The 83,426-nt window shown below is 42.6% G+C and carries 66 protein-coding genes, 1 tRNA gene and 3 pseudogenes; 37 read left to right on the forward strand and 33 right to left on the reverse strand.

Going from position 1 to position 83,426, the window contains the following annotated elements:
* Positions 1 to 367: 367 nt before the first annotated feature.
* Positions 368 to 2,278 (reverse strand): acetate--CoA ligase family protein, encoded by a 1,911-nt coding sequence (locus H6G92_RS24395; RefSeq protein WP_190896625.1) that lies wholly within the window; start codon positions 2,276 to 2,278, stop codon positions 368 to 370.
* A gap of 306 nt (positions 2,279 to 2,584) precedes the next feature.
* Between H6G92_RS24395 and H6G92_RS24400 the strand changes: the two genes are divergently transcribed.
* The 4 genes from H6G92_RS24400 (at position 2,585) to H6G92_RS24415 (ending at position 6,371) form a co-directional block, all read left to right on the forward strand.
* Entirely contained in the window at positions 2,585 to 2,788 is a 204-nt protein-coding gene (locus tag H6G92_RS24400) for a hypothetical protein (protein ID WP_190896627.1), read from the forward strand.
* Between the two features lie 347 nt (positions 2,789 to 3,135).
* A complete protein-coding gene (locus H6G92_RS24405; protein WP_190896629.1) occupies positions 3,136 to 3,978 on the forward strand; it encodes a cyanophycinase in 843 nt (280 codons plus the stop codon).
* Positions 3,979 to 4,327: 349 nt separating this feature from the next.
* Positions 4,328 to 4,798, forward strand: coding sequence for an NADAR family protein (locus H6G92_RS24410; RefSeq protein ID WP_190896631.1), 471 nt, complete (start codon positions 4,328 to 4,330; stop codon positions 4,796 to 4,798).
* 472 nt (positions 4,799 to 5,270) lie between these two features.
* Positions 5,271 to 6,371, forward strand: coding sequence for a tetratricopeptide repeat protein (locus H6G92_RS24415; RefSeq protein ID WP_190896633.1), 1,101 nt, complete (start codon positions 5,271 to 5,273; stop codon positions 6,369 to 6,371).
* A gap of 27 nt (positions 6,372 to 6,398) precedes the next feature.
* Here H6G92_RS24415 and H6G92_RS24420 read toward each other — a convergent pair whose 3' ends face one another.
* Positions 6,399 to 7,097 (reverse strand): phosphoribosyltransferase, encoded by a 699-nt coding sequence (locus H6G92_RS24420; RefSeq protein WP_190896635.1) that lies wholly within the window; start codon positions 7,095 to 7,097, stop codon positions 6,399 to 6,401.
* 192 nt (positions 7,098 to 7,289) lie between these two features.
* On the opposite strand from H6G92_RS24420, the gene H6G92_RS24425 reads away from it, so the two are divergent.
* Complete coding sequence (locus H6G92_RS24425; protein WP_190896636.1) at positions 7,290 to 7,970, forward strand: uracil-DNA glycosylase; 681 nt, start codon at positions 7,290 to 7,292, stop codon at positions 7,968 to 7,970.
* 376 nt (positions 7,971 to 8,346) lie between these two features.
* On the opposite strand, the gene H6G92_RS24430 is transcribed toward H6G92_RS24425, so the two are convergent.
* The 4 genes from H6G92_RS24430 to hetZ all read right to left on the reverse strand — a co-directional run bounded on the left by H6G92_RS24430 (position 8,347) and on the right by hetZ (position 13,825).
* Entirely contained in the window at positions 8,347 to 10,662 is a 2,316-nt protein-coding gene (locus H6G92_RS24430; protein WP_190896744.1) for a transglutaminase TgpA family protein, read from the reverse strand.
* Positions 10,663 to 11,234: 572 nt separating this feature from the next.
* Positions 11,235 to 11,513, reverse strand: coding sequence for a hypothetical protein (locus H6G92_RS24435; RefSeq protein WP_190896639.1), 279 nt, complete (start codon positions 11,511 to 11,513; stop codon positions 11,235 to 11,237).
* 136 nt (positions 11,514 to 11,649) lie between these two features.
* On the reverse strand, positions 11,650 to 12,627 hold the full coding sequence (locus tag H6G92_RS24440) for a PatU (RefSeq protein WP_190896641.1): 978 nt from the start codon (positions 12,625 to 12,627) through the stop codon (positions 11,650 to 11,652).
* On the reverse strand, positions 12,620 to 13,825 hold the full coding sequence (gene hetZ, locus H6G92_RS24445; protein ID WP_190896643.1) for a heterocyst differentiation protein HetZ: 1,206 nt from the start codon (positions 13,823 to 13,825) through the stop codon (positions 12,620 to 12,622). Before hetZ ends, H6G92_RS24440 begins: the two co-directional genes overlap by 8 nt.
* A gap of 204 nt (positions 13,826 to 14,029) precedes the next feature.
* Between hetZ and H6G92_RS24450 the strand changes: the two genes are divergently transcribed.
* On the forward strand, positions 14,030 to 14,503 hold the full coding sequence (locus H6G92_RS24450; protein ID WP_190896645.1) for a hypothetical protein: 474 nt from the start codon (positions 14,030 to 14,032) through the stop codon (positions 14,501 to 14,503).
* A 303-nt stretch (positions 14,504 to 14,806) separates the two neighbouring features.
* Here the strand turns inward: H6G92_RS24450 and sds are convergent, their stop codons facing one another.
* Positions 14,807 to 15,778 (reverse strand): solanesyl diphosphate synthase, encoded by a 972-nt coding sequence (sds, locus tag H6G92_RS24455; RefSeq protein ID WP_190896647.1) that lies wholly within the window; start codon positions 15,776 to 15,778, stop codon positions 14,807 to 14,809.
* Between the two features lie 946 nt (positions 15,779 to 16,724).
* Here sds and H6G92_RS24460 point away from each other — a divergent pair.
* On the forward strand, positions 16,725 to 16,922 hold the full coding sequence (locus H6G92_RS24460) for a hypothetical protein (RefSeq protein ID WP_190896650.1): 198 nt from the start codon (positions 16,725 to 16,727) through the stop codon (positions 16,920 to 16,922).
* A gap of 167 nt (positions 16,923 to 17,089) precedes the next feature.
* Here the strand turns inward: H6G92_RS24460 and murI are convergent, their stop codons facing one another.
* The 4 genes from murI to H6G92_RS24480 all read right to left on the reverse strand — a co-directional run bounded on the left by murI (position 17,090) and on the right by H6G92_RS24480 (position 24,264).
* Positions 17,090 to 17,956, reverse strand: a complete 867-nt coding sequence (gene murI / locus H6G92_RS24465) for a glutamate racemase (RefSeq protein WP_190896652.1) — start codon at positions 17,954 to 17,956, stop codon at positions 17,090 to 17,092.
* 129 nt (positions 17,957 to 18,085) lie between these two features.
* Positions 18,086 to 20,008 carry an N-acetylmuramoyl-L-alanine amidase gene (locus H6G92_RS24470; RefSeq protein WP_190896654.1) on the reverse strand — a complete coding sequence of 641 codons (1,923 nt, stop codon included), beginning with the start codon at positions 20,006 to 20,008 and terminating at the stop codon, positions 18,086 to 18,088.
* 311 nt (positions 20,009 to 20,319) lie between these two features.
* Positions 20,320 to 22,203, reverse strand: a complete 1,884-nt coding sequence (locus tag H6G92_RS24475; RefSeq protein WP_190896656.1) for an N-acetylmuramoyl-L-alanine amidase — start codon at positions 22,201 to 22,203, stop codon at positions 20,320 to 20,322.
* Positions 22,204 to 22,785: 582 nt separating this feature from the next.
* Positions 22,786 to 24,264, reverse strand: a complete 1,479-nt coding sequence (locus H6G92_RS24480) for a cation:proton antiporter (protein WP_190896658.1) — start codon at positions 24,262 to 24,264, stop codon at positions 22,786 to 22,788.
* Positions 24,265 to 24,736: 472 nt separating this feature from the next.
* On the opposite strand from H6G92_RS24480, the gene H6G92_RS24485 reads away from it, so the two are divergent.
* Positions 24,737 to 25,480, forward strand: a complete 744-nt coding sequence (locus H6G92_RS24485) for an SIMPL domain-containing protein (RefSeq protein ID WP_190896660.1) — start codon at positions 24,737 to 24,739, stop codon at positions 25,478 to 25,480.
* Positions 25,481 to 25,531: 51 nt separating this feature from the next.
* On the opposite strand, the gene H6G92_RS24490 is transcribed toward H6G92_RS24485, so the two are convergent.
* Entirely contained in the window at positions 25,532 to 25,894 is a 363-nt protein-coding gene (locus tag H6G92_RS24490) for a single-stranded DNA-binding protein (protein WP_100900435.1), read from the reverse strand.
* 362 nt (positions 25,895 to 26,256) lie between these two features.
* Here H6G92_RS24490 and H6G92_RS24495 point away from each other — a divergent pair, with 362 nt between their 5' ends.
* The 3 genes from H6G92_RS24495 (at position 26,257) to mreD (ending at position 28,815) form a co-directional block, all read left to right on the forward strand.
* The gene (locus tag H6G92_RS24495; protein WP_190896662.1) at positions 26,257 to 27,264 is read left to right on the forward strand and encodes a rod shape-determining protein; all 1,008 of its coding nucleotides are present in this window, start codon (positions 26,257 to 26,259) and stop codon (positions 27,262 to 27,264) included.
* Between the two features lie 101 nt (positions 27,265 to 27,365).
* A complete protein-coding gene (gene mreC / locus H6G92_RS24500) occupies positions 27,366 to 28,175 on the forward strand; it encodes a rod shape-determining protein MreC (protein ID WP_190896664.1) in 810 nt (269 codons plus the stop codon).
* Between the two features lie 25 nt (positions 28,176 to 28,200).
* Positions 28,201 to 28,815: a rod shape-determining protein MreD gene (gene mreD / locus H6G92_RS24505; RefSeq protein ID WP_190896666.1), complete on the forward strand. Its 615-nt coding sequence runs from the start codon at positions 28,201 to 28,203 to the stop codon at positions 28,813 to 28,815.
* 539 nt (positions 28,816 to 29,354) lie between these two features.
* Here mreD and msrB read toward each other — a convergent pair.
* The 3 genes and pseudogenes from msrB to H6G92_RS41365 form a co-directional block, all read right to left on the reverse strand.
* Positions 29,355 to 29,849 carry a peptide-methionine (R)-S-oxide reductase MsrB gene (gene msrB, locus H6G92_RS24510; RefSeq protein WP_190896668.1) on the reverse strand — a complete coding sequence of 165 codons (495 nt, stop codon included), beginning with the start codon at positions 29,847 to 29,849 and terminating at the stop codon, positions 29,355 to 29,357.
* A 292-nt stretch (positions 29,850 to 30,141) separates the two neighbouring features.
* A complete protein-coding gene (locus H6G92_RS24515; RefSeq protein ID WP_190896671.1) occupies positions 30,142 to 30,672 on the reverse strand; it encodes an MgtC/SapB family protein in 531 nt (176 codons plus the stop codon).
* 428 nt (positions 30,673 to 31,100) lie between these two features.
* Positions 31,101 to 31,211 (reverse strand): annotated as a pseudogene (locus H6G92_RS41365) (IS982 family transposase); the annotation flags it as partial.
* Positions 31,212 to 31,419: 208 nt separating this feature from the next.
* On the opposite strand from H6G92_RS41365, the gene H6G92_RS24520 reads away from it, so the two are divergent.
* Both H6G92_RS24520 and H6G92_RS24525 read left to right on the forward strand, forming a co-directional pair.
* Positions 31,420 to 32,778: an FAD-binding oxidoreductase gene (locus tag H6G92_RS24520; protein WP_190896673.1), complete on the forward strand. Its 1,359-nt coding sequence runs from the start codon at positions 31,420 to 31,422 to the stop codon at positions 32,776 to 32,778.
* A gap of 80 nt (positions 32,779 to 32,858) precedes the next feature.
* Positions 32,859 to 34,214 carry a (Fe-S)-binding protein gene (locus H6G92_RS24525; protein WP_190896675.1) on the forward strand — a complete coding sequence of 452 codons (1,356 nt, stop codon included), beginning with the start codon at positions 32,859 to 32,861 and terminating at the stop codon, positions 34,212 to 34,214.
* A gap of 205 nt (positions 34,215 to 34,419) precedes the next feature.
* Here H6G92_RS24525 and H6G92_RS24530 read toward each other — a convergent pair whose 3' ends face one another.
* From H6G92_RS24530 to H6G92_RS24540, 3 genes are all read right to left on the reverse strand, one after another.
* Positions 34,420 to 34,947 (reverse strand): SH3 domain-containing protein, encoded by a 528-nt coding sequence (locus tag H6G92_RS24530; RefSeq protein ID WP_190896677.1) that lies wholly within the window; start codon positions 34,945 to 34,947, stop codon positions 34,420 to 34,422.
* Positions 34,948 to 35,053: 106 nt separating this feature from the next.
* On the reverse strand, positions 35,054 to 36,562 hold the full coding sequence (locus H6G92_RS24535) for a UbiD family decarboxylase (RefSeq protein WP_190896680.1): 1,509 nt from the start codon (positions 36,560 to 36,562) through the stop codon (positions 35,054 to 35,056).
* A 635-nt stretch (positions 36,563 to 37,197) separates the two neighbouring features.
* On the reverse strand, positions 37,198 to 37,920 hold the full coding sequence (locus H6G92_RS24540; RefSeq protein ID WP_190896682.1) for a carbonic anhydrase: 723 nt from the start codon (positions 37,918 to 37,920) through the stop codon (positions 37,198 to 37,200).
* 362 nt (positions 37,921 to 38,282) lie between these two features.
* Between H6G92_RS24540 and H6G92_RS24545 the strand changes: the two genes are divergently transcribed.
* Positions 38,283 to 39,575 (forward strand): hypothetical protein, encoded by a 1,293-nt coding sequence (locus H6G92_RS24545; protein WP_199344956.1) that lies wholly within the window; start codon positions 38,283 to 38,285, stop codon positions 39,573 to 39,575.
* A 718-nt stretch (positions 39,576 to 40,293) separates the two neighbouring features.
* On the opposite strand, the gene H6G92_RS24555 is transcribed toward H6G92_RS24545, so the two are convergent.
* The 7 genes from H6G92_RS24555 to H6G92_RS24585 all read right to left on the reverse strand — a co-directional run bounded on the left by H6G92_RS24555 (position 40,294) and on the right by H6G92_RS24585 (position 45,622).
* Positions 40,294 to 41,022 carry an ABC transporter ATP-binding protein gene (locus H6G92_RS24555; RefSeq protein ID WP_190896686.1) on the reverse strand — a complete coding sequence of 243 codons (729 nt, stop codon included), beginning with the start codon at positions 41,020 to 41,022 and terminating at the stop codon, positions 40,294 to 40,296.
* Between the two features lie 70 nt (positions 41,023 to 41,092).
* Positions 41,093 to 41,317 (reverse strand): indolepyruvate ferredoxin oxidoreductase subunit alpha, encoded by a 225-nt coding sequence (locus H6G92_RS24560; protein WP_012407913.1) that lies wholly within the window; start codon positions 41,315 to 41,317, stop codon positions 41,093 to 41,095.
* Between the two features lie 190 nt (positions 41,318 to 41,507).
* Positions 41,508 to 42,719: an ATP phosphoribosyltransferase regulatory subunit gene (locus H6G92_RS24565; protein ID WP_190896688.1), complete on the reverse strand. Its 1,212-nt coding sequence runs from the start codon at positions 42,717 to 42,719 to the stop codon at positions 41,508 to 41,510.
* Positions 42,719 to 43,672: a J domain-containing protein gene (locus H6G92_RS24570; protein ID WP_190896691.1), complete on the reverse strand. Its 954-nt coding sequence runs from the start codon at positions 43,670 to 43,672 to the stop codon at positions 42,719 to 42,721. The genes H6G92_RS24565 and H6G92_RS24570 overlap by 1 nt, the downstream gene beginning before the upstream one ends.
* 74 nt (positions 43,673 to 43,746) lie before the next feature.
* Positions 43,747 to 44,559 (reverse strand): inositol monophosphatase family protein, encoded by an 813-nt coding sequence (locus H6G92_RS24575; RefSeq protein WP_190896693.1) that lies wholly within the window; start codon positions 44,557 to 44,559, stop codon positions 43,747 to 43,749.
* A 99-nt stretch (positions 44,560 to 44,658) separates the two neighbouring features.
* Positions 44,659 to 45,204: a thermonuclease family protein gene (locus H6G92_RS24580; protein ID WP_190896748.1), complete on the reverse strand. Its 546-nt coding sequence runs from the start codon at positions 45,202 to 45,204 to the stop codon at positions 44,659 to 44,661.
* Positions 45,205 to 45,253: 49 nt separating this feature from the next.
* Positions 45,254 to 45,622 carry a 2Fe-2S iron-sulfur cluster-binding protein gene (locus tag H6G92_RS24585; RefSeq protein WP_190896695.1) on the reverse strand — a complete coding sequence of 123 codons (369 nt, stop codon included), beginning with the start codon at positions 45,620 to 45,622 and terminating at the stop codon, positions 45,254 to 45,256.
* Positions 45,623 to 45,727: 105 nt separating this feature from the next.
* On the opposite strand from H6G92_RS24585, the gene H6G92_RS24590 reads away from it, so the two are divergent.
* Positions 45,728 to 45,812: transfer RNA gene (locus H6G92_RS24590), tRNA-Ser, on the forward strand.
* Between the two features lie 207 nt (positions 45,813 to 46,019).
* On the opposite strand, the gene H6G92_RS24595 is transcribed toward H6G92_RS24590, so the two are convergent.
* Complete coding sequence (locus tag H6G92_RS24595) at positions 46,020 to 46,571, reverse strand: YciE/YciF ferroxidase family protein (RefSeq protein ID WP_190896696.1); 552 nt, start codon at positions 46,569 to 46,571, stop codon at positions 46,020 to 46,022.
* A gap of 271 nt (positions 46,572 to 46,842) precedes the next feature.
* Between H6G92_RS24595 and H6G92_RS24600 the strand changes: the two genes are divergently transcribed.
* Entirely contained in the window at positions 46,843 to 47,523 is a 681-nt protein-coding gene (locus tag H6G92_RS24600) for a HEAT repeat domain-containing protein (protein ID WP_190896698.1), read from the forward strand.
* Between the two features lie 75 nt (positions 47,524 to 47,598).
* Complete coding sequence (locus H6G92_RS24605) at positions 47,599 to 48,165, forward strand: phycobiliprotein lyase (RefSeq protein WP_190896700.1); 567 nt, start codon at positions 47,599 to 47,601, stop codon at positions 48,163 to 48,165.
* A 219-nt stretch (positions 48,166 to 48,384) separates the two neighbouring features.
* Here H6G92_RS24605 and H6G92_RS24610 read toward each other — a convergent pair whose 3' ends face one another.
* Complete coding sequence (locus H6G92_RS24610) at positions 48,385 to 49,905, reverse strand: site-2 protease family protein (RefSeq protein ID WP_190896750.1); 1,521 nt, start codon at positions 49,903 to 49,905, stop codon at positions 48,385 to 48,387.
* A gap of 193 nt (positions 49,906 to 50,098) precedes the next feature.
* Between H6G92_RS24610 and H6G92_RS24615 the strand changes: the two genes are divergently transcribed.
* Together H6G92_RS24615 and H6G92_RS24620 are read left to right on the forward strand one after the other, a co-directional pair.
* Positions 50,099 to 50,833: an MBL fold metallo-hydrolase gene (locus tag H6G92_RS24615; RefSeq protein ID WP_190896702.1), complete on the forward strand. Its 735-nt coding sequence runs from the start codon at positions 50,099 to 50,101 to the stop codon at positions 50,831 to 50,833.
* Positions 50,834 to 50,927: 94 nt separating this feature from the next.
* Positions 50,928 to 57,230, forward strand: coding sequence for an ATP-binding sensor histidine kinase (locus tag H6G92_RS24620; protein ID WP_190896704.1), 6,303 nt, complete (start codon positions 50,928 to 50,930; stop codon positions 57,228 to 57,230).
* Between the two features lie 11 nt (positions 57,231 to 57,241).
* Here the strand turns inward: H6G92_RS24620 and ctpA are convergent, their stop codons facing one another.
* On the reverse strand, positions 57,242 to 58,486 hold the full coding sequence (ctpA, locus tag H6G92_RS24625) for a carboxyl-terminal processing protease CtpA (protein ID WP_190896706.1): 1,245 nt from the start codon (positions 58,484 to 58,486) through the stop codon (positions 57,242 to 57,244).
* Between the two features lie 504 nt (positions 58,487 to 58,990).
* Between ctpA and petB the strand changes: the two genes are divergently transcribed.
* The 6 genes from petB (at position 58,991) to H6G92_RS24655 (ending at position 64,348) form a co-directional block, all read left to right on the forward strand.
* Positions 58,991 to 59,638 carry a cytochrome b6 gene (gene petB / locus H6G92_RS24630; RefSeq protein ID WP_179064867.1) on the forward strand — a complete coding sequence of 216 codons (648 nt, stop codon included), beginning with the start codon at positions 58,991 to 58,993 and terminating at the stop codon, positions 59,636 to 59,638.
* A gap of 253 nt (positions 59,639 to 59,891) precedes the next feature.
* On the forward strand, positions 59,892 to 60,374 hold the full coding sequence (gene petD / locus H6G92_RS24635; RefSeq protein ID WP_174710778.1) for a cytochrome b6-f complex subunit IV: 483 nt from the start codon (positions 59,892 to 59,894) through the stop codon (positions 60,372 to 60,374).
* A gap of 360 nt (positions 60,375 to 60,734) precedes the next feature.
* Positions 60,735 to 61,178, forward strand: coding sequence for an ATP-binding protein (locus H6G92_RS24640; protein WP_190896708.1), 444 nt, complete (start codon positions 60,735 to 60,737; stop codon positions 61,176 to 61,178).
* 551 nt (positions 61,179 to 61,729) lie between these two features.
* On the forward strand, positions 61,730 to 62,719 hold the full coding sequence (locus tag H6G92_RS24645) for a GDP-mannose 4,6-dehydratase (RefSeq protein ID WP_190896710.1): 990 nt from the start codon (positions 61,730 to 61,732) through the stop codon (positions 62,717 to 62,719).
* 10 nt (positions 62,720 to 62,729) lie between these two features.
* On the forward strand, positions 62,730 to 63,911 hold the full coding sequence (locus tag H6G92_RS24650) for a glycosyltransferase family 4 protein (protein ID WP_190896712.1): 1,182 nt from the start codon (positions 62,730 to 62,732) through the stop codon (positions 63,909 to 63,911).
* Positions 63,912 to 63,976: 65 nt separating this feature from the next.
* Positions 63,977 to 64,348 (forward strand): hypothetical protein, encoded by a 372-nt coding sequence (locus H6G92_RS24655; RefSeq protein ID WP_190896714.1) that lies wholly within the window; start codon positions 63,977 to 63,979, stop codon positions 64,346 to 64,348.
* A gap of 56 nt (positions 64,349 to 64,404) precedes the next feature.
* On the opposite strand, the gene H6G92_RS24660 is transcribed toward H6G92_RS24655, so the two are convergent.
* Positions 64,405 to 64,836 (reverse strand): hypothetical protein, encoded by a 432-nt coding sequence (locus tag H6G92_RS24660; RefSeq protein WP_190896716.1) that lies wholly within the window; start codon positions 64,834 to 64,836, stop codon positions 64,405 to 64,407.
* Between the two features lie 469 nt (positions 64,837 to 65,305).
* Between H6G92_RS24660 and H6G92_RS24665 the strand changes: the two genes are divergently transcribed.
* From H6G92_RS24665 to proB, 10 genes and pseudogenes are all read left to right on the forward strand, one after another.
* Positions 65,306 to 65,647, forward strand: a complete 342-nt coding sequence (locus H6G92_RS24665; RefSeq protein WP_190896718.1) for a hypothetical protein — start codon at positions 65,306 to 65,308, stop codon at positions 65,645 to 65,647.
* Between the two features lie 176 nt (positions 65,648 to 65,823).
* On the forward strand, positions 65,824 to 67,959 hold the full coding sequence (locus H6G92_RS24670; protein WP_190896720.1) for a pentapeptide repeat-containing protein: 2,136 nt from the start codon (positions 65,824 to 65,826) through the stop codon (positions 67,957 to 67,959).
* An 85-nt stretch (positions 67,960 to 68,044) separates the two neighbouring features.
* Positions 68,045 to 68,536, forward strand: a complete 492-nt coding sequence (locus H6G92_RS24675) for a hypothetical protein (protein WP_190896722.1) — start codon at positions 68,045 to 68,047, stop codon at positions 68,534 to 68,536.
* Positions 68,537 to 68,685: 149 nt separating this feature from the next.
* Positions 68,686 to 68,892, forward strand: coding sequence for a hypothetical protein (locus tag H6G92_RS24680; protein WP_190896752.1), 207 nt, complete (start codon positions 68,686 to 68,688; stop codon positions 68,890 to 68,892).
* A gap of 222 nt (positions 68,893 to 69,114) precedes the next feature.
* On the forward strand, positions 69,115 to 70,353 hold the full coding sequence (locus H6G92_RS24685) for a GNAT family N-acetyltransferase (protein ID WP_190896724.1): 1,239 nt from the start codon (positions 69,115 to 69,117) through the stop codon (positions 70,351 to 70,353).
* Between the two features lie 2 nt (positions 70,354 to 70,355).
* Positions 70,356 to 70,832 (forward strand): Holliday junction resolvase RuvX, encoded by a 477-nt coding sequence (ruvX, locus tag H6G92_RS24690; protein WP_190896727.1) that lies wholly within the window; start codon positions 70,356 to 70,358, stop codon positions 70,830 to 70,832.
* A 141-nt stretch (positions 70,833 to 70,973) separates the two neighbouring features.
* A complete protein-coding gene (locus H6G92_RS24695) occupies positions 70,974 to 71,546 on the forward strand; it encodes a DUF3727 domain-containing protein (protein WP_190896729.1) in 573 nt (190 codons plus the stop codon).
* Between the two features lie 230 nt (positions 71,547 to 71,776).
* Positions 71,777 to 72,314, forward strand: a pseudogene (locus H6G92_RS24700) (hypothetical protein).
* 85 nt (positions 72,315 to 72,399) lie between these two features.
* On the forward strand, positions 72,400 to 72,939 hold the full coding sequence (locus tag H6G92_RS24705) for a YqeG family HAD IIIA-type phosphatase (protein ID WP_190896731.1): 540 nt from the start codon (positions 72,400 to 72,402) through the stop codon (positions 72,937 to 72,939).
* A 257-nt stretch (positions 72,940 to 73,196) separates the two neighbouring features.
* Positions 73,197 to 74,306, forward strand: a complete 1,110-nt coding sequence (proB, locus tag H6G92_RS24710; RefSeq protein ID WP_190896733.1) for a glutamate 5-kinase — start codon at positions 73,197 to 73,199, stop codon at positions 74,304 to 74,306.
* A 375-nt stretch (positions 74,307 to 74,681) separates the two neighbouring features.
* On the opposite strand, the gene H6G92_RS24715 is transcribed toward proB, so the two are convergent.
* Together H6G92_RS24715 and aspS are read right to left on the reverse strand one after the other, a co-directional pair.
* Positions 74,682 to 75,125, reverse strand: coding sequence for a GNAT family N-acetyltransferase (locus tag H6G92_RS24715; protein WP_190896735.1), 444 nt, complete (start codon positions 75,123 to 75,125; stop codon positions 74,682 to 74,684).
* 242 nt (positions 75,126 to 75,367) lie between these two features.
* Positions 75,368 to 77,155, reverse strand: a complete 1,788-nt coding sequence (gene aspS, locus H6G92_RS24720) for an aspartate--tRNA ligase (protein WP_190896737.1) — start codon at positions 77,153 to 77,155, stop codon at positions 75,368 to 75,370.
* Positions 77,156 to 77,592: 437 nt separating this feature from the next.
* Between aspS and H6G92_RS40465 the strand changes: the two genes are divergently transcribed.
* Positions 77,593 to 77,715 (forward strand): hypothetical protein, encoded by a 123-nt coding sequence (locus H6G92_RS40465; RefSeq protein WP_277926781.1) that lies wholly within the window; start codon positions 77,593 to 77,595, stop codon positions 77,713 to 77,715.
* Between the two features lie 462 nt (positions 77,716 to 78,177).
* On the opposite strand, the gene uvrA is transcribed toward H6G92_RS40465, so the two are convergent.
* The gene (uvrA, locus tag H6G92_RS24725; RefSeq protein WP_190896740.1) at positions 78,178 to 81,069 is read right to left on the reverse strand and encodes an excinuclease ABC subunit UvrA; all 2,892 of its coding nucleotides are present in this window, start codon (positions 81,067 to 81,069) and stop codon (positions 78,178 to 78,180) included.
* Between the two features lie 120 nt (positions 81,070 to 81,189).
* On the opposite strand from uvrA, the gene H6G92_RS24730 reads away from it, so the two are divergent.
* Positions 81,190 to 81,939, forward strand: coding sequence for a Uma2 family endonuclease (locus H6G92_RS24730; RefSeq protein WP_190896742.1), 750 nt, complete (start codon positions 81,190 to 81,192; stop codon positions 81,937 to 81,939).
* A gap of 349 nt (positions 81,940 to 82,288) precedes the next feature.
* Here the strand turns inward: H6G92_RS24730 and H6G92_RS24735 are convergent.
* A pseudogene (locus tag H6G92_RS24735) lies at positions 82,289 to 83,224 on the reverse strand (DUF3084 domain-containing protein); the annotation flags it as partial.
* Positions 83,225 to 83,426: the final 202 nt, after the last annotated feature.

Genomic DNA, 83,426 nt, shown 5'->3' on the forward strand with positions numbered 1-83,426 from the left:
TACAAGCTTTACGCGAACGCATCCAAGAGATATTCGACCAACTTACATTTGAGCAAGTAATTTCTGTCTCTTCTTATAACTTTATCTTGGAAGCTCTTTTCTATGCAGCTTCACATTAAATTGGTATTAGTTACAAGACTGAGAAAAGATTTCGCTCCATTTGAATGGACTTGAGCTATTGGCCAGGAAAGAAATTTCCTGGCGGATGATGGTGCTAATCCAGAATGATGCAAGATATCAGTTAAAACCGACTTTTGTTATGTAGCCCAGGATTTGATTCGTAGGCTGACTATTACAAAAATGTGGTAATCACAAAACTTTATATCTCATTCAAACGAGAAGGCAATTAAGCACCTATTTACTTAGCTCACAAAATCGTTCCAGTTTCTTTCAAAAAAACTCGTGTAAATGGTTCATCTTCACCCAAAGTATAATCTTCAATCAACCCTTTGCGACGAATAGAAATATCGTTGCCTTTTCTAATCACCACAGTAGAACCATCGAAAACATCCCGGACTAACATCATCTCAGTTTCGGTGGGATTATCCAAAACTACCATATTGCTACTTCGGTAAAACATGCCCTCTTCATCTAGGATGTCTTCCGCATACTCGGCAATCAGCAAATCAAGTTTTGGATGACGCAGCAAAGTTTGGACATTGCTGTTGTAATCTTTACTTAATACTTTTTTCGCCCGGTTCACAAAAACTGCATCACGACAAACAGCACCTATTGTCCAGTTGGGATGTTGTAAAAGGATATGGTCAATCGTTACTTGCAGTTCTTCAACTGATATTTTATTAAAGGTAATAATCGGTATCCTAGCATCTGTACCCGACTCAAAAAAGGTTTCTAAAATATGAGAAGGCACATCAACGCTTTCACCAACAGAAGGTTTAAGATGCATTAAAACGCCTGGTGCAGCGTTGATTTCTAAGATAGCAAAGTTACTGGATTTCCAAGATTCCGAGAGACTTTTGGTGATGACATCAATACCAAGGCAAGTCAGCTGGAAGTGTTGGGCAATATCTTGCGCCAAGATAATATTGTCATCATGAACCGTGTGCGTTGCATCGATGCTCATACCGCCAGCGGAAAGATTGGCAACTTTACGCAGGTAAACAGTGCGACCCTTCTCAATAACGCTGTCTAATGATAAGCGCTGTTCATCTAAGTAGAGTTCCATCGCTTCATCAATCTGAATTTTACTCATCGGCGAGGTAGGTGTGTCTAGCCGTGCAGGTTTGCGGTTCTCTAGACGGATTAACTCTGCAAGCGTTAAGTAGCCATCACCAACAACCGATGCTGGACGGCGTTCTGTGGCGGCAACAAATCTGCCATTTACACACAACAAGCGAAAATCTGATCCAGAAATACTTTTCTCAACAATTATCCGAGTTAGCTGATCTTCGGGAATCGCTGCCAGCGCCCTATTATAAGCAGATTCCAGTTCTTTGGAGTCTTGCACATCAGCCGTGACACCAATTCCTTTGTGACCTACCACTGGCTTAACTGCCACTGGGTAGCCAATTTGTCTGGCTGTGATTAAGGCTTCCTTTTCAGAGAAGACGATATCACCTTCAGGGACTGGGAAACCCAACGTTTTTAAAAATGCCTTGCAGTCATCTTTACGGGTGGTAAACTCCGAATCTAGATGACTATCACAGTTAAATGTTGTTGCTACCCCGCGGACATGTTTTTTTCCCAACCCGTATTGCATTAATCCTTCTTCCCACAAATAAAACGCGGGAATACCTTTTTCGTAGGCTGTTCGCAATAGGGCATAAACCGTGGGGCCACCATAGACAGATGCGCGGAATTTATTTTGCAGCCTCACCAACTGTTCATCAAAGGTAAAGTCTTCGTCTTGGGTAATAGCTTCAAACCAATCCCAAACAAAATAAACTACCTCTCTAGTTGTGCGTTCATGTAGTGATTGGACGCTAATCCGCACGAAATCAGGATATGGCTTAACACTCCAACGTTTAAGGTGCAAATCCATGTCCAGCTTTCCGACTTCGGATACAACTTGGGCAAAAAGATGAGCATAAGATTCGTAGCTTTGGCTGCCCAGTTGTGGATAGCGATCGCCAATGCTTGCAATATAATCTTCAACAGGCAAAGGCTCTCTAGAGTCAACTAGAGCAAAGTCAAATACTAGCGCCCCTATATCTAAATAGGGGTTGGGCCCAACATAATGCTTGAAGTTGAAAATGTCGAATACATCCGTTCTTCTAGCATTAATGCGGACTAAATCACTGCTTTTTTGTAGAACCATTGATTACGAACCTTTGGCTAAACACCCTGAAATTTAGATACTGAGTTATGGTTACTCAGACTTATTGATTGTAAATTGATTCACATTATTTTTGGAGAGTGATGGCAACAGCCATTGATCTAATCAGAACCCAAGTTAACTTTATTAGTAACTATTTTCAACTATCTCAAGGCATAATTTAATCACCCCTTCCTCAGCAAAGCCAATTCATCCTCATGAATAGTCAAAGATATAACTTTTGAAGGGTACAACACTCACCCAATAGTTTGTATAAATAAATGTGCGGTATTGAAAAGACAGCAAAGCATGAATAGCACAAAAGCTGCTCTAAGAGATGAAATTCGGCAACTTGCTGAGGAAGCTTTTCACCAAAAGCTGATTTCTGGGCACGGTGACGGCCCGGACATGAATGAGTATCAAATTGTCTACCAAGGCAAACCCAGGCATCTGCCACTGGAACAAGCACGTTTTTTCTTAACTAACTTGCTTTACAGAAGTCGTATTCATTAGGAATTACCATCAAACATTTCATTTACTTGGCTAGAGTTAATATCAGTTATTTAACAATTGCACGATAAATTTTCAATCGGCAATTAGTAAGAAGATAATCAACAATGCCTCTAGAAAATATTTCTAGAGGTACTTGGTGTTATGGGTTTTATTACGTCAACGAAAATTAATGAGGATAGCTTTTTATGTAATTTTTCCGAAAAATCTGTTGATCCCAATTGCGATGCGATCGCCGCTCGCAAAGAAATTTTAATACTACCTTCTATCAGGTGATCTACCAAAGGGATGATTTGATAGTTTAATTGTCATGATTTAGTGAAATTTATTAACTCACATCAGGAGCCATCATGGTGGAAAGTAATTCCAAACGGCAGTTGGTAATTATTGGCGGAGCTGAAGACAAGGATGGAGATTCCCAAATTCTGCGGGACTTTGTGCGACGCGCTGGCGGTACGAAGGCGTACATTGTGATTATGACGGCAGCGACAGAATTACCAAGAGAAGTCGGAGAAAATTATATTAGAGTTTTTGAGCGATTGGGAGCCGAGAATGTTCGCATCCTTGATACAGAAACCCGCGAAGATGCATCTTCATCTACCGCATTAGAAGCAATTAGTAAAGCAACTGGGGTATTTTTTACTGGGGGAGACCAAGCTCGCATCACCAGCATCCTCAAGGGTACCGAAATAGATAAGGCGATTCATCAACGGTTCTCTGAAGGTATAGTTATTGCAGGCACAAGCGCTGGAGCAGCCGTGATGCCAGATAAAATGATAGTGGAAGGTGATTCACAGACACATCCTCGCATTGAAACCGTCGAAATGGGCCCCGGTCTAGGCTTTTTACCAGGAGTGGTAATTGACCAGCATTTTTCTCAGCGTGGACGCTTAGGACGCTTAATTTCAGCTTTAATACTAGAACCTGCTGTTTTGGGATTCGGTATTGACGAGAATACCGCTATGGTAGTTACAGATAACCAAATTGAAGTGATTGGTGAAGGTGCGGTTACGATTGTCGATGAATCAGAGGCTACATACAACAATATGGGCGAAATATTGAAGGATGAACCTTTGGCAATTTGCGGAGCAAAGCTTCATATTTTGCCACATGGTTTCAAGTTTGATCTGAAAACCCGCCAGCCTATCCTAAATAATGTCTCTGTGCCAAATGTTTCTGTACCTGTTGGTTGAATCAACACCTAACTTTTAACAGGTGCGTTTAAATTGAGTCAATAATTAATACTTAGAAGATTAGTGACATTTATCTCTTGAACATCCTCCCAAATCCTCTCAGAAATAGCGGACATAGCCCCGCATTTTCAGGAGGAAAGGGAGGATTAATTATTGATATTTTTTATCTTAAATTTAGCAAACTCCTACAACTAAGTAAGTAGGCAAGAATTAACTAAACTATGTTACGCAATTTAAAAAGCTGTTCCACCTTTAACTTGTATAATTAGGGCGGGTAAAATGTCCATCTCACAAGACTTTGATTAAATTTAGATATGCACACTATATATAGAACAGCTTATCAACTTCTATGACAATCTACTTTTATAGCACTCGTGAAGAATATGGCTGTTTCTCTAACTTTTCGCCGCACGGTTTTGAATTAGATGGATTGTATTGGCCAACTAGCGAACACTACTTTCAAGCGCAAAAGTTTGTAGGTACACCTCATGTAAAACAAATCTGCCTAGTCAAAACACCCAAAGATGCGGCAAGAATGGGGCGTGAAAGAACCCGTCCCCTACGTCAAGATTGGGAACAAGTTAAAGACGACATCATGCGGCAAGCTGTGCTATGTAAATTTCAAACTCATACAGATATCAGGGATATCTTACTTTCCACAGGCAATGCAGAAATTGTTGAAAACTCGCCCATCGATTTTTACTGGGGTTGCGGAGCCGATGGTAGTGGTAAAAATATGCTAGGAAAAATTTTAATGGAGGTGCGAGAGATATTGCACCATACATACAGCGCAGATGTTGATAATAGAAATGTTAAATAACATTCTTGCTATGAATGCTTGCTTCAATATCGACTTTTATAATCGATATTAAAGCCGAGACAGACAATTAAAGGCGTGAAACTAAGATTACTAGGCTCACACTTTTAGTAATACATTGCCTTGAAAAAATATTTTTATATTTTCTAGTTTTAAAAACACACTCGCCTAAACTTCTGAAATTTACATCCTTGTTGAGTAGGTTAAAAGCAGCAATTCTTCCCAGGATTGACACTCTGTGCTTTAAAGACGTTTTTATATTTGAAAGTTTACTATTGGCTAAGTAACAATTATAGTTATTACTCTTCATAGGTGGTAATCTGAAAGCCTCGATCAACGATTCAATAACGAAGCGATCGCTTATGATGAACTCTCACCCCTGCTAAACGTAGGCTGTGGTAAACCAACCTGATGAAAGATACCTTCTGGTTTTGGGAACACTAGATTTAACAACAGACTTAACAGGTAAGGGTTGATGTCTAAAGACGAATGGAATAACAGATCGAAAAATACAGTTCCCCTGCAATTACCCATAACATACTTAAAACCAGTGAAGCGTAATACAATTACTCATGAATTTGATTCTGGTTCACAAGCAGAAATATTACCTTTACAGGAAAGTGACGAAAATTTATCAGAAGCATCCAATCTACTACGCCAAGGAATTCAACAGCAGCAAACTGGTGAATTAATAGCAGCACTGAAGTCTTTACAACAATCCTTGGGGCTGTTTCAGGCAGTTGGGGATTTGCAAAAACAAGCACAGGCACTTTCTTTTTTAGGATTGGTAACTTACAGCGCTGGAGATTACAAAGGTGCTATCTCCTACTCACAACAGTGTCTGTCTTTGCTCAAGAACACCTCAGATTTAGCAGTGCAAATGCAAGCACTTTCCCATTTAGGCAATGCATATCGTCACCTGAATGACCATAACAAGGCTATTGAATTTCTGGAAAAGTGTTTGAAAATAACGCAACAGTTGCAAGACAAACGAAGTCAAGTGGCGGCACTGAATAATTTGGGATTGGTGTATAAAGCTTTAGGCAACTTTACAAAAGCAATTGAGTATCAGCAGCAAAGCCTAGAGATTGTGCGCGAACTCAAAGATAATTGGGGAGAGGAACAGGTACTCAAGAATTTGGGTAATGCTTGGTATGCTTTGGACAATTACCCAAAAGCGATCGCTTATTATGAGCAATGTGTAGTGATAGCACGCTCATTAAAAAATGTTCGCAGTGCTTCTCAAGTGCTAAAGAACTTGGGGAATGCTTGTTATGCCTTAGGCGATTATGCTAAAGCTATTAAGTATTATGAAGAACGTTTGCAATTAGCCAAAGAAATTCAAGACAAGCGTAGCGAGGAACAGTCTTTAGGTAGTTTAGGAGTTGCCTGTGAAGCTTTGGGTGATTATGCTAAAGCCATTAAGTATTATGAAGAACGTTTGCTATTAGCTAGGAAGATTAAAGATCGGCGCAGTGAAGAACAAGCTCTTGCGAGTCTGAAAGCTGCTTGCTACGCCTTGGGCGATTATGCCAAAGCTATGCAATACCAGCAAGGAACATCTCCAAATAGTTAAAAAGCAAGACAGGGAAACAATTTAAAATTACTCACACAGATCCATTTCCCCTATTGTCTTTTGTTGCTGGAGGTATACGAGAACTTCTAATGTATCTACTTGGGGAAATTGGGCGTAAAAATTACTCACACTCCTAAAAGGTTCTGGTGTTTCCAAGACAATTGTGCGATCGCCCCACTGTTCTAACCAGGGTAGCAATGTTTGTGGCGCTACTGGAGTACATAGCCAAACTGCTGCTGGAGAAAGCGTTTTGATAGCAACTGCCGCTACCGCTATTGTCATACCCGTAGCAATGCCATCATCAACTAAGATGAGCGTAGCATTCTCTGTATTCACCTGCGGACAAGCAGGAATTAATTGAGCCTCAAGAGATTTAGCTTGGTCGATCGCTTTATTTAAAGCTACTTCCCGCCACCGCGCATCATGTTTAAGGCGAAATAGCTTTTGATCAGTCCAAAGCACATTTCCAAAAGTAGTGATTGCACCAATTGCTAACTCTGGGTTTTCTGGATGGGTAATCTTTTTCGCCACAACAATTGTCAACGGACAATCCAAAAGACGTGCTATTGGTGCTGCTACTGGTACACCCCCTCTTGGCAAAGCATAAACAATTGGTATAGGCTTTACCCCAGAATCAATAGCTTGCTGAGTCAAAACATCATGAATCACTTGCGCCAATTCCTCACCCGCATGGGTGCGATCGGCGAAAAATGGGGTATGTGACATGGTTTCCCCCAGCATGTTAGGACGGCACTGCTTTTATCATGACTGAATTTTGTCTCAAATTAACTGATACAATAAGATTTGTATAAATAATTAAGTATTCAGCAAAAGTCTATTTATCTTGATAAATCTCCAACCAGAGCAGTATTTAACTCAGATAAGACAGATGGTGCTGATGCCAAAATCCTAATTTTCATGAGCAGCGAAACCCAACTCAGTCTCTTCGACGACTCAACCCTTAACCAACGAGAACTGATTCCTACAGACGCTAAAATTGCGATCGCTCCCGGAACTTATTCTGCCATGACGGAGTTGGCACAGCATTGCAATAGCTGCCACCGTTGTGCATTGGGAGACACTCGGACTCATGCTGTCGTCGGACGCGGTAATCTCAAAGCACCAATTATGGTTATAGGGGAAGCGCCTGGTCAAAATGAAGATGAAACCGGCTTACCATTTGTAGGCAGATCGGGACAGTTGCTGGAGAAAATTCTCGCATCTGTGAATCTGACTACTGAGCAAGATGTATACATTGCCAATATCAATAAATGTCGTCCACCAGATAATAGAGTTCCCACTCCTGTGGAAGTGGCGGCTTGTCTACCCTACTTACTAGAACAAATTCGCCTAGTTGACCCTAAAATAATCCTGTTAACAGGTGCAACTGCTGTCAAAGGTATCACTGGCGATAAGCGGGGGATTACAAAAATTCGCGGACAATGGCTGGAGTGGGAAGGGCGTTTATGTATGCCAATTTTTCATCCTTCCTACTTGCTGCGTAACCCTTCTAAAGAAAGAGGTGCGCCTAAATGGTTGATGTGGCAGGATATTCAGGCAGTGCGTGCCAAGTTAGACGAAATTCAAAATCACAGCTAATTTGATAAATTCGCTTAAATTATATTATTTCACTAATTGCGATCGCCTGCTTTGATTGAAGTGGAAGCGATGCCTACGGCGGGCTACGCCTACGCACCTGGCTTAAGTTACCATTACGTCCAGTCAGTCAAGGAAATATAACTCACCAAAATTATTCCTCATCAAATTCATCTATTATTAGTTTTTGAGCAGTGTGTCACACAAACAAAATCTGAACACTATCATCAACAATAGTGAAAACAATCCCATAGGTATTTCATCTGTTTCCATAAATTTAGTTTCAGTTGACACCAATGGGCAATGCCATGCCCCTACGATAAATCTAAATGTATTAGGATTTTCGTGAATTGGTATTAGAGGTCTTTTGGCTGTAAATTCAGTTTGCCTGATCGTGAGTTACCTTTTTCAGTTCTTGCCATCTTTCTCGCAGTCGCTTCAAGTTAGGAGTATGACCACCATAACGCCAGCCAACATAGGCTTGGCTAATCTCATCTATTACCTCAGCAGTTGCTGGAGCATGATGCTGGTATGATCCTCTGGCATACTCTAAGGGTGTTTGTGCTGGATGCTTACCTAAACCTTTTTGGCTTGTCCATTGCAGCATTTGTTGATAAAGGCTCTCCATCGCTGGCAATTTCTTTAACCATCGACGATTGCGCCACTCTCGCCACTGACCCCAAGCCAGCCAACTTAAGAAAGCCGTTGTAGTACCCACAATTAAGCCAGTCAATACGCCGAACCAACCTTGGGAGAATAAAGCTAAAAACCAAGTGATCGCTCTAATCACCCACTTCAATATTGTCCCAAATACATTATTCAACAAACCTGTCACTGGAGATGGTAGCCATCCAGCAACCCAGTGCCACAACTGGCGTAATACACTAAAAGTCTGAGTATCCTCGATTGAAGGTGGTATTAGAGGATGATTGGGAATCGGGTCAAAGGCAAACCAGCCATATTTGGGAAAATATACTTCTGTCATCGCATAAGCATCAGTATTACGGACAATATATAGCCCTGTAAATGGATTAAATTGTCCTGCACTAAACCCTGCTACCAATCGCGCTGGGATACCAATAGAACGTAGCATTACCGTGAGAACTGTTGAAAAGTGGTCTGGATAACCACCTTTATATTTGAATAAAAAAGCTTCTACTAAGTCATCTTTTTCTCCCAAATAAGGCAAATCTAAGGGATTTTGGGGAAAAGAGTAGTTTTGCTTGAGGTATTGAGCTAGGTAAAGAGTCTTTTCATAGGGTGAATCTAGGCTTTTAGAAGACTTTGCGACTCGTTCCCGATTGTAGTTAGCGAGAATTTCTTCGGTGCGTTGCCGAACTTTTTCAGCAATTTCAGGAGGAATTTGCAGATAATGCTTTTTAATCTGTTGCGGATAATTACTAGAAGCTTGACCTAATAAAGTGCGATCGCGGTATGGTACTTCAGAAACTACTGTGTAGGTGAGTCCTTCTGATAATTCCACAGGCGATCGCAATCCATTTTCTGTATCAACCGCGATCATTGGTGTCGGAAAGTAAATCTCTTTGGGATAAGCCATCGCCGGAATTAGGTTAGGCAAATCCGCCACCACTGTATAAGTTTGCACTATCTCTTGGGTTTTCCCAGTAATCAAAGGTGGGTTCAGGAAAATTTGGTAAGACCAAGGCGATCGCCTGATGGTTGTAACATTATCATTACGGGAAACTTCCCATCCCTTACCTGTATAACGGTCAAATCCTAGAACTCGCCAAAAACCCTCAGCTTGCGATCGTACCCGCATGACAATTTTAGGTTTCATCTCGCCCCGCAAGTTTTGGTTAATCTGGCTATTAAAACCGTAATAAAAGTTATTATCTACTTTACCTGGTTGACCAGTTCGGTTTTGTCCTGTACCACCGCTACCACTGCCTTGATTATTACCATTACCTTGGCGGACATAACCGGCATTGATGATACTACGTCCTGTGAAACTGCCTTTTACTTGAATAGCAGAACTTACAGGAAAATTCCGTAACTGATAGCCAGGGAATCTGGGTAAAACAGCAAAAATTGCCAGCCCCAGACTGACAATTAGCAAAAAAGTCAGAATTAAAAATTTAAAATTAAGAGTTGAGGAATTCTTCTGATTGAATTTTTCCTTTTGAGTTTTTAAGGGCTGCAAACCCAAGCGTGAGCGATAGTCTAATATTAAAGTTGGGAGAGCGATCGCTAAAAATAACAGCAACACAGGTGCAAATGCTAAAGTTTGACTTAGCGTTGCCGCCACACCCAATAAAATTAGTCCTATAACAATCGAATAACCCAAATTTTTGCGGCGGGGTGTATCAAAGCTGTGCAACACCTGGAGTTGAATTAATAACTCTGCTAAACTCAACCGCGTATCATTCAACTCCCCCACCAACCGTCCAAAGAAAGCACCCAGTGCTACTAACATTCCTATAGCGATACAAAACTTAACTGCAACATTGGCATCGCGGCGACGATAGTAACTCCAAATCGCACCTAATACACTTAAAGGTAACGCCCAAAAACTGAATGAAGTTTCAGCCGCGATATCTGTCGCCCCAATTCCCAAAATAACCAACGCTAGCACCAGCACCCGCAAGGAAATTGAATCTTCCACTTCTATCAAAGGCGACCCCTGCGGATTTTGCTGCCAGAAATTACCTACAGGGACACGCCAAAACCGATTCATCTTGGATAAGTTGAGCATTTCGAGTCTAAGTGTAGATGCCACGGAAACTATGCTGAGGACGAAACTGTTCGCCCTACTTTAAAGTATTCCCCTTAGAAGAAGCTTTCTTATCCTGCCTTTAAGCAACTATGAAGGTTTAGCGCGTATTTTACAAATTAAAACCCCTCGCTGGAGTTTGAAAACCCTGTTGTTATCCTTTCCTTATGCTTCCCTTCTTCTGGTGGACAAGAAAAGCAAAGGAACAGATGTAACTTACTTTCCCTTAGAAGTAACGCGATACGCTTGGGTTAAGCATTTCTTTTTTCTCTCTGCGTTCTCTGCGCCTCTGCGGTAGCTGCTTCTCTACGTTCCCTGCGGGACACTTACACGCAGCTTGCTTCCCCGGAGGGGTACGCGCAGCCTGTCGCAGATAGAAGCTCCGTGAATGCGTCTAAGTTAAATAAATTGACTTTGATAAAGAGTTTTAGCCTTAACCCAAGTGCGTTAGTATATAAAGTTACCAAAAACTGTGAACTGTAATACCAAGAGCAATACAGTTCAGATAAGACCAAAAAACTTGTAGAGACGGCGATTTATCGCGTCTCAAAAACCCAAAATTTTTGCCAGTAGCCCTTAACTGAACCGTATTGATACCAAGAGAGAACATATTTTTGTATAAAAAACAATGCCAGCGAATAAATTTCGTTTTGGAAAATTGGTGGCTTGGTAAAATAGAGGCGAGGCAAAATTAGCAGAACACAAGAAACTAACTCGTTTCTCAGGCTTTGGTAGTAACCGAGTGTACTGACGAGTACCCACAAAAAATCAGTTATGGGGTGGAGGGTAAGCCTACACCCACTGGTTAATTCCACGCCTTAAGTTCCGCAAACGATACAAGTAAGCACCCTGTTGCTAGTAATGTCGATAAGACAACAAAGCCCCAAGGCAACAGCTAGAAAAGGTTACCTTAAGATATTCTGTATTACGTACTAGCGGTGGCAATTAAGGTTACACAGTGGGATTAATGACAAATAAGAGTGGCTGTTGGTCTATTTCTGGAAACTCAACTTCCAGAGTATAAGTTGGGTTAAGTTGCTCGCAGCCTAACTCTACACTTAAGTACTCCGAAGTCGAAGATGTTGCCATTGCTAAAGTGCCACTTCCCCGAAGTGTCAAAGTTCCTTTAACGGGTAACTCAGCCTGGACAAGTAACTTAGTAAGTTTACCTACAGACTGATACTCTACTCTGATATTTAAAGTACCGACACTGGTTAGCCATTCTCTTTCTACCACTGGACTAGTTGCTGAAAGTGGTAGAGTCAGATTTTCCAGCAGTTGTTTAGCTGCTAGCAACGACAAAGCCATCTGTTGACGCGGTTGTAAATCTGAGTAATCGCTCTGAATATTGGGAATTGTCTCCAGAGTATTTACAGACCGATAGGTACTTCTTAGGACCAATCCCGCGATATCGTTTAGTGCTTGAGACTCGTTGGGAAAAAAGTTTTCCACCACTTGAACTAATTTTGCTCCCAGCGGTACCGAAGATGTCACCATCGCCTGACATTTTTCCAGCAATTGCTGGAAAACTCTCTCCGGTAGGGGACGCGGCAGGTTCAGCTTTGACTGTTGTACCATCCACCCCCAGGCAGGAACGAGCGTCATCGACGGCTCATCAACAAAATCGGGATAGTCGATTAATTGTGTTTCCCAGGGAAACAAAGGTGGGTGATCTTGGGCTTGGATTTGTAACCGACGCTTAAGGACGGCTTGAAAACGATCTTGCACAGTAGGAATTTCTCCCAATTGAAAGGCCTGGGGTGTTCCTCCCAATTTTGGCTCATTGCTTTTTGAAGCAGTGGCTTCATTGTGGAGGTGTTTTACCCCGTCATTTTGCTCACATTCTACAGATGGCTCGGTATTTTTGACATCATCTATCAATAACCAACCGAGACACTGAGATTGTAAGGATTCTGAGTCACTATTCATGAGTAGATGCACCTGATCCGGAAACTAATGAGTTACGAATTTCCCAAGCTTGCTCAAGAATCTTAAACCATCGTTTTTGAAGTTGTGCCATTGACAGCCCTAAAGTTTTTGCGATCTTTTCATCGGCTTGTCCTTGTTGCTTTAACTCTAATAAAGACCGTTGCTTATTGTCCAGCTGTGCTGTGTATACTTGCCATTGCTGCGGAGTTAAGCCCAAATTGGTGTGCAAAGAGGCTTCCAGCCACTCGTGAACTAATTCCCAACGGTGTAACAATGCAAACCGAATCAAATGATACTTGAAGCGCTGCTGTAAATAATCTCTCTGACGAGGGGTTAAACCTAAAATCGACTCAATTTCCTGCGCTGATAGATCCTGGAGGCGGAGGGAAAAGTAATCAGCACAGTCAGATTGTTGCCGTTGTTCGAGATAATTCATTAATTCTGTAACTACAACGGAACGCAAGGTATCTTCTTCAGGTTCAGGTTCGGCTTGCGTTGCCATTGTGGAGCGCAATTGATGCACTGCTGGTTCTTCCCAAGAACCATCGGCTTCACTATTGCTGCCTTCTGCGGCTTGTTCTATATCTACGCTGGTTTCTGGGGGCTGCTGTTGGGAAAAAGTTTGCGCCCGCAAGATAATTAGCTGCTGCTGACGGCCTGGTAAGGGAATGCGTCGCTTGCCGTAGCGCTCGGTAAATGCCATGTACTCGGACAATTCTAGAAGCGTCTGAGGGCGATAAGTAGCACCGAGTTGATTTTCTCGCCGGAAAGCGTTTAATGCTTCCAGATAAAAACTTTGTAAGAAATCTTCAATTATAGTCAGTCGCCCTTGATAACTCAATTGCTTCTGAGGCGGATTAATGTATCGATAAATAATTGCACTCAGAGTACTGTGTAATTCTACCCTGCCCCGATTTGAACCCAACTGATAGTACCTGAGACACTGCTGTAGCCGATGCCGAGCCAGGGTCATCGCCGAGCTTTCTACAGTTCCAGAAGCTTGGATACGTTTGCTTTCATGGCAAATCCGATATACTTCGGTGGTAATACGTGTTGCTACGTCGTGGCAATTCTGTTCCGAAGCTTTGGTTGATTGTTGAAACTCCCTGGACAGGAGTTGAAAGATCACCTCCACGCCTTTAGAATTTTCTCCCAGAATAGTTGCAGATGGAATAGTTGCGGTTGCGGCTGAATTCATAGTCTCGGTTTTCAAAAGACCCTAAGTATTTAAATACAACCTGTACGACTGTGGGTATTGGCTTTTTCAGTTTTACGTATAAGCTAAACGCAGACCAATCCTACATTGAGAATGTGGCTGATTTTATTATTCCCAACTTCGATGGGATTGTTCACACTTTGATAGATGTTATTGCCATTACCCAGGAGTCGTATACAAGTCATTATGGATTTAGAAGCACAAATTCAATTGCTGATTGACAATGCACCCCGCGATGGTATAACACCACATCTGATTGCAGCAATTGCTCCTGCCCTTAGAGCGATCGCTCAAAAATTACGTTACTCCCAGTACTATATTCTCCAAAATTCGGAGTCAAGCTGGGTTTTAACTACATTGAGCAATCGTGCTAATCCAGGATTGGAAAAGCGTGTGATTTACGCTTTCCCTACCATACAGGATGTCTCTCTAATTTCCCCTGCTGGGCTTGACCCTCAAATGCTAGCTAAAATTATTCCTGTCACCCATATTTTGTTCCAATTGGTGGCATTGGAACCCGTAGATAGCATCATTTTTTTGGAAACGCCGGGTCAGACCACTCATACCGTTGAAATTCGGCGAACTGATCTGGAAAAACTTATGCAGCAACAGTTGCGACAACAGCGATCGCCTAAACAGATACCCCCTGATATTGCATAGAAAAATTTTGGATGTGGGATTTTTTAGATACAATCCCACATCCAAAATTTTAAATCTCAAATTTGTTTGAAAAAGTTTTTGATAAAGAGAAATTAATGCCGATCACTAAGCTTTTAGTTCTTTAAAGAACTAAGCGATCGGCTTAATTTTCCGCCTAATCTAAAATTAGTTAACAAACAGTTATCTGTGAACATTTTTCAAATTTTAGCTTACCATTAAGCCAATTTTTTCCACCTAAGAACAGGTAGAAGGTTTCGCTTGGGGTCTAAAGCCCCATTTTGTACCTGTTAACTGGTAAGTGATTTAATATAGGCGACTCAGTGTGTACTCAGCTATGTTAATCAATGCCTGGTGGGATTCTGAGGGTGGGAGAACTGCAAGATGTTCAATTGCTAACTTAGCGTGGTGAGCAGCTAACTCTCGTGCCTGCTGTATACCTTGACTATCTTGAATTAGTTCCAGTGCTTGCTCTAAATCCCCTTCTTGAGCAAACTCTCGGTCAATCAGCACTTCCAAGGATGGTTTTTCTGCTAAAGCAAATAAAACGGGTGCAGTCAGATTACCACTTTTAAGATCCGACCCCACTGGTTTACCCAAGGTATCTGTTGTACTGGTGAAATCTAGAATATCGTCAACAATTTGAAATGCTATACCAAAATGACGACCGTAGCTATACATGTGCTCAACAGTTTCACGGGAGACTTCACTGAGCAACCCAGCAGCTTTAGAACTGTTGGCTATTAATGAAGCTGTTTTGTAATAACTCTTTTGGAGGTAAGTTTCAATAGAGATGCCAGCATCAAAACGATTCAGCCCCTGCTGGATCTCTCCAGTAGCCAGATCCATAATGACTTCTGAGAGCAGTTTCACCACCTCCAAGTTGTCCAAGTTTGCTAAATACCAGGACGATTGGGCAAAAAGAAAATCTCCTGCTAATATGGCAATGCGATTACCGAACAAACTATGAACGGTAGGAACGCCTCGCCGCACGTCTGATTCATCTACCACATCGTCATGTACCAAGCTTGCTGTATGAATCATTTCTGTAATCTCAGCTAGGCGGCGATGACGGGGTGTAATGTCTTGATCTAACATTGTTGCCCGCGATATTAGCAGGACAATTGCTGGTCTGATACGCTTTCCCCCAGCTCCGAATAAATGTTCGGCTGCTGCAAACAGAATGGGGTGGCGGTTTCCAACTAGCTGTTTTAGGTTATCTGCTAGTAGTCGCAGGTCTGCTTCCACAGGGGTAAACAGGGAGGTGGCTGGGGTCATGGATGGGCGGACTCTGACTTAGGTTACGAAAGTTTACATATCCTACACTCATTTTAAGATAACCCTGTGCCAGCGCAAAGTTTTCATCAGGTAATCCCATTTTCATGAGTTTATCGGTGATAGTTAAAGTTAATGGTGAGTTTGTCAATAAGCAATTATGCTTAATTTTTGATAATTTAGGTTTTAATCTAACTTAAAACATGAATCCTCAGTATATGAAAATAAATATCAGCTTAAATTATATTAAGTAGTTTCCTAGTACACATTTATCGCTACAGTTCAAAGTACAGTTTGAGTAATATTGCTTATTGACAAAATAGATTCTATTTAAATACTTACCAATTAGGTAAGACTAAATTTCTTCAGGGCTGAAGTGTAGCTATTCAAAAAAATTTAAATTTAGTAGTCGAATGGGCTTCAAATTCAGGGTTGTTGTGTTACGCTAAAATATAGGAATTATAAATTTTTCAGATATTCACACCCCAAAAGTAAGTCACTTGCTAAGTGGTTTTACTGTATCAGGGGTGTGAGTCTAAAATAATTAGTCGTAGCTTAGATTAAAGGAATTATTCCTTTGATTTTTTCTACGATATGCAAAACTCCTGGTTTGGAGCTATGCAATACCCATATGGGAGCCGCTACACGTCTTCAGTGCACGTTGAGCGCAAGCATTGCTCTTTTCACAGCAGTGTGAGCAAGAATAACGCAGATCCAGTAGACCGCTGAGAATCGTAGTTTTAGATTGCCATTTAGCAATCTAACTGCTGTGGGATCTATGGTCTGCAAGAAGTCGCATCAAACAATAAATTCTTTGTCCGTAGAGAATTTAATCTCTATAGGTAATTTTACCATAGGAAACTACAGCGATCAAGGATGCACTTGGTTGGCTGAGGTTCTACTAATTTTATGGAATTTTGTATTCGTTTGAAAAGCTGCTAGTAGAACAATGATTTACGGAAGTATACCTATGATGATTTTTATTTTAGCGTCTGGATATTTGTTCACGGTCTACCTGTTATTAGCCCTGGCAAAGCGAACGGGTACAAAGACTGTTGCTACAATTTTCCCTTCATCTGCCGAAGGAAAACACAAGCAAGAGATATCAGTAAGGGCAAAAGTGACTGAAGCAGTTAATAGTCAATAGTCATTTGTCCTTCATTCTTCGTCATTTATCATTTGTTTTGATTAAAGGACTAAAAACTAACACCGATTACTTGTGAGGTCACATAGAACAAGGGGCTTAAGCCCCTTGTCTCACTAAGCCTAATTTTGTACAGTTTCACAAAGAATTGGTATAAGGACAAATTAGTTTTATTGGAGTTGGGAAATAGCGGTATCGGTGAAGCAAACCTCTTCAACCATTGGAGTATAGCCTAGCCATTGCACTCCTGACTGAGAAAACTGTTGCGGACACCCGCTGACGGCGAAGCGAGTTGGCAGTGGTAGGTGGGTATTTTTTAAGCTTAATAAGTCTAGCTCTTGGGCACAAGCTGCCACAACATGAACAGCTGGATCAACTAGTTGGACTTGAGAGGGGAGGAGCGATCGCAATACTGGTGTAAGGTGAGGATAATGGGTACAGCCATGAACTAAAGTGTCAATTTCCTGTTCTAGTAAAGGCTGTAGATAGGCTCGTGCGACTTCAGCAGTATAGGGGTCGTGAATGCGGTTTTGTTCGATGAGTGGCACAAACTCTGGGCATCCAACTTGCCAGACTTGGACATCAGGAGCAATTTCGAGTATGGCGTGCTTATAAGCATTACTCTTAGCCGTAGCTGGAGTAGCAATTACACCAATCCGCTTTCCTTGCTGCACCGCAGCTTTTGCACCTGGTAGAATTACTCCCAAAATAGGTATGTTGAATTCCTGACGCACGGTTTCTAGGGCTAGGGCAGAACTGGTGTTGCAAGCCATAATTACCATTTTTACCCGCTGCTGTTGTAGCCAAGTAAGAATTTCACGCGTAAATTGTAAAATTTCTGCTTGTGAACGAATTCCGTAAGGAAGTCGAGCTGTATCCCCAAAGTAAATAATTGATTCATTGGGGAGTTGCCGATATAGTTGTCGCAGTACCGTCAGTCCACCCACACCACTGTCAAAAATACCTATTGGGGCACGTTGGGGTTCTTGAGCAGAAAAATCGTCAAGATTAGCTTCAAAGATCGAAGATGAATACACAGGCAGATATTAATTTAGGTTTTGGGATTTAAAATACAGAATTTAGCAGACAATTTGCTAATTGACCACTAAATTCTGGATGCCAAAGGAGTCTAAATACCACCTTTTTAATTAGTAATTTGTACTATATTAGCGCTGTAAGTATTTTAGAATGCCACGAGCGATCGCTTCTGCCATACGATTTTGATACTCTGGTGTTCCCAATCTGGGATTATCCTCGTAACCACTCATATAGCCTGTTTCCACTAAAATCGAGGGCATAGAGCTTTTTCTGAGAACATAGAATCTAGCTTTGCGGGTTCCCCGGTCTTTAATGGTGGGGATGTCTTGGAGAATGGAATTGCGAACTACTTCAGCCAAAGCATAACCACTTTCGTAATAATACACTTCTAACCCATTCACATCAGGACGACGATCAACCGAATTAGCGTGAATACTGACAAACAAAGTCGCATTAACTCGCTCGGCGATGTCTACCCGTCCCTGAAGTTCTACGAAAAAGTCAGCATCCCGTGTTAGCACTGCTTGTACACCATTTTGCTCTAAAATGGCTGCTACCCTTTTACCAATAGGTAGGATTACATCCTTTTCTAACAGTCCGCCCAGACCAGGAGCACCTGGGTCTTTTCCACCATGTCCTGGGTCAATCACAACTAGTAATTTCCCTCTGGGAACCGAGGGGCGCGGCTGTGGTTGGGATATAGGACGGGGATTATCTATGGAGTTTGGGAATTGACCTTGGTTTGATGATGGCAGAGGAGGTAAAGCAATAGGGGGTGTGACACTAGCAGAGCGTTGTAATTGTAAAGCCAAAAGCTGGTCACCAAGCTGGTTGAGTTCCCCAATTTGTACTCCAGCTGCTGGTTGAACCAAGACAGTGACAGTATTGGACTGTTGTGGTTGCAGGCGGACTCGCAGGATAGGGCTATTAGCATTAAAAGTCGGGCCTGTAACTTTGGCAGCTAACTGAGCATTGTTAATGGAAATGCGGTACAGACCAGAAGTTCTATCCCAGCCTCCCATAGCAGATAAAGCTTGGTCGGATCTAATCAACAGTTGTGTACCGTTATTAGCCAGTTCCACAGACTGAATAGTAGCAGGTGAGGTGTTAGTAGATGGTATAGGGCGTGGACTATTACCTCCAGGAAACTGGGCAATGCCACGACTGGGCAAAACTACAAAACCACCAACACTGCTAGTAGTTGCTCGCCAATTTTGACTATTTTCGTCCACCTGTAAAGTCATGCGAACAACAGATGGGCTTGTTTGCAGTTGGCTGAACTGAATGCGGCTGACACCATAGCGATTAATCGACAAATCGCGCTGTTCTAGACTTGGTGATAAAGTAGCGTCAGCAATATCGATGTTAATTGCCCTTTGATCGTTGCTACGATTTACCTGAATCTGAGGATTACCACCATTGGTGCGGATGAAAAAACCATCACCTGTGACTTGTAAGTTATCAATTTGAGTAATCCTGGCGGCAACCATTCCATTTTTAGGTGGATTAACAGGACTTGTTGTCACCACGTTGTAAATATTTCTTGGCGAGAAGACTGGTGGAGATGTTCTCGGTGAAGTTTCTGTTGCTATAGCTTGCTCTTGTTGCCCACCAGTATTTGTTGAGGGTACATTTTCAGCTTCTGGAGTAGGTAATTGCACCATCCAGCGTTCACGAAGTGTCCCCGCAGGGGATTCGCCAGTTCTGCCAACAAATTGTACTCTCTTAGGGTCAAAAGTATAACCAGGAGTTAGTTCAACGACTATGCGCGTTGTTTGTTCGTCAAACTGCCCAACACGGATAGCGCGAATTGCACCGCCCACCTGTTGGGTTAGCTGCGGACGCTCAAATGTGGTTCCTGGCAAATCTATTACCAAACGAGTGGGGTTAAAAATTAATTGTGCTTGGGGTTGAACATTCCCTAAAGTATTAATTTCCAGCCTGTTTTGATTGGCATCAAAACGCCAAGATTCGAGTTTCGCGGCCATTGCCGGCGACGATAACATGAAGATAGTCCCAATAGTACTGGATAGTAACCAGCGTAATTTCACAGTCTTTTCTCCTAATTCACATTCATGGGAGCCGTTAATATCTCAACATATTGGCAAATCCTCACACCGTCACCGCGCACACTTGAGTTTTGCGCTGTTATTAAGACACAGCTAATGGCGTAAAATATAGCACGCTCCTCTGATTTTGCCATGCCATTAGCTTAGATAAGTTTGACTTGCAAAGCATCAGATGACAATAACAAAGAAGCTACTCCTGTCCCGCAGCAAGAATACTTAAATTGTTTTACTACTAAATTGGATAAAAATGGTCAAGATTAGATGTATTTACTCAATAATTTAGACTAAATTACTTATCTTCTCTTTAGATACTGAAGGATGCCACGAGCGATCGCATCTGCCATTTGATTTTGGTAAGCGGAGCTTCTGAGTTTAGCGTTATCATCTCGACCGGTCAAATAACCTGTTTCTACGAGAATCGAAGGCATAGAACTTTTTCTGAGAACAAAAAATCTGGCTCGCCGCACTCCTCTATCTCTGACATTTACATTTTGGAGAATACTGTTATGGACAGTGCGAGCTAGACCCAAACCACTATCGTAATAATATGTTTCTAAGCCACTGACATCAGAACGACCTGGGCCAACTGCATTAGCGTGAATACTAACAAAGACATCAGCATTCGCCCGCTCTGCTAATTGCACGCGTCCCGGAAGAGTAACGAAATAGTCAGAATCCCGCGTCATAACTACTTGTACGCCATTTTGCTGCAAGACCTGAGCTATTCTTTTGCTAATAGGCAGTATTACATCTTTTTCTCGTAAGCCTCCCAGACCTACTGCTCCAGGGTCTTTACCGCCATGTCCGGGGTCAATGAGAACCACCACTCGCCCATTGGTAACTCGGCGCTGTGGTTGTGTTGGAGGTTGGGGATTGGGATTGTTTGGGTCTGGGAATGGGCCCCGGTTTGGTGGTGGTAGCGGAGGTAAAGCAAAGGGGGGTCTGCCGGGGGGGATTGCAACAATTCGACGAGAGCCTTGTATTGGTAAAGCCAAAAGCTGGTCGCCGATTTGCTGGGGTTGCCCAAGTTGCACTCCGGCTGCTGGTTGAACTAAAACAACGACTGTATTAGGTTCTTGGGGTTGCAGACGTACCCGGAGAATGGGGCTATTGGGAGCAAAAGTAGGGCCTGTAACTCTGGGAGCTAACTTTGCATTGGTAATTGTGACGCGGAACAGACCTGATGATCTATCCCAACTTCCTGTGGCAGATAAAGTTTGGTCTCCTCTAATTAGGAGTTGTGTGCCATTGTCAGCCAGTTGCACAGACTCAATTGTAGCTGGCGAGTTCGCAGATGCTCTGCTGGGAAGGGAAACAGGTTCTGACTGATTGTCAAAATTATTACTTCCAGGCAATCTAACAACGCGACTGGGCAAAACTACCAAACCACCACCGTTACTATTAGTTGCTCGCCAGTCTGGGCTATTTTTATCTACCCGTAAACTCAAGCGGACACCAGGAGGTTGGGTTTGTAATCGGGTGAATTCGACGCGGCTAATACCATGTTTGTTAACAGGTATATTATTCGCAAGACGTGGTGATAAAGATGCGCTAGAGATATCCATGAAGATGGTAGCGCGATCGCGACTGCGAATTACCTGAATCGGAGGATTGCTACCACTAGTGCGGATGAACAACCCATCGCCTGTTACTTGTAAGCTCTCAAGTTGAGTCGCCCCTCGTGTAGTATTGGCAACCCTTGAAATATTAGGTTGCGGCTCAGAGTCTGGGGTAACAACAGTGTAAGCACTTCTGGGAGATGAGGTGGGAGGTGAGGCTACTCTATCAACTTCTGGTCTAGGTAATTGCACTGTCCAGCGATCGCCAGTTGTACCAACAAATTGCACTCGTTTGGGGTCTAAAGTATAACCAGGAGTCAGTTCGACAACTATACGTGTTGTTTCTGTATCAAACTGCCCAACACGGATCGAGCGAATTCCACCGCCCACCTGTTGGGTTATTTGTGGACGCCCAAATGTGGTTCCTGGTAAATCAATTACCAGCCGAGTCGGGTTAAAAATTAGTTGTGCCTGGGGTTGAACATTCCCTAAAGTATTAATTTCCAGCCTGTTTTGATTGGCATCAAAGCGCCAAGATTCTAGTCTCGCGGCCATTACAGGCGACGATAGCATGAAGATAGTTCCAATAGTGCTGGGTAGTAACCAGTGTAATTTCACAGTCCTTTCTCCTAATTCACGTTCATGGGAGCCGTCAATATCTCAACTCATTGGTAAATCATCACACCGTCGCCACCTAAACTTAAACTTTGATGCCTTTTGTGATTTTTTAAGTTGGTATAAATCAGTTATCAGGTTTCATATTGGGATTAAATCTCCATGTGAAATCTTCCACCTTTAGAGGTAGGAACTCTTACTCATAAGGAAGCTAGAAAACTAATAACTGATAACCGTTCACTGATAACTGTTTTTTGTTTTTTGCCATCAATGCACTAAATAAATAATTCCCATTACTGTCAGATAATCTAGCAAGATTTATGGGTGTTACTCCCCAATTACCTAGAAAATATTCAGATAAAGGCTCACAAGCCAATGGAGACTGGAAATAAGTAGCATTCCGAATGCTGGTAGAAATTATAAACAAACGATTATTCTACAATCACACGGGACGGAAATTTGGGGAGAGAAGTTTCCACTGCACAATCGTCAAATCTTCAAAGCTTAGTGATAGTACTTAATTCAGAGTCCTGAGTTCTGAGCGAAAATTACTCAGAACTCAGTAATAGTTACCCAAGACTTTGATTAGCGATCGCTAGATTCTGGGGTTACTTCCAAATTGCCACTGTCATTTGATGCTGATACCCTCAACTGAGGTGGTTCAATTACCAACGAAGTTCCAGAGGAACCATCTAAAACCAGTTGCTCTGAGCCTGCATCCACAGTTTTTGGGTCTGGAAATACAAATCGTAACAAAGGAGGGGCTAAAAAGGTTGTCAAGATAACCATCATGATGATTGCTGCCCCTAGTGGTTTTGAGAGAGCGCCACTAGCAGCACCGACACCAGCAAATACTAATCCAACTTCCCCTCTGGGAATCATCCCCACACCAATCGCTAAACGATTGATTCCCGGTTGACCAAACACACTTAAACCTGTGATTACTTTACCGAGAATGGCTACTATGATCAGGAAAGTTGCCATAATTAGACCTTCTCGATTGTCGGGAATTGCTGGGTTTAAAACTCCCAAATCGGTTTTTGCCCCAACAGTGACAAAGAAAATTGGCACTAACATATCGGCAATGGGACAGACTTGCCTTTGCAGTTCTTTGCGTTTATCTGTCTCTTCCAAGACTAAACCCGCCGCAAAAGCTCCTAGAATTGCTTCTAAGTGGATGACGGCAGCAAGATATGCCATAGCAAAAGCGAAGATGAATGCTGGTATTACCAAGCCACCGCGTGTTTTGAGTCTATCAGCGATCGCTACAAAGGACTTATTGAAAACATTCCCTAGTAGGATTGCTCCCAAAATAAAACCAGTGGCGCTGATAATCAAATAAATGACTTTGCTGACATCCACCACGCCATCTTTAGCTAAACTAGCAACTACCGCTAAAACGATGATTCCCAAAACGTCATCAATTACGGCAGCACCCAAAATAATCTGCCCTTCTTTAGAATTGAGTCGCCCTAACTCTGACAGCACCTTGGAAGTAATCCCAATACTAGTGGCAGTCAAAGCCGCCCCTGCAAAAATTGCGGGTACAGCACCAATTCCAAATAAAGTCATTAGTCCCACAGTACCAGCTGCAAAGGGTACTACTACCCCCACTATTGCGACAACTGTCGCTTGGATACCAACTGCCATTAAATCTTTTAAGTTCGACTCCAAGCCGATTTCAAACAGTAGGATGATCACACCCAATTCTGCCAAAACGGAAACGACCTCAGACTGGGCTGCAAACACAGCTGGTGTAGCTTCAGGAGTTAAACCAGCAGTGATTTGAAGGAAGGACATGATCAAAGAGTTAGAACTGTCTGTGCTGCCTTCTGGAAACACTAAAAGGTGGAAAACAGAGATGCCTACTACTACACCACCGACTAGTTCGCCTAAGACAGGCGGCAAACCCACTTGGTTTGATAACTCTCCACCAACCTTGCTGGCGAGATAAACGACTACTAAGCTTAGTAGCACTGCTGCTACTACCATTGAACTGTCTACGGCTTCTGTTGCAGTAGCCAGCAGAGGAAAAGAGAAGTTGATTGGATTTAACAAATACATGGGTTCCGTGAAAATCCTTCTCTTTGATTTTGACGCGTTTCTGAAAAACGTCTATCTATGGAGACGCTATTGGCGGCTTAGTCAAAATAATTTGTACCATTTGTCAACTCAATCAAGCGCTGCCAGAAAACTTGCCAGAAAACTTCCCAAACCTTGACTACAGATAGTCTAGGAAGCATAGCAATTCAAAGTCTGTGAATTTATTGTCCTGTTTGATTTGAACTCGTGTGATGGGTTGGTGTATTCTTCGTAATCTCCAAAAAGGTTAGTGTAATTTTTTTAGTTTCAAAAAATGTAACCATTTCAGCTTTTGACTATGGCAGTGTCAAAGTAAGAACATACAAATCGTATCTAGCGATCGCACTTGAGTTGTGAAAAACTTGTGGTAGCTGTTGACTTTTAACAGCCACCAGAAAATTGCTACATACGTTTATTAAAAACATCTGTGGATACTTTGAGGAGTGCAAATCTTATGACTAGAGCCGCTTTACCCGGTTCTCAGTTTCCATCTGGAAACTTGTGGAAAATACTGCCTTTAGCTCTGCTGGTATGTGCAACTTTTGTACTACCTGCATTGGCGCAAGAGAAGGAGAAATTGTGGCGAACTCTCAGTGTCAGTGGTCGCGGAGTGGAAACAATTCCTACAACCCTGGCGCAAGTTAGTTTAGGAGTAGAGATTCAAGGGAAAACAGCACAGGAGGTGCAGGAAGAAGCTGCCCGGAAGTCATCTGCTGTAGTTGCGTTTCTCAAGAGCCAAAATGTCGAAAAATTACAAACTACTGGTATCCGGTTGAATCCAGTTTACAGCTACACCAATAATGTGCAGAGGATTACAGGCTATGCTGCCAGTAACACTGTGAGTTTTCGCATTCCTACCGAGAAAGCTGGTACGTTATTGGATGATGCAGTGAAAGCAGGTGCAACACAAATTAATGGTATTAGTTTTGTTGCGAATGATGAAGCGATCGCTGCTGCTCAAAAACAAGCATTAAAAGAAGCTACCCAAGATGCCCAGCAGCAAGCTGATGCTGTTTTTAGTGCCTTGGGTTTTAAAGCCAAAGAAGTGGTGAGCATTCAAGTTAATAATGCTACTCCGCCTCCACCACCACCCATGTTTTTACGGGCTGAGGCTGCAAAGGTAGCTGATGCTTCCACCCCTGTTGTTGGTGGTGAACAGGAAGTAGAAGCATCGGTGACGCTGCAAATTAGTTATTAGTCATTAGTCATTGGTCATTAGCATTATTAAGAACTAATGACCAATGACCAATTAAAAATGTTCTGAAGACATATCTCCAGTACCGCCTTCTCCATCGCGCTTAGAGCCTAATAAATCTAGTTGGTCTACTCTAATAATGGGTGTAGAACGGTTTGCTCCTGTTTGGCGATCGCTCCATGTGTCAAACTTCAAGGAACCTTTTATGCCAATTAGGCTTCCCTTACGCACATAATTACCTGCTACCTCAGCCGTCTTATCCCATAATTCCAGAGTGAACCAGTCAGGTTCATCGCTGTTGCGCGATCGTCTCTTCACTGCTAGTGTCAATCTACACTTAACGCTACCAGATTCAAAATATTTTATATCAGGGTCGCTGCCTACACGACCAACAAGGGTGACAATATTGATACTCATATGCGTTACCTCTTAGTACATGCGTACTTAGTAATTTAGACTTTCATCATAGCGAATTGTGAAACACTTGAAAATAATGTGTTAAACAGTTAACAATATAGTGGACTTGAAAATTTATACATACTACTTGGAGAAACACATAAAAGTATACGGATATACTAAGCTAACCAGAGAATATCAAAAAATAGAGGCCTGAGACATAGTAAATATTCCTGGGAATCATATAAAAATATAGTCTAGTTTACTCAACTCAGGATACAAACTTAATCGAATCAACTCTTACCGTTGTAGTCAAGAAGTATCGCACATAGGGGGCTTAGAGACGCGTGGGTATTTTTAGGAACTTTCGCACATCATGGGATATGGGTATCGACCTCGGTACTGCTAACACCCTGGTTTATGTATCTGGTAAAGGTATTGTACTGCAAGAGCCTTCTGTAGTTGCTATTGATGTCAACGAAAAGGTAGCACTAGCAGTAGGAGAAGAAGCCAAAAAAATGCTCGGTCGCACACCTGGAAACGTGATTGCCCTCCGCCCCTTGCGCGATGGTGTAATCGCTGATTTCGATATAGCCGAGCTGATGCTGAAAAGCTTTATTCAGCGTGTAAATGAAGGTAAATCCTTAATTTTGCCCCGGATTGTCATTGGTATTCCCAGTGGTGTCACAGGAGTAGAAAGGCGAGCTGTAATGGATGCAGCTCACCAAGCAGGAGCAAGAAAAGTTTATTTAATTGATGAACCTGTAGCTGCGGCCATTGGTGCAGGACTACCTGTTGCCGAAGCAACTGGCAACATGATCATCGATATTGGTGGTGGGACAACAGAAGTTGCAGTGCTGAGTCTTCAGGGTACGGTAATCAGCGAATCAGTACGCATTGCTGGAGATGAACTAACTGAATCGATCATTCAGTATATTAAAAAAGTTCATAACTTAGTTATTGGTGAACGAACTGCCGAGGATATCAAGATTCGGATGGGTTCTGCTTATCCTACCAATGATGATAATGATGCCATGATGGAAGTCCGAGGCTTACACCTGCTTTCTGGTCTACCGCGAACTGTAACGATCAAAGGGCCGGAAATCCGTGAAAGCATGTTGGAACCACTATCAGTAATTATAGAAGCTGTGAAGCGGACACTGGAACGTACACCTCCAGAATTGGCAGCAGACATCATTGACAGAGGTATTATGTTAGCTGGTGGTGGTGCTTTGCTCAAAGGCATAGATACCTTAATTAGCCATGAAACAGGGATTGTCACCCACATTGCCGCTGATCCTCTCTGCTGTGTTGTGCTGGGAACAGGTCGTGTGTTAGAAAACTTTAAACAGTTGGAACGAGTTGTCACGGAAAGCTCTCGTAATATGTAACAAAAAAAATATCAGACTTGAGTTCTATTTGAGTTCTATTTGGGTTTTATATAAATAGAATCCAAGTAGAACTTAATTTATATAAGTATGCAAAGGTATATATGGTAACAATACGGCGTTGGTGGGATCGTAAAGGGTTGCAAATCGGGTTGTTAGCTCTAGTAGTTGGTAGTGCTTGGATATTGCGACAGACTCAAGGTGAACTAGTGCTTGAGACATACCATGCAATTACCCGTCCTTTAGAGATGTTGCAGTCAGGGCCAACTCCAGAAGAACGTCTCAGAGATGCCCGGATATTGGAATTGCAAACCCGTATAGTAGATTTGGAAAGTCAAAAGACAAAGCTACAAGATTTATTAGGCTATGTGGAAAAAGAACCACTGGCATCACGGCCAATTCCAGCACGGGTGGTAGGACGTAGTGCTGACCAGTGGTGGCAACAAGTTACTCTGAATCGCGGTGCAAATGCAGGCATTCAAGAAGGCTTTATAGTCAAGGCAGATGGCGGATTGGTGGGTTTGGTGGAAAGTGTAACTCCCAATACTAGCCGCGTGTTGTTAATCAGTGACCTCAAGAGTCAAGTGGGTGTATCAGTTAGCCGCACAGCAGCTAAAGGTGTTTTGCGAGGAGATTCTTCTGCAGAAGCTGTGCTGGAGTTTTATGAAAAAGTCCCAAATGTCAAAGTAGGAGATTTAGTTTCCACATCTACCTATAGTCAGAAATTTCCATCTGGCTTGGCAGTAGGACGAATCAAGTCACTGGATTTAAAAAAACTTCCGGCATCAGTGGCAAAAATTGAGCTTTTTCCGCCAATCCGGTCTCTCGATTGGGTAGCTGTTTATCCAAAGCTAGAAAACCAAGAGTTGGAAACTCAAAAGTCGGCAAATCAAATGCCGCAAAAGTCTAAGTAAATTCTTTGAGAAAATCCATAGAAAAATGAAGATTCCTGCATTTGGTGGTAGCAGGCACAAAAAGCCAAAATCGTCAGATCGAAAATCGAAATTCCAAATCCAGCCGCTTTCTCGTTGGCATCCCGGTGTCCGTCAGTTGTTGGGTTGGATAGTGACGGCTAGTTCTGTACTGTTATGTTTACTATTATTGCCAACCCGATTGCCAGGTATGGAATTATTGGGAATTGGCCCTAACTGGCTGTTAATTTGGGTGGTAGCTTGGAGTGTGAAGCGCACGGTGTTTGCCGGAGCATTGGCAGGTATAGTTCTGGGACTACTTCAAGATTCAATGACATCACCTAATCCTACTCATGCTCTCAGTTTAGGTATAGTGGGAATTTTAACTGGTCTGCTCCAAAAGCAGCGTTTTATCGAAGAAGATTTTATTTCGATTGCTGTAATTGTCTTTGGTATGGCAGTTTTGGCAGAAACTATCTTTGGGTTGCAATTAACTTTGATAGGCGATCGCAAAGTCACAGATATTTGGACATATTACCAGCGTGTCGCCCTAGCTTCTGCCATTCTTAGTAGTTTGTGGGCACCTGTAGTGTATTATCCCCTAAATCGTTGGTGGCAGCGGATGAAATTGTTGGAGCAATAAAAAAAGGGAGTTAGGAGTTAAAAAGGGGATAAGTTACAGGTGACAGTAAAGAAAATTATCCTCTTTACCCTGTAATCTAAATTTTTATAGAATTTAGGTAGGCTCCAGCAATATAGATTCAAGCTACATTGAATCAAACAACACCGTATCATGGTAGTTGGTAGCATCTATGTTTGATGCTTTCTTTTTTTGCCTTAAAAAATATCAGGTAAGTCATCTTTTGATTTCCTGATGGCAGAATATAGAAGCTTTCACTGATTAACCTAGTTGGAGAACGCTGATGTCAAAGGAAAGAAAAAGTAATAAAGAAGTTAAAAAACCTAAAAAAGATCCCAAAGACAAAAAGGAGAAAAAAGACCCAAACAAATAGGACGATTTAGGTAAATACCTCTAGCGAAGACCAAGAGTTGCATTTCTTTAAATTGACAATACTTTGTCCAGTAGCCTTGAATAGGAGAAATTATTGTCAAAAATTTATTCACCCTTGGTCAAGCCTTAAAATTTGATAATTTAGGTTAGTACGTGCGATTGCAACTAAATTAGGCAGGAGTAAACTTTAACGAAACCCCATTCATGCAATAGCGCTTGCCAGTAGGTGCAGGGCCGTCATCAAAAACGTGACCCAGATGACCACCACAACGACTACAATGCACTTCAGTTCTGGTCATAAATAACGACCGATCGACAGTCATAGCGATCGCACCTTCAATCGGGTTAAAAAAGCTAGGCCAGCCAGTACCACTGTTAAATTTGGTATCAGATGTAAACAGTGGCTGTTCACACGCAGCGCAATAATAAGTACCATTGTTGTATTCCTTATCCAATGGGCTGGTGTGAGGGCGTTCAGTTCCGTGTTTACGCAATACACGAAACTGTTCTGGCGTTAAAATCGTGCGCCATTCTTCTTCAGGTTTAGTAATTTCAAATCCACTCTTAGAAGTTGTCATCGCTTCTGGCCCCCATTTGATATACCTTGATAACAATGCTGTGCCGACTATTACTGCACTAGCCTGTAAAAAATACCGTTTGTCCATATATCTATTATTTTCTATTTTCTGGTTTACTGGCCAATCAACTCCAGTACGGAATTCCCTACATCAATAGCTATAATCAGCGATGTCTGACGATAAGCCGCTTTGCGTCTACGCTCTGCATTAGCCCTGATAAACTCATTAAAATTAGCTAAGAAAAAACAAAATATTATCCAATGTTCAGATCAAATTGACCTAATGTTGGACGGTACATCTAGATATTCTGCATAAATTACAGAATGATCAGGTTCTGATCAGAAGTGTTGGCTAACTCATGGATCTAGTGTAGTGATGCTTAATCATCATCTTCATCAGTGGTTGTCAAATTCTGAGTAGTCCCCTGTTTACCCCGATTCGTCAAAAATACAAATGCGCGATTGAGACGCTTTACACCACTTAGGGTAATCAGGGTCAGTAGCCCTCCCAATAATCCCATTTGCCATAGACCACAACCGATCGCAGCCCCCAACCCGGCCGCTGTCCAAACACAGGCAGCAGTAGTTAAATTTTTTACTTTTGGCGCAGCAGATTTTCTAGGAGATTCTTGTAAAATCAATCCGGCTCCGAGAAATCCTATCCCGGTAGCTACACCTTGAATTGTACGACTCAGTGCATTGGTGGCATCATAAACACTCTCTCCCTCAGCCTGCAAAGGAATCATCACGAATAGTGCTGCTCCCATACTTACAAGCATGAATGTTCTCATCCCCGCTGGTCTACCCCCTTGCTGACGGTTAAATCCAATCAAGCAACCAACCAGGAGTGCCAAAGATAATCTCAATGCTATATGTGGCCAATCGTTGGCAGTAATAAACATCGGCCCCATTGCCTTATTTCTCCTAGAGACAGAACGGAATTTTGCACTTATTGCCAGTGGGCTGGATAGTTACCCACCTTCGTAGCCAAAAACCTAAATCTTAAGTACAGTAAATCAATAGGTTTGACGTATATTAAGGTTAATTTAACAAAAGATTATGGATAAGTAAATTAATATACACAAAGCTGCCATTGCTGTATTCCTCCTAGAGATAGAAGGAAGCAGCACTTCGGCTCCCTTCCCTACGGGACGCTACGCGTAGCGTCCCGTAGGGAAGATAATATTAACCCAAGTTGCGGGTTATCGAGTGATCTGTGCTTGTTACCACTCAATTGATGCGATGCCTGTGGCGGGCTACGCCTACGCGCCAACGTACTGATGCCGTTGTTGACAGCACTTAAATACTTCAATGATTTTGCTGTTATATAAATTACTTATTAAATAAAAGCTTGTTGAAGAGTAAAAGAAAAAATAAATGCTTGTAGCTTAAGTAAAAACCCTTCAGAAGTGACTGCATGTATTGATTTTGGGAAAACACAAGTGATACTAACCCAAGTTGCTAGTTAGTCTGATGGGCGATCGCTTTGGGACAATTAAGCAATAAAATGCTCCTCCAAGAAGAAAATTAGCTCGGCATTATATTGAAACCGTGTTTAGTAGTAGTGAGAGTTGTCACGTTGAAGCCAACGTGTATTAATCGCTTTTTTGGTCAGGTTAGCCAGTAAATTAGATGTAGGGCGTAAAAAAATAAACTTAATGAAAGCGATGTCTAACGACAGGCCGCAAGGCGTCTGCGCTTCTGAACTTGCATCTATCGTCGGTGAAGAAAATGCTATTTGCCTTTGGGAAAATATCGAACTTGGTCAGCAAAAACGTCTTCAAAGGGCTATAGCTTTTGGAAAGCTTCCCAGTTGTATCGTCTATCCTCGTACCCAAGAACAGCTAGCCGCAGTCATGGCCACAGCTCACACAAATAACTGGCGCGTCCTCCCCTGTGGTAGTGGCAGTAAAATCGGCTGGGGCGGTTTAGCTAAGAGCATTGATGTTGTAGTTAGTACAAAACGCATTAATCAACTGATTGAACACGCTGTTGGTGATTTGACTGTCACGGTAGAAGCTGGGATGAAATTCTCTGATCTGCAAGCACTTTTGGCAAAGTCGCGGCAATTTCTCGCCCTTGACCCCACAGCAACAGATTCGGCAACCATTGGCGGTATTGTTGCCACAGGTGATACAGGTTCTCTGCGACAACGTTATGGTAGCGTGCGCGACCAGTTACTAGGTATTACCTTTGTGCGTGCTGATGGACAAATCGCCAAAGCTGGCGGAAGAGTAGTCAAAAATGTAGCTGGATATGACTTGATGAAGTTGTTTACTGGGTCTTACGGCACATTAGGCTTTATTAGTCAACTAACTTTTAGGGTTTATCCGTTACCAGAGGCATCGGGGACGGTGGTACTAACTGGTAAAGCTGAGGCTGTATCTCAAGCGGCTGATATTCTTCGAGGTTCGGCGTTAACACCAGTCCAAGCTGATTTGCTATCAACTCAATTGGTGTCTAGTTTAGGTTTGGGTCAAGGATTTGGGTTAATTGCCCGTTTTCAAAGTATTGGTGAGAGTGTTAAGGAACAGTCAAACCGAGTTTTGGAAGTAGGGCAAAAGTTAGGTTTAAATGGGGCAATTTTTGCAGATGATGATGAAGCCAATCTATGGCAGAGATTGCAAGAACGAATACATACTACTGCTACAGAATCTGTAATTACCTGCAAAATAGGAGTGTTACCTACTGCTGCTATGGAGATTTTGACTCAGGTAGAGTTGGGTTTAATTCATATTGGTAGTGGTTTAGGTTTGTTACAATTAGAGGATAAAAATCAAGTATTGAAAGTACGAGATGAGTTATGCTCCGCTGGAGGCGATGCCTACGGCGGGCTTCGCCTACTCACTCAAACTAATAGAGGTTTTTTAACAATTCTGGAAGCACCAGTGGCGGTTAAAGAACAAATAGATGTTTGGGGCTACACGGGGAATGCTTTGCCGTTGATGCGCCGTATTAAGGAACAGTTTGATAGTAAGAAAATTTTAAGTCCTGGTAGGTTTTTGGGTGGGATTTAGTTTTAACGTAGCCTCGCAGAGGCTTGCCGCAGGCTACCGCAGAGACACTGAGGACGCTGATATAGAGAGGGGAAAAAATTATGCAAGTTTCAGAAAATTCTGTTAATAATACGGCTAGTTTAAAGAATTTGAAGGGTTTTGATGAGAATCATCCGCCTGACCCAAAGTTGATTGATAGTTGTGTACATTGTGGATTTTGTCTTTCGACTTGTCCCAGTTATCGGGTGCTAGGCAAAGAGATGGATTCACCTAGAGGACGCATCTATTTAATGGATGCAATTAATGAAGGTGAGATTGCTTTAAATACGGCAACTGTAGAACATTTTGATTCTTGTTTAGGCTGTCTGGCTTGTGTGAGTACTTGTCCTTCGGGTGTGCAGTATGACAAATTGATTTCTGCAACTCGTCATCAAGTTGAACGAAATTATCCCCGCAGTTTGCCAGATCAATTTTTTCGTCAACTGATATTTTCTTTGTTTCCCTATCCCAACCTTTTACGGGTTTTATTAGTTCCGTTGTTGGTTTATCAAAAGTTGGGATTTGCTAAATTCTTTCGGGCTACAGGTTTACTCAATAAAATATCCCCTCGTTTGGCAGCAATGGAATCAATTCTGCCAGAAATCACTCTCAAATCCTTTCAAGATAATTTGCCTACTGTGATTCGCGCCCAAGGTGAGAAGCGCTATCGAGTCGGAGTAATTTTGGGATGCGTGCAACGGCTATTTTTCTCCCCTGTGAATGAAGCAACAGTGCGGGTTTTAACAGCGAATGGTTGTGAAGTTGTAATTCCAAAATCTCAAGGTTGTTGTGCAGCGCTTCCCGAACACCAAGGACAAACAGAACAGGCGAAAGCTTTAGCAAGGCAGATGATTGATAGTTTTGCTAACACTAATGTAGATTTTGTGATTATCAATGCTGCTGGTTGTGGTCATACTTTGAAGGAATACGGTCATATTTTAGAAGATGACCCAGAGTATCGGGAAAAAGCGAATAATTTTGCGACTAAGGTTAAAGATGCTCAAGAGTTTTTGGCAACTGTTGGGATAACAGCAAAACTTTCGCCACTGACTGATAAACCCTTAAGTTTAGTTTATCAAGATGCTTGTCATTTATTGCATGGACAAAAGATTAGCGTGCAACCACGTCAGGTGTTGCGACAAATTCCAGGGGTGAAGTTGAGAGAACCAATAGACGCGGCTTTATGTTGTGGCAGCGCTGGGGTTTATAATATGCTGCAACCGGAAGTTTCTGAGGAATTGGGTCGGCAAAAAGTGCAGAATTTGTTGAATACTGGTGCTGAGTTAATTGCTTCTGCTAATCCGGGGTGTACTTTGCAAATTACGAAGCATTTGCAGTTGCAAGGTAAGAAGATTTCAGTTATTCACCCGATGGAGTTGTTGGATTATTCGATTCGCGGTGAAAAGTTGGAATTGTAGACATGATTCTAGACAATGAATCATGAATTTATTTTATAGCGATCTCATTTAAATGAGGTACACAGTTAGGGACACGGCATTGTCCATTGGTGTGAACTTAAGCTAAAACTCCTTTAAAACCTCGTTTCCAGCCTCAGGCTGGAAATGCACTTCATTGGGCTGCTACTTAATACCCCTTCCTTGATTCGTGTTTAGATATGAAATTTTAAGAACAACTAGTAAGGGCTGCACCACATTGATCTTCCCTTGCCAACCAACCCTTGACACCTTGATATTCCACCTGCGCCCAATCTCCCTGACAGCCTAACAATTTGACAGCCGTATTAGCAGGAATTCTTCCCACTTTTTGGCTTTGTTCACTGGTATTAGCATATAAATCCACGCCATTAGTACCGTAGCCTTGCGTTGTTAAGCCTATCTTTGGCACGAATACCCACCCAGTTCCTTCAAAACCATCACTAGCATTAGTAATCTGCACCCAATTTCTAGCAGCAGCAACAACCTGAACTGTTTCGTTGATGGGTATTTGCCCCAAAATTGTGCTTTTGGTACTTGCATTACTCCGCACATTTAAACCTTGCGGATCTGTATCAATGACGTAGGCAAGAATATCGCACTTTTCTGGATTAGTTGATTTGGCTAAAGCTATTTGATCAACTATACCAGTATTGAAAATCGCACTAATACAACTGAATGCCAATCCTATGACTAACTTTGATGCTGGAATTTTCACTTTTTTTGTTATGATTTCTTCAATTTTATGGCATCAGATGTAGGGGCGTACAGCTAGCTGTACGCCCCTACCTATGTATCTTTATCAAGTATTTCGTGAAATGGTATTACCTCATATCATAGCCAAACAAATTTGGGTCTACTTCTCCTAACTGCAACTCTGCTAAACCATACTCCGCCCATCGTCTTTCTACCATCGCCGCCACATCTGGGTCAGACTCCAAAGGCGAACCCCATTCATGGTCTGTTTCCGGCGGAATTTTAGTAGTCGCATCAATTCCCATGCGTCCACCTAAGCCAATTTTCTCACTGGCAAAATCCAACGTATCAAAAGGTGTATTCGGCAGAATAAAGACATCCCGCACTGGATCTACTTTGGAACTAATCGCCCAGACCACTTGACGCGGATCGCGAATATTTATGTCTTTATCCACAACAATTACAAATTTAGTGTACGTAAATTGTGGTAAAGCACTCCAAAACGCTAAAGCCGCCCGTCGCGCTTGTCCGGGATATGCTTTATCAATGGAAATAATCGCCGCTTTGTAACTCAAAGCTTCCATTGGTAAGAAGAAATCGACAATTTCTGATACTTGTTGCCGCAGAATAGGCGTATAAATGCGATTTAGTGCGATCGCCATCATCGCTTCTTCTTTAGGTGGACGACCGCTAAATGTTGTTAAGTAAATCGGATTTTTCCGGTGCGTCATACACTCGAAGCGTACCAACGGCGAATCTTCCACACCGCCGTAATAACCCATATGGTCGCCAAAAGGCCCATCTGGTAAAACTTCTCCTGGTGTAATCGTTCCTTCCAAGACAAATTCTGAATCTGCGGGAACTTCCAAATCTACAGTTTTACACTTTGCCAACTGCACACCAGAACCGCCGTACAGTCCAGCAAACAGCCATTCTGATAAATCTACAGGTATAGGTGTGGCAGCTGCCATGATAATTAGAGGATCTACACCAAGTGCGATCGCAACTTCTAATTTCTTCCCACGTTCGGCCGCTTTTCGCAAATGTCTCGCACCACCTCGTACCGATAACCAGTGAACCGTCATCGTATTCTTAGATTGCAGTTGCAAACGATACACACCTACATTTGGTGTACCCGTCTCACAATCTTTGGTAATTACCAGTCCCAGCGTGATAATCTTGCCAGCATCACCACTATAAGGACGTATCAAGGGCAACTTATTTAAATCTAAATCATTGCCTTGCAGCACAACTTGCTGACAAGCAGGGAAAAAATCCCGTCCTGGTTTCGCCTTCACCACATCAAACAGCACTTTCCCAAAATCTATCGCCTGGGAAATCTTCTTCGGCGGTTTTGGCTGTTGCAGCATACTCAATTTTTTCCCCAGAGTTTCCAACTCCTCTGGATGCTGCATATTCATCGCCCAGCAAATCCTTTCCACAGTGCCCATCAAATTCACCGCTACCGGGAAGGAAGCGCCTTTGACATTTTCAAACAACAACCCTGGGCCACCTTTTTGCAGCATCCGGTTGGAAATCTCAGCAATTTCTAATTCTGGGTCAACTAAAGCTGAAATCCGCTGTAATTGTCCCTTTTCTTCCAAAATTTTAATGAATCCCCGCAAGTCTCTCGCCATTGTTCTAATAAAGCTGATTATTTAAGAAGTGTGAAGCGCTTTCTTATATTATGGGGCATTGGGTATTGGCCAAACAGAGCACTGGGCATTGCAAAGAGACAAGGAAGACAAAGAAAAAACTTGTTCAATAATTCTCTATTGTCCCTGCTGCCCTACTTATTCCTTATCTCTCCATTCGGAAAATTGTTAGTTTTAATTGGAAATTAACCTGTTTAGTAACTTTTCTTAACTGTGTTTTCCAAAGCATTTAGTTATTGTATCTAGGGATACGCAATTATTTTTTATAAATAAGCGCTAACCTAATCAAACATGGCCAAAATATACTATACCTTCCTGGCAGGAGGCCTTGTTATATGGCCCCTGCTGGGTTTATTTTTTAGAAGCTTGGACTGTTCGTTGCTTTCAAGTTTTTCAAAATTTTTGTAAGTTTGCGTTAGCGTAGACCAAGCCAGACATCGCCACCCCTAACAATGTATATTTAACAGATATTTTGTTAAATAGTAGAAGGAAGATTTTTTGAATTTGAGAAATGAATTTGATTAATTTTCAAGATTATCAATAAAAAATATTTTATAACTAATATTTTTTGCAACATCATTAAAACAATAATCCTACGCCTAAATGGTGTGAGATTATTAAGTAATAATGTTGACTTTACCAGTATCAATATCGTAACAAGCACCAACAATTTTTAGTTTACCTTCACGGAGCAATTTAGCTAAAATTGTTGAGCTTTCCTGCAATTTTTCAGCTTGATATTGAATATTGGCAATAACTGCATTTTGCATATTATCACCCATTCTTAATTTTACCTTTTCTACAGATGGTTTGATGCCCTCAATAATCAAACCAATTCTGCCAGGAAGTGGTTCATTTTTGATTGCTTCTGAGACTGCACCGCATCTTCTATGACCCAAAACCATAATCAACTGCGAACCCAACACTGCTGTAGAATATTCGAGGCTACCTATAACCGTGTCACTGACGACATTACCAGCAACTCGCACGACAAATAAATCTCCAAGTCCTTGATCGAAGACGATTTCCGCAGGTACTCTAGAATCTGCACAGCCCAATATGGCGGCAAAAGGATACTGAGCTTTAGCAACTAATCGTAGACGTTCTAATGATTGATCGGGATATTTGCGTTTTTGATGAATAAATCTTTGATTACCATCCAGCAAGCGTCTGACGGCTTCATTTGGACTGATTGGATTAGGGTTAACTGGGTGAATATCAGCAACAGCAGTTTGCTCTGGATTCCAAAAGCTATCACCAAAAGCAGTAGCCGCAATACCTACCACACTGGCAAATTTTAAGAAATCACGTCGCCCTACAAATCCATTAATTCGACTCATCAATCTACCTAACAACAAAGCTGTTCTTAGGAAGATATCAGATTTAAGCAAGATACAAGAGTATTTTATTACACGGTTTAAGAGTCATTTAATCTTCACTTTTCATCGTAATTTATAACTTATATCTGTAAATTTCCTCTATTCTGTGTATCAAGTAAATTCGATATCATTTGTAAAATTTAAAGCCAGGGTTAGCCATAACCAGGACAGTTTTTTTAAGACATAATATTCTGGTTACGAAAGAGTATAATTCGTGTCAAAAGCTAAAAAAATCTATTGTTTGTATTTACTGTGTTTTTTGGGAATACTTAACTCAGTACTGGCTATAGATATGACTTTTTTAAAAAAAAATAAACTGGAATTTGTTACGTAAAAATACTCCAAATAGCTCTGGCATAGATCCGTCTGTTCCAAGCCTTCAACCTGTGGTGCAGAAGAAATATGCAACACCATCAACCCCCAAAAACCTGGCTGAATTAGAGCATGAAATCGAGTTACAAAGGCAAGTTCTCAAAACATCCCCTCAGCAACTGCATAGCAAAGCCAAGTGGGGTATAGGTAGTAGACTTATTTGGATAGTAATACTTATGGGCATTCCCGGTGGTGTAATTTGGGTTGCGAACCAGCCTTATCCGGTGATTCGCCGTCCGGTAATGCTCCATGCACCTTTTTTGTTGCTACCCAGCTACATCAGCATGGATAATCACTATCGGCAGGCGTTGGTATCAGTCGAGCAAGCTGAACAGTTGATTGAAAAAGCTACTAGTCCCGCTGATTTGGCTTTGGGAGAACAGAAGCTACAAGAAACACAACAACATCTAGATCAGTTACCAACTTCCTTTGTTAACGATTGGTCACAATACAGATATTGGTGGTATGACTCGCGCTTTAGCATCTACGGTTTTAATGCATTTCGGAGTAAAGTTGGGCAGTTAGAAGCTCAGGTTTTTCAGGAAAAGAATGCTCAGTCTTTGCTTACCGATAATATGCAGACCTTTTTAAATGCAAAACAGCAATATGAACGAGCTACAACAGTAACTGATAAACAGACTGCAACAGCAGCTTGGCAAACGGCGCTTAATCAATTCGAGCAGATTCCTGGTCAAACCCTGGCAGGAAAAACTGTACAAAATCAACTAGATAATTATAAACGTGAGTTTCAGGAAGTTGTTGGATTGGCTGCTGGGAACGATCGCATCAGTGCCTTAATCACCGCAGCGCGGCAATTTTCCTGGCAAGCTGCCAAAGCTGGTCAAAATCCGCCGCACACCGTAACTGAATGGCGACAGATAGAAAATTTGTGGATAGAGGCAATTGAGCGGCTTAAAGATATTCCTTCAAAAGACGTGGTTGGTTATACCGAAGCACAAAAGTTATTAGCAATTTATGAGGCTAATTTAGGTCAAATTAAGGTAAGACGGCAAGCTGAGGCAGATGCTGTGGAGGCTTTGCAGACGGCGCAACGAAAAATCGAAAGTTTGTTGGCTTCAATTCCTGCTGATCCTCATGATATGAAAAGCAATCGGGTGTTGAGCCAATTGCAAAGTATTATTAATCAATTAGAAAAAGTGCAAAATGGCACAACAGCCTATCTGAAAGCTCAAGAGTTACTACTTTTGGCAAATAATAAACTAAGCCAGCTACAGACTAAGTAAATGGTGGCGATCGCTTTGGCTAACTATGTGTTTTCTGTTTGATTTCTAGCCAGTTGTGGTGAAGCGGTGACGCTCGCTCTGCTTGTTGACTGCATCTACCCTTTTAGGGTAGTCCACAGAGCGGGCATCAACAACTGGCCATTGGGTGGGATTTTTGAGACGGGAGTCGATCCCTTGTAGAATTTTCTCAATGTCCCAGTAACCCTGCTGATATCTCAATTAAAACTGGAACAGAAAAATTTTGGATGCCAAATTGCCAAAAGCACTCAATCAATTTTGATTAGGACAAACATAGGCGTTTTTATACCATGCAAAGTCGCTCCAGGTTTCCTCTGGAGCGACTTTGCAGGAGTTGTTGTTACTTAGCAGTGCATAAAAAAGTGATGCAGAGCTTTATATATAGGAAGTTTAGTATGCATTCCTATTCATTCAGGGTTCTGGCAAATCCGGTTAATTTGCGTTTTAGTTACTTTTTCCTGAATGAATGTCCTGTTTTACCTTTCTACTCACTGTAGATGTGATTAGAAACGCAAGGATTATTGGGGAGAATTCTTTGAGCATCGAAAACGACGGTCGCGGCAGTGGCAGGTAGTATTATGGCTTTTGTATTAGTTATAGATAGCGTAGGCGCAGCCCACCGTAGGCATCGCTATCGCCTGGTGAAGCCCCTATATTAAGCTGGTGTTATGTTGAATGGGGCAAGAGTGATTAAAAAGGGTTAATGTCTTTTACCTGCTCCAAGATATAGCTCACCCACTTTCGGGTCATTCAACAATTCTTCACCAGGGCCAGAGATCGCATCGCGTCCCGACTCCAGAACATAGCCGCGATTAGCCATTTCTAAAGCCTTACGGGCATTTTGTTCCACTAATACGATCGCAGTACCCGCCTGATTAATTTGTTTAATCTGCTCAAACACTTGTGTCACTAAGATCGGGGATAAAGCAGCAGATGGTTCATCCAAAATCAGCAAACTAGGTTCCAACATCAAAGCTTTACCCATCGCTAACATCTGGCGTTCTCCTCCAGAGAGAGTACCAGCGCGTTGACGACGGCGATCGCTAAGTCTTGGGAACATGGTAAATATTTTATCTTTAATTGGTTTCAACGGAACGTTAAGCACAAAAGCACCCATCTCCAAGTTCTCTTCAACACTGAGAGAGGGGAAAACATTGGCGATTTGCGGTACGTAGCACATTCCTCGTTGGACAATTTCATTGGACTTTAGCCCCACAATATTTTCACCATTGAAGGTAATTGTGCCTGTGTGGGGGATCAAAAGCCCAAAAATTGCTTTTGCTAAAGTAGATTTACCAGCACCGTTGGGGCCAATCACAGTTACCAATTCCCCTGGTGCAACCCTGAAATTCACACCTTGCAGGATATCTACATCTTTGATATATCCAGCGTGGACATTTTGGACATCTAGTAAATAGTCATTTGTCATGTGTCATTTGTCATTTGTCATTGGTCAACAGTCAAGTCAAAAATAACTATTGACTGTTGACTATGGACTATTACGGAGTTTTTTGCAACTCCGGTCGTTCTTCTGCAAGAATTGCCCCTTCTACTGGGCAAACTTGGAGACATATACCACAGTCGATGCAAGTGGCAAAGTCAATCCAGTACCAATCGGTTCCCTTGGCATTTTTGCCTGGGCCATCATGAATACAAGCTACGGGACAGGCATCTACGCAGTCAGCGACGCCTTCACAGACTTCTGTAACAATTGTGTGCGGCATGTTCTCGATTCCCTTTGTTCTGTATCGGCTATTTCTAGCCTAGCAGGGGGAGTGGGGAGTGGGGAATGTGGGACAAGGGGGGCAAGGGGATAAGAGGGACAAGGGGGAATTATTGAACAAGTTTATTCCTTGTCTCCCCCCTCTCCCTTGCCTTCCTTGCCTCTTTCCAATGCCCCATGCCCAATACCCATTAACGCAATGGTTCAATTTTTGGGGAGCCATCAGCTTTGATCCAAGCAATTTGGGCAATGCCGCGATCGCGTGCATATTGGCGAATAGCGTCTGCATCCCTTCCCCCCAAATCAATTTCTACCCTTACCAAATGAGTGGAATCTCTGAGTTTTTGCGCGTAGGCAAAGGCGGCGGCGTTAGCATTAGCTATCTCTGGTACTACCAACCAATTACTAGCTGGGGTTACCTGCGGTAATTGCTGGGTACACAGCAAAACTTGGTATAAATCTTCGATATTGAGTCCAAAACCAATTCCGGGGATGTTTTCTCCTTGGGGATGATATAGCCCCAAAAGCTGGTCGTAGCGACCACCACGCCCTAAAACTCTGGCTTGGGATTCGGTATCGTTTACAACTTCAAAGACGATACCCGTGTAATAGTCTATGGTCTGGATGAGGCTGAGGTCGAGGATTAACGGAAATTTTTTCTCTGATTCCAGTAATTCTACTAGGGATTTGAGGTTATTTACTGCCTCTCGCTGTTCTTCATCTAAATCCAAACTACTGACTTTTTGTAACACGTCTGCACCAGGGCCGCGCAAATCCATAATGATTCGGGCGCGATCGCGTAGTTTGTCACTCAGGGGTAAACTATCTATAGTAATGCGGTCAAGATGAGCGATCGCACTACGAACTTGATCCTGTAAATTAGCAGGAAAGGCGCTCAAGAGCGATCGGGTAATTCCCGCTTCACCTAAAATTAAATGCCATCCCCGCAACCCCAGTGCTGCCAAACAATCAGCTACTAACAGCAATACTTCCGCATTCGCCAGCAATCCGCCAGCACCTAACAACTCCACCCCAGCTTGATAAAACTCTTGCTGGCGATTGTGTCTACTTTCCCAAGTGCGGCGAAACACATTAGCGTTGTAGTACAACCGTTGCGGATAAGTTGCATTTGCCATTCGCGTGACAACAGTACGAGCAATAGATGCTGTTAATTCTGGACGTAGCCCTAATTCATCATCTTCGCCATTTTGTAGTTGAATCACCATCTGGCGCTGGATTGCTTCCCCCGCCATCAGAGTATCCATGCGTTCTAAAGTCGAGGTGATAATCCTGTGATATCCCCAACGATCAAACACCTGCTGTAACCGATCTTCAATCCAGCGTTTTTTCTCCACATCCAAGGGCAATAAATCCCTGGCTCCTGCTGCTGGTTGATACACCATTATTTTTTCTTCCCACCAAACAAACCACCGAACAAACCACCACTACCAGATTTATCTGGTTGCTTATCTCCATTATTGGCGGATGAAGTCACCTTATGATCACTAGGTTGTTGTCCTAGAGCTTTATCTATTTTTGGTTTCCATTGCAGAGCCGTTTCGTCATTGGGGTCTAATTTGAGAGCATTATCGAAGTGGATTTTTGCCATTTTTAGCTGATTTTGCTTCAAATACACCATTGCAATTAAGCTATGGCAGTGACTATTTTTAGGTTCTAGCTTCAGGGCATCCTGCAACTCTACTTTGGCTTGGGCAAATTGGTTTTTGTCAATCAAAGATTGAGCACGACGAACATACTGTTCTACAACCGAGTCTTCTTTTGGTGGCGCTGGTGGTGGTGGTGTACTTTTTGGTATATTTTGCTGAGGTGTGCTTGAGTTAACTTTGGGTTGAGCAGATGGCAGCGGTGCGGATGATTTGCCCGCACTCCGCATTAAATATACTAAATTCAATTCACTAACTTGGGCAATGACTTGCAGCGCTTGCTCTAAAGGATCATATTGAGTTTCGCCGATTTTAGCGATCGCACTTTTATAGAAATGATCAAGATTAGGTGCCTCAACTAACTGTCTAGCCAAGTCGGTGCTGAGAGTCACCGAAGTAGATTCTTGTACCAAGCGCTTGCCAATTTGCGACAAAATTAAAATATATTCCGTGCGAGTGCGATCGCCACATAGTTTTTCGTAAGCTGGGTTAACCAGCTTTGATAACAATTCGTTCCCTAGCTGTTTTTGTTCAGCACTTTCAGTAAAACTACTATCCGGGTGTAGACGGCGGGCGATTTTGAGATAACGTTTGCGAATTTCTTTGACATCGGCATCCACTGGAACGCACAAAATTGCGTGATGATCTATGAAATCATATTTAAATAGTCCACGATCTATTTTGAAAGACATATAGAGGATTTGCACCAAAGGAGCAGTTAGATTTTTTTTAGTTTACCCAAAGTCGAGGGTAAAGCCCCCATCTGCTACACCCATGCTGATAACGGTGGAACTTGTAACAATTCGCTACTGAGAGAGTCGTGAATATAACCATTTGTTGCGAGAATTCTACCTGACTCAATTTTGACGGGAGTGCCATCGTAGGCGGTGACTTTGCCCCCAGCTTCTTGTAACAGAATTATCCCGGCAGCAATATCCCAAGGAGAAAGCCCTCGTTCCCAATAACCATCGACACGTCCACAGGCAACATATGCTAAATCTAGCGATGCAGAACCGCTACGTCTAACTCCTTGGGTAAGATGGGTGAGGTGACTAAATTCAGCGTAGTTGTTATCAGAGGTTTCGCGGCGATCATAGGCGAATCCTGTCACTAATAGACTTTTACTTAGTTCAGATGTTACCGAAACCTTGATAGGGTGGCGGTTACGCGTTGCTCCCAAGCCAGCAGCAGCACAGAATAGCTCATTGTGAAATGGATCATAAATTACACCAAGTTGCGGAACACCATTCATTAACAGCCCGATAGAAACGGCAAAAAATGGGTATTGATGAGCGTAGTTGGTTGTACCATCTAGAGGATCTATTGCCCATAGGTATTCATTCTCTTGATTACCTAATTTTCCTGATTCTTCAGCGAGGATAGAATGCTGGGGAAAGTGGCGGCGCAAAATTTCTAAAATCAACTCTTCTGAGGCTTTATCAGCAGCGGTGACTAAATCACCAGGGCGACCTTTTTCAATAATTGCGTCTTCTAATTTACCTAAGTAACCTTGCAAAATGGCACCAGCAGCTAAGGCTGCTTCTGTAGCAATATCTAGAAAAATTTGTAGATTAGTCATTAGTCATTAGTCATTAATCATTAGTCATTAGTCATTGGAAAGAGACAAGGAAGAAACTTGTTCAATAATTCTCCCTTGTCCCCTTTGTCTCCCGACTCCTCAAAGATTTTGGCGGCGAAACTCGGCGGGAGTCAGGCGCATGGATTTTTCTGGGTTCCAGATTCCTTGGCCCATGAGTCTAGCCCATTGTTGGGCACGTTCTAAACGCTGGTCATACTTATGGTTAGGCGATCGCCCAACAAACATTGCATTCCCTTGTTTTACTAATTCTTCATTCAACAACACCTTATTTTTCCACACATAAGCTAGAGTTCGGCCAATTTTGTCTTTTGCTTCTAAATCAAACTCCAGCGTTACCGATTGTTCTGCACCACCAATTAGATTCTCTAACTGTTCTTTTGCTGCTTCCCCCCAAGGCCGCTGTCGCAAATCTGGTGCATCAATCCCAACTAACCGCACTTGAGAAATCAAATTTGGTTGTTCAGCCATGCCTAACACTTCCAAACTTTGCCCACTAACTACCCGCGCTACTTTCACTTGAGCCTCATTGTTTGGCAGCTGGTTTTTACCTTGGCAACTCACCAAGAGCAATAAGCAAGCTAAAATGGCTATTTTTCGTACCCAGTCACCAAGACGCACAAGCATCAGAACTTCTCCTATGGTCGCCGCTGCGCCATCGGTGATTTTGAATTGTTTATTCCTCATCTAACGGTAAACCAGCTTTGACTCTTCCCCTAGCAAAATAGCGGCCAAACTGGAGTTCGTAGACTTCATCTTCGTCTTGCGTCTCCACCTCCAAATCAGAACGGGGGTAACTCACACACAACAAGGCATAACCTTGCCGACGTAAATCTGGCGACAATCCGATCGCCTCCGGTTGGTAAATTTCTCCCGATAAAACTCTCACTGCACAAGTGGTGCAAGCCCCGTTGCGGCAGGAAAACGGTAGGTCTACCCCTTGTTTTTCGCCAGCGTGAAGGATGTAGCGGTCTTCTGGGACTTGGAGGGTGTGTGTTTTGCCAGTGGCGCGATCGCGAACTCTAATTGTGTATGTACGGGACATCTGGATTTGCGTTTTGGGTTTGGGACTTTCAGATTCAATCTAAATATCTTTCTTTATCTTTGCATTTTCTGGGATTCTATAGTATGATCGTAACTTGTGGCGCCTGGAGAGGTGGCCGAGTGGTTTAAGGCGCAGACCTGGAAAGTCTGTTTAGGGAAACTTAACGGGGGTTCGAATCCCCCCCTCTCCGTTTTAAAACCTAGTCTAAATATATAGTTTGAACCATACTTCTACAAATAGTCGGGTTCAGTAAAAAGCAGGATATTGCCAAATAAATTCTTAAAATTTCTTTGAAAGTACGTTAGCGTTCCGCAGGAAAGGGATCGTACAAACCAAAAAACAAGCGAGGCACTTGTGACCTCGCTTCTGTTTTAGTACAACAGTGGTTTATACAGGATTAACGAGACCTATTACCGCTTGCACCTTTAGCTGACTTTGCCTCTTGAAGTAACTGTGGCAGATGCTGCTCAATTTTTTGAGCTGTCTGTTCTTCCTGCTGCAAGTTTTGCTGTAGCAATTGCACTACTTCGTTTTGCCCCATCTGCTCGGCACCTTTAATCAAACCACGATAGGCGGCAATTTCCAGTTGTTCGACCTTGGCCTGTCCTCCTGCTAGCCCTAAATCCACAATTTGAGGATTATCAGCAGACAGTAGTGTTAATTTTTGAGTATCACTAATCAAACCAGCCGCCGCATCACAAGTGACGCGCTGTGGTTGTTGTCCCAAGGCGCTGAATACTTGCTCTAGATTCCTAATTTGCTGCTCGGTTTCCCGAATATGGGTTTCGAGCAAGGACTTCAATTGGCTATGTTGGCTACACTGCCACATTAATTGCTGTGCTTCCAAGAAGCGATGTTCAGCATCGTACATACCACCAAGTTCATAGATGAACTTATCCTGCAAGTTTGTGATTTTTTTGGTACCGGGACGTTCGCTAAGTTGAACCATTGTGATTCTCCTTCATATTTGACGCTGTATTTAACTGCCACACCCCTAACCTATGTCTGCTACCAAGTCTTCTCTTCATACCTCAGGCACAGCTAAGTGTTAAATCTGACTGCTAAATTCAATACACAATCTAGCAAGAAGTAACATTTGTTTATTTTTCACTCATAATTGAGTCATTTTGTAAAGTCGCCAAACTCCTACTTCACTATGGCAACAGCCTGATGAACGGATCGGGTAAATTAAGATAAGTAAAGAAAACGCTTTGAACTAAATGGCAGCTCTAAGCTTACAAGAAATTTCTACTCAGTTAGAAAGTCCAAATTTACGCGATCGCATGGTAGCCCTTGCCAATCTGCGTCATGTAGCCCCTGAGGATGCAGTCCCTTTGATTAAAAAGGTACTGGATGACGAATCTTTGCAACTGCGATCAATGGCAATATTTGCTCTTGGAATCAAGCCGACGGCTGAATGTTATTCAATTTTGGTCAGAATCCTCGAAAATGACCCAGATTATGGGATACGCGCTGATGCGGCTGGTGCCTTAGGATATTTGGGTGATGCCAGAGCCTTTGAAGTGCTTTCACGGGCATTTTATGAAGATACTGATTGGCTAGTACGCTTTAGTGCAGCCGTTTCTCTAGGTAACATTAAAGACCCCCGTGCCCGTCAAATTCTACTTCAGGCATTGGATAGCAAAGAAGTAGTGTTGCAACAAGCTGCAATCTCTGCACTGGGAGAAATTCAAGACATTGAGTCTGTAGATCAGATTCTGCGCTTCGCCCAATCAGATGATTGGTTAGTAAGGCAGCGTTTAGCAGAAGCTTTGGGTAATCTTCCTACTCCCAAGAGTGTCTCAGCTTTAAAATATCTGGAAAAAGACAATCATTTCAACGTTGCTGAGGCAGCCAGGATTGGTCTTAAGAAGCTTGAGGAAATAGGCAATCAAGCTTAAGATTAAAGTTTCCTGCTACCTTTTAATAATAATTAAGTGGGAATTTTAGCATTTTGATGCAGGGTAATTTTATTCATGAATATTGAAGAGTTTTTTGAGTTAAGTGCTGGTAAATGGTTTTCTCATCGTACTAGTCAACATTTGGCTTTTAACCAATCTGAACATAGCAAGTCAGACATCATAATTGAGACTCTGGCAATAGATGATCCAGAAGTGATCAAACTGTGTCAACAGTACAAAGTTAATCCTAGTTCCGCCTCTTGTGCTGCCAAAATTAGCTGGAACGGCACAATGGAAAAGGATCAAGTAAAACACAGTGGTTCAACTGTGTTGGTTTCGGTAACTGATGCAGATAATCCAGCTGAAGGTAAGTTACTGCGGGAAATAGTTGATGCCGATAAAACCCCAGTTGCCGGACACTATAAATTTGACAGTGATGGTGCCTTAATTCTAACTATAGAGGATGAAACCATGTGGTTAGAGGAGCGCCTGTGGTTTGCTAGCCCCAATTTGCGAATGCGGGTAAATGTCCTCAAGAATTTTGGTGGATTTAGTATCACTTCCTTCACTTCTGAGATTCGCATGGGTGGCTTTCCCCCAGCTGTGAAGGCTTCTGAGGCAGCTAATTCAGTATCGAGTTAGTTTTATGTAAAGGAGCCACTGCCTTGCGCGGCTTTCCCGCAGGGTACCTAAGTGGCGTTGTATCATGCCGCTCTCTTGTACACCATACTAGATTTTAAGTGCGTTAGGACTAATGTCCATAACGCACCCTTGTATAAGTTCAAATAACAAAATACCAAGCTATGGTTAATTACATAGTTGAGAAAAATTGAGAGATATTTCTCTTTGCGTTGATACTTTTTAAATTTGCAAAAAGTTAGCGATCGCCTGCGGTAATGGCAAAATAATTACAATCAACAAAGCCATTGCCAGTAATCCCCAAATGTCACGTTTGTTATCCAATTCAGTGACATCATTCAGTGCAGGTTCATCAATCAACGGCATAAATAATAAGATAATTGCCCACACCAAAAATTCTTCTCGAACTAAAGAAAGTAATAGCAAGAGGACGCGAGCAATTTGACCAATTACAATCGCAGTTCGTTGTCCAAACATCGCATGGACAATGTGACCGCCATCTAGTTGTCCCACAGGCATTAAATTTAAGGCTGTAACAATTAGTCCTAAAAAACCAGCTACTGCAACTGGATGCAAATCAAGGGCTGATTGTGCTGTCAACTGACTACCCAAGGCTAACTTCGAGAGTAGCGCTAGTAAAATGGAATACTTGGGATTAAGGGCATCAGGATTTAAAAGCCGGGTTTTTTCAGTGATGGAAACCACGTCAGAATGAGCTAAACCCCATATTAGTAATGGTAAAGTCACGACAAAGCCAGCAATTGGACCAGCAATACTAATGTCAAATAAAGCTTTGCGGTTGGGAATAGGACTACGCATTTGAATAAATGCACCAAAAGTTCCCAAGAAGAAAGGGATAGGAATAAAGTAAGGCAACGTTGAGCGAATCTTGTAAAATTTAGCTGTCAAATAATGCCCAAGTTCGTGAATGCCTAAAATAGTCATCAATCCTAAGGCATAGGGTAATCCCTTGAATAGGACATCTGGGTTAGATATAACTTTCAGCAAAGAGCCAATTTCCCATAGAGGCGGAAGAGCAACACCAGCAATTTCTATCCCCACTAAGGTAGTAGTTAGCAAAGTAGCTACTAGTAGTAGAAGTGCTAATCCTGGTCGAGTTAACCGTTCTTGGTCGCGTCGTGGTGTATTTCTCTCTTTAGCAGCTTGAACGTTGGGAACCAGCACAAAGAAAGGTTTCTCATTTAAACCTTCTTGAAAGATCAGCAGGAAGCGATCGCCAAATTGTGCTTCAATATTAGTCTTAATCTGCTGATAAGCGTTGCTGGCTTGAGTTCGCAACTGACCACGGCAAATCACAGCTTGTGGTCGATACTCAATATTTTGAACGTAGTATACAGACCAAGGAAAACAATTTCGCAGTTGAGTTTCTTCCGTAGGCTCAATGGGACGCACTATTGGTTCTGCGGGAGGCTGGATAGTCGGCTGTGATTCTGAGCCTTGGGCTTGGGTTTCGGTCTGTGTATCTCTTGGCACTCGCCGTCCCCATTGAAATAACATCCAGTACAACAGTGTGGAGGCAAATAATGACCAAATAATCAGCGCTGGCGGCGGAGGTTGTTTTGCTCCATACATCAGCGTCCATCCACTCAACAGAAATGCTGGTGTCATTAAAACCAGCCACAACAACCATACTGGCGTCCGGGTGATCTGAGCGACGCTATGCTGCACCATTAAATAAGTAGCTAGCCCCAGTAGGATGATAAACAGAAACCAAAATGCCATGTTATCTTCAGTAATTTTGACAAAACGCCCCACCAGTAGCCTCAGCACCATAGCATTAACTACAAGGCAGACCTCAAATCCTAATTTTTTTCACAACGGTTAACAGTCCTGGTTAACGCTCAAGTTTCAATTCTTTAGAATTTCCACACTGCAACCAGATTGTCCACAACTCCTCAGTTTCGGTTCTTTGATCATGTGCCCTTTACCTCAACAGCCAAGTCATACAACTAAGCCACCACGGGCTGTCTTCCCTAACGAAGTTCCTAGCGGAGGTTCTATGCAATCGGACTTCGCACAAGAGAGCATTTTTGCTTTTCCACCCAATCGGGACACATTAGGAGGAACCTCTTATCTTATTGTAAGAAATGAAGGCAATATCCTCATAGACTGCCCGGCTCTAGACCAAACAAATCAAGATTTTTTAGGAACGCATGGAGGCGTGCGTTGGTTGTTTCTCACCCATCGAGGTGCTATTGGCAAAACTGCTGAAATTCAGCAAGTGTTTGGCTGCGAAATCTTGATTCAAGAGCAAGAAGCTTATTTATTACCAGGCTTAACCCCAACTACCTTTAGTCAAGAATTTACACTTGATGCATCAACACAAGTGATTTGGACACCAGGTCATTCTCCTGGCTCATCTTGCCTATACTACAGTGAACTTGGAGGTATATTGTTTTCTGGTCGCCACTTAGTTCCTAATCAGCAGGGTAAAGCAGTACCATTACGGACAGCCAAAACCTTTCACTGGCCCCGACAAATTAACAGTCTTCGGTTATTATTAGAACGTTTTACACCAGAAACTCTCAGATACATTTGTCCGGGAGCTAATACAGGTTTTCTTAGAGGCAAGCGTGTCATAGATCAGGGTTATCAACACATTGCATCTCTGGATTTACTAACTTTGCTGCGGATACAGCCCCTAATTTAACATTGGTGGTTTTTGATACTGGTGCAAAATATAAGTTAAGGAAGATATTGTCTGGGGAATTCTAGCGTTAGACAAGGAATTCTAGTAAAAAGTTATGAGCGCAAAAATTGATGGAACTGTAAGAATCGCTGGCTACGAAATTATAGAGCAACTTTATTCTGGTTCTCGCACCCAAGTGTATCGGGCAGTACGAGAATGCGATCGCCTACCAGTTGTCATCAAGCTCTTAAAACGAGAATACCCCAGTTTTAGCGAATTAGTACAGTTTCGCAACCAATATGCGATCGCCAAAAACCTAGATATTCCCGGCATTATCAAACCCTACAGTCTGGAAGCTTATCAAAATGGCTATGCCCTAGTCATGGAAGACTTTGGTGGCATTTCCTTGCGGCAATTTACTCAAGGAAGACCACTGGACTTAGAGCAATTTCTTCCCATTGCCTTGCAACTGATAGACGCGCTACACCATTTACATCAACAGCGCGTCATTCACAAAGATATCAAGCCAGCGAATATCCTTATCCATACAGATACTAAACAAATCAAGTTGATTGACTTCAGTATTTCCTCGCTCTTACCACGAGAAACCCAGGAAATCCAAAGTCCCAACGGACTGGAGGGAACGCTGGCATATTTGTCGCCAGAGCAAACCGGACGGATGAACAGGGGCATTGACTACCGCAGCGACTTCTATTCATTAGGTGTAACTTTCTTTGAACTACTTAGTGGACAACTGCCCTTTGAGTCTCATAACCCGATGGAGTTGGTGCATTGCCACATTGCTAAACTTCCACCCTTCCTGTGCGATTTCAACCCCCATTTGCCCTTGATGCTGGGCGAGATAGTCCGCAAATTGATGGCGAAGAACGCCGAAGATCGTTATCAAAGTGCGCTAGGACTTAAACATGACCTAGTGACCTGCCTAGAACAGTGGCAAGAAACAGGCAAGCATACCTGGTTTGATTTGGGACAGTGCGATATTAGCGATCGCTTTCTCATACCCGAAAAACTCTACGGACGGGAATCAGAAGTGCAAACGTTACTGGAGGCATTTGGTTATGTTGCCAATGGTGGCTCCCAACTGATGCTGGTGGCAGGTTTTTCTGGCATTGGCAAAACCGCAGTCGTCAATGAAGTACATAAGCCGATCGTGCGGTGGAACGGCTACTTCATCAAAGGCAAGTATGAGCAGTTCAACCGCAACATTCCTCTGTCTGCCTTTGTGCAAGCCTTTCGTGATCTAATGAGACAGTTGCTTAGTGAAAGCGATACTCAATTAGAGCAATGGCAGAGCAAGATTTTAGCGGCAGTTGGAGAGAACGGGCAAGTTCTGATCGAGGTAATTCCTGAACTAGAGCAGATGATCGGCAAACAGCCTGCTATCGCTGAATTATCGGGCGGTGCGGCACAGAACCGTTTCAATCTACTGTTCCAAAAATTTATTCAGGTATTCGCAACAAGAGAGCATCCGTTGGTAATCTTTCTTGATGACTTGCAGTGGGCAGATTCGGCATCACTCAATTTGCTGAAGCTGTTGATGACCCAGAGTGATTGTGGCTATCTATTCATTATTGGTGCATACCGCGATAACGAGGTGTTTGCAGGTCATCCACTGATGTTAACGCTAGATGAAATTGAAAAGGTATCTTCCCCTGTAAATACTCTGGCCCTAGTTCCCTTGAGTCAAGCAGATGTGAACCATTTAATCGCCGACTCTCTCAGTTGTGCAACTGAACAAGCATTGCCGTTAACGGAGTTGGTTTATCAAAAAGCTAAAGGCAATCCCTTTTTCACGACTCAGTTTCTGAAAGCGCTACATGAGGATGGGCTGATTACCTTTGATTGGGAAGCAGGTTTTTGGCAGTGTGATGTGGTGCAAGTGAGAGCGATCGCTCTCACTGATGATGTGGTGGAATTTATGACACAACAGCTTCAGAAATTACCACCCAACACTCAAGATATTTTGAAACTGGCAGCCTGTATTGGCAATCAGTTTGATTTAGGAACATTGGCGATCATTTCTGAACAATCCCAAATCGAAGCGGCTGCAAGTTTATGGAAAGCCTTGCAGGAAGGTTTGATTCTACCCCAAAATGAAGTTTATAAGTTTTTTGTTAGGCAAGAACATCAACCAGTTACTCAAAATAATTCGGAGGTTGTTGCATATAAGTTTTTACATGACCGGGTGCAACAAGCGGCATACTCCCTAATTCCCGCCGATGAAAAACAACCCGTTCACCTGAAAATTGGACAGTTACTCTTGAGTAACACCCCCAAAAGCAACTGGGAAGAACGAATTTTTGAAATCGTCAGTCAACTCAATGTTGCGGCTGAATTGATTGCCCAATCCGCAGAACGTCAAGAATTGGCACAATTTAACCTGATGGCAAGCCGCAAGGCAAAAGCGGCAACTGCCTATAATGCTGCCTGCAAATATGCCCAGATAGGCATCGGGTTACTCGTCCAAAATAGTTGGCAACATCAGTATGAGTTGACCTTAGCACTCCATCAAGTCGCCACAGAAGCCGCCTATCTAAGCGGTGATTTAGAGCAGATGGAAGCTAATGCCTGTCTTATTCTCAACCACGCCAAAACCCCATTAGATCAAATCAGCGTTTATGAGGTGAAAATTGAGGCATTCACTGCCCAAGGTCAGTTTGCCCAAGCGATCGCAGCGGCACTTGCCATCTTAAAGCAATTGGGAGTGGAACTGCCCATAGCGCCTACCCAAGACGACGTGGCCGCTGGCTTTAATACCGTCTCAGATGTGATTGGAGAGCGGTTAACTGCCGAGTTACTCAACCTCAGCGAACCAAAGGATGCAAACATCCTGGCGGCGGCTCGAATTTTGACATCGGTAGCACCCTGCGCTTATCTGTTTCAGCCACTGCTGTATTTACTGGTGATTTTAAAAAAGGTTTATCTGTCCGTCGTGTATGGCAATGAGTCAACCTCAACCTTTAGCTATGTCTCTTATGGGATATTAATGTGTGGTGTGTTCGGAAACGTTGAATTAGGTTATGAATTTGGTCAGTTAGCCCTCGACCTGCTATCACGTTATCAAAATTCCGAATTTAAGGGGAAAACTTTATTACTAGTCTATTTATACACAAGGCATTGGAGAATGCACTTGCGTGAGACATTACATCCCTTGCAGATGGCCTATTGTAGTTGTTTAGATGTGGGCGATTTGGCTTTCGCGGGCTACTCAGCGTATAACTACGGTTTTTACTCCTATTTTGCCGGACAAAATTTAACACGACTAGAGCCGGAAGTTGCTGGATATTGTGAAGCGCTCAAGCACCTCAAGCAAAATCTAACTCTGACTTATTCCCAGTTAATTCGACAAATTCTGCTCAATTTAATCGGCGATGCAGATAACGTCGTGGTGTTGAGCGGTAGAGCCTACAATGAACAGGATCAACTTCCATTACATGAAGCAGCGGGCGATCGCACCGGATTAGCATTGCTGTGGATTAACAAACTAGTTGTGTCCTATTTGTTTTCAGAGTTTCAACAAGCCACAGAAGAGGCTAGGCAGGCAAGACAGTATTTGGATGCTGTCCTTGCTTTTTTATATGTACCCATTTTTCATTTCTATGAGTCTTTAGCTCAATTAGCATGGATTGAGCAACTTTCAACACCAGAACAGCAGCAAATGAAGGAATGTATTGCTGCCAACCAAGAAAAACTCAAATACTGGGCAACTCATGCGCCGATGAATTTCCGACACAAATTTGATTTGGTGGAAGCCGAGCGGCAGAGGGCTTTGGGTAACAAAGCCGAGGCAATAGATTTGTACGATCGCGCCATCATTGGAGCCAAAGAAAACGATTACATCCAGGAAGAAGCGTTGGCCAATGAACTGGCAGCTAAATTTTACCTCGATTGGGGTAAACAGCGCATTGCCCAGGAATACATGACCGAAGCCTACTATGGCTATGCTCGTTGGGGCGCTAAAGCCAAAGTTGCGGACTTGGAACAACGCTATCCCAAACTCCTTGCCCCCATCTTAGAGCAAACCCGTTCTCCCCTGTCCACGAACGAAACTATCTTCACATTGGGGAGTGTCACCTCCACCAGTTCTGCCACTTTCAGCAGTGTTAGCGCCTCTTTTGCTTTAGATTTAGCTGCCATTCTCAAAGCTTCTCAAAGTATTTCTGGGGAAATCGAACTCGAAAAGCTGCTCTCAGCACTGCTGCATATCGTCATCGAAAATGCGGGAGCTGATAAGTGTGTTTTCATGCTTTTGGAGTCAGATCGTTTGCTAATTCAGGCGTTAGCACAGCTTTCCCTGAGTAGTGTACGGAACCAGACTGTCAACATCGATTTTTATCCAATGTTGCTCAACCCAGAGCCTGTTGAAGACTCTCAGGATGTGCCAGTTGGCTTAATTAATACCGTCAAACGCAGCTTACAACCAACAGTGATTATTGATGCCACGGTGCATCCTCAATTAATTAATGACCCGTATATTCAGCAACAGCAGCCAAAAAGCATCTTGTGCAGCCCGATTTTGCATCAGGGTAAGTTGCTAGGCATATTGTATCTGGAAAACAATTTGGCAACCGCAGCATTTACCAGCGATCGCGTCGAACTGCTGAACTTACTTTGCGCCCAAGCTGCAATTTCTCTGGAAAATGCCCGACTTTATCAAAATTCCCAGAAATATACTCAAGAGTTAACACAATCTCTAGCAAAATTGCAGGCTAGTGAAATTCGCTTCCAAAATTTGGCGAATAATATTCCCGGTATGGTGTACCAATTCCGTCTGGCAGTCGACGGTTCAGCTTCAACACCCTACGTTAGCTCTGGCTGTTTGGATTTGTATGGATTAGAGCCAGAGTTGGTGATGGCAGGAACGCATAACCTTTACGCCATGAATCATCCTGAGGATCAACCAGCTATTGCCCAAGCGATCGCTTACTCTGCCCAAAATCTGACACCCTTTGAGCAAGAATGGCGCATTATCCTGCCTTCAGGAACCGTGAAATGGATTCAATCTGCGGCTCGGCCAGAGCGACAAGCCGATGGCTCAATTTTATGGGATGGGGTGGTGATTGATATTAGCGATGTCTACGAGGAGCTTCGCTTACGCAAACAGGCCGAAGCATCTCTAGCTAAAGAACGAGAGTTTTTGAATGCGATCATTCACAATATTACAGATGGGATTGTTGTTTGTGATGCTAATGGCAAATTGACTCTATTTAACAAAGCAACTCGTGAATTTCATGGCTTACCAATAGAATCATTACCACCAGAACAATGGACAGGACATTTCGATCTCTATCAACCTGATGGTCAAACACCCCTATCAAAAACGGAAATTCCTCTGTTTCGCGCCTTACAAGGGGAAATCGTCGAAAATGCCGAAATGGTAATTGCACCAAAGCATGGTTCTAAAAGAATTTTATTAGCCAGCGGACAAGCGATCTTCGATTCATCGGGCCACAAAATCGGTGCAGTAGTTGTAATGCGAGATATTAGCGAGCGCAAAAAAGCTGAACTTGCCTTGCAACAAAAATCACAAGACTTAGAACAAGCACTAACCGATCTGCAAAATGCCCAATTACAAATTGTTCAAAGTGAAAAAATGTCAGCATTAGGCAATTTAGTTGCTGGGGTAGCTCACGAAATGAATAATCCCCTCGGTTTTATTGCTGCCAGTCTCAAACAAGCTAAACCTACTATTGCTGATATTGTTGAGCATTTAAAACTCTATCAAGAAAACCTGCCCAATACGAGTGATAAAATTCTTAACCACGCCGAAGAAATCGACTTGGATTATAGCTTAGAAGACTTGCCCAAGATGATTGATTCTATGAGTATGGCGTGCGATCGCCTAAAAAGTATCAGCACCAGTTTACGGACTTTCTCGCGTGCCGATAAAGATTATAAAGTACCGTTTAATATTCAGCAAGGCATCGACAGCACGATTTTAATTTTGAAACATCGTCTCAAAGCTAATGAGCAACGTCCAGCAATTGAAGTGATAACTGAGTACACCAATTTACCTCAAGTTGAGTGCTTTCCTGGACAATTAAATCAAGTATTTATGAATATTTTAGCAAATGCCATTGATGCTTTAGAGGAATCAAATATTGGACGAAGCTTTGACGAAATTAAAGCAAATCCGAACTGCATTACAATTACAACTACTGTAGAAAATAATCTAGTTAAAATTACAATTGCCGATAATGCTAAGGGGATGTCTGAAGAGGTAAAACAAAAAATATTTGACCATTTATTTACTACGAAAGCTATCGGCAAAGGAACAGGATTAGGATTAGCGATCGCCCGCCAAATTATTGTAGAAAAACATAGCGGAGCGATCGAGGTGAATTCTCAACTTGGCGACGGAACTGAATTTGTAATTCAGCTACCATCTAACACCTAACCCCAGACTTTTTATGTCTTTCCCGCCACCACGGAGTTTTTAACTAAAATTCCCATTGCTGCTTGATATTGCAGATCCGCTTCGGTACCAATCTGTTCACGGGTGATGGCTGCTTGGGAAATCACTTTATCTGGCTTAATACCTAATTTGTTAATATCCCGGTGTTGAGGAGTTTCATACTTAGCAATTGTGACTGCCAAACCCGAACCATCTGATAATTCAAATAAAGATTGAATTAGACCCTTTCCAAAAGTGGTTTCACCTACTAACTGGGCACGACCGTTATCTTGGAGTGCGCCGGCGAGAATTTCACTAGCACTAGCAGTCCCTTGATTCACTAAAATAACCAGAGGATCGTTTGTTAGGGCTGGCCCAAAGGCTTCAAAACTACCTTGAATGCCTTGTCGATTAACAGTGTAGACAATCGTGCCGGAATCTAACCATAGACGAGCAATTTCAATTCCTGATTGCAATAGTCCCCCAGGATTATTTCGTAAATCCAGAATGTAGGCAGCAGCGCCTTTTTTTTCTAGACTAGAAATAGCATGTGCCAATTCCGTTGAGGCGTTGGCATTGAATTGAGTGAGACGAAGGTAGCCTATGGGCGTACCCTCAGTGGAAACACGCAATTCGGAGACCACAGGATTTAGGGCAATGCGATCGCGTGTCAGTCTAATTTCCGTTTCTGCCTCTCCATCCCGTTCGATGAGGAGAGTGACAACGCTACCACTCGGCCCGCGCATTTTAGTCGCAGCTTCATCTAGGGTAAGATTTTCTGTGGAAACGCCTTCAATTTTGAGAATGCGATCGCGTGGTCTAATCCCTGCTTTATCTGCTGGCGAACCTGCTATGGGAGCCACTACTTCCAACTTCCCAGTCTCAGGATTCAGGGCAATTTGCAATCCTACACCAGTCAGTTCCCCAGAAGTATTGACCTGTAAGCTGCGGTACTGTTCCGGGTCTAAAAAACGGGTAAAAGGGTCATCGAGGCTCTTGAGCATCTTCACAATTGCCGCATAACTGGCATTTGAGTCCGACAACGGCTTCTCCAAAACCTTTTGCCGCACAGCCGCCCAGTTTTGATGATTAAATGTCTCATCTAAATAAGTACGATTAACAATTCGCCAAACTTCGGAAACCAGCTTTTGTTCGCCCGTCAAAGCGATTGCTGGCTGGGTGAGCGTACCAAACCCCAACCAAAACGCCATTAACAACGAAAATCCAACCTGAAAGACTTGTTTGTTCATGAACCCCATTATCAATTCCACCTCAACACAAATTGCCTAGAAATGCCCACTTCCCCTGTTGTTGATGAAATCTATCTCTCGATTATGTTACTTTTTTTATAGAAGTGGTGCATTTCTCTCATCAAGTTGTTCAGTCAACTGATGCGTTGTATCCACTCACCAAAGGATAAAATCTACTTTGTGTCCACCATTTTCTGTGCAGGGGCGTAAAGAGATCGCAATATATTCCTTCTTTACAGAGTGTAAAGTTTCTGAAGACTCTTAGCACGCTGAAAGCTGACAAGCTTTCCAAAAAACTCGCCTTTACTAAAATCCCAAAATTGCTAATTGGGAGAGAAGTCTGAGAGGCGGCTTCTGAGAAGTCCGTAGACAATTCTGCTGTTACTCTAGCCTGCGGTAACCCCTTGGGCGAACCCGCAGGATGTCGAGGCTTGGAACCATCAGAATTTTAGTCGCCAATTTAGTACTTCGGGATTTATCAACCGCAACCGACTTTTAGGAACTTGAGATTGTATGGCCAACGTTTACGACTGGTTTGAGGAACGCCTGGAGATTCAGGCACTCGCCGAAGACGTCACTAGCAAGTACGTCCCTCCCCACGTCAACATCTTCTACTGCCTGGGTGGAATTACCCTGGTTTGCTTTCTCATCCAGTTTGCTACTGGATTTGCCATGACGTTCTACTACAGGCCAACAGTAACTGAAGCTTTCTCCTCAGTGCAGTACATCATGACTGAAGTAAACTTCGGTTGGCTAATTCGCTCCATCCATCGCTGGTCTGCCAGCATGATGGTATTGATGATGATTTTGCACGTCTTCCGGGTTTATCTTACAGGTGGTTTCAAAAAGCCCCGCGAACTGACCTGGGTAAGTGGTGTCATCCTAGCTGTGATTACAGTTTCCTTTGGAGTCACCGGCTATTCCTTACCTTGGGATCAAGTTGGCTACTGGGCTGTGAAAATCGTTAGCGGTGTACCAGAAGCAATTCCCGTAGTTGGCGTTCTGATCTCCGACCTGCTGCGCGGCGGTTCGAGTGTTGGTCAAGCAACATTAACTCGTTACTATAGCGCACACACGTTTGTGCTGCCTTGGTTGATTGCAGTCTTCATGCTGTTTCACTTCTTAATGATCCGCAAGCAAGGCATTTCCGGTCCTTTGTAATCTCAGCTATTAGCGAAAGGCAATATTTGTCAGTTTTCAGATCAAGTCGTTTGTTCTAAACTTATGAAACAAAAGAAATTAATTGCACATAAGTTCCAAAAAACAAACACTTGTATCTGAAGCCTAAAGTTGTAGAGAACCTCCAGGCGGCAACCGGAGATAAAAAATACTGTTTGCCCCCTGTTGGTTGCCTAGTAGCTGATAGCTTTCACAAATGCTTTAATTTAACTTAAGCAGGAGAGCACATTTCAAAATGGCAACACAAAAAAAACCTGACCTGAGCGATCCTCAGTTAAGAGCCAAACTCGCTAAAGGCATGGGTCACAACTACTATGGTGAACCCGCTTGGCCTAATGACCTACTTTATGTCTTTCCAATCGTGATCATGGGTTCGTTCGCTGCCATTGTGGCTCTAGCTGTGCTAGATCCCGCAATGACAGGTGAACCAGCAAATCCTTTCGCGACACCATTGGAAATTCTACCAGAGTGGTACTTGTATCCAGTTTTCCAGATTTTGCGATCGCTTCCTAACAAACTTTTAGGAGTGTTAGCAATGGGTTCTGTACCAGTGGGTCTAATCCTCGTTCCCTTTATTGAGAACGTAAACAAGTTCCAAAACCCCTTCCGCCGTCCAGTCGCAACCACAGTATTCCTCTTCGGTACCCTTGTCACCGTGTGGCTGGGTATTGGTGCTGCCTTGCCATTGGATAAATCTTTGACCTTGGGACTATTCTAAATTAGTCGCCACAAAGTGCTTTGACGCCTGTGAGTTTCAGGAGCATAAGTAAGATTTGCTTTTGAAAAAAATTAACAGGCGTCAATTTTAATAGTTCAGATTGCATCTGGGATCTGAAATTTTGGATGGAAAAGCTATTCCAAAAATCTAAAATCACCAAAAGTCATCAAATACAAACATTTTTCACTTACTTAACGTAAGTTGCTAGTTACAACCCTCGAAATGCCAAAATCGCTCATGTTTTGTATTTTGGTACACAGAATATCCCAATTTAGATTTTGTTCTATCAGAGAAATTTTGCAGTATTCGCAAAATTTAATAACTAGCAACTTGGGTTTACTTATATTTAAGTCACAGTTAATGCTTAGCATAGTGCAGCAAGACCATCTGACGGTTAAGAGCGAACTCAGTCTCCTAAACCAGGTGCAAGAATGGTTCGAGCAATTTTGTCTGCAACATTTGTCTCAACTTGGCTGGTCAAAAACCCAACTTGATCGCCTGAATTTAGCATTAGCAGAAGGTTTTACCAACGCTGTTCGTCACGCTCATCATGCTTTACCGCCAGAAACAACCATTGAGATTAACGTTTTTCTGTGGATTGACCGACTAGAGATTAGAATTTGGGATTATGGAAAACCTTTCAATCCTGATGCGATCGCAGAGCCAGCACCAGGTACTTTGCAAGTAGGCGGGTATGGATGGTTCCTCCTGCGGCGGTTGGCTGATCGGGTTGTATACGAACGTGGTGCAGATGGTAGAAATTGCCTTCTCATTGTCAAATACTCTGTAGAAGCACAAAAGTAAAAGTGAAGCAGTCAAGGGTGAAGAAAGTTGAGAATACTTCCGATGCCAATTTTGGGTTTTAAGCAAAAGCAGAACCTATGGAAACAGTACCAGCAGTGTGCGAGGCTTTTCTTCTCTAGTAAATGCAACATTGAGGAGTAAGACAAACAGAACTTCTCCTATCAAAGATGCTTCTCTACGAGAGACTCCGCCAATGCATAGCTTCTTCCACCCTAGTTTTTAGCCACTCATCTTAAAACAGAAGCATGAGCACAAGAAGTCTCTAGTTAGATATATAGTTATTTGATTGATAAAAGTATACTCGTTTTTCAATAAAATATGGATTGAGGTAATATGTTTTTTAAGTGAAATTGCTTAGTTTTTATGAGTTTTTTGTAAAACACCAAAGAATATTGTTGTATAAAAAGAGTTAGTGAATCCAGTAAAGATAGCATTCGAGTTACACTAACTCCCTTGTTAAGATTTGTCAGCAGTGTTGAGAGCCTTATTTTTTGTTCTCCAACAAGTGCAATTTTGTGCTTAAAGAGATAGAGGGAATAGGGGGAAAAAATATGACTAAGACAGCCCTAATTACAGGAATAACTGGTCAAGATGGCTACTATCTCAGCCATCTGCTGCTCAACCGGGGTTACCGAGTTGTAGGATTAGTACCCCCGCATCGACAACCTAATTTGACAAAACTGGGAACACTGGCAAATCAAGTAGAAATTTTTACGGTTGACTTGAGGGATAATGCAGCACTGTTTACCGCAGTTGAACAGCTGCGTCCCCAAGAGATTTACAATTTGGCGGCTCCTAGTTTTGTACCCGACTCTTGGAACGACCCATTGGGAACCCTGGATCTAATAACTGGTACGGCTACCAGGCTTTTGGAAGCAGTACGAAAAGTTGGTTTGTCTACCAGATTCTATCAAGCCAGTAGTTCAGAAATGTTTGGCGATGTATTTATTTCGCCTCAAGATGAAGAAACCCCTTTTCGTCCTAAAAATCCCTATGCTGCGGCCAAGATGCACGCCCACTGGACTATGGTGCATCACAGACAGCGCTATGGACTATTTGCCTGTAGTGGAATTTTATATAATCACGAGTCTCCTCTACGCGCTCCTCAGTTTGTTACACGCAAAGTTTCTTTAGCTGCTGCATCGATTAAATTGGGTTTGACTGACACCTTAGAAATGGGTAATCTGGATGCAAAACGCGATTGGGGTTTTGCGGGTGATTATGTAGAAGCAATGTGGCTAATGTTGCAAGTTGACGAACCAGAAGAATATGTGATTGGCACAGGTAAACTGCACAGTGTAAGAGATTTAGTTGCCACAGCCTTTGAGTCTGTCGGCTTGAATTGGACGCAGTATGTAGTTATAGATACTAGCTTATTGCGACAAGATGAGCATTTTCAACTAGTAGCTAACCCCAGTAAAGCTAAAAGAAACCTCGACTGGGAACCCCAAGTGAGCTTTGAGGAACTTTTGGAAAAAATGGTAAAAACAGATTTAGAGCGGTTACAAAGTGGTGCGATCGCGCCCTTACCGCGAGTGTAAATAACCTAACATGCACATCACTACAGTGACAAAAAACCTCAAGTTAGGTGATAAAGTTAACAAAGAAACTAACCATGTCTTCGTGTTTTTAGAAATTTTTGCCCACGAAGGTGGTATTCAATCATATATAAAAGATATTTTTCGCGCCTATCTGGGATTAAGCCAAACCTACAAGGCAGAAGTCTTTTTGCTGCGAGACAGTCCTGATAGTTTAAATCCGTTTGAAGACGAGAACTTAAAATTTCATTACTTTAAAAATCAGTCTCCCCAAATAGGGAGACTGCAAATGGCAGCAGCTTTACTTAAATGTCTGTTGCAAAGCCGTCCACAGCAAGTTTTCTGTGGCCATATTAACTTAGCAGTATTAGTACAAACTCTTTGCCAGCCCTTGGGGATTCCTTACACCGTACTAACTTACGGTAAAGAAGTCTGGGAGCCGCTGAAAAATCAAGAACGCCGCGCCCTGACATCAGCAGCTGGAATTTGGACAATTAGTCGCTACAGCCGCGATCGCGCTTGTGCTGCTAATGGTCTAAACTCGAAAATGGTACAGATGATGCCTTGTGCAATTGATGGGGATAAATTTACTCCTGGTTCCAAGCAGCCAGAATTAGTTCAGAAGTATGGCTTAACTAGCGCTAAGGTGTTAATGACAGTAGCGCGGTTATGGTCAGGAGATATTTACAAAGGTGTAGATGTAACGATTCGGGCATTACCACAAATAGCTCAGGTTTTCCCAGAAGTGAAATATTTGGTAATTGGTCGTGGTGATGACCAACCGCGATTGGTGCAGCTAACAAAAGATTTAGGTGTAAGCGATCGTGTTGTGTTTGCTGGTTTCGTTGCTACAGAAGAATTAATGGAACATTACCGCCTTGCTGATGCCTATATTATGCCTTCGCAAGAAGGCTTTGGCATTGTTTATCTAGAGGCAATGGCTTGTGGAGTACCTGTATTATCCGGTGACGACGATGGCTCCGCTGACCCCTTGCAAGATGGTAAACTGGGATGGCGAGTACCGCACCGCAGTCCTGATGCTGTAGCAGCTGCTTGTATAGAAATGCTTCAAGGAGATGACCAGCGCTGTGATGGAGAGTGGCTACGAGAACAAGCGATCGCTCTGTTTGGCATAGATGCCTTCCAACAGCACTTGCAAAAAATGCTTGTATCCTCAGTGATGAAGTCCAAATGACAAATGACAAATGACCAATGACTAAAATAGCTATCCTAGAAGGAGAGCAGGACGACATTTAAAAAATGAGCTTTAAGTCATTTCAATTGAATCTTTTAAATCTCCGCCCTTGGCTCACCCTGCTGGCAGTTATTTGGTTGCTGGCATCACTGGGCTTGGGTTGGTTGGTTAATTCATTGCTAATTATTTTCGGGTTGCTGTTGTTAGCACCTATTGTGGCTTTTTTTGGCTTTCGTTGGTGGCTGCAACGCAACTTGATTGCTGACCAGTGCCCCGTCTGTGAACATGAATTTACAGGTTTAAACAACAGTCAGTTGCAGTGTCCTAACTGTGGCGAGTCACTGTTAGTACAAAATAGTCATTTTCAGCGCTTCACACCAGAAGGCACAATTGATGTCACTGCTGTCGAAGTTACAGCCCAATCACTGGAAGATTAGTTATTGGTCATTGGTCATTAGTCATTAGTCATTAGCAAAGGATAAATGATTAATGACTATTTATTTTTTTGCGAGATCGAGAGGATGTAGCGATACTCTTGTTTGGATAGTTCGCCCACATACAGCGAGTATTTTCCTTCTTGCCAATAACCAGAAAGTTCTGGTTTGCCTCCAGAGTAGCTATCTGCCATTACACAAAAGCGCCCTCCAGGCCCGTCGATCAACAGCGTTGGCTTCCCTTGACTCTCTACTGTTAATCGCAAATAAGGTAGTGACTCTGTAACCTGGATAACTTGATTGGGTTCCGTAGTAATATTGCCACAGTTACTTTTGACAGTTCCGCCAGAATTTCCGTTTAAAATCAGTGGATCTGGTTGGAAATTCCGATTAATTTGGATTGTTGGTCTCTGTGCCCAATTGGCCTGGGTGAAAACCAAACTCATCGCCAAAGCTGTGGGAACAATTGCAAGTAGCCTAAGCGTTTTCATTTTAATTAGTGCTCCAGATTTTTTTAGAGCAATATTGTTATACAGTCTGATTTAATTGACGACATCAATCTATCTTGGTTCCAAAAGCTAGCGTATAACCTAATACCATTGAGTTAAGGATTTTTTGTAAATATTTTGATGTGTGTAGAGACGTTGCAAAGTAATGTTTTTAGCTCGGTCATGCAAATTACCTCATCTATGATGTTTGGTGGCGATCGCTTTTCTAGAAAAATATGTCACCAGTATAATTAGCTTCCATTAATAAAGTTTTATTTTTTACATATTAAATAGGTAATAATATTGAATAAAAAATATGTGTTAGCAGATAACAAGAAAAAAACATAATTTTTACCTGCCAGAAAGGTATTGCACACACAGACATTAGCTAAAATCACTAAGACAACCACCAAAAATAGAATTTGGTTGGTCTGTTGTGGAATAAGTGACATAGCTGAGGTAGAAAAGATTGATGAATCCTCAAAGAGAAGAAGACTTGCAGCGTCGCCTCAATAACCTAGAGGCAGAGATTAATTCTTCGCCTAAAGTGGTTCCCCAACCACAAGAGCAAAAACAGATGCCTCAGTCTGTTTTTGCCAAGTTTAACTTGCAACTGGAGCGATTTCAGATTTGGTTTAACAGTTTATCTGGGGTGAAAAAACTAGTAGTTTCGGGTGTGACGGTGCTAGTAGGCTTGGCATTGCTGCAAGCAGTGTTTAAACTGGTTGCATCTGTAATCAGTCTGGCACTTTTGGCAGTGTTAGTGTATGTTGGATACAAATTTTTTGTGTCTAGTAGCTTTCAACGTAAGTAATAAGCTGATATGCATTTACTTTGCACTCTGCCTAGAGTCAGGAGCCAGAATGCAAAAGGCTCCTGACTTATGAATTCTAAATTCTATTTCAACATGCTTTTCTTTTTACCGATTAGCTTAGTCTATTTTAATTGTGCCGATCGCGGCGTAGAAATAATGTCAAAGGGAATTAGACGATGACGACACCAATTGTCAGAAGAAGTAATCAATCTGGTCAGTCAAAACGACCAGAAAGAGCCAGTTCGCTGCTGCTAGCAAGCAGGCGTTTTGCTGCTTGGGCGGCTGAAATCACACTAGTGGTTACCAGTGGTTTGATTCCCTTCGGCATTGGTGTCTATGCCAATTCTAGAAGCGATCTTAATCGAGTACCGCTTAATCCCGTGCTGGTAGTCACAGAAAGAGCGATCGCTCGACCCTTAGCTTTACCTGTGAGTTATGGCATCCGTAACGTAGCATGGCCGACTAATATTTTGTGGACAATCGCCCTATTAGCGCCTGTAACTCTCTCGTGGTGGCAATTATATTTACTAGCTAAGACTGGTAGCACAATTCCTAAACGTTGGTTAAAAGTGCGTGTTGTCAACGAGCACGGGAGACCTCCTGGTTTGGGAGCAGTTGTGATTAGAGAAGGAGTTGGGCGTTGGACTGTACCCATTTCCATTGCCTATCTGCTGTGGCGTTACAGCTTTGCTTTTCCTAATTTAGGATTATTCACATTTTTGTCTTTGTTAATGATTGTGGGTGAAGGGATAGGCTTACCGTCGCGCCGGGGCCGTCGCGCACTGCACGATCAACTTGCAGGTACTTATACAATAGATGCGCTCTTACCTAGCAATAGACAAGCTCAGTCTGCTGACGGTAATGATCAAGCAGAAGAATGGCAAGAAGGAGAAGAATTAGCGGCAGCCCAAACCAACCAGTCGCCTAATCTGTGGCGGCGGATACAGCAAAACCCTAATCTGACTTTGTTTGGGGTAGGGCTGACGAGTATGACTGCTGTGTTGGCAACTTTAATAGGAACTCAAGTTTATATCCAAATTCAACAATCCCAGCGAGCAACCAAGCAAATCAACAGCCAACAGTTCCTCGAACTTGTTAAACAATTAACTCCCAACTCTGGGGCGACTAATGAGCAACGCCAAAGTGCAATTCTGGCTATGGGTGGTCTTAATGACCCACAGTCCATTAAATTTCTGGCGGGTCTCTTGGTTACTGAAACAAACCCCAGCCTCCTGGATACGATTCAACAAGCTTTGACAACTGTCGGGCCCCAAGCCATCCCGGAATTAAAAAATAAGAATCAGTTTCTGGTTAGCGAACTGGAGTCTGTAGGCAGCACTGCAACTCAAGAACGAGAATTGCGGCAAGGGCGGCTACAAAGAAACCAGCGGACGATCAACAAGATTCTCTCTGTTTACAGCGGTAAAATCCAGGGCGTTGACCTTAGCAGCACCCAATTAGGTCAAAGCGGTACTCCAGGAAGTTCCTTCTTCAACTTGGTACTAGACAACCTTGATTTATCAGGGCTTAAGTTCAAATCTGCAAATCTTAACCAAGCCAGCTTTAAGGGTAGCCGCTTTCGGGGTGCGGGTGAAGATGGACGCTGGGATACCTACGACGATGTGATGGCTGATTTAAGTCAAGCTCAGTTGCAGCAAGCCAATCTTACTGATGCTAACCTCAGTCGTGTCTTGATGAACCGGATCGATTTGAGCCGCGCCACTCTCAACAGAGCTAATTTATCCAATGCGCGTCTATTTGACGCTAAACTCAACAGCACTCAACTAGTAGGAGCCGATCTGCGAAACGCAGTTTTGGAAAAAGCGAGCTTAACTGGGGCTGATTTAGGTGACGCCAAATTGAACGAAGCCAATCTATACGCTGCCCGTTTAGGTCGCGTTACTGCTATAGGAACACAATTATCCTTTGCCAACTTAACTAACACTGATTGGCAAGGGGCAGATTTATCAGGAGCCTATTTGGATCGTGCTAATCTCAGCAATGCTAACCTCAGTGCCACTCGTCTAGCTGGCGCTGTTTTGCGTTCTGCCCAGATGGAAAACGTTAACTTGCAAAATGCCGACCTGAGCCTTGCAGATTTACGGGGGGCAAATGTCGCCGGAGCAGATTTTAAAGGGGCAATTCTCGCTCCTAGCAAACAAGACCCAGCAGATCAATTTGTCCAGACTCCAGATTTAGGCTCAGTATCTGCTGTAGTCCAAGGCGTTGATTTTTCCCAAGCCAAAAATTTAGATGCCAAGCAATTAGCTTACATTTGTACTCAAGGAGGCATTCATCCCCGTTGCCCGTAGAATGGGATGGGGAGCAGGGGGGCAAGAAATAACCAATGCCCCATAACCCCATGACTAATGACTAATTGGTATGAGGAGTTGGGTTATGAAGCATATTCCATATTTGGTTTCAGTTTTGGCGGCTGGCTTGGTCTTGAGTCTGGCGAGTACGAAACCAGCACAAGCTCAAGTAGCCTATGGTAGTTATATCGGTATAGGCCCCACTATTGGCTTTACTGATGGTATCCAATTGGGGGGGGTTATAGCGGGTCGCTACAAGCTTCTAGAAGCACCAATTTCACTGCGTGCCCAAGTGTTAATTGGTAATAATACGGCAGTTGTGCCAACAGTTTCCTACGATTTTCCCCTTAACTGGCAAGCTGATGCCTACCTGGGTGCTGGGTTAGTATTGGCTGGTGGTGGTGGATCTTCTCCTGTAGGCGACAAAATCAGTTTTGCGTTACAACCGGGGATTGATTATATGATCCCAAATAGCAATACTGTCCTTTTTGGCAACGCCATCATTGCTTTTGATGCCTACCGTGATAGCAGTGGTACAGCTATCTCTGTGCAGGGTGGTGTTGGTTTGAGATTTTAATGGGCAGATGAAAACACTACTGCGATCGCTATCCTATTCCTAAGAAGCGTTAAACTTCATTGCAAATCAAGAAGTTAGTCCAAACAACATGATAATTTTTGGTCATGAAGAGAGACAGCACAGGATTAACACAGGAGAACACAGTGGCAATGGAATCAAATTTATTAACGGATGCGGGCGCAGATGAAATGAATCAAGATTTCAGTGAATATGTCGCCAATCTGCAACTTCACATGACTCTGCAAGCTCGCAATCTTGTTCCAACCCTGAAACAAACGCTGGTAGATAGTCGCCAGCAATTACTCCATCAAACCCAAGCCCACTTTGAAAAGCTAGTTTCTCGACAAGGGCTATAAATATATACAAATTTTAATCAAAATTCAAATAAAATAAAGGCAGATGTTGTTGGGTTAATGCCAATGGTGTTCTCACAAGGTCTGCTTTTTCTGCTTTTTTAAGTATTAAGTTACTAAAATCACCCTTTTGGCGCAATAGTAAGGGGCAGAAAGTAGTTAATATTATTGCAGCAGTTCCTTTGAAGAGCAGTTAGTTAAGGCTAAATAGCGGCTCGAATAAAAATGACTTCATTACTTCCCAGAAACCTCAGCGTTGTTATCCGACCAGTCCAATACCGGGATTTGGACGGCATTGAGCGCATAACTCAAGAGTCATTCGCAGCCCTCACTCCCAAGCGAGCAGGTTTTACCATCAGCCAGATGCAAAGGCTGCGTCGCTGGTATGGATTACTCAAATTTTTGAGTTGGTTTCCTAACCCGCTTCAGTATCGCCTTTGTGCCTATGTAGCAGAGCAAGGGCGGATGCTGTTAGGGATGATTCAAGTGTCACCCTTTAACCGGACACGCAGCACTTGGCGAATTGATCAAGTGTTGTTAGAGCGTGGTGTCGATAAACAAGGAGTTGGTTCGCAACTTTTGCGTCATTGCTTTGAATCGATTTTGGAAGCTCGCACTTGGCTACTGGAAGTTAACATCAATGACATTGAGGCGCTGGCACTATATCGACAAAATGGATTCCAGCGTCTGGCAGAAATGACATACTGGGAAATTGAACCAGAATTACTGGCTGAATTAGCACAAGCAGAGCCAGACTTGCCCAATCTATTGCCAGTGAGTAATGCTGATGCCCAGTTGCTATATCAATTAGATACAGCATCAATGCCACCTTTAGTGCGTCAGGTTTTTGACCGTAATACCCGTGACTTTAAAACCAGCTTGTTCGGTGCTTTAACTGATGCAGTGAAGCAATGGCTGACCAAAACAGAAGTAGTCAGCGGTTACGTATTTGAACCCCAACGCAAAGCTGCGATCGGTTATTTTCAAGTGCAACTTGACCGTAAGGGTGAAGTTCCCCACGTTGCAACGCTGACGGTTCATCCTGCTTACACCTGGCTGTATCCAGAATTACTATCTCAACTGGCTCGTATTGCCCAAGATTTTCCCCAGCAAGGGTTGCAATTAGCTTCCTCTGACTATCAGGCAGAGCGAGAAGAGTATTTGGAACGAATCGGGGCAAAACGCATAGAACATACATTAGTTATGTCTCGCTCTGTGTGGCACAAGCTACGGGAGTCTAAATTCGTCTCTTTAGAAGGAATTCAGTGGACTGATATGCTGCAAGGTTTACAACCGGCACGTAAACCGATACCAGGTGGGATGTCATGGATACAACCAGGAAAGTTGCCATCGTCAGATAAACCACTGCCAAGCAAGTCAGAACCGATTAACTTTTCGGGAAAAAACCCTAGCATGGAAGCATCATCGATTTCTGAATCAGCAGATGCACAGCAGGAGAATTAATTGTGATATCCCAAGAGCAACCAAAACCGTTTATTTCAGCGTTGGGACTAGATTTTGGTCGCAAGCGGATTGGTGTGGCTGGGTGCGATCGCACTGGTTTAATAGCCACGGGGATCACCACAATTGAGCGCACATCTTTTGAGCAGGATGTCGAGCAAATCCGGCAAATAGTTAATGAACGCGAGGTGCAAATCCTAGTTATGGGCTTACCTTATTCAATGGATGGCTCACTGGGATTTCAGGCGCGTCAAGTTCAGAAATTTACTACAAGACTTGCTAAAGCACTGAAACTGCCCGTGGAATATATGGATGAGCGATTAACTTCATTTCAAGCAGAGCAACTGCTGATAGCTGAGAACCGCTCCCCGTCACGCCATAAAGGTTTGATAGACCGGAAGGCAGCCGCTTTGATTTTGCAACAATGGTTGGATGTTAAGCGTGCTAGTTCTCGCAGTTCAGTGGCGGCTATTGAGTATTGATACCTTTTAACATGATATTCTGAAAACGATTAGCCAGCAGTTGTATCTACGTGTAAAGCTATTTAGTTGACATTATATGTCATTAAATAGTTAAGCGATTTTCAAAGTTGCTGGTATTTATTAAATTTCTAAATTTCGGCTATGTTTTCCTCTCCATTTCCTGAAGAAAATGATAACGCTCATGCGGGTTCCATCACTTTAACCGATGACAAAGGGCGATCGCTCGAATGTTACATAGAGCATTCCCTCGAAGTAGATGGACAAGAATACGTTTTACTTCTTCCTGTAGACTCACCTGTAGAAATTTTTTCTTGGGAAGGTGACGGTGAAGAGGAAGAAGCAGTTCTGGTAGAAGATGACACCATTATTGAGCAAATTTTTGCTACTGCCCAAGCTGTCCTATCTGAGCAGAATCTGATCTTGAAGAATACAGCCTATGCTCTGACTGTTGCAGGTGATTTACCGCCAGTTGAAGAATCAGAACTCTTCACCTTAGAAATCGAAGACGAAGAGGCAGATTTAGAGCCAGAGCAATTACAGCTACTTGCTAGCTTTTATGATGAAGATCAGGAGTATGCAATTTATACACCCCTCGATCCCCTGTTGTTTTTTGCACGGATAGCTAAAACAGGTGAGCCGGAATTACTCTCTCCAGAGGAGTTTCGCAAAGTGCAACCTCTGTTAGAGGAACATCTTTTTAATGAAGTGGAATAAGATTAAAAATTCAAAATGTAACATTTTCATTTTGAATTTTTTAATTGAGAAATTTTCATTGTAATCACAATCTACTTAAACCTTTTACCATGTCCCATTAAATGTGGAATCAATGAAACATTAACACTAAATTGGGACAATTAATATTGTTTAAGATCCTGGAAAAAGCATTTTGGTAGAGATTTTTAGTTCCATTATCTAAAATAAAAAATTGGTATGAGATGCTGAAAATGGCTTATAGCGACTTTACATTAAGTAAATTTAAAAAGTCATTCAGCATCCACATTGATGAAGAAATTGATTTATGTGCCAACATAAAACCTTTACAGCCAAGCGCTCAACTCACAAATTCCTTAGAAGAAATGACAAAACTGGCTTTAGCAATTAATACTGAAAAAGCTCGTTCCGAAGTTTTCAGGAACAGATTTTAATGTAGATGTAGAAAAACGTCTGAATGGGTATTGGGACTTTATCATCAGTAGTTTTAAAGAGCAACTAACAATTAATCTGCCTGTGTTGATTATTATTGAAGCCAAAAATGAAAATATTAAAGCTGAATTAGGTCAATGTGCGGCCACAATTTTAGCCGCGCAATTTTTTAATCAATCATAAGAAAATGAAATTAGAAAAGTTTAAGGCGCAGTAACAACGGGGGATATTTGGAAATTTTTGAAGTTAGAATAAAACGATAGATTTATTGATTTGAGTAATTATTACATCAAAGAGATAGATAAGATTTTAGGAATTTTATCTCAAAATGTTCAGTGAGATATCCCAGGGTGGTGTTCGACTAACTAAACTATATTGGGTTATGCTCATTTGTCTAGAGCTACTTATAATTTGACGGTTGACTATGACCTGGAACAATCTTTTACAGCCTGACTTGATTTTAGAAGGTTCAGTGTTGAACCTAACACCAGATATTATCCAAAAATACAAGCTCAAGGGGCTTGTATTGGATGTAGATGAAACCTTAGTACCTTTTAGAGTAGGGTTGGCTTCCCTAGAACTACAAGAATGGGTAGAGCAAATTCGCGCCTGTACTGCATTGTGCTTGGTTAGTAATAACTTGAGTGAAGCGCGAATTGGTGGAATTGCGCGATCGCTTAATCTACCTTACTATTTGGGTGCAGCCAAGCCTTCCCGACGCAAAATTAGGGCAGCACTTAGGGGAATGGATCTACCAGTGCATCAAGTAGGGATGGTAGGCGATCGCTTGTTTACCGATGTTTTAGCAGGTAATCGCCTGGGAATGTTTACCATTTTAGTCGAACCGATTGTTCATGCCGACGCGGCCCTCCGCTCTCATCCCATCCGCAACTTTGAAGTTTGGATATCTGAAATTCTGGGAGCCTCTATTACCCCTAAGAAAACTAAGATTCACAAAAGTTGAGAAACCGTCAGGAAAGTAAATCTAAAGAAATGGTTAAGAAATCTTACTGGAATCCAAAAATCGGGGATCATAAGTATTAATAACATGGGGTCAGCCAAAAAAGACCCTACAGCATACAAAATAAATATAAACCCGTAAAGCGTCAGCCTTCACTATAGAGGGATTGGCGCTTTACAAATTTAGTTAGGAGTTAGAAGTTATGAGTTATGAATTAAATTCACCTCCTAACTCCTCACTCTTAACTCCTCACTTTTTAGATGTCATTAACAATTGTTGTCAAAATCGGCACTTCTAGCCTAACTCAACCAGAAACGGGACAATTAGCACTTTCTACAATCGCTACCTTGGCGGAAACACTCTGCCATTTAAGACACCAGGGACATCGGGTAATTTTGGTTTCTTCTGGTGCTGTGGGGGTGGGCTGTGCACGGTTGGGCTTAACTGAACGGCCCAAGGCGATCGCACTAAAACAGGCTGTAGCAGCAGTTGGACAAGGCAGGCTAATACGTGTGTATGATGATTTATTTACTACGTTACAACAGCCGATTGCTCAAGTATTACTGACTCGCAGTGACTTGGTACAGCGCAGCCGCTATCTCAACGCCTACAACACTTTTCAGGAACTGTTGGGACTGGGAGTGATCCCCATAGTCAATGAAAATGATACCGTAGCAATAGACGAACTAAAATTTGGTGATAATGATACCCTTTCGGCATTGGTTGCCAGTCTCGTAGAAGCAGATTGGCTATTTTTGCTCACCGATGTCGATAGGCTGTACTCAGCCGATCCGCGTTCCGTGCCAGATGCTCGGCCGATCGCTTTAGTGAGTAGCATTAAGGAATTAGCTCGATTACAAATACAAACAGGTTCCCAAGGTTCTCGGTGGGGAACTGGCGGTATGGTGACAAAAATTTCGGCTGCGAGAATTGCCATTGCGGCTGGAGTGCGTACCGTAATTACCCAAGGGCGATTTCCCAGAAATATAGAAAAAATTATTCAAGGTGAACTTATTGGGACGCATTTTGAACCGCAACCTGAACCAACTTCAGCGCGTAAACGTTGGATAGCTTACGGACTTGTACCTGTGGGTAAACTGTATCTAGATGAAGGTGCGATCGCAGCAATTTCTCTAGCGGGAAAATCGTTATTAGCTGCTGGAGTTAAGGCAGTAGAAGGAGAGTTTGACACACAGGACGCTGTGCAATTGTGTGACACCAACGGTAACGAAATTGCCAGAGGACTTGTTAATTACAACAGCGATCATCTGCAAAAAATTTGTGGGTGCCATTCACGGGAAATTCCTACGATTTTAGGCTATGTCGGTGCGGAAACAGTTATTCATCGGGATAATTTGGTTTTGATTTAAGAGGGAAATGAGATAACTTCCGTGGCTACTAATCGGGAGATCAAGAAATCTACTCCCTACTCCCCATCCCACACCCTCACACTTCCGGTTCAACACCCAAGGCTCGTAAGGAATGTGGATTAAATAAAATGCAAAACTTTTTAAGGGGGATTTAGGGGGATATAGGACGATTTTGGTTTTCTAGAAAGATGTGTGTACACCGTAGCCTTTATAAGGAGAGGGATTGAGGGTGAGGTAGGTGAGAGGCATAAATTGTATGTTATTTAATTCTTATTCCTAACTGTGCCGCCAAGTTTCAGCCCTTTCAGAGCAGCTTATTTAATTTCTCGCTCTTATTTAGCTCTTTCTACTCACGCCCAATTTAATGTCATGCCACTACTGGAAGTGCAAAGCGTAATGGTAAAACTCTTCATTCTTAATGTAATCTCGTGCTTCATAGAGTTGTTGCGCGGTTATGTTAGAAATTTGAGTAGATAAAATTACTCGAATTGCTCCACTTTGTTTTGCGTATTCTTCTGCAACACTCATCAATAACTTTGCAATTCCCTTCCGCCGATACGACTCTTCCACATACAAATCGTTCAATATCCAGACTCGTTTCATCGACACTGAAGAAAAGCTGGGATAAAGCTGAGTAAATCCAACTAATTCTCCATTGTCACTGGCTGCAAACACCACCGAGTCATTATTCTTGAAACGTTCTTTGAGAAACTCCTTGGCAGCTTCAAGGTTTGATGCCTGATTATAAAAAACACGATACCGATCAAATAGTACTGCAAGACTTTCAAGATGATTAATACTAGCCAAGAAAACTTCCATTGAGTGTCCTCATAACTTCAATGCTGTTTACACGCAATACTAGTTGGTTAAGTGAAATAGGAAGTGAAATTAATACAAATATGTTTGCGTTTTTTTTAATGAGAGAAGTAAACGTTGATAATTGAACTTATTTTTTTTGAGACTGTCGTACAAGTAAACCTAGTTTTGTTGAAGAGAATCAATGCATGATTACAAGTAATTGGTGGGCATTGCCCACCCTACCTAGACAATTTACTAGTTCATTAAGACTTTGGTTTATAAGTTGAAGCAACGTGCAATTCTTTCAACTGTTTAGCATCTACACTCGAAGGTGCATCTGTTAACAAACAACGCGCTTGTTGTGTTTTCGGAAAAGCAATGACATCTCGAATAGATTCTTCTCCAGCTAGCAACATTACCAAACGATCTAAACCGTAGGCGATGCCACCATGCGGTGGTGTACCATATTCAAATGCTTCTAACAGAAAGCCAAATTTATTTTGTGCTTCTTCTGGAGATAAACCAATCGCTTCAAACACTTGCTGTTGAATTTCTCGCTGATAAATCCGCAGACTTCCGCCGCCAACTTCCACGCCGTTAAGTACCAAGTCGTAAGCTTGGGCGCGTGCAGTTTTTAAGTCGCTCAAATCATCAGGATGCGGTGCTGTAAATGGGTGGTGTAGTGCTTCTAGACGTTTTTCGTCAGCATTCCACTCGAACATTGGGAAATCTGTAATCCACAGCAAGTTGGTTTTTTCTGGATCAATTAAACCAAACTCTTTAGCGATCGCTTGCCGTAATCTATCTAAAGTTTTATTAACTGTAGCAGCATCACTAGCCCCAAACAACAGCAGATGTCCAGCTTTAGCACCTGTACGGCGTAAAATTTCTTGTTTTTGTTCTTCGCTGAGGTTGTCTTTAATCGCGCCAATAGTGTCAATTTCGCCATCATCCCTAACACGGATATAAGCTAAACCTTTAGCACCGGCTTCGCTAGCTTCTTTAAATAAGTCACCGCCTGGTTTAATGCGGACATTAGAAATTACATCGTTACCGTTGGGAATGGGTAAGATTTTGACGATACCACCATTGGTAACAGTGTCCCGAAAGACTTTGAAACCAGAGTCTTTGACAATATCTGAGACATCAACTAATTCCAAACCATAGCGTGTATCTGGTTTATCACTACCGTAGCGTTCCATCCCCTCAGCGTAAGTAAGACGGGGGAAAGGACGCTGTAACTCAATGCCTTTAACGGTTTTAAAGATATGGCAAACTAAATTTTCATTCAGTTCGATAATTTCTTCTTGGGACATGAAGCTCATTTCCATGTCCAATTGAGTAAATTCCGGTTGTCTGTCGGCGCGTAAGTCTTCGTCACGAAAACAACGGGCAATCTGATAATATCTGTCCAAACCAGATACCATCAGCAATTGTTTAAATAGCTGGGGCGATTGCGGCAAAGCATACCACTCACCAGGATTGACGCGACTGGGTAGAACATAATCCCGCGCCCCTTCTGGGGTAGAACGGGTAAGTATTGGGGTTTCGACTTCGATAAAACCTTCCAAATCTTCCAGATAACGACGCATAGCTTTGACAATTTGATGACGCAGTTGCAAATTTTGCGCCATGCGTTCGCGTCGCAAATCCAAATAACGATATTTCAGCCGCAAGTCTTCCCGCACTGTCTCAGTGTCAGCTATGGAAACTTGGAAAGGTAACTGTTTACGGACAGCATTGAGGAGTTTAATTTTGTCGGCGTAGATTTCTACCTCGCCTGTTGGGATGCGGGTATTCAACGATTCTTCGGGACGTTGTGTTACCCTACCAGTGATTTCGACAACATATTCATTTCGCAGGGCGTTTGCATGTTCGTAAGAATCTGGGGTGCGTTGCGGATCGCTGACGATTTGGACAATTCCAGAGCGATCGCGTAAATCTAAAAATATCACACCACCATGATCGCGGCGACGGTCTATCCATCCGTAAAAGGTAACAGTTTCTCCAATATGTTCTTTTCGGAGTTCGCCGCAATAGTGAGTTCGCATAAGTCTTAGTTAGTGTTTCCGGGCTAGATTGGCAAGCAAATGTCAAAGCTTTCCCATTATCTAGCATCAATAGTAATTGTAGTAATAAACATACAATAATCTCACACCAATTTGGCAAAGGTCGATTGGGGGAGTGGGTGAGGCACAAAACCTGAAAGAAGACACGATGAAGCAAAGAAATTATCAGATACTCTCACCATGTCCCAGCACCACCATCTTTTACGTAATATAATGTTTCCGTTTTTACACTACTTATTTTGTGTAACTGAATTCTGGAGCACAACTGATAACTGTTAATCACTGTCTCAATAAAAATTTTTATTTAATAACTGTTCTATCAGAAAAGAACAATCCAAAGGGTATTATGCGTTCGTTGGTTTTCTAACTCCTAATGTAGCTTTTTTGCTTTCTTTTATTGCCAGTTTTGAGCATCAGTAATGCCAACAGAATTGTCCCAAAGCGAATTGCCAGATGATGGAGGATTTTTAGCGCACCCTCCACATCACCTCCTGCTCCATGCAATATCAATACCAGTGGAGCGGGTTGATCTGCTCAACTGAAGTAATAGCTATGTTTAAATGTCCTCTAAATGTTGAGTTACACTTGAATAGAGTGAGTCGAAGTCCTGACGGTTTCTGTCGTTTGAGTTAGCGATGTCTTCTCCTGTCAGAGACGCTATGTGTTAATGAGTCAGATTAATAGATGTATCTGTGCATTGCTTATCTACAAGCTACATTAGCGATCGCTAAAGCCTACATATTTTTAGTTAAGAATATATCTAATATGAAAACATCAATCAAAATAGTTAATTTTAATTGTAATTAAAGACGAAGTAAGTTAATTAAAAATGTAATTAACAATACAAATAACTTGATTTTAGAAGCCCTTTTCTATGCAGCTCCATATTAAATTGGTATAAGTCTCAAAGGTAAGTATAAAGCCTGTTTTACTTCTGACTTTTGAATTCTGAATTATGCTGTAATATATGCAAAAATTATTAGATTCAATTAACGCATTCTTACTTACGACTTCTTCATCGCTGGATACTGTTTCAAAACTTGCTGCAAATATTGTCCAGTATAAGACCTGGAATTTTTTGCAACTTCCTCTGGTGTCCCTACAGCAATCAATTCTCCGCCTTTGTCGCCACCTTCTGGTCCCAAATCTATCACCCAATCAGAACAACGAATTACATCTAAGTTGTGTTCAATGACTAATATTGAATTCCCTTTATCTACCAATCGTTGCAACACATCTAATAATTTGTGGACATCGTAAAAAGATAACCCTGTTGTCGGTTCATCTATTAAATAAAGTGTCTTTCCTGTGGCGCGTCGAGATAATTCTGTTGCCAATTTCACCCGTTGCGCTTCCCCACCAGATAAGGTAGTTGCAGGTTGTCCTAGTTGGACGTAACCCAAGCCGACATCAAATAAAGTTTGCAAACGCGCGATCGCTTTGGGTATATTCTGGAAAAAGTCTAAACTTTCCTCAACTGTCATTCTCAGTACATCAGAAATCGACTTATCTTTGTACTTCACTTGCAAAGTTTCGCGGTTGTATCTTGCACCTTTACAAATTTCGCATTGCACGTAAACATCAGGGAGAAAGTTCATTTCAATAACATTCACACCCTGTCCGCTACAAGCTTCGCAACGTCCACCTTTAACGTTGAAAGAAAATTGTCCGGGTTTATAACCCCTGGCTTTGGCTTCTACTGTTTGGGAAAATACATCCCGAATCGCATCGAAAATTCCTGTGTAAGTTGCAGGGTTAGAACGTGGTGTGCGTCCAATTGGGGATTGATCGATAACGATCGCTTTATCAATCGCATTCAATCCCTGAATTTTATCCAAATGTCTGGGTAAGGGAACTTTCTTTGTTAAATGGTGTTGCAGAGATGGGTACAGTAATTCGTTAATCAGCGTAGATTTGCCAGAACCAGACACACCAGTGATCGAGACGAGTTTACCTAATGGAATGTCTACATCTATATTTTGTAGATTGTTGCGATGGGCATTTTTAATTCCCAAACTACGCCCATTTCCTTCTCGGCGTTCTGCTGGTGTGGTAATTACTCGCCTTCCTGATAAATATGCACCCGTCAAAGAATCTTCTGCTGCTAATAATGCCTGAAAATCACCTTGGGCGATAATATTTCCACCGTGAATTCCTGCACCAGGGCCAATATCAACAATGTGGTTAGCTGCACGAATTGTTTCTTCATCGTGTTCAACGACAATTAATGTATTACCCAAATCGCGCAACTTAGTTAAAGTTTTTAGTAACCTGCCATTATCTCGTTGATGCAAACCAATACTCGGTTCATCTAAAACGTAGAGAACTCCTGTTAAACCAGAACCAATTTGCGTTGCTAGACGAATCCGTTGGGCTTCGCCACCAGAAAGCGTCATGGCGGGACGATCGAGGGTGAGATAATCTAAACCTACATCCAACAAAAATTGCAATCTGGCTTTGATTTCTCGCAGGACTAAATCAGCAATTTGTAACTGGCGATCGCTCAACTTAAATTGCTCAATTCTCTCCCGACAATCTCGAATTGATACGGTAGTCAATTCTAAAATTCCATATTGTCCCAACTTCACCGCCAAGGCTTCCGGTTTTAACCGTTTTCCCTTACAAACCTCGCACGGTTGATCAATTAAATACTGCTCTAATTTTTGCTTAATTAATTCAGAACCACCTTCATATTGCCGTTGCAAAATTGGAATAGCACCTTTAAAACTCTGCTTTCTTTGTGCTTCTGCGGCTCGTTCATCTTTCTCGCCATACAGAAGAATTTGCTGCTGTTCTTCTGTCAGCTTGCCCCAATTTGTTTGTAATTCAAATCCATAAATCTGCCCCACACTATAGAGTAATTCCAAGTAATAAGAATTATCTTTTTCTGACCAAGGCGCGATCGCAGCATAAACTGGCGCTTCCCAGTCAGGTACGATCAAGTCTGGCGCAAATCTCCTTAAAGTTCCGATGCCATGACAGTGCGGACAAGCACCATAAGGCGAGTTAAAGGAGAACAATCGCGGCGATAGTTCCTCCATTACCGCGCCATGTTCTGGACAAGCAAAATTTTCCGAAAATACTAATTCTTCTTCTTTTTCTTGTCCGTCGTCACCAAGTAGACTCACCAGAATGGCTGCAATCCCACCCGATTGCTTGAGACACGTAGACAAAGAATCAACCAAACGCTCTTGAATATCAGCTTTTTTCACCAAGCGGTCAATTACCACTTCGATGGTGTGGGTAAAATTTTTATCCAATTCAATGGAATCTGACAGTTCGCGGATCTCGCCATTGATCCGCACGCGGACAAAACCTTGAGAAGCAAGACTTGACAAAAGCTTACGGTGTGTGCCCTTCTTACCCCGGACAACGGGTGCAAGAATTTGGAAGCGGGTGCGATCTGGTAATTCCATGATGCGATCGCACATCTCATCAATTGTCTGGGGGGCAATACAGCGATCGCATATCGGACAATGAGGTTCGCCAGCCCGACCAAACAACAGCCGCAAATAGTCGTAAATTTCTGTCACTGTACCCACAGTCGAACGGGGGTTATGAGACGTTGACTTTTGGTCAATAGAAATGGCTGGACTTAAGCCTTCAATCGCTTCAACATCCGGCTTATCCAGTTGTCCTAAAAATTGCCGTGCGTAGGCGCTGAGGGATTCTACATAGCGACGTTGCCCTTCAGCGAAAATGGTATCAAAGGCTAAAGAAGACTTACCAGAACCAGAAACGCCAGTGAATACGATTAGGCGATCGCGTGGCAATTCCAAGTCAATATTTTTCAGATTATGCTGCCTAGCACCCCGAATCCGAATGGTATTCTGGCTGTTGTGGCTGGGGTACGGAAGATGTCCATTCAAGGATGCTGCTAGCTGTTTGTCTGACATATTGGGCGGCAAAGAAGGAGTTTCTTATGAAACAGTCCTTAATAATACTATCTTTAATCAGTTTATAGTAGAACAATCGTACTGTTTTAAATTGAAGTTGTACTTGAGATATTCTGAATCATGCTAGCCAATGCAGCCACTCATAATGTCACCTGGGAAAAGTTACCTGATGATTTTGTTTTAGACAACGAACCAGTGGATAACATTAATCAGCCACTCTTGGCTGCTGCTTTAACAGAAAGCTTGGAACTTGCTGGCAGATTACCCACCGATGCTTTAACCATCACTAACTACGGTATCTGCGCCACCTTGAATAATCGATTTGTGGTAAAAGCGCCAGATTGGGGATATGTATCATCTATTCGAGTCTCACGAGAAGAAGTGAAGCGCAGTTATACGCCACGACTCCAAGGTGATATTCCGGTAATTGTGATGGAATTTCTCTCAGATACCGAAGGTGGAGAGTATTCGAGTAAACCGACCTATCCCCCAGGTAAATGGTTTTATTATGAGCAGATTTTACAAGTGCCAAACTATGCCATTTTTGAACCAGAGCAAGGAGTGTTAGAAGTTTATCGGCGAGATGATTTAGGAAATTATGAACTGCAAACACCGGATGCAAATAATCGTCACTGGATTGCCGAAATGAATTTGTTTTTAGGCGTATGGCAAGGAAGCCGAGAGAACCGCACAGGTTATTGGTTACGTTGGTGGGATGACAACGGCGAACTATTACTGTGGGGTTTGGAGTTAGCAGCAAAAGAACGGCAAGAGAAAAATGTCGCTCAACAGCTTGCAGAACAAGAAAGTCAGCGTGCAGAAAGATTAGCAGCCCAGTTAAAAGCGCTGGGAGTAGAACCGGAGGTTTAACTCGGAACTTCGACCTTTTGACTCGGCCATTCGTGTTCAGAACTCGGAACTTCAGCCTTTTTGCTCGGTCATTGGTGTTCGGAACTCGGAAGTTCGACCTTTTTACTCGGTCATTGGTGTTCGGAACTCAGAAGTTCGACCTTTTTGCTCGGTCATTGGTGTTCGGAACTCGGAAGTTCGATCTTTTTGCTCGGTTATTGGTGTTCAGAACTTGAAACACCGAGTTCAGAACTGCGATCGCATTTTTAATTTACCGAGCGATCGCCTTTGGCTCTACATTTAAGATTAAAATCACTGCAAAAATTAGGTTCTCAACTGCGATCGCATTTCTTTTTTACTGAGCGAGTTTTTAAGTACTAAATATAATTTTTCCGTTGACTATTGCCACTAATTTTACTTTCAATGGCCCGGCTGTATAAGTATCCTCTGCTGCGATCGCTTTGATCTCTAAGGGTTGATTATACTGTCTTAGTTGGTCGACAAAGCTGAGAAAAGTCTCCTCTACTTGCACATTTTCGACAATTCCGGCATTACGGGCACGAAATTGGGAAGCAGAAATTAGTATGTCCAGGCGTTGCCGTAACTGATAAGATGTCATGTTTTTGGAATCGGCAGTAGTTGTGGCTAGCACTACCCCTCTCGAAAAAACCAGTTGATTCTGGGCTGTATCCGCGAAAAATTCTATCTGCTTTTCTCCCCTGACGTAATTACCAGCAGAGAAAATTCGCACGACGTATTCTTGACCATCGCTAATCTGCTTGTTCAACTGGTCAATCCTATCCTGGGTCACGCGCAGTAGCTCTACATTTGCCGGAATTGCACCAGGGTCGCTTAATTGTAAGTTGGCGTTGCGATTGGCTTCTTGTAAAAGTTGTATCACTGCCTGACGAGCAGCAGCAGGTTGGGTAACACGAACTACACCAGCAGACAGAACCTGACCGCGAACTAAGGCCAGCTTACCTAGACGCAGGTCGCGGTAGGACTGATAATATTTTTCCAGCCTTGCAACTTCCATTTCTAGTTGCTCCTGTTGTGCTTCCAATTCTTTGAGGCGCGATTCCCGTTTGGCAATCACTTGCTCTCGTGCTGCAACTTCTACATTACGTTTTTGAATTAGTTGATCCAGTTGGGCAATTTTTTGATCGCGCACTTCTATGGCTTCTTGACGATTAGCAAGTTCGCGCTCGCGTTTTTCAAGCGCTGTTTTGTGTTCGTTAACGGCTTTTTTCGCTTCAGCGTATAGTCGTTGACGTTCTGTCTTCAGTAGTTCAACTGCTACCTGTAGTTCATTAAAAATTATGAAATAACGCGATGTGGAACTTATTCTTAAAACCCCTCTCCAAACCTCTCCCCGAAACGGCTACGGTGTACACACAAGTAGACCTAGAGCGAGTTTCCAGCCAAGAAAGGTGGATTCAAACTGATAAAGTCCACGAACTAAAGTAATAATTCCCGCAGGTTTTTGAGACCTATAACCAGACCAGCCA

The organism is Nostoc foliaceum FACHB-393, assembly GCF_014698505.1.
Lineage (GTDB): Bacteria > Cyanobacteriota > Cyanobacteriia > Cyanobacteriales > Nostocaceae > Nostoc > Nostoc foliaceum_A.

What these genes read in the sequence shown, in the direction of transcription:
- H6G92_RS24395 (WP_190896625.1), bottom strand. Translation starts at nt 2,278, where the DNA reads ATGGTTCTACAAAAAAGCAGTGATTTAGTCCGCATTAATGCTAGAAGA.
- H6G92_RS24400 (WP_190896627.1), top strand. Translation starts at nt 2,585, where the DNA reads ATGAATAGCACAAAAGCTGCTCTAAGAGATGAAATTCGGCAACTTGCT.
- H6G92_RS24405 (WP_190896629.1), top strand. Translation starts at nt 3,136, where the DNA reads ATGGTGGAAAGTAATTCCAAACGGCAGTTGGTAATTATTGGCGGAGCT.
- H6G92_RS24410 (WP_190896631.1), top strand. Translation starts at nt 4,328, where the DNA reads ATGACAATCTACTTTTATAGCACTCGTGAAGAATATGGCTGTTTCTCT.
- H6G92_RS24415 (WP_190896633.1), top strand. Translation starts at nt 5,271, where the DNA reads ATGTCTAAAGACGAATGGAATAACAGATCGAAAAATACAGTTCCCCTG.
- H6G92_RS24420 (WP_190896635.1), bottom strand. Translation starts at nt 7,097, where the DNA reads ATGTCACATACCCCATTTTTCGCCGATCGCACCCATGCGGGTGAGGAA.
- H6G92_RS24425 (WP_190896636.1), top strand. Translation starts at nt 7,290, where the DNA reads ATGAGCAGCGAAACCCAACTCAGTCTCTTCGACGACTCAACCCTTAAC.
- H6G92_RS24430 (WP_190896744.1), bottom strand. Translation starts at nt 10,662, where the DNA reads ATGAATCGGTTTTGGCGTGTCCCTGTAGGTAATTTCTGGCAGCAAAAT.
- H6G92_RS24440 (WP_190896641.1), bottom strand. Translation starts at nt 12,627, where the DNA reads ATGAATAGTGACTCAGAATCCTTACAATCTCAGTGTCTCGGTTGGTTA.
- hetZ (WP_190896643.1), bottom strand. Translation starts at nt 13,825, where the DNA reads ATGAATTCAGCCGCAACCGCAACTATTCCATCTGCAACTATTCTGGGA.
- H6G92_RS24450 (WP_190896645.1), top strand. Translation starts at nt 14,030, where the DNA reads ATGGATTTAGAAGCACAAATTCAATTGCTGATTGACAATGCACCCCGC.
- sds (WP_190896647.1), bottom strand. Translation starts at nt 15,778, where the DNA reads ATGACCCCAGCCACCTCCCTGTTTACCCCTGTGGAAGCAGACCTGCGA.
- H6G92_RS24460 (WP_190896650.1), top strand. Translation starts at nt 16,725, where the DNA reads ATGATTTACGGAAGTATACCTATGATGATTTTTATTTTAGCGTCTGGA.
- H6G92_RS24480 (WP_190896658.1), bottom strand. Translation starts at nt 24,264, where the DNA reads ATGTATTTGTTAAATCCAATCAACTTCTCTTTTCCTCTGCTGGCTACT.
- H6G92_RS24485 (WP_190896660.1), top strand. Translation starts at nt 24,737, where the DNA reads ATGACTAGAGCCGCTTTACCCGGTTCTCAGTTTCCATCTGGAAACTTG.
- H6G92_RS24490 (WP_100900435.1), bottom strand. Translation starts at nt 25,894, where the DNA reads ATGAGTATCAATATTGTCACCCTTGTTGGTCGTGTAGGCAGCGACCCT.
- H6G92_RS24495 (WP_190896662.1), top strand. Translation starts at nt 26,257, where the DNA reads ATGGGTATCGACCTCGGTACTGCTAACACCCTGGTTTATGTATCTGGT.
- mreC (WP_190896664.1), top strand. Translation starts at nt 27,366, where the DNA reads ATGGTAACAATACGGCGTTGGTGGGATCGTAAAGGGTTGCAAATCGGG.
- mreD (WP_190896666.1), top strand. Translation starts at nt 28,201, where the DNA reads ATGAAGATTCCTGCATTTGGTGGTAGCAGGCACAAAAAGCCAAAATCG.
- msrB (WP_190896668.1), bottom strand. Translation starts at nt 29,849, where the DNA reads ATGGACAAACGGTATTTTTTACAGGCTAGTGCAGTAATAGTCGGCACA.
- H6G92_RS24515 (WP_190896671.1), bottom strand. Translation starts at nt 30,672, where the DNA reads ATGGGGCCGATGTTTATTACTGCCAACGATTGGCCACATATAGCATTG.
- H6G92_RS24520 (WP_190896673.1), top strand. Translation starts at nt 31,420, where the DNA reads ATGAAAGCGATGTCTAACGACAGGCCGCAAGGCGTCTGCGCTTCTGAA.
- H6G92_RS24525 (WP_190896675.1), top strand. Translation starts at nt 32,859, where the DNA reads ATGCAAGTTTCAGAAAATTCTGTTAATAATACGGCTAGTTTAAAGAAT.
- H6G92_RS24535 (WP_190896680.1), bottom strand. Translation starts at nt 36,562, where the DNA reads ATGGCGAGAGACTTGCGGGGATTCATTAAAATTTTGGAAGAAAAGGGA.
- H6G92_RS24540 (WP_190896682.1), bottom strand. Translation starts at nt 37,920, where the DNA reads ATGAGTCGAATTAATGGATTTGTAGGGCGACGTGATTTCTTAAAATTT.
- H6G92_RS24555 (WP_190896686.1), bottom strand. Translation starts at nt 41,022, where the DNA reads ATGACAAATGACTATTTACTAGATGTCCAAAATGTCCACGCTGGATAT.
- H6G92_RS24560 (WP_012407913.1), bottom strand. Translation starts at nt 41,317, where the DNA reads ATGCCGCACACAATTGTTACAGAAGTCTGTGAAGGCGTCGCTGACTGC.
- H6G92_RS24565 (WP_190896688.1), bottom strand. Translation starts at nt 42,719, where the DNA reads ATGGTGTATCAACCAGCAGCAGGAGCCAGGGATTTATTGCCCTTGGAT.
- H6G92_RS24570 (WP_190896691.1), bottom strand. Translation starts at nt 43,672, where the DNA reads ATGTCTTTCAAAATAGATCGTGGACTATTTAAATATGATTTCATAGAT.
- H6G92_RS24575 (WP_190896693.1), bottom strand. Translation starts at nt 44,559, where the DNA reads ATGACTAATCTACAAATTTTTCTAGATATTGCTACAGAAGCAGCCTTA.
- H6G92_RS24580 (WP_190896748.1), bottom strand. Translation starts at nt 45,204, where the DNA reads ATGCTTGTGCGTCTTGGTGACTGGGTACGAAAAATAGCCATTTTAGCT.
- H6G92_RS24585 (WP_190896695.1), bottom strand. Translation starts at nt 45,622, where the DNA reads ATGTCCCGTACATACACAATTAGAGTTCGCGATCGCGCCACTGGCAAA.
- H6G92_RS24595 (WP_190896696.1), bottom strand. Translation starts at nt 46,571, where the DNA reads ATGGTTCAACTTAGCGAACGTCCCGGTACCAAAAAAATCACAAACTTG.
- H6G92_RS24600 (WP_190896698.1), top strand. Translation starts at nt 46,843, where the DNA reads ATGGCAGCTCTAAGCTTACAAGAAATTTCTACTCAGTTAGAAAGTCCA.
- H6G92_RS24605 (WP_190896700.1), top strand. Translation starts at nt 47,599, where the DNA reads ATGAATATTGAAGAGTTTTTTGAGTTAAGTGCTGGTAAATGGTTTTCT.
- H6G92_RS24610 (WP_190896750.1), bottom strand. Translation starts at nt 49,905, where the DNA reads ATGGCATTTTGGTTTCTGTTTATCATCCTACTGGGGCTAGCTACTTAT.
- H6G92_RS24615 (WP_190896702.1), top strand. Translation starts at nt 50,099, where the DNA reads ATGTGCCCTTTACCTCAACAGCCAAGTCATACAACTAAGCCACCACGG.
- H6G92_RS24620 (WP_190896704.1), top strand. Translation starts at nt 50,928, where the DNA reads ATGAGCGCAAAAATTGATGGAACTGTAAGAATCGCTGGCTACGAAATT.
- ctpA (WP_190896706.1), bottom strand. Translation starts at nt 58,486, where the DNA reads ATGGGGTTCATGAACAAACAAGTCTTTCAGGTTGGATTTTCGTTGTTA.
- petB (WP_179064867.1), top strand. Translation starts at nt 58,991, where the DNA reads ATGGCCAACGTTTACGACTGGTTTGAGGAACGCCTGGAGATTCAGGCA.
- petD (WP_174710778.1), top strand. Translation starts at nt 59,892, where the DNA reads ATGGCAACACAAAAAAAACCTGACCTGAGCGATCCTCAGTTAAGAGCC.
- H6G92_RS24640 (WP_190896708.1), top strand. Translation starts at nt 60,735, where the DNA reads ATGCTTAGCATAGTGCAGCAAGACCATCTGACGGTTAAGAGCGAACTC.
- H6G92_RS24645 (WP_190896710.1), top strand. Translation starts at nt 61,730, where the DNA reads ATGACTAAGACAGCCCTAATTACAGGAATAACTGGTCAAGATGGCTAC.
- H6G92_RS24650 (WP_190896712.1), top strand. Translation starts at nt 62,730, where the DNA reads ATGCACATCACTACAGTGACAAAAAACCTCAAGTTAGGTGATAAAGTT.
- H6G92_RS24655 (WP_190896714.1), top strand. Translation starts at nt 63,977, where the DNA reads ATGAGCTTTAAGTCATTTCAATTGAATCTTTTAAATCTCCGCCCTTGG.
- H6G92_RS24660 (WP_190896716.1), bottom strand. Translation starts at nt 64,836, where the DNA reads ATGAAAACGCTTAGGCTACTTGCAATTGTTCCCACAGCTTTGGCGATG.
- H6G92_RS24665 (WP_190896718.1), top strand. Translation starts at nt 65,306, where the DNA reads ATGAATCCTCAAAGAGAAGAAGACTTGCAGCGTCGCCTCAATAACCTA.
- H6G92_RS24670 (WP_190896720.1), top strand. Translation starts at nt 65,824, where the DNA reads ATGACGACACCAATTGTCAGAAGAAGTAATCAATCTGGTCAGTCAAAA.
- H6G92_RS24675 (WP_190896722.1), top strand. Translation starts at nt 68,045, where the DNA reads ATGAAGCATATTCCATATTTGGTTTCAGTTTTGGCGGCTGGCTTGGTC.
- H6G92_RS24680 (WP_190896752.1), top strand. Translation starts at nt 68,686, where the DNA reads ATGGAATCAAATTTATTAACGGATGCGGGCGCAGATGAAATGAATCAA.
- H6G92_RS24685 (WP_190896724.1), top strand. Translation starts at nt 69,115, where the DNA reads ATGACTTCATTACTTCCCAGAAACCTCAGCGTTGTTATCCGACCAGTC.
- H6G92_RS24695 (WP_190896729.1), top strand. Translation starts at nt 70,974, where the DNA reads ATGTTTTCCTCTCCATTTCCTGAAGAAAATGATAACGCTCATGCGGGT.
- H6G92_RS24705 (WP_190896731.1), top strand. Translation starts at nt 72,400, where the DNA reads ATGACCTGGAACAATCTTTTACAGCCTGACTTGATTTTAGAAGGTTCA.
- proB (WP_190896733.1), top strand. Translation starts at nt 73,197, where the DNA reads ATGTCATTAACAATTGTTGTCAAAATCGGCACTTCTAGCCTAACTCAA.
- H6G92_RS24715 (WP_190896735.1), bottom strand. Translation starts at nt 75,125, where the DNA reads ATGGAAGTTTTCTTGGCTAGTATTAATCATCTTGAAAGTCTTGCAGTA.
- aspS (WP_190896737.1), bottom strand. Translation starts at nt 77,155, where the DNA reads ATGCGAACTCACTATTGCGGCGAACTCCGAAAAGAACATATTGGAGAA.
- H6G92_RS40465 (WP_277926781.1), top strand. Translation starts at nt 77,593, where the DNA reads ATGCCAACAGAATTGTCCCAAAGCGAATTGCCAGATGATGGAGGATTT.
- uvrA (WP_190896740.1), bottom strand. Translation starts at nt 81,069, where the DNA reads ATGTCAGACAAACAGCTAGCAGCATCCTTGAATGGACATCTTCCGTAC.
- H6G92_RS24730 (WP_190896742.1), top strand. Translation starts at nt 81,190, where the DNA reads ATGCTAGCCAATGCAGCCACTCATAATGTCACCTGGGAAAAGTTACCT.